The 113,370-nt window shown below is 65.4% G+C and carries 104 protein-coding genes and 1 other RNA gene (1 of these 105 only partly in view); 59 read left to right on the forward strand and 46 right to left on the reverse strand.

What is annotated here, in order from left to right; all coding sequences use genetic code 11:
* Positions 1-264: 264 nt before the first annotated feature.
* On the reverse strand, positions 265-2,094 hold the full coding sequence (locus tag I6F36_RS32430; protein ID WP_225172868.1) for an aminopeptidase P family protein: 1,830 nt from the start codon (positions 2,092-2,094) through the stop codon (positions 265-267).
* 191 nt (positions 2,095-2,285) lie between these two features.
* On the opposite strand from I6F36_RS32430, the gene I6F36_RS32435 reads away from it, so the two are divergent.
* Positions 2,286-2,465 carry a hypothetical protein gene (locus I6F36_RS32435; RefSeq protein WP_109144965.1) on the forward strand — a complete coding sequence of 60 codons (180 nt, stop codon included), beginning with the start codon at positions 2,286-2,288 and terminating at the stop codon, positions 2,463-2,465.
* Positions 2,466-2,504: 39 nt separating this feature from the next.
* On the opposite strand, the gene I6F36_RS32440 is transcribed toward I6F36_RS32435, so the two are convergent.
* Positions 2,505-3,392: a 50S ribosomal protein L11 methyltransferase gene (locus tag I6F36_RS32440; protein WP_225143111.1), complete on the reverse strand. Its 888-nt coding sequence runs from the start codon at positions 3,390-3,392 to the stop codon at positions 2,505-2,507.
* A gap of 154 nt (positions 3,393-3,546) precedes the next feature.
* Between I6F36_RS32440 and I6F36_RS32445 the strand changes: the two genes are divergently transcribed.
* The gene (locus I6F36_RS32445; RefSeq protein ID WP_036006397.1) at positions 3,547-3,711 is read left to right on the forward strand and encodes a Flp family type IVb pilin; all 165 of its coding nucleotides are present in this window, start codon (positions 3,547-3,549) and stop codon (positions 3,709-3,711) included.
* 274 nt (positions 3,712-3,985) lie between these two features.
* On the opposite strand, the gene I6F36_RS32450 is transcribed toward I6F36_RS32445, so the two are convergent.
* Positions 3,986-5,596, reverse strand: coding sequence for an NAD(P)/FAD-dependent oxidoreductase (locus I6F36_RS32450; protein WP_036006399.1), 1,611 nt, complete (start codon positions 5,594-5,596; stop codon positions 3,986-3,988).
* Positions 5,597-5,814: 218 nt separating this feature from the next.
* Here I6F36_RS32450 and I6F36_RS32455 point away from each other — a divergent pair, with 218 nt between their 5' ends.
* On the forward strand, positions 5,815-8,094 hold the full coding sequence (locus tag I6F36_RS32455) for a fused MFS/spermidine synthase (RefSeq protein WP_225172869.1): 2,280 nt from the start codon (positions 5,815-5,817) through the stop codon (positions 8,092-8,094).
* Positions 8,095-8,200: 106 nt separating this feature from the next.
* Here I6F36_RS32455 and I6F36_RS32460 read toward each other — a convergent pair whose 3' ends face one another.
* The 4 genes from I6F36_RS32460 to I6F36_RS32475 all read right to left on the reverse strand — a co-directional run bounded on the left by I6F36_RS32460 (position 8,201) and on the right by I6F36_RS32475 (position 11,889).
* A complete protein-coding gene (locus I6F36_RS32460) occupies positions 8,201-9,196 on the reverse strand; it encodes a glycerophosphodiester phosphodiesterase (RefSeq protein ID WP_225147829.1) in 996 nt (331 codons plus the stop codon).
* A 38-nt stretch (positions 9,197-9,234) separates the two neighbouring features.
* A complete protein-coding gene (locus I6F36_RS32465) occupies positions 9,235-10,044 on the reverse strand; it encodes a L,D-transpeptidase (protein WP_225143104.1) in 810 nt (269 codons plus the stop codon).
* A gap of 163 nt (positions 10,045-10,207) precedes the next feature.
* Positions 10,208-10,969, reverse strand: coding sequence for an ABC transporter permease (locus I6F36_RS32470; RefSeq protein ID WP_036006407.1), 762 nt, complete (start codon positions 10,967-10,969; stop codon positions 10,208-10,210).
* Positions 10,966-11,889, reverse strand: coding sequence for an ABC transporter ATP-binding protein (locus I6F36_RS32475; protein ID WP_225114526.1), 924 nt, complete (start codon positions 11,887-11,889; stop codon positions 10,966-10,968). Before I6F36_RS32475 ends, I6F36_RS32470 begins: the two co-directional genes overlap by 4 nt.
* 285 nt (positions 11,890-12,174) lie before the next feature.
* On the opposite strand from I6F36_RS32475, the gene I6F36_RS32480 reads away from it, so the two are divergent.
* Positions 12,175-12,894: a hypothetical protein gene (locus I6F36_RS32480; RefSeq protein WP_225172870.1), complete on the forward strand. Its 720-nt coding sequence runs from the start codon at positions 12,175-12,177 to the stop codon at positions 12,892-12,894.
* A 30-nt stretch (positions 12,895-12,924) separates the two neighbouring features.
* Here I6F36_RS32480 and I6F36_RS32485 read toward each other — a convergent pair whose 3' ends face one another.
* Positions 12,925-14,103 carry a cytochrome P450 gene (locus I6F36_RS32485; RefSeq protein WP_225172871.1) on the reverse strand — a complete coding sequence of 393 codons (1,179 nt, stop codon included), beginning with the start codon at positions 14,101-14,103 and terminating at the stop codon, positions 12,925-12,927.
* A gap of 16 nt (positions 14,104-14,119) precedes the next feature.
* Positions 14,120-15,328 (reverse strand): ABC transporter substrate-binding protein, encoded by a 1,209-nt coding sequence (locus I6F36_RS32490; RefSeq protein WP_225172872.1) that lies wholly within the window; start codon positions 15,326-15,328, stop codon positions 14,120-14,122.
* Positions 15,329-15,435: 107 nt separating this feature from the next.
* Between I6F36_RS32490 and I6F36_RS32495 the strand changes: the two genes are divergently transcribed.
* Positions 15,436-15,915: a MarR family winged helix-turn-helix transcriptional regulator gene (locus tag I6F36_RS32495; RefSeq protein ID WP_225127783.1), complete on the forward strand. Its 480-nt coding sequence runs from the start codon at positions 15,436-15,438 to the stop codon at positions 15,913-15,915.
* 172 nt (positions 15,916-16,087) lie between these two features.
* Complete coding sequence (locus I6F36_RS32500) at positions 16,088-17,032, forward strand: LysM peptidoglycan-binding domain-containing protein (RefSeq protein ID WP_225172873.1); 945 nt, start codon at positions 16,088-16,090, stop codon at positions 17,030-17,032.
* 209 nt (positions 17,033-17,241) lie between these two features.
* Here the strand turns inward: I6F36_RS32500 and I6F36_RS32505 are convergent, their stop codons facing one another.
* Positions 17,242-18,315 (reverse strand): tartrate dehydrogenase, encoded by a 1,074-nt coding sequence (locus tag I6F36_RS32505; protein ID WP_036006429.1) that lies wholly within the window; start codon positions 18,313-18,315, stop codon positions 17,242-17,244.
* Between the two features lie 272 nt (positions 18,316-18,587).
* Here I6F36_RS32505 and I6F36_RS32510 point away from each other — a divergent pair, with 272 nt between their 5' ends.
* On the forward strand, positions 18,588-19,505 hold the full coding sequence (locus I6F36_RS32510; protein ID WP_109144957.1) for a LysR family transcriptional regulator: 918 nt from the start codon (positions 18,588-18,590) through the stop codon (positions 19,503-19,505).
* Between the two features lie 47 nt (positions 19,506-19,552).
* Positions 19,553-20,377: an aspartate dehydrogenase gene (locus I6F36_RS32515; protein WP_036006458.1), complete on the forward strand. Its 825-nt coding sequence runs from the start codon at positions 19,553-19,555 to the stop codon at positions 20,375-20,377.
* Positions 20,378-20,381: 4 nt separating this feature from the next.
* On the opposite strand, the gene I6F36_RS32520 is transcribed toward I6F36_RS32515, so the two are convergent.
* From I6F36_RS32520 to I6F36_RS32560, 9 genes are all read right to left on the reverse strand, one after another.
* Positions 20,382-21,686 carry a sorbosone dehydrogenase family protein gene (locus I6F36_RS32520; RefSeq protein ID WP_225172874.1) on the reverse strand — a complete coding sequence of 435 codons (1,305 nt, stop codon included), beginning with the start codon at positions 21,684-21,686 and terminating at the stop codon, positions 20,382-20,384.
* Between the two features lie 139 nt (positions 21,687-21,825).
* Positions 21,826-22,035 (reverse strand): hypothetical protein, encoded by a 210-nt coding sequence (locus I6F36_RS32525; RefSeq protein ID WP_025038081.1) that lies wholly within the window; start codon positions 22,033-22,035, stop codon positions 21,826-21,828.
* A 133-nt stretch (positions 22,036-22,168) separates the two neighbouring features.
* A complete protein-coding gene (locus I6F36_RS32530) occupies positions 22,169-22,795 on the reverse strand; it encodes an isoprenylcysteine carboxylmethyltransferase family protein (RefSeq protein WP_036006440.1) in 627 nt (208 codons plus the stop codon).
* 26 nt (positions 22,796-22,821) lie between these two features.
* Positions 22,822-23,853 (reverse strand): NAD-dependent epimerase/dehydratase family protein, encoded by a 1,032-nt coding sequence (locus I6F36_RS32535; protein WP_036006442.1) that lies wholly within the window; start codon positions 23,851-23,853, stop codon positions 22,822-22,824.
* 28 nt (positions 23,854-23,881) lie between these two features.
* Complete coding sequence (locus I6F36_RS32540; RefSeq protein WP_036006444.1) at positions 23,882-24,400, reverse strand: DUF962 domain-containing protein; 519 nt, start codon at positions 24,398-24,400, stop codon at positions 23,882-23,884.
* A gap of 171 nt (positions 24,401-24,571) precedes the next feature.
* Complete coding sequence (locus I6F36_RS32545) at positions 24,572-25,237, reverse strand: OmpA family protein (RefSeq protein WP_225172875.1); 666 nt, start codon at positions 25,235-25,237, stop codon at positions 24,572-24,574.
* A complete protein-coding gene (locus I6F36_RS32550) occupies positions 25,237-25,653 on the reverse strand; it encodes a hypothetical protein (protein WP_346656693.1) in 417 nt (138 codons plus the stop codon). Before I6F36_RS32550 ends, I6F36_RS32545 begins: the two co-directional genes overlap by 1 nt.
* Before the next feature lie 88 nt (positions 25,654-25,741).
* A complete protein-coding gene (locus I6F36_RS32555) occupies positions 25,742-26,029 on the reverse strand; it encodes a type II toxin-antitoxin system HicB family antitoxin (RefSeq protein ID WP_036024931.1) in 288 nt (95 codons plus the stop codon).
* Between the two features lie 8 nt (positions 26,030-26,037).
* On the reverse strand, positions 26,038-28,617 hold the full coding sequence (locus I6F36_RS32560; RefSeq protein ID WP_225172877.1) for an ATP-dependent helicase: 2,580 nt from the start codon (positions 28,615-28,617) through the stop codon (positions 26,038-26,040).
* Positions 28,618-28,853: 236 nt separating this feature from the next.
* On the opposite strand from I6F36_RS32560, the gene I6F36_RS32565 reads away from it, so the two are divergent.
* Positions 28,854-29,024: a DUF1328 domain-containing protein gene (locus tag I6F36_RS32565; RefSeq protein WP_197949414.1), complete on the forward strand. Its 171-nt coding sequence runs from the start codon at positions 28,854-28,856 to the stop codon at positions 29,022-29,024.
* A 16-nt stretch (positions 29,025-29,040) separates the two neighbouring features.
* Here the strand turns inward: I6F36_RS32565 and I6F36_RS32570 are convergent, their stop codons facing one another.
* Positions 29,041-29,547 (reverse strand): thioesterase family protein, encoded by a 507-nt coding sequence (locus tag I6F36_RS32570; protein ID WP_225172878.1) that lies wholly within the window; start codon positions 29,545-29,547, stop codon positions 29,041-29,043.
* Positions 29,548-29,634: 87 nt separating this feature from the next.
* Here I6F36_RS32570 and I6F36_RS32575 point away from each other — a divergent pair, with 87 nt between their 5' ends.
* The 3 genes from I6F36_RS32575 to I6F36_RS32585 all read left to right on the forward strand — a co-directional run bounded on the left by I6F36_RS32575 (position 29,635) and on the right by I6F36_RS32585 (position 32,841).
* On the forward strand, positions 29,635-31,059 hold the full coding sequence (locus tag I6F36_RS32575; RefSeq protein WP_225172879.1) for an FAD-linked oxidase C-terminal domain-containing protein: 1,425 nt from the start codon (positions 29,635-29,637) through the stop codon (positions 31,057-31,059).
* A 101-nt stretch (positions 31,060-31,160) separates the two neighbouring features.
* The gene (locus tag I6F36_RS32580; RefSeq protein WP_225172880.1) at positions 31,161-32,441 is read left to right on the forward strand and encodes a Spy/CpxP family protein refolding chaperone; all 1,281 of its coding nucleotides are present in this window, start codon (positions 31,161-31,163) and stop codon (positions 32,439-32,441) included.
* A gap of 34 nt (positions 32,442-32,475) precedes the next feature.
* The gene (locus tag I6F36_RS32585; RefSeq protein WP_225172881.1) at positions 32,476-32,841 is read left to right on the forward strand and encodes a hypothetical protein; all 366 of its coding nucleotides are present in this window, start codon (positions 32,476-32,478) and stop codon (positions 32,839-32,841) included.
* Between the two features lie 51 nt (positions 32,842-32,892).
* Here the strand turns inward: I6F36_RS32585 and I6F36_RS32590 are convergent, their stop codons facing one another.
* On the reverse strand, positions 32,893-34,362 hold the full coding sequence (locus tag I6F36_RS32590; protein ID WP_225172882.1) for a caspase family protein: 1,470 nt from the start codon (positions 34,360-34,362) through the stop codon (positions 32,893-32,895).
* Positions 34,363-34,549: 187 nt separating this feature from the next.
* Here I6F36_RS32590 and I6F36_RS32595 point away from each other — a divergent pair, with 187 nt between their 5' ends.
* Positions 34,550-35,527 carry a hydroxyacid dehydrogenase gene (locus tag I6F36_RS32595; RefSeq protein WP_225172883.1) on the forward strand — a complete coding sequence of 326 codons (978 nt, stop codon included), beginning with the start codon at positions 34,550-34,552 and terminating at the stop codon, positions 35,525-35,527.
* 6 nt (positions 35,528-35,533) lie between these two features.
* Here I6F36_RS32595 and I6F36_RS32600 read toward each other — a convergent pair whose 3' ends face one another.
* A complete protein-coding gene (locus tag I6F36_RS32600) occupies positions 35,534-36,700 on the reverse strand; it encodes an ABC transporter substrate-binding protein (RefSeq protein ID WP_225172884.1) in 1,167 nt (388 codons plus the stop codon).
* 288 nt (positions 36,701-36,988) lie between these two features.
* Between I6F36_RS32600 and I6F36_RS32605 the strand changes: the two genes are divergently transcribed.
* The 3 genes from I6F36_RS32605 to I6F36_RS32615 all read left to right on the forward strand — a co-directional run bounded on the left by I6F36_RS32605 (position 36,989) and on the right by I6F36_RS32615 (position 43,724).
* Complete coding sequence (locus I6F36_RS32605) at positions 36,989-39,418, forward strand: EAL domain-containing protein (protein ID WP_225127763.1); 2,430 nt, start codon at positions 36,989-36,991, stop codon at positions 39,416-39,418.
* A 256-nt stretch (positions 39,419-39,674) separates the two neighbouring features.
* Entirely contained in the window at positions 39,675-40,970 is a 1,296-nt protein-coding gene (locus I6F36_RS32610) for an MFS transporter (protein ID WP_225127882.1), read from the forward strand.
* Positions 40,971-41,108: 138 nt separating this feature from the next.
* Positions 41,109-43,724 (forward strand): EAL domain-containing protein, encoded by a 2,616-nt coding sequence (locus I6F36_RS32615; protein WP_225172885.1) that lies wholly within the window; start codon positions 41,109-41,111, stop codon positions 43,722-43,724.
* Positions 43,725-43,759: 35 nt separating this feature from the next.
* Here I6F36_RS32615 and I6F36_RS32620 read toward each other — a convergent pair whose 3' ends face one another.
* From I6F36_RS32620 to I6F36_RS32635, 4 genes are all read right to left on the reverse strand, one after another.
* A complete protein-coding gene (locus I6F36_RS32620; protein WP_036006506.1) occupies positions 43,760-43,981 on the reverse strand; it encodes a hypothetical protein in 222 nt (73 codons plus the stop codon).
* A gap of 51 nt (positions 43,982-44,032) precedes the next feature.
* Positions 44,033-44,275 carry a transcriptional regulator gene (locus I6F36_RS32625; RefSeq protein ID WP_225114925.1) on the reverse strand — a complete coding sequence of 81 codons (243 nt, stop codon included), beginning with the start codon at positions 44,273-44,275 and terminating at the stop codon, positions 44,033-44,035.
* Between the two features lie 96 nt (positions 44,276-44,371).
* Positions 44,372-44,581, reverse strand: coding sequence for a cold-shock protein (locus I6F36_RS32630; RefSeq protein ID WP_109145937.1), 210 nt, complete (start codon positions 44,579-44,581; stop codon positions 44,372-44,374).
* Between the two features lie 310 nt (positions 44,582-44,891).
* Complete coding sequence (locus I6F36_RS32635; RefSeq protein WP_225157779.1) at positions 44,892-45,503, reverse strand: TetR/AcrR family transcriptional regulator; 612 nt, start codon at positions 45,501-45,503, stop codon at positions 44,892-44,894.
* A 129-nt stretch (positions 45,504-45,632) separates the two neighbouring features.
* Here I6F36_RS32635 and I6F36_RS32640 point away from each other — a divergent pair, with 129 nt between their 5' ends.
* From I6F36_RS32640 to I6F36_RS32655, 4 genes are all read left to right on the forward strand, one after another.
* Positions 45,633-46,862, forward strand: a complete 1,230-nt coding sequence (locus tag I6F36_RS32640; protein WP_225157778.1) for a cytochrome P450 — start codon at positions 45,633-45,635, stop codon at positions 46,860-46,862.
* A 134-nt stretch (positions 46,863-46,996) separates the two neighbouring features.
* Complete coding sequence (locus tag I6F36_RS32645) at positions 46,997-50,686, forward strand: AsmA-like C-terminal region-containing protein (RefSeq protein WP_225172886.1); 3,690 nt, start codon at positions 46,997-46,999, stop codon at positions 50,684-50,686.
* A 333-nt stretch (positions 50,687-51,019) separates the two neighbouring features.
* The gene (locus I6F36_RS32650) at positions 51,020-52,138 is read left to right on the forward strand and encodes a DUF2336 domain-containing protein (RefSeq protein ID WP_036037435.1); all 1,119 of its coding nucleotides are present in this window, start codon (positions 51,020-51,022) and stop codon (positions 52,136-52,138) included.
* 31 nt (positions 52,139-52,169) lie between these two features.
* Positions 52,170-52,412, forward strand: a complete 243-nt coding sequence (locus I6F36_RS32655) for a hypothetical protein (protein WP_225143065.1) — start codon at positions 52,170-52,172, stop codon at positions 52,410-52,412.
* A gap of 51 nt (positions 52,413-52,463) precedes the next feature.
* Here I6F36_RS32655 and I6F36_RS32660 read toward each other — a convergent pair whose 3' ends face one another.
* The 10 genes from I6F36_RS32660 to ssrA form a co-directional block, all read right to left on the reverse strand.
* Positions 52,464-54,170: an ATP-binding protein gene (locus I6F36_RS32660; RefSeq protein ID WP_036006556.1), complete on the reverse strand. Its 1,707-nt coding sequence runs from the start codon at positions 54,168-54,170 to the stop codon at positions 52,464-52,466.
* Positions 54,167-55,681 carry an ATPase domain-containing protein gene (locus I6F36_RS32665; RefSeq protein ID WP_225114693.1) on the reverse strand — a complete coding sequence of 505 codons (1,515 nt, stop codon included), beginning with the start codon at positions 55,679-55,681 and terminating at the stop codon, positions 54,167-54,169. The genes I6F36_RS32660 and I6F36_RS32665 overlap by 4 nt, the downstream gene beginning before the upstream one ends.
* Positions 55,682-55,912: 231 nt before the next feature.
* Positions 55,913-56,410 (reverse strand): GNAT family N-acetyltransferase, encoded by a 498-nt coding sequence (locus I6F36_RS32670; protein ID WP_225157844.1) that lies wholly within the window; start codon positions 56,408-56,410, stop codon positions 55,913-55,915.
* A gap of 197 nt (positions 56,411-56,607) precedes the next feature.
* Positions 56,608-58,479 (reverse strand): ferrous iron transporter B, encoded by a 1,872-nt coding sequence (locus tag I6F36_RS32675; RefSeq protein ID WP_225172887.1) that lies wholly within the window; start codon positions 58,477-58,479, stop codon positions 56,608-56,610.
* A 35-nt stretch (positions 58,480-58,514) separates the two neighbouring features.
* The gene (locus I6F36_RS32680) at positions 58,515-58,790 is read right to left on the reverse strand and encodes a FeoA family protein (protein ID WP_036006563.1); all 276 of its coding nucleotides are present in this window, start codon (positions 58,788-58,790) and stop codon (positions 58,515-58,517) included.
* 115 nt (positions 58,791-58,905) lie between these two features.
* Entirely contained in the window at positions 58,906-59,157 is a 252-nt protein-coding gene (locus tag I6F36_RS32685; RefSeq protein WP_025038043.1) for a ribbon-helix-helix domain-containing protein, read from the reverse strand.
* The gene (locus I6F36_RS32690; RefSeq protein WP_109144934.1) at positions 59,154-59,342 is read right to left on the reverse strand and encodes a DUF4169 family protein; all 189 of its coding nucleotides are present in this window, start codon (positions 59,340-59,342) and stop codon (positions 59,154-59,156) included. The genes I6F36_RS32685 and I6F36_RS32690 overlap by 4 nt, the downstream gene beginning before the upstream one ends.
* Positions 59,343-59,617: 275 nt before the next feature.
* Positions 59,618-61,051: a class II fumarate hydratase gene (gene fumC, locus I6F36_RS32695; RefSeq protein ID WP_225172888.1), complete on the reverse strand. Its 1,434-nt coding sequence runs from the start codon at positions 61,049-61,051 to the stop codon at positions 59,618-59,620.
* Between the two features lie 88 nt (positions 61,052-61,139).
* Positions 61,140-61,658 carry an SspB family protein gene (locus I6F36_RS32700; protein WP_036006568.1) on the reverse strand — a complete coding sequence of 173 codons (519 nt, stop codon included), beginning with the start codon at positions 61,656-61,658 and terminating at the stop codon, positions 61,140-61,142.
* 115 nt (positions 61,659-61,773) lie between these two features.
* Positions 61,774-62,140: a transfer-messenger RNA gene (ssrA, locus tag I6F36_RS32705) on the reverse strand.
* Between the two features lie 639 nt (positions 62,141-62,779).
* On the opposite strand from ssrA, the gene I6F36_RS32710 reads away from it, so the two are divergent.
* The 10 genes from I6F36_RS32710 (at position 62,780) to I6F36_RS32755 (ending at position 72,279) form a co-directional block, all read left to right on the forward strand.
* On the forward strand, positions 62,780-63,541 hold the full coding sequence (locus tag I6F36_RS32710; protein ID WP_036024976.1) for a tripartite tricarboxylate transporter TctB family protein: 762 nt from the start codon (positions 62,780-62,782) through the stop codon (positions 63,539-63,541).
* Positions 63,542-63,548: 7 nt separating this feature from the next.
* On the forward strand, positions 63,549-65,063 hold the full coding sequence (locus tag I6F36_RS32715) for a tripartite tricarboxylate transporter permease (protein ID WP_036006571.1): 1,515 nt from the start codon (positions 63,549-63,551) through the stop codon (positions 65,061-65,063).
* 142 nt (positions 65,064-65,205) lie between these two features.
* The gene (locus tag I6F36_RS32720; protein ID WP_036006574.1) at positions 65,206-66,186 is read left to right on the forward strand and encodes a tripartite tricarboxylate transporter substrate binding protein BugD; all 981 of its coding nucleotides are present in this window, start codon (positions 65,206-65,208) and stop codon (positions 66,184-66,186) included.
* A 173-nt stretch (positions 66,187-66,359) separates the two neighbouring features.
* A complete protein-coding gene (locus I6F36_RS32725; RefSeq protein WP_212376310.1) occupies positions 66,360-67,154 on the forward strand; it encodes a thymidylate synthase in 795 nt (264 codons plus the stop codon).
* A 6-nt stretch (positions 67,155-67,160) separates the two neighbouring features.
* Positions 67,161-67,646 (forward strand): GNAT family N-acetyltransferase, encoded by a 486-nt coding sequence (locus I6F36_RS32730; protein ID WP_225172889.1) that lies wholly within the window; start codon positions 67,161-67,163, stop codon positions 67,644-67,646.
* Positions 67,646-68,155, forward strand: coding sequence for a dihydrofolate reductase (locus I6F36_RS32735; RefSeq protein WP_225172890.1), 510 nt, complete (start codon positions 67,646-67,648; stop codon positions 68,153-68,155). Before I6F36_RS32730 ends, I6F36_RS32735 begins: the two co-directional genes overlap by 1 nt.
* Before the next feature lie 153 nt (positions 68,156-68,308).
* A complete protein-coding gene (hflK, locus tag I6F36_RS32740) occupies positions 68,309-69,445 on the forward strand; it encodes an FtsH protease activity modulator HflK (protein WP_036024980.1) in 1,137 nt (378 codons plus the stop codon).
* Complete coding sequence (hflC, locus tag I6F36_RS32745; protein WP_036024983.1) at positions 69,442-70,338, forward strand: protease modulator HflC; 897 nt, start codon at positions 69,442-69,444, stop codon at positions 70,336-70,338. The genes hflK and hflC overlap by 4 nt, the downstream gene beginning before the upstream one ends.
* A 72-nt stretch (positions 70,339-70,410) precedes the next feature.
* Positions 70,411-70,617: a DUF2065 domain-containing protein gene (locus tag I6F36_RS32750; RefSeq protein ID WP_025038031.1), complete on the forward strand. Its 207-nt coding sequence runs from the start codon at positions 70,411-70,413 to the stop codon at positions 70,615-70,617.
* Positions 70,618-70,761: 144 nt separating this feature from the next.
* Complete coding sequence (locus tag I6F36_RS32755; protein WP_225172891.1) at positions 70,762-72,279, forward strand: Do family serine endopeptidase; 1,518 nt, start codon at positions 70,762-70,764, stop codon at positions 72,277-72,279.
* Between the two features lie 144 nt (positions 72,280-72,423).
* Here the strand turns inward: I6F36_RS32755 and serB are convergent, their stop codons facing one another.
* Positions 72,424-73,329 (reverse strand): phosphoserine phosphatase SerB, encoded by a 906-nt coding sequence (serB, locus tag I6F36_RS32760; protein ID WP_225114697.1) that lies wholly within the window; start codon positions 73,327-73,329, stop codon positions 72,424-72,426.
* Positions 73,330-73,340: 11 nt separating this feature from the next.
* Here serB and miaA point away from each other — a divergent pair, with 11 nt between their 5' ends.
* The 8 genes from miaA to ilvC all read left to right on the forward strand — a co-directional run bounded on the left by miaA (position 73,341) and on the right by ilvC (position 81,316).
* Entirely contained in the window at positions 73,341-74,282 is a 942-nt protein-coding gene (gene miaA / locus I6F36_RS32765) for a tRNA (adenosine(37)-N6)-dimethylallyltransferase MiaA (RefSeq protein ID WP_225114698.1), read from the forward strand.
* A 328-nt stretch (positions 74,283-74,610) separates the two neighbouring features.
* Positions 74,611-76,386, forward strand: coding sequence for an acetolactate synthase 3 large subunit (locus I6F36_RS32770; RefSeq protein ID WP_057026351.1), 1,776 nt, complete (start codon positions 74,611-74,613; stop codon positions 76,384-76,386).
* 4 nt (positions 76,387-76,390) lie between these two features.
* On the forward strand, positions 76,391-77,362 hold the full coding sequence (locus I6F36_RS32775; protein WP_109144926.1) for a threonine dehydratase: 972 nt from the start codon (positions 76,391-76,393) through the stop codon (positions 77,360-77,362).
* 23 nt (positions 77,363-77,385) lie between these two features.
* Positions 77,386-77,928 (forward strand): acetolactate synthase small subunit, encoded by a 543-nt coding sequence (ilvN, locus tag I6F36_RS32780; protein ID WP_018640841.1) that lies wholly within the window; start codon positions 77,386-77,388, stop codon positions 77,926-77,928.
* A gap of 3 nt (positions 77,929-77,931) precedes the next feature.
* Positions 77,932-78,627 (forward strand): class I SAM-dependent methyltransferase, encoded by a 696-nt coding sequence (locus I6F36_RS32785; RefSeq protein ID WP_036006616.1) that lies wholly within the window; start codon positions 77,932-77,934, stop codon positions 78,625-78,627.
* A gap of 49 nt (positions 78,628-78,676) precedes the next feature.
* Positions 78,677-79,552 carry an EamA family transporter gene (locus tag I6F36_RS32790; protein ID WP_225137977.1) on the forward strand — a complete coding sequence of 292 codons (876 nt, stop codon included), beginning with the start codon at positions 78,677-78,679 and terminating at the stop codon, positions 79,550-79,552.
* Between the two features lie 8 nt (positions 79,553-79,560).
* Positions 79,561-80,163 carry a LysE family translocator gene (locus I6F36_RS32795; RefSeq protein ID WP_036006650.1) on the forward strand — a complete coding sequence of 201 codons (603 nt, stop codon included), beginning with the start codon at positions 79,561-79,563 and terminating at the stop codon, positions 80,161-80,163.
* Between the two features lie 133 nt (positions 80,164-80,296).
* Positions 80,297-81,316, forward strand: coding sequence for a ketol-acid reductoisomerase (gene ilvC, locus I6F36_RS32800; protein WP_027577255.1), 1,020 nt, complete (start codon positions 80,297-80,299; stop codon positions 81,314-81,316).
* 226 nt (positions 81,317-81,542) lie between these two features.
* Here ilvC and I6F36_RS32805 read toward each other — a convergent pair whose 3' ends face one another.
* On the reverse strand, positions 81,543-82,163 hold the full coding sequence (locus tag I6F36_RS32805; RefSeq protein ID WP_225172892.1) for a hypothetical protein: 621 nt from the start codon (positions 82,161-82,163) through the stop codon (positions 81,543-81,545).
* A gap of 105 nt (positions 82,164-82,268) precedes the next feature.
* Between I6F36_RS32805 and I6F36_RS32810 the strand changes: the two genes are divergently transcribed.
* Positions 82,269-82,922 (forward strand): TetR/AcrR family transcriptional regulator, encoded by a 654-nt coding sequence (locus I6F36_RS32810; RefSeq protein WP_036025007.1) that lies wholly within the window; start codon positions 82,269-82,271, stop codon positions 82,920-82,922.
* A 210-nt stretch (positions 82,923-83,132) separates the two neighbouring features.
* Positions 83,133-84,845, forward strand: coding sequence for a sulfatase-like hydrolase/transferase (locus I6F36_RS32815; protein ID WP_225172893.1), 1,713 nt, complete (start codon positions 83,133-83,135; stop codon positions 84,843-84,845).
* Between the two features lie 154 nt (positions 84,846-84,999).
* Here the strand turns inward: I6F36_RS32815 and I6F36_RS32820 are convergent, their stop codons facing one another.
* Positions 85,000-86,559: an ABC transporter permease/substrate-binding protein gene (locus I6F36_RS32820; protein ID WP_225172894.1), complete on the reverse strand. Its 1,560-nt coding sequence runs from the start codon at positions 86,557-86,559 to the stop codon at positions 85,000-85,002.
* Complete coding sequence (locus tag I6F36_RS32825) at positions 86,556-87,338, reverse strand: ABC transporter ATP-binding protein (protein WP_036037481.1); 783 nt, start codon at positions 87,336-87,338, stop codon at positions 86,556-86,558. Before I6F36_RS32825 ends, I6F36_RS32820 begins: the two co-directional genes overlap by 4 nt.
* 278 nt (positions 87,339-87,616) lie before the next feature.
* On the opposite strand from I6F36_RS32825, the gene I6F36_RS32830 reads away from it, so the two are divergent.
* From I6F36_RS32830 to I6F36_RS32900, 15 genes are all read left to right on the forward strand, one after another.
* Positions 87,617-88,435 (forward strand): ABC transporter ATP-binding protein, encoded by an 819-nt coding sequence (locus I6F36_RS32830; protein WP_225132242.1) that lies wholly within the window; start codon positions 87,617-87,619, stop codon positions 88,433-88,435.
* A complete protein-coding gene (locus I6F36_RS32835) occupies positions 88,435-89,223 on the forward strand; it encodes an ABC transporter permease (RefSeq protein ID WP_036006641.1) in 789 nt (262 codons plus the stop codon). Before I6F36_RS32830 ends, I6F36_RS32835 begins: the two co-directional genes overlap by 1 nt.
* Before the next feature lie 150 nt (positions 89,224-89,373).
* Positions 89,374-90,399, forward strand: a complete 1,026-nt coding sequence (locus I6F36_RS32840) for an ABC transporter substrate-binding protein (protein WP_036037483.1) — start codon at positions 89,374-89,376, stop codon at positions 90,397-90,399.
* A 28-nt stretch (positions 90,400-90,427) separates the two neighbouring features.
* On the forward strand, positions 90,428-91,132 hold the full coding sequence (locus I6F36_RS32845) for an NUDIX hydrolase (RefSeq protein WP_225172895.1): 705 nt from the start codon (positions 90,428-90,430) through the stop codon (positions 91,130-91,132).
* Between the two features lie 93 nt (positions 91,133-91,225).
* Positions 91,226-92,548, forward strand: coding sequence for an ABC transporter substrate-binding protein (locus tag I6F36_RS32850; RefSeq protein WP_225172896.1), 1,323 nt, complete (start codon positions 91,226-91,228; stop codon positions 92,546-92,548).
* Positions 92,549-92,560: 12 nt separating this feature from the next.
* Positions 92,561-93,328: an ABC transporter ATP-binding protein gene (locus tag I6F36_RS32855; protein WP_036037489.1), complete on the forward strand. Its 768-nt coding sequence runs from the start codon at positions 92,561-92,563 to the stop codon at positions 93,326-93,328.
* Between the two features lie 3 nt (positions 93,329-93,331).
* A complete protein-coding gene (locus I6F36_RS32860; RefSeq protein ID WP_036025019.1) occupies positions 93,332-94,036 on the forward strand; it encodes an ABC transporter ATP-binding protein in 705 nt (234 codons plus the stop codon).
* 5 nt (positions 94,037-94,041) lie between these two features.
* Positions 94,042-94,923 (forward strand): branched-chain amino acid ABC transporter permease, encoded by an 882-nt coding sequence (locus tag I6F36_RS32865; RefSeq protein ID WP_212258349.1) that lies wholly within the window; start codon positions 94,042-94,044, stop codon positions 94,921-94,923.
* Positions 94,920-95,939, forward strand: a complete 1,020-nt coding sequence (locus I6F36_RS32870; RefSeq protein WP_225172897.1) for a branched-chain amino acid ABC transporter permease — start codon at positions 94,920-94,922, stop codon at positions 95,937-95,939. Before I6F36_RS32865 ends, I6F36_RS32870 begins: the two co-directional genes overlap by 4 nt.
* Positions 95,899-96,828 (forward strand): polyphosphate kinase 2 family protein, encoded by a 930-nt coding sequence (locus tag I6F36_RS32875; protein WP_225172898.1) that lies wholly within the window; start codon positions 95,899-95,901, stop codon positions 96,826-96,828. The genes I6F36_RS32870 and I6F36_RS32875 overlap by 41 nt, the downstream gene beginning before the upstream one ends.
* A complete protein-coding gene (locus tag I6F36_RS32880; protein WP_128263142.1) occupies positions 96,825-97,862 on the forward strand; it encodes a patatin-like phospholipase family protein in 1,038 nt (345 codons plus the stop codon). Before I6F36_RS32875 ends, I6F36_RS32880 begins: the two co-directional genes overlap by 4 nt.
* Positions 97,863-98,630: 768 nt before the next feature.
* Positions 98,631-100,955 (forward strand): mechanosensitive ion channel domain-containing protein, encoded by a 2,325-nt coding sequence (locus I6F36_RS32885; protein ID WP_225172899.1) that lies wholly within the window; start codon positions 98,631-98,633, stop codon positions 100,953-100,955.
* Positions 100,956-101,161: 206 nt separating this feature from the next.
* Positions 101,162-102,814: an NAD-dependent malic enzyme gene (locus I6F36_RS32890; RefSeq protein WP_225172900.1), complete on the forward strand. Its 1,653-nt coding sequence runs from the start codon at positions 101,162-101,164 to the stop codon at positions 102,812-102,814.
* Positions 102,815-103,015: 201 nt separating this feature from the next.
* A complete protein-coding gene (locus I6F36_RS32895) occupies positions 103,016-103,534 on the forward strand; it encodes a septal ring lytic transglycosylase RlpA family protein (RefSeq protein WP_036025042.1) in 519 nt (172 codons plus the stop codon).
* Positions 103,535-103,637: 103 nt separating this feature from the next.
* Positions 103,638-103,793 (forward strand): hypothetical protein, encoded by a 156-nt coding sequence (locus I6F36_RS32900; RefSeq protein ID WP_192893313.1) that lies wholly within the window; start codon positions 103,638-103,640, stop codon positions 103,791-103,793.
* Between the two features lie 319 nt (positions 103,794-104,112).
* Here I6F36_RS32900 and I6F36_RS32905 read toward each other — a convergent pair whose 3' ends face one another.
* The 3 genes from I6F36_RS32905 to I6F36_RS32915 all read right to left on the reverse strand — a co-directional run bounded on the left by I6F36_RS32905 (position 104,113) and on the right by I6F36_RS32915 (position 105,899).
* On the reverse strand, positions 104,113-104,433 hold the full coding sequence (locus I6F36_RS32905; protein WP_225172901.1) for a hypothetical protein: 321 nt from the start codon (positions 104,431-104,433) through the stop codon (positions 104,113-104,115).
* Positions 104,434-104,517: 84 nt separating this feature from the next.
* On the reverse strand, positions 104,518-104,790 hold the full coding sequence (locus I6F36_RS32910) for a hypothetical protein (protein WP_036006682.1): 273 nt from the start codon (positions 104,788-104,790) through the stop codon (positions 104,518-104,520).
* Between the two features lie 143 nt (positions 104,791-104,933).
* Entirely contained in the window at positions 104,934-105,899 is a 966-nt protein-coding gene (locus I6F36_RS32915; protein ID WP_225172902.1) for a LysR substrate-binding domain-containing protein, read from the reverse strand.
* 60 nt (positions 105,900-105,959) lie between these two features.
* On the opposite strand from I6F36_RS32915, the gene I6F36_RS32920 reads away from it, so the two are divergent.
* The gene (locus I6F36_RS32920) at positions 105,960-107,348 is read left to right on the forward strand and encodes an MFS transporter (protein ID WP_225172903.1); all 1,389 of its coding nucleotides are present in this window, start codon (positions 105,960-105,962) and stop codon (positions 107,346-107,348) included.
* 71 nt (positions 107,349-107,419) lie between these two features.
* On the opposite strand, the gene I6F36_RS32925 is transcribed toward I6F36_RS32920, so the two are convergent.
* Positions 107,420-110,107: an alpha/beta hydrolase fold domain-containing protein gene (locus I6F36_RS32925; RefSeq protein ID WP_225172904.1), complete on the reverse strand. Its 2,688-nt coding sequence runs from the start codon at positions 110,105-110,107 to the stop codon at positions 107,420-107,422.
* Positions 110,108-110,298: 191 nt separating this feature from the next.
* Between I6F36_RS32925 and I6F36_RS32930 the strand changes: the two genes are divergently transcribed.
* Positions 110,299-110,547 (forward strand): hypothetical protein, encoded by a 249-nt coding sequence (locus I6F36_RS32930; RefSeq protein ID WP_036006688.1) that lies wholly within the window; start codon positions 110,299-110,301, stop codon positions 110,545-110,547.
* Between the two features lie 79 nt (positions 110,548-110,626).
* A complete protein-coding gene (locus I6F36_RS32935) occupies positions 110,627-112,111 on the forward strand; it encodes a carboxylesterase/lipase family protein (protein WP_225172911.1) in 1,485 nt (494 codons plus the stop codon).
* A gap of 7 nt (positions 112,112-112,118) precedes the next feature.
* Here I6F36_RS32935 and I6F36_RS32940 read toward each other — a convergent pair whose 3' ends face one another.
* A complete protein-coding gene (locus tag I6F36_RS32940; protein ID WP_212290232.1) occupies positions 112,119-112,298 on the reverse strand; it encodes a hypothetical protein in 180 nt (59 codons plus the stop codon).
* 155 nt (positions 112,299-112,453) lie between these two features.
* On the opposite strand from I6F36_RS32940, the gene I6F36_RS32945 reads away from it, so the two are divergent.
* Positions 112,454-113,248, forward strand: coding sequence for a class III extradiol ring-cleavage dioxygenase (locus tag I6F36_RS32945; protein ID WP_036006697.1), 795 nt, complete (start codon positions 112,454-112,456; stop codon positions 113,246-113,248).
* A 47-nt stretch (positions 113,249-113,295) separates the two neighbouring features.
* Here I6F36_RS32945 and I6F36_RS32950 read toward each other — a convergent pair whose 3' ends face one another.
* On the reverse strand, positions 113,296-113,370 hold the 3' portion of the coding sequence (locus tag I6F36_RS32950) for a SemiSWEET transporter (RefSeq protein WP_036006700.1). It continues 186 nt past the right edge of the window; only the last 75 of its 261 coding nucleotides appear in the window; the start codon falls outside the window, past its right edge; its stop codon occupies positions 113,296-113,298.

Here is a 113,370-nt window from a genome sequence, read left to right on the forward strand (position 1 = left end):
GGCAGCCACAAACTGCTCTGGGTGGGCTCGATCCGATCGCCAGCGGCCTGCCGGGGTTGCAGCCCCGGCAGGCCATTCCTCTCGGAACACCCCAATCAATATCCGATTGCGCTATTACAAGGGTGGGCAAAGACGCGCTCTTTGCGCGGCGTGCCCACCATTGCTGCCGTCACCCGGAGATGGATGGTGGGCACGCATCCGCCTCCGCTCTTCGAGCGGCAGCGGATGCTTTGCCCACCCTACGCAGGCAGTCTTATGACGGAGTTAGAGCTTCAGCTCCGCCGTGGCCTGATCGAGCCAGATCTTCGTCGCCTCGTCCAGCGCCGGCCGCACGTCGTCCCTGACGCGCGCATGGTACGCGTTCAGCCAATCGAGCTCGTCGCGGCTCAGCATCGCGACATCGATCAGACGGCGGTCGATCGGCGCCAGGGTCAGCGTCTCGAACGCGTTCATCGGCTTCTCGGCACCCTTGATGTCGGCGGCGACGACCAGCTCGAGATTCTCGATGCGGATGCCGAAGCCATCGGTCTTGTAGTAGCCGGGCTCGTTCGACAGGATCATGCCGCGCTTCAACGGCGTGGTGCCGAGCTTCGAAATTCGTGCCGGTCCTTCGTGCACCGAGAGATAGCTGCCGACGCCGTGGCCGGTGCCGTGCTCGAAATCGAGCCCGACGGCCCAGAGATATTGCCGCGCCAGCGTGTCGAGTTGCGCGCCCGTGGTGCCGTCCGGAAAGACGGCGCGCGCGATCGCGATGTGGCCGCGCAGCACGCGGGTGAAGCGGTCGCGCATCTCATCCGTCGGCTCGCCGACCGCCATGGTGCGCGTGACGTCGGTGGTGCCGTCTTCATATTGCGCGCCGGAATCGATCAGCAGGAGATCGCCGGGCGCGATCCGCCGGTTGCTCTTGCGGGTGACGCGGTAATGCACGATGGCGCCGTTCGGGCCGGTGCCGGAGATGGTCGGGAACGAGACGTCCCTGAGCGCGCCGGTGTCGCGGCGGAAGGTTTCCAGCGCCTCGACCGCGTCGATCTCGGTGAGCTTGCCGCTTGGCGCCTCGCGATCGATCCATGCGAGGAAGCGCGCCAGCGCCACGGCGTCGCGCAAATGAGCCGTCTTGGTGCCCTTGATCTCGGTCGCGTTCTTGACCGCCTTGAGCAGTGCAACCGGATCGCTGCCGCGCACCGGCTTGCCGCCGGCCCCGCTGATCAGGCGGCTGAGTGCGTCGGCCGCTGTGGCATTGTCGAGCGCAATGGCCGCACCGCTCTTGGCCAGCGCCATCAGCGTCGGCGCCATGGCGTCCGGTTCGCGCACGTCAGCGGACTGCTCGAGATGGTCGCGTGTGAGGTTGGAGAGCTTGCGGTGGTCGATGAAGATGGTGGGACGGCCGTCCTTCGGCACCAGCGCGTAGGACAGTGGCAGCGGCGTATGGGCGACGTCGGCGCCGCGGATGTTGAAGGTCCAGGCCACCGCGTGGCTGTCCGACAGCACCAAGGCATCGGTGCCGAGCTTGGCGATGTCGGCCCTGATCTGGGTCAGCTTCTCCGCTTCAGTGATACCGGCGTGCTGAAGGCTGTGCACCGCGACGGGGGCGATCGGCGGCTGCGGCCGGTCCTGCCAGATCGCGTCGATCGGATTGCTGTCGACCGCGACCAGCTCGGCCCCGGCCTTGGTGCAGGCGGCGGACAATCGCTCGGCTGCCGAAAAAGTGTGCAGCCACGGATCAAATCCGAGGCGGTCGCCGGCTTTCAGATGCGCCGCCACCCAGCTCTCCGGCGGCGGGTCGATCAGCGATTCCACTACCCATGCCTTGGCATCGACCTGCTTGGCCGCCTGCAGCGTGTAGCGGCCGTCGACGAACAGCGCAGCCTCCTGCGGCAGAACCACTGCTAGTCCCGCCGAGCCGGTAAAGCCGGTCAGCCAGGCGAGCCGCTCTTCCGATGGCGGCACATATTCGTTCTGCTGCTGATCGGCACGTGGCACGACGAAGCCGGTCAACTTGCGACGGGCAAGTTCTTCGCGAAGTGCGGCCAGTCGTGCCGCCAACGCGACGCCGGCCTCCGGCTCCTCGAATGTCTGGAAGTGCGCTTCGAACATGGTGGATCACTTTAGGATCATGGAGATCAGTCCGCAATGTAGACGCATTTGCGTCGCATCTGGCTGGCATGGACTGTGCTTGAAATAGTTCCATTCGAATTGAGTGGAGTAAAGGATGCGGCAGTTGCGCTTCGTCCGGATAACAGGGAAATTCGAGCGGGTGGTTCATCTCAACGGCGAGGGGACACACAATGCCAGCGTTCACCTTTGAGAAGATTTCGCCTCCGGCGCGCCGCGCTCCGATAGCGGCAGTACCGAAGAAGCCGCGCGGCCTCATCAGCCAGATGATCGACCGTTTCGCCGAGCGCCGCGCCAAACGCGCCTTGCGGGGCAAGCGCGCGTCACGCCGCGACGAGAAGCCGGCCGAGTAGCGCGGCGAGGGAGCGCACCGCCGTCGCGACGCGGTTAGTTCATCCCACCTTCCTCAGCAGCAGACTGCTCCACCCCTCGATGCGCAGATGCTTCACCGGCACGAGGCCGCGGGCGCGGTAGGCGGCGATCACGGCGGGCGCCTGGTGCGTCAAGAGGCCGGAGAGGATGACGGGGGCGCCAGGCGCAAGGTGCCGCGTCATCGGGCTCGCCAATTGCCGCAACGGATTGGCAAGGATATTGGCGAGCACCAGGTCGAACGGGCCTGCACGCGCAAAATCTGGCGCGGCAAAGCCGGTCGCGCGGATCACCCGCACATGGTTGCCAACTTCGTTCAGCGTGGCGTTCTCGGCGGCCACCCGGACCGATGGCGGATCAATGTCGGAAGCGAGCACCGCGCGATGCAGCGCCTTCGCCGCCGCGATCGCCAGCACGCCCGTGCCGGTGCCGAGATCGAGCAGGCTCCTTGGGCGGGAGCTCTTCAGGACATGGTCAAGCAGAAGTAAACAGCCGCGCGTCGTGCCATGGTGACCGGTGCCGAAGGCGAGCGCCGCCTCGATCTCGATGGCAAGCTTGTTCGGCGCCACACGGTCGCGATCGTGGCTGCCGTGCACGACGAAGCGGCCGGCCGGCACCGGGACCAGATCTTCAAGGCTGGCTTTGACCCAGTCCTTGGCTTCGACAGTGTCGAAGACGAGCGTCGCCGCGATCTCATTTCCTGCTGAAGTTGCAACGAGTTCGCGCAGCCATGCCTGATCGGGCGCTGCGGCGAAATGCAACGTGACGTCCCAGCGTCCGTCAGGCCGTTCGAACGCGGCGACCGCCGCATCGCCGTCGAAAAAGACCTCGGTGAGCACGTCGACGACGCGCTTGGCGTCGGCTTCGCTGCCAATCGAAAAGCTGGCGCGATAGGTCGGGGAAGGCTGCATTCAGGGTTCCGTCGCGTTCAATTTTTGGAACTTTTGCTGCCCAGTTTTCGGACAAGTTGAGGTTCCCGTATTAACGCGCCTGCAGTGTGTGGCCCGTATATTTTCGGATGTACAAGCAAGTCCACGCAGCTTTGAATTGAAACGGAGGCGAGTCTTGAAGCGCATGATTCAGAAGTTCTGGTCGGATGAGTCCGGTGCAACCGCGATTGAATACGGCCTGATCGCCGCGGGTATCGCCCTGGCGATCATTACCGTGGTGAACGGCCTGGGCACCACCATGAACGAGAAGTTCACTTCGATTAGCACCTCCTTGAAGTAATTTCCGCCGCCATTTTCCAGCGGGGGCTATTTTCTTCAAAGGCTGTTTCTGATCACCGCCCGCTAGGGGTCTCCCCTGGCGGGCGAGGTCGTTTTTGCCGCCCGACTTCACAGCTTATCCGCCTGCTTGTCCGGACTTTGTCCACCACTTTTCCCCTGATCGCCCCGCCGATTTCCCACCGGCTTTCCCCAGGATCGCTCCTGGCCGTATCGCCCAGGCCTCCTCTGGCCGCTCACAGGCCTTTCGACAGCCTGTCCACAACCAATCCACAGCCCTATCCACGGCTTCCGAACAGGGCGCGGTGATCCCGCAGGATGGCCTGCGCGGCGTTATGGCCGGGCGCGCCGGTCACGCCGCCGCCGGGATGGGCGCCGGATCCGCAATGGTAGAGGCCTCTCAGCGGCCCGCGATAATCGGCGTGGCCCAGCATCGGCCGCGCCGAGAACAGCTGGTTCAATGTCAGCGCGCCGTGGAAGATGTCGCCGCCAAGCAGCCCGAATTGCCGCTCGAGATCGAGCGGAGACAGGATCTGACGGCCGAGCACGCTTGCCGCAAATCCCGGCGCGTACTTATCCACCGTCGCGATCATGAGATCGGCGACCTCGTGGCGATGGTCATCCCACGACTTTCCATCGGGAAGCCCTGGTGCGACATGCTGGCAGAACAGGCTCGCGACATGCTTGCCGGCCGGGGCCAGCGTGTCGTCGAGCGTCGAGGGGATCAGCATCTCCACCACGGGCTCGCGGCTCCAGCCCTGCGCGCGCGCGTCGAGCCAGGCACGGTCCATATAGCCAAGGCTCGGCGCCAGGATGATGCCGGAGGTGAGGTGATCGCCCTCGCCTGAGAGCGCCGTGAAGGAGGGCAGGCGGTCCAGCGCCACATTCATCCGGAAGGTGCCGGAGCCGTTCTTCCAATGCCGCATTCGGGCGAGGAAGTCCGCAGGCAGAGCATCGGCCGCGATCAGGCGCGTGTAGAGCAGCTTTGGATTGACATTGGCCGCGACATATTTCGCGCGGATCGCAGAGCCGTTCTCCAGCACGATTCCGACGGCGCGGTCGCGCTCGACGATGACCTCGCGCACACCGGCATCCGTGTCGATCACGACGCCACGGTCGCGTGCCGCGCGCGCCATCGCCTGCGTGATCGCGCCCATGCCGCCGATGGCGTGGCCCCACACGCCCTTCTTGCCGTTCACCTCCCCGAACGCGTGATGCAGCATCACATAGGCCGAGCCGGCGGCGTAGGGGCTGGCATAATTGCCGACGATGGCGTCGAAGCCGAACAGCGCCTTGACCAGATCGTGCTCGAAACGTTCGTCCAGCATCTCGCCGGCCGAGCGCGTGAACAGATCGAGCAGGCTGCGGCTTTGTTCCAGCGTCAGGCCGCGCAGAATGTTGGCGCTCTGCAAAGCGTTCACGGCCTCGCGGACCGCGTTGGTGCCAAAGCTGTCGAGCAGGTTCGGCGGCGCGCGGAGCACGAACCGCCTGAGCACGTCGGCAATGCCTTCCAGCTCGCGCGCGAAGCCGTCGAGCGCTTCCGCATCATGCGCGCTGAGCCGCGCCACCGAGGCTTTCGTTCGTCCCTCGCCGGTGAGGAGATAGCTGCCGTCCGGCGCGGGCAGAAAATTCTGCGCACGCCGCTCGACGATGCGCAGGCCCTGCTCGGCAAGCTTGAGGTCACGGATCACCTGCGGATTGAGCAGGCTCACGGTGTAGGCGGCGACAGAATTGCGAAAGCCGGGGTGAAACTCCTCCGTCACCGCGGCACCGCCGACCACCTTGCGCCGCTCGACCACGCGCACGCGCAGGCCCGCCATAGCCAGATAGGTCGCGCAGGTGAGGCCGTTATGGCCCGCGCCGATGATGATGACGTCGGTATCTGTCATGAAGAATGCGAGGCCCGGTCTACTGTCATTCCGGGGCTCGCGAAGCGAGAACCCGGAATCTCGAGGTTCCGGGTTCGATGCTTTGCATCGCCCGGAACGACCCTCTTATATCAAGCATTCCTTGCTGCAACATCACGCCACACTTTATTGCCCGTCCAGGCGCCTTGTGCTCCATTGCGCGCGATCCGGCGCCCGCCGGGGTTTGAGCCGGAGCATTCATGGATTCGATCGTGCAACCCGCCGCCACGGAGCAGCCGTCGTCGTCGCGCAACCGGCTGCTGCTGACGGTCTACACCGCTGCGATCTTCGTCAGCGCGCTGCTGCTGTTCTCGGTGCAGCCGCTGTTCACCAAGATGGTGCTGCCGCGGCTCGGCGGCTCGCCGGCGGTGTGGTCGGTGGCCATGGTGTTCTTCCAGTCGCTGCTGCTGGCCGGCTATGCCTATGCGCATCTGCTGATGCAGGCGCGGAACCGGATCGTCCCCGTCGCGGTACATCTGGTGCTGCTGTTCGCCGCCTTCGCCACGCTGCCGCTCGGCATCGCCTCCGCCTATGGCGAGCCGCCGGCTTCGGGCTACGCAGTCTGGCTGCTCGCCCTGTTCGCGGTCTCGATCGGGCTGCCGTTCTTTGCGCTCGCCGCGAACAATCCGCTGCTGCAGGCCTGGTTCGTCCGCACCGGCCATCCGGCCGGGCACGATCCCTATTTCCTCTACGCCTCCTCCAATGTCGGCAGCTTCCTCGCGCTGTTGTCCTATCCGTTCCTGCTGGAGCCGATGTTCACGCTGCAGATGCAGAACCGGTTCTGGACCGGTGGCTATGGCCTGCTGATCCTCCTCATCGGCGCCTGCGGCGTGCTGTTGTTGCGTTCGCCGAAGTTGGCGCTGACCGACACGCGGGCCGAGGACGTGAATGCACCCGCGCCCGGCCTCTTGACGCGGCTGCGCTGGATCTTCCTCGCCGCCGTGCCATCGGGCCTGCTCATCGCCGTCACCGCGCACATCTCGACCGACGTCGCGGCGGCGCCGCTTTTGTGGGTGCTGCCGCTGTCGCTTTACCTCTTGACCTGGGTCGTCGTGTTCCAGTCGCGGCCGCTGCTGCCGCACAAATGGATGCTGATGCTCCAGCCGGTCGCGATTGCGGGCGTCGTCGTCCTGCTGGCTTTCGGCGGCGAGCAGAACCTGCTGCTGACCCTCGGCGGACATCAACTCTGCTTCTTCGTCATCGCCATGGCCTGCCACGGCGAGCTGGCGCGGACGCGGCCTGCCGCCAAATATCTCACCGGCTTCTATGTCGCGTTGTCGTTCGGTGGCATGGTCGGCGGCTTGTTCGCGGGGCTGGTTGCGCCCTTCACCTTCTCGTGGATCGCCGAATATCCGATCCTGATCGCGCTTGCCGCGCTGTGCCGTCCGTCCGGGAATGAGCGGCTGGCCGCAATCGTCACATGGTACTGGCTGGCGCTCGCCGCGCTCGCGGTGGCGCTCATCGCGCCGTCATATACGACCGGTGGCCTCTCGACCTGGTTCGAGGATCATCGTGTCTGGGTCGCCGGCGCCGTCGGCGTGCTCGCCGCGCTGCTCGCGCTGATCCTCAATGCCGGGCGCTGGAAGATCTTTGCCACCGTCGTGCTGGCGCTGGCGTTGATCCGCGTCTATCCCGCGGACGAGGGCCGCGTCACGACCGTGCGCAGCTTCTTCGGCGTGCACAAGATCGTGGTGACGCCGGGCGGTTATTTCCACGTGCTGATGCACGGCACCACCATTCATGGCGCCGAGCGTTTCCGCAACAATGACGGCACGCCTGTTGCCGGCCGGCCCGAGCCGATCACCTATTACCACAAGGACGGCGGCATCGGTCAGGCCGTCAGCGCGATCCGCGAGCGCAAGGGCGCGCCGCTGAAGGTCGCCGCGATCGGCGTCGGCTCCGGCACGCTCGCCTGCGCCGCCGAGCAGGGGGAGGACTGGACCTTCTTCGAGATCGACCAGTCCATGGTCGATGCGGCGCGTGATCCCAGGAATTTCCGCTACATCTCGAGCTGCATGCCCGACATGAAGCCCGTCATCGGGGATGCGCGCCTCACCTTCGCCAAGGAGCCCGACGGCGCCTATGATCTCGTCATCGTCGACGCCTATTCGTCCGACGCGATCCCGATCCATCTTGCGACCGAAGAGGCGATGAAGATCTACAAGGACAAGCTCGCGCCGCACGGTGCCGTGGTGATGCACGTCTCCAACCGGCATCTGGACCTCGAAACCGTCGTCGTCGGTATCGCGGACGCCAATGATCTCAAGAGCTGGGTCTTCAACGAGGATTCCGGGCGCGATGGTGACTACATCTTCTCCACCGACGTCGTCATCTCCGCGCGCGAGGAGGCCGACATCGGCAGGCTCGCGTCCTCCAAGCAATGGGAACAGACCGAAGCCGACGACAGGGTGCGGGTCTGGACCGATGACTATTCGAACATCCTGGGCGCGCTGTATCGGCGTTGGAAGGACGGCGAGTAGGGCTCTCTTCGTAGCCCGGATGGAGCGAAGCGCAATCCGGGGGCGCTCCCGGCGTGGTACTGTCCCGGATTTCGCTGCGCTCCATCCGGGCTACGAGGCATCGCAACTACGGCGCCACGGGCGTCCCCACCGGCAGCGCAATTCCCTTAGCGCCGGCCACCTCTCGTAATAGATCCGGCCTGTCCGAGATGATGCCGTCGACGCCGAGCTCGATCATGCGCGTCATGTCCTCGCGCTTGTTCACCGTCCACACCACGACGCGCAGTCCGAGCGCGTGGGCCTCGGAGACCAGAGGCGCGGTCACGTCGCCGAAATAAGGCGACCAGATCGCGCCGCCCGCAGCCTTGATCGTGCGCGGCAGCGAGCCGGCGTGATCGGCCGGGTTGAACCCCGCCGTCCAGTTTGTCGCCTTGTCGAGCGCTACCGTCGGAGCCAGGCTGCGCTGGATCGTCAGGTACGCGGTCGGGATGTTCGGCGCCTGCTGCTGGACGCGACGCAAGGTTCGCCAGTCGAACGACTGGATCATGACGCGATCGGAGACTCCCTCGGTCTCGATCACCCCGAGCAGCTTCGCGACGAATTCTTGCGGATCAAGCGTTTCATCGGGACGGTTCGGATCGATCTTGGTCTCGATGTTGAAGCGCACTTGCCTGTTGCCGGACTTGCGCACCAGCGCGAACAGCTCGCGCAAGGTGGGAATGCGAGTCCCCGGGACGGCACGCTGGCCCGGAAATTGTTTCGCATAGGCACTGTCCGGCCGAATCTGGCCGACGTCATAGGTCCTGATCTCGTCGAGCCGCAATTTCACGAACGGCGTGCCGGGCGGAGCGATGTAGGCGCCATCGGGCCGCCGTGCGAGATCGGGATTGAGCCCGCGCTCATGCGCGACGATCACTTCGCCGTCGGCGGTGACGCCGACGTCGAGCTCCAGCGTGTCCACGCCCATCGTCAGCGAATGGGCGAAGGCGGGCAGGGTGTTTTCCGGCAGCAGCGCCCGCCCGCCGCGATGCGCCTCGAGGTCGAAGGCCAAATCAGATCCCATGGCTTGTCCGGCAGTGAGCAGCGAGAGCAGCACCGGGATTGTCGTGGCACGTGATGGCATGGTGCCTCGACGGTCAAGGGCGGTTGATGGTCGCCGCGTCAGTTCTGATAGTAGTAGCCGCGCGGCTGATAAACCTGCCGCGGCTGCGGCTGATAGTAATAGCCCTGCTGGCCGTAGCCCTGGTCGTAATAGGGCCGCGGCTGCTGCTGATAGACCTGCGCGTCGTAGAGCGGGCGGGTGGCCGAGCGCGGCGCCGGATAGCGCGCGCCGGTGTCGCTGCCGTCGGCCGGGTAGATGTAATTGTCGTCCTGCGGCATGTAGCGCCGCGCGGGCTGCGCCGGCGGGGTCAGGTCCACGGGGGCGCCGGTGGTGGCGTATTGGTCTTCGGCCGGCTGCGGGGCGCGGGCCACCGCAGTGTTGTTGCGGCCGCGCGGATTGCGCGCCAGCGCCACCTGTGCCGAGCCGGTCAGCGTCACCGTGGTGTTGAGCACGCCCTGCTGCTGCACCAGCGCATAGAGCGTCGAGGCATTCTGGCGCGACAGGCGCACGCAGCCATGGGATGCCGGCGAGCCGAGCCGGCCGACCGAGTCCGTGCCGTGGATGGCGTGCCCGACCTTGGTGAAGAAGATCGCGTGCGGCATCGGCGCGTCGTCGAATTCCTTGGAGTAGTGATCCTCTTCCATGCGGAAGGCCCGGAAGGCGCCGTTCGGCGTCTCGCGCGAGGGGAGGCCGGTCGACACCGGCCAGCGGTAGCGCGCGACCCCGTCGACGGCGACGGTCATCTGCTGATTGTCCTTGTCGACGGTGATCTCGACCTTGGCCTGCGCGGTGCCCGCGCTCATAAGCATCAGGGACGTGAAAGCAATAAAAAACGAACGCATCTGACTTCTGGCCTCCGGCCTGTTCATGCTTAGCGCCGCGGCTCTCCGTCCCCCGGCGTGCATTATGCCTGCAGCCCGGCGTTGGTTCCAGCGGCCAGCCTGTCCATCGTTAACGTGATGGCAGGCGTAAGCAAGGCCGCTTTGTGCCGCGCCGGCCGGCGGCGCTGACATTTTCGCGAGCGCCGCGTGGTCAGTTCTTGAGCCGGTATCCGGTTCGGAAAATCCACCAGATCACGACCAGGCAGATCACCAGGAAGGCCAACGTCATGCCGATGCTGACGGACACGCTGACGTCGGCGATCTCGTAAAAGCTCCAGCGGAAGCCGGAGATCAGATAGACGACCGGGTTGAGCAGCGCGACCGTGCGCCAGGTCGGCGGCAGCATGTCGATGGAATAGAAGCTGCCGCCGAGGAAGGTGAGCGGCGTCACCACCAGCATCGGAATCATCTGCAGCTTCTCGAATCCGTCGGCCCAGATGCCGATGATGAAGCCGAACAGGCTGAACGTCACCGCCGTCAGCACCAGGAAGGCCAGCATCCAGACCGGATGCTGGATATGCAATGGAACGAAGAGCCCGGCGGTCGCCAGGATGATCAGGCCCAGGATGATCGACTTGGTGGCGGCGGCGCCGACATAGCCGAGCACGATCTCGAAATAGGAGATCGGCGCCGACAGGATCTCGTAGATCGTGCCGGTGAATTTCGGGAAGTAGATGCCGAACGAGGCGTTGGCGATGCTCTGCGTCAGCACCGAAAGCATGATCAGGCCCGGCACGATGAAGGTGCCGTAGCTGACGCCCTCGACCTCGCTGATGCGCGAGCCGATCGCAGCGCCGAACACCACGAAATAGAGCGAGGTCGAGACCACCGGCGAGACGATGCTTTGCAGCAGGGTCCGCCAGGTACGCGCCATTTCGAACAGGTAGATGGCGCGGATGGCGCGGTGGTTCATGACGTCCTCACGAGGTCGACGAAAATGTCCTCGAGCGACGATTGCGTCGTGTCGAGGTCGTTGAAGCGGATGCCGGCGGTGCGGAGGTCGCCGAGCAGGCTGGTGATGCCGGTGCGCTCGCCCTGGGTGTCGTAATCGTACACCAGCGTCGCGCCGCCGTCGCAGAGCTCGAGCTCGTAATGGCTGAGGCTTTCCGGCAACGCCGTCACCTTGTTCTGCAGGTGCAGCGTCAGCCGCTTCTTGCCGAGCTTCTGCATCAAAGTGGTCTTGTCCTCGACCAGCACAATCTCGCCCTTGTTGATGACGCCGATGCGGTCGGCCATCTCCTCGGCTTCCTCGATGTAATGCGTGGTGAGGATGATGGTGACGCCGGACTGCTGAAGCCCGCGCACCACCTCCCACATGCCCTTGCGCAGCTCGACGTCGACGCCGGCGGTCGGCTCGTCCAGGAACAGGATCTGCGGCTCGTGCGACAATGCCTTGGCGATCATCACGCGGCGCTTCATGCCGCCGGAGAGCGTGATGATCTTGTTGTCCTTCTTGTCCCACAGCGAGAGGGCCTTCAGCACCTTCTCGATGTGATCGGGGTTCTTCGGCTTGCCGAACAGGCCGCGGGAGAAGCTCACGGTCGCCCACACGCTTTCGAACGCGTCGGTGTGCAATTCCTGCGGCACGAGGCCGATCAGCGAGCGCGCCTTGCGGTAGGAGGTCTGGATGTCCTCGCCGCCGACCAGGACGCGGCCCTCGCTCGGATTGGCGATGCCGCAAATGATCGAGATCAGCGTGGTTTTGCCGGCGCCGTTGGGGCCGAGCAGCGCAAAAATCTCGCCGCGCTTGATGTCGAGGTTGACGTTCTTGAGCGCCTTGAAGCCGGACCCATAGGTCTTCGACAGATTGGCGACGGAGATGATGGAAGACATGATGGCCGCGAGGCTGAGGAGCAAAGGCTGGGGAGGGGGCCGGACCATCCAGGAGGACAGGTCGGCGGAGCCCTGAAATAGGAACGCCATTGTCCCTCCGCAATTCCCCGGAGAAAAATGGTCTCAAAACAGGCGCTTTAGTGGCATGTTCCGGGCAAGTGTTGCGCGATGGACACGGCTTGCTGCTAAGATTGGCGCTCACGCGCCTCTTTGTTGCGTCTGCGAGCGCGCCGTGGCTACGATTCCGGCCAATCGGGAAGCGTATTGTCTCCAGGGAAAAGATCGATGAGACCGAACGGCCGTCACACCGCCGGCGCAAGCCAATTGTCCGCCCTCCGTGCGTGGGCGATGGGTCTGCTCCTGCTGTCAGCTGTTGCCATCAGCCCGACCACTGCCAAGGCCGCGCCGAGCCAGGCCGCGGCGGCGACCACGCATGTCTATCTGCTCCGCGGCGTGCTCAACATCTTCTCGCTCGGCCTCGACACCATCGGCGCCCGGCTCCAGGCGCAGGGCGTTCCGGTGACCGTCGCCAATTTCGTGTCCTGGTCCTCGCTCGCCGATGAAGCGGCGGCTGCCTACAAGGCCGGTCGGCTCAAGACCATCATCCTGGTCGGCCATTCCTCGGGTGCGACCGCGCTGCCCGACATGATCGCCAAGCTCAACCAGCTCGGCGTGCCCGTGAAGCTCGCGATCGGCCTCGACTCCGTGTTCAAGACCAAGCTCTCGACCGGCGCGGAACGCTACATCAACATCTATATCGGCGATGGCCCCGGCGAGCCGGTGCGGGCCGCGGCCGGGTTCCGCGGCAAGCTCGACAATGTCGACATCCGCGGCAGTGGCGTCGGCCACATCTCGATCGACAAGAACGAGGCGATCCAGCGCCGCGTCATCGCCGAGATCGACGCTGCCATCATGCGCTCGCGCGCCCCGGCTGCGCGAGTCGCCGAACCCGCTGCGCCGCGGCCCGCACGCGCGGCGGCGGCAACGGATCCGGCGAGGAATTGAGCCGTCGCGCATCCTGCCGCGTGATGCCGCCTAAGCTGGCGTCACGCGAACCGGCATGCTCTCCAGCCCGCGCAGGGAATTGTTGAGCCTGCGCTTCGGCTCCGCCGCGAGCTCGATCGTCTTCACGCGCCTTGCGAGCTCGCCGAAGATCAATTCGCCCTCCAGACGCGCGATCATCTGGCCGACGCAGGCGTGTATGCCTGCGCCGAAGCCGACATGGCCGGTCGCAACCCGCTCCACGTCGAAACGGCCCGGCTTGTCCCAGCGCGCGGGATCGCGATTGGCGGAGGCCATGAACAGCAGCACCTTGCGGTGCGCCGGGATCACGCCGCCGCCGATCTCGGCATCGCGCGAGGTGGTGCGAAAAAACGTCTGCACCGGTGAATCGTAGCGAAGGCCTTCCTCGAAGGCGTTGCGCGCCAGCTCTGGTTTCTCGTGCAGCTTGCGATATTCGTCCGGATGAGTGGTGAGCGCGAGCAGGGTATTGCCGATGCCATTGACGGTGGTGTCGATTCCTGCCGTGAGGAACGGCCGCACCAGATGCGTCGCCTCGTGCTCGGTGATCTCGCCCTCATCGGCCGCCTGGTAGATCATCATGCCGAGGCTGTCGGGCCGTAGCGCATCGCGCGCACAACATTCCATGATCCAGCTCTGCGCCGCGAGGCCGTCCTTCCGCGACGCCGCGAGGATCTCGTTCTCCGGGCCGAAGCTGTTGAATACGAACGTGCTCCAGGCGAGCAGCTTCTCGCGCCCATCGGGGCGGATGCCGATCGCGTCCGGAAACACCTTCATCGGATAGGCTTCCGCAAGATCGGTCACGGCATCGAAGGTGCCTTTGTCGATCAGCTCCGAGACCTTCCTCTCTGCTTCGCGCTGGAACGTCTCGCGCAGCTTCCTTGCGACGCCCGGAGACAGCGTGCGGCCGAGCACGCGGCGGCCCTTGTCGTGGTCGGGCGGATCGATCTGCAGCGTCAGCGGCTTTGGCAGCGCCGGGTTCATCCCGTTCAGCCCGACGCCCTCGCCACTGATGAACGTTTTCCAGTCCTTCAGGGCCGCTTCGACCTCGGCATTGCGGGCCATGGCCCACACGCCGTAGCGTTCCACTTCGAACACCGGCCCGATTGCGCGCAGCGCCTCATAGGCGGGATAGGGATCCGTCAGAAAGCCGGGCGCGAACGGATCGACCGGACTGGAAGCAATGCCGCTCATGGTCAGCTCCGAACCGCTATTGCTTTGCGAGCGGGCACTGACCGTCACTCTCGGACCGGAACGCGTCCTCGCCCTTGATCGTGCCAACGACCTTCAGCAGATCCCAGGACGAATTCGATTCCTCGGGAGCCTTGACCTGCAACAGGTAGAGCGGATGGATCTTGCGGCCGTCCTTGCGGATGTAGCCCTTGCCGAACAACTGATCGTCGGTCGGCATCTGCTTCATCGTCGCGACCACGGCCTTGCCGTCCTTGGCGCCGCCGGCCTTGTCGACCGCCTTGAGGTAGTGGATGACCGAGGCATAGACGCCGGCCTGCATGTCGTTCGGATAGGCCTTCGAGGGAATGCGTTCGGCGAAGCGCTTCGCGAAAGCACGCGTGCCGTCGGTCAGATCCCAGTAGAACGGATTCATGATCTGCGCGCCCTGCGCAAACTTGAGCCCAAGCGCGGGAAGGCCGTTCATGCCGAGGATCAATCCGACCAGCTTGTGATCCTTCGTCAGCCTGAACTCGGCGGCCTGCTTCATCGAGGTGATGGTATCGTCCCCTGCATTGGCGAATGCGATGACGCTCGCACCCGACGCCTGGGCCTGGAGCAGGAATGAGGCGTAATCAGCCGTGCCCAACGGATGCCGCACGCTGCCGAGCACCTCACCGCCGGACGCTTTCACGGCTTCCGCGGCCTGCTTTTCCAGATCATGGCCGAACGCGTAATCCGCGGTGATGAAGAACCATTTCTTGCCGCCCTGCTGCACGATGGCCTTGCCGAGGCCGCGCCCGTAGGAATAGGTGTCGTAGGTCCAGTGCACGGTGTTTGGCGTGCACTTCTCGCCGGTCAGCAGTACCGTGCCGGCGCCCGAGCCGACGAAGACCTTGTTCTTCTCGGCGCTCATGCCGGCCACGGCGAGCGCAATCGACGAGTTCGGAATGTCGAAGATCGCATCGACGCTCTCGTTCTCGTACCAGCGCCGGGCGATACCGATGCCGATGTCCGTCTTGTTCTGATGGTCCGCCGCAACGACTTCCACCGGCTTGCCGGCGGCCTTTCCGCCATAGTCCTCGACGGCCATCTTGGCGGCGACGACCGAGCCGATGCCCTGATAGCTCGCGAACGGCCCCGATTGATCGTTCAGGATGCCGATCTTCACGACGTCCTGGGCCAAGGCCGGTGCGGCGGTCAGCACCGCGGCCACCATGCACAGTTTATGCAGGAATTTGCTGTTCATTGTGTCCCTCCCATGGGCGGTCTTGGTGCCGCTCTATAATAGTTATATTTTATAGCTATTTTTGAGAGTGTCAATTCGGCCGACTTGTGGCCGCCGGATCCAGGATCATGAGCCCGAAAGCAGTCAGACCCGGAGCGAAGCCCCCTCAACCGTCGGAGACGTCACTGGACTTGCGCGCGCTGCAGCGCACGCCCGGCTTCATGCTGCGACTCGCGCAGCTGAAGTTCTTCGAAGGCTTCTACGAGGAGTTCGCCGCACTGGGCCTGACGCCGGCGACCTACGCGATCTTCGTCGTCATTCGCGACAATCCGGGCGTTCCCCCCAGCAGCCTTGCCAGCCTGCTCCGCCTGCGCCTGCCGAACCTGATCAAGATCCTGAACGAGCTGGAATCGTCCGGCTTCATCAAGCGTAACCGCTCGAAATCCGACCGCCGCGCCGTCGAGTTGATGCTTACGCCGAAGGGCGCCAAGCTCATTCAGGACGGGGCAAGCCTGACGGGGCTCTATAACCGGAAGATGCTGGCCCCGCTCACCGAGGCGGAGCAGCGCACCCTGCTCGAATTGCTCAACCGGCTGCTGCCGCTTTAGCCCGGGAGAGGCCCGCCTGAGGCCGACGGTCGCAGCCACGTCCAGCGGCGCGGCAGCCGGAGAGGGCGCCGGACGAGAGATGGTCGGTTCCGTGCCCCAAAATCCACCCAATCGATGGTCACTAAGCCGGTCAGGGGAGGCCCCTGCCTCCCGTGGTGGGACTGCTGGACTGATGATTCATTCGAGGCGACTCCTCGCGCTGGCAGCAGTGGTGCTGCTCGCCTTGAGCAGTGGCATGGCCGCTGCTACTCCCCCCAAGTCCAAGACCAACGCGCCCGCCCCCGCCGCGCCGCCGCCGCCTCCGCCGTTCGAGCCGTTGCCGCCGCCAAAAATCTACCTGTTCCGCGGCGCTATGGGCCCGATCTTCTCGACCGGCATGGATCGGCTCGAAGAGAAGCTAACGAAGGCCGGCTTCTCGGCCAACGTCTACGAATTCACCATCTGCCGGTGGATCGGCGATCGCGCCATCTCCAGCTATAAGGAATCGCCGGCGCCGATCGTGCTGATGGGCCATTCCATGGGCGGGCTGTGCTCGATCGTCATCTCCGAGATGGCGGCCAAGGAGAACATCCCGATCAGCCTCGTCATCGCCATCGATCCCGCGCAAGCGACCGGCGATGTCCCCCTCAACGTCGAGCGCTTCATCAACATCTTCCTGTCCGACAGCGTGCTCGGCGGCGGCGACGTCGTGGCTGTTCCCGGCTTTCGCGGCCATTACGCCAGCTATGACCTCAAGCGGAACGCGCGCGTCACCCACATCAACATCGAGAAGTCCGACGATATCCATCGTCAGATCGTCGAGATGGTGACGCAGCTGCCGCGCATTCCGCCGCAAACGCAGGCCGATGCCGTGCCGCTGCGCTATCTCGTGCCGGCGGACACGCTGGTCGAATTGTGGGACAGCGGCGTGCGGGTGCCGGTGCGCCGCGGCGACACCATGGAGAGCATCGCAGCAGCAAACCGCGTGCCGCTGTGGACGCTCGCGCAGAGCAACTCGCTGCCCGAGAACGCGCAGCTGACGCCGGGCCAGACCATCATCGTCCCCCGCCATCTGACACCGCCCGAGCCGGCCGCCGCGATGGCCACGCCGCCGGCGTCACCGGCGGCGCGGAGGTAGGGGCCGTTATCTTGCCGCAGAAGGCGGTGCGCTCCCTCTCCCGCTTGCGGGGGAGGGTTGGGGAGGGGGGTCTCTCCTCGATCGAGGACCCCAGAGAAGAGAGCCCCCACCCGCCGCGCTCTGGCGCGCAATTGCGCTGCCGAGCGCGTCGCCCTGCCCGCAAGCAGGAGAGGTGCAGCGAGTCCTTGGCGACACTCGATCCGATAAGACTAAACATTCGATCCGTGGATCGCATCGATCACGGCGTCCGTGACCTCCTTCGTGGTCGCCTTGCCTCCGACATCCGGCGTCAGCACGCCCGCGGCGCAGACACGCTCGACGGCGGCCATCAGCCGTAAGGCGGCATCCTTCTCGCCGAGATGCTCGAGCATCTGCGCGCCGGTCCAGAACGTCGCGACAGGGTTGGCGATGCCCTTGCCGGTGATGTCGAACGCCGAGCCGTGGATCGGCTCGAACATCGAGGGGAAGCGGCGCTGCGGATCGATGTTTCCGGTCGGGGCGACGCCGAGGCTTCCAGCCAGCGCGCCGGCGAGATCGGAGAGGATGTCGGCGTGGAGATTGGTTGCGACGATGGTGTCGAGGCTCTTCGGATGCAGCGTCATGCGCACCGTCATGGCGTCGACCAGCATCTTGTCCCAGGTCACGTCAGGGAATTCGCCGGCGACCTCGGCCGCGATCTCGTCCCACATCACCATGCCGTGGCGCTGCGCGTTCGACTTGGTCACGACGGTCAGCAGCTTGCGCGGGCGCGACCGCGCGAGCTGGAACGCATAGCGCATGATCCGCGTGACGCCGACGCGGGTGAAGACGGCGACTTCGGTGCCGACCTCTTCCGGCAGGCCCTTGTGGGCGCGGCCGCCCATGCCGGCATATTCGCCTTCCGAGTTCTCGCGCACGATCACCCAGTCGAGATCGCCGACGCCGACATTGCGCAGCGGCGAGGCGACGCCCGGCAGGATCTTGGTCGGCCGCACATTGGCGTATTGGTCAAAACCCTGGCAGATCGGCAGGCGCAGGCCCCACAGCGTGATGTGGTCGGGCACGTCGGGGGCGCCGACCGCGCCGAAATAGATCGCGTCGAACTTCTTCAGCTCGCTGAGGCCGTCCGCCGGCATCATCACGCCGTGCTTCTTGTAATAATCCGAGCCCCAGTCGAACGTCTTGACGTTGAAGGCGAGATCGCCACTGCGTTTTGCGAGAGCCTCCAGCACGCGGACGCCGGCCGAGATCACCTCGGGGCCGATGCCGTCGGCGGGGATGGCTGCGATCGAATGGGTGCGCATGGGAAGGCTCCGTTTGAGAGACCGCGCCGGCATATCCGGCCGTCGGCGTCGCTGGCGAATCTAGACGAGAGTGCCGGGCAAACTCAATCGGCGCTGGTTTATACAAAAAAATGATATAATCATCGGGAGGTCGCCACGGCGTCATGGCCGGGCTTGACCCGGCCATCCACGCCTTTCCCCGCGGCCCAAGAACGTGGATGCCTAGGACAAGCCCGGGCATGACGACCTCGCGCAAGTCTCAAGCGCGGTCGGGCGAGGCGAGAGGACGGCGAATGGAATTGCACCAGCTCCGATGCTTCGTGGCGACGGCCGAGCAGCTGCATTTCGGCCGCGCGGCGCAGCAGCTTCAGATGCTGCCCTCCGCGCTCGGCCGGCAGATCCGGCTGCTGGAGGAAGACCTGGGCACTCGGCTGTTCGCGCGGACCACGCGCGCGGTGTCGCTCACCGAGGACGGCACGACGCTGCTGCGCGATGCCCGCACCATCCTCGCCAAGGTCGAGGCGGTCGAGAGCAACCTGCGCAATCGCTCGCGCGCGGGGACCGCGCGGCGGCTGCGGGTCGGTGCTATCGACAGCGCGGCGGCCGGACTGTTGCCGCCGCTCCTGCGCGATTTCCGCGTCAGGCATCCTGACATCGCGGTGCAGCTCCTCGAAGACAAGACTGTCAGGCTGCTGCCGAAGATTTTGACCGGCGCGCTCGATCTCGCCTTCGTCCGTCCGCCTGACCGGCCGGACAAGCGGCTCGAATTCCGCGGCCTGCTCCAGGAGAGCGCGATCGTTGCGTTCCCGCGGCGGCACGCGCTGGCCGGGCGCAAAGCGATCACGCTGGCGGATATCGCCGACGAGGCGATGCTGGTGCCGGACCGGCGCTCGCGGCCGCACAGCCACGACCTCACCATAAAGCTGTTCGAACAGGCCGGCCTGACGCCGCGCATCGTTCAGGTCGCCGACGAGAAGCAGACCATCATCAACCTCGTGGCAACGAAGCTCGGGGTCGCGATCGTGCCGCGCTGGACCGCACGGATGGCGGTGACCGGTGTGCGCTTCGTGCCGCTTCGACTGAGGCAGAGCGGGCCGGTGGGCCGGTTGCCGCTTGCCGCCGCCTGGCTGCGCGGCTCGCGCGATCCGGCCCGCGATGCCATGCTGGCGGTTCTGGAAGCCCGCCTGCGCAGCTATGCGCGGGAGGCGTGAGCGGCTATGACATCGGCCAAGACAGAGGCCAGGACAGAGGGATGGTGATGACGGATCAGACGGCTTCAGGCGAATTGCGGGTGGCCATTGCCGGGCTGGGCTCGATCGGCACCAAGATCGCGACCGCGCTCGATCAGGGCATCGAGGGCCTGTCGCTCGCGGCCGTGGCCGTGCGGGATCCCGCCAAGCATCAAGCCTTCATCGACGGCTTGCGTCGCCCACCGACAATCCTGCCGCTCGACCAGCTCGGCAAGGCCGCCGACATCGTCGTCGAATGCGCGCCGAGCAGCCAGCTGCGTGCGATCGTCGAGCCTGCGGTGAAGCGCGGCAAGGCCGCGGTCGTAGTCAGCGTCGGCGGCTTGCTCGACAATTTCGATCTGGTCGATCTCGCCCGCGCCAATGGCGGCCGTATCCTGGTGCCGACCGGCGCGCTGATCGGCCTCGATGCCGTCAACGCCGCCGCAATCGGCACCATCCATTCCGTGAAGATGGTGACCCGCAAGCCGATCGACGGCTTGAAGGGCGCGCCGTTCATCGTTCAGAACAACATCGACATCGACAATCTGCGCGAACCGCTGAAGCTGTTCGAGGGCAGCGCGCGCGAAGCGGCAAAGGGCTTTCCGGCCAACGTCAATGTCGCCGTTGCGTTGTCGCTCGCGGGCATCGGGCCCGATCGCACCGAGATCCAGGTTTGGGCCGACCCGACCGTGACGCGCAACGTTCACCGCATCGAGGTCGAGGCGGACTCAGCGCGCTTCTCGATGGGCATTGAGAACATCCCGTCCGAGAATCCCAAGACCGGCCTGATCACCGCGTTGTCGGTGATCGCGCTGCTCCGCAAGCAGCGCGCCACGCTGTGCGTCGGGACGTGAGCTCCTACGCCCCCGTCACGCGCCAGATCACGTTGCCGACGTCGTCGGCCATCAGTAGCGATTTCCTGTCGGGACCGATCGTGACGCCGACCGGGCGACCGTAGGATTCCTTCTCGTCCGGCGACAGGAAGCCCGACAGGATGTCGCGCGAGGGGCCGGACGGCTTGCCGTTCGCGAACGGGATGAACACCAGCTTGTAGCCGGACAGCTTGCTGCGATTCCACGAGCCGTGCTGGCCGATCACCATGCCGTCGCCGAAGCCGGGCAGGGTGCCTGCGGGCATCCAGCACAGGCCGAGCGAAGCGGTGTGGCCACCGAGCGCATAGTCCGGTTGAATTGCCTTGGCGACCATCGCCGGATCCTGCGGCACGCGGTCGTCCACCGTCTTGCCCCAGTAGCAATAGGGCCAGCCGTAGAAGCCGCCGTCGCGCACGGAGGTGAGATAGTCGGGCGGCGTCTCGTCGCCGAGGCCGTCGCGCTCGTTGACGACGGTCCAGAGCACCTCCGTATTCGGCTCCCAGGCAAGGCCCACGGGATTGCGCAAGCCGGCCGCAAAGATGCGATGCGTGCCGGCGACGAGATCGAGCTCGTAGACCGCGGCGCGGCCTTGCTCGACCTCCATGCCCATCTCGGCGATGTTGCTGAGCGAGCCGACGCCGGCATAGAGCTTCTTGCCGTCGGGACTGGCGAGCAGGCTGCGCGTCCAGTGGCCGGCGGGCTTGAATGTCGTCAGCCGCTTGCCCGGTGCTGTGATGCGGTCGGCATCGGCAACGTAAGGAAAAGCCATCACGCCGTCGGTGTTGCCGACGTAGAAAGTGTCGCCGACCAGTGCCATGCCGAACGGCTGGTTGAGGTTCTCCATGAACGCGCCGCGCACTTCGGCAACGCCGTCGCGGTCCTTGTCGCGCAACAGCGTGATGCGGTTGGCGGAGACGCCGAGCGCGGCGGCGCGCCGCATCGTCGCCTGCATCGCATAGTGGAACACGCTGCGCGGGGCGCCCGCGATCTGCGTTGCCTCCGCGATCAGCACGTCGCCATTGGGCAGCACCTCGATCCAGCGCGGATGGTCGAGACCGGTCGCGAACGCATCGACCTTGAGCCCGGGTGCAGCGATCGGCTTCTGTCCGTCGCGCCAGCCGCGTGCGGTCGGCATCTTCAAGGTCGGGATCGCGCCTTGCGGTTTCGCTTCGGGAATGGCGGGCTTTTCGCCCCAGGCCGGCGCGGGCTCGGTGCCCGTCATCTTTCGCCATTGCAGCGCGATGCCGCCGATGAAGGCGACGAACTGCGCGAAGATGCTGGAAAACGTCATGACAAGCCCCCGGTTGCGCGCGCATCCAACTGGCTGACGGGGCCGACGTCAACCTGTGCGGAGCTCAGCAGGGGCCTATTCCCGTGGAATGGCAGCCGATCGAATTTGCATGGGACAGGTCGCGGCGTCGGCCCGGAGATCAACGGCCGATCTGCCGCTCCAGCCGTCGTGCCGCGCGAAAATCATCCAAGTGACGGATGTTCGGCGCCAGCGCCGCTTCCCTGGAGAGCAGATGATAGACCCGCGCCACCGTGCGCTGCTTCTGCTTCGTACGCCCGGGGGGCAGCGCCCGCGCCTTGCGGACGGCGGCGATCGCGTGTGCGCGAAAATAATCGTAGGCGTCCGACATGGCTCGATGCTCTGCGGCCGTTGACAGATGTCGAGGGCTAACGGACCAGCGGAGGTGTGGTTCCTTGGCGAGTCGGATCGTGCACTCGTGCCCCGGACGCAGCGCAGCGCGTCCGGACAGGAGAGTGACGCCCTCACCGCGGCGACGTGAACGGAATGATCATCGGAACGCGACGGCAATAGGCTCCATAGGCGTCCTCGCCGAGCTCCTTCGAGAGGAACACCTCTTCCATCCGGCCCTTCTGCCACATGCCGAGCGAGATCAGGATCGCGCCGAGGATCGTCGTCACCAAGCCGATCGCAACGCCGGTCACCAGCATGCCGAAGATTAGGCCGGTGTAGATCGGGTGACGGACGATACCGTAAGGGCCGGTGTCGATGACGCGGTGGTCTTCCTTCTGGGTGATGGTGTTGGACCAGAATTTTCCGAGATGCAGCCGCCCCCACCATGCGAAAGCGATGCCGGCGACTGAGAGGACCGCAGCGATGATGATGCCGGTGTTGCCGAGCACCCAAAGCGGCTTCCAGCCCATGGCTTCCGCAATGAACGGCGTGTACAGGATGCCGCCGACCAGGATCGGCAGGCGATAGCGCTGCGACTCCAGCGTCATGACCTGCTTCTTGGTCTGCCCCTGCCAGAACGAGGCGCCGACCCAGCTGACCAGAAAAGCGAGCCAGATCAGGGCGAGCAGTTGCGTCGGCCAGGTCGTGGTCCAGCCACCCCAGGCGACAGAGAGAAGCTTGCTGAAATCGAAAGACATGAAGGTTCTTTGCGTTTGAAGCGGCGTCAGCTCGCGCGCGAGGACAGCGCGTGATGCTTGAGGGCGCCGGAGGGCTGCTGGCCGTTGCGGGCGAGCAGGTGGGTGATGGTTTCGCGCAAGACGGGCTCGATCGGACGCGGCGAATAGCCGAGTTCGGTACGGGCTTTGCCGATCGAAAGATCGCTCGCGGCGAGCGCGATCCGCACGCCCTCGGCGGTGCCGTTGGGCGGCCGGCGCGTGATGTGGTCGGCGATGTATTCGAGCATGATCGCGGAGAGCTCGGCGATCTTGCCGGGTACGACGACGGGAAATTGCCGGCGTCCGCTCATCGTCGACATCATGCGCAGGATGTCGCCGAGCGGGACGCAGTCGCCGCCGAGGATGTAGCGCTGCCCGAGGCGGCCGCGTTCCATGGTCAGGACCAGGCCCATGGCGACGTCGCGGACGTCGACCAGATTGACCAGGAAGTTGAGGTGCGGCTGCACCTTCTTCTGCAGGAAGTACCAGAGCATCGCGGTCGGCGGTGTCAGATGTTGGTCGGCGGCGCCGATCGGCATGGTCGGCGTGCCGATCACCAGCGGGAAGCCCGCTTCTGCCGCTTTGGCGGCATGATGCTCGGCGAGCGATTTCGACCGGGTGTAGGCGCCGGGCATTGCCTCGGCCGGCTGCAGCGCCTCTTCGGCGGGAACGCCCTTGAGGTCGGAATAGGGGAACAGGATCGATTCGGTCGAGCAATGCAGGAAGCGCGAGACGCCGCGCTTCATCGCCGCCGCCAGCACGATCTCGGTGCCGCGGCAATTGACCTCGTGAAAGTCCTGCTTGTTGGCGACCCACATGCCGGGCAGGCCGGCGAGGTGATAGACCTGATCGCAGCCGGCGATCGCCGCATCGACCGCGGCACAGTCCAGCACCGAGCCGTGCACGTGCTCGACATCCGCGTTCGCCGCGCTCGGCACACGGACATCGAGAACGCGGACCCGCTGCCCACGGGCGCGGAGCGCTTCTACGAGGTGATGTCCGATGAAGCCACTGCCACCGGTAACCAGGACGAGAGCCATGCAGTAGGTTGCTGTTTCGCTTGGAGCGTTATCGGGTTGAAAGGGAATTGGCCGGAAGAGGCGCCAGAATCGCGGCAAGGTCGCGACGGAAACCCAGTGCAATGAATAATTTTGCCATGACGAACATCGGTCCAAGCAAAAGATGCGAGGGGAACGTGAACAACGAGGCCTCGCGCCCCTCAAAAACCTTGTGGCCGATGGCCTGTGCGGCGAGGCCGAGCACCACCAGCGTGGCGAAAATCGCCCACATCGTCGCGGTGCCGACTTGCGCCGCGATGGTCGTCGCAACCGAAAACAGCACGACGGAGACGGCCAGAATGCCGAGCCCGAGCGCCGCGTCGAGCAGCAGCCAATAAATCAAGACCGGAACAGCCAGGACCACCGCCAGGCTGACGTTGAATCCGAACAGCGGAAGCTTGACCAGCGTCAGCGGCAGCACGGCGCCGGTGAACAGCAGCAGGATGCCGACCACATGCATCGCCGTGTTGCGGGGATCGCGATGGTACTCGACATAAACGGCAAGTTGGCGCTGGAAAAAGCCACCCATTTCGGTCTCATGCAGCACGGGGTCGGGAAGGGCGAACAGAGGCTATAGCACTGGACCGAGCGGTGCACAAACCGGCACTTTTGTCGCGTGAAACCGTGCGCGCGCGGCCGGGACAGGCTGCAAAATAGTCCGCACTTCAAGGGGTTCCGTCAGCTGCGGAGCCGCCTTCGCTCAGCGCTTCTTGGCGGGCTTTTTGGCCGCAGGCGCTGGCGTCGCAGCCGGACGCGGCTCCTCCGGCAGCTTGGCATAAGTCAGGATCTGCAACTGGCCGTTGACGGCGGAGGTCGGCTTGGCCCGGTCGAGAAACTGCTCCTCGCCGAGGCCGATCGGATGCAGTCGCTTGGTCGAGATCTTGAAGGTGTTCACCAGCACATCACGGATTGCATCGGCCCGGCGCTGGCTCAGGATCGCATTGGCCTCGCGCGTCTTCGAATTGGATTCGACGTGGCCGACGATCAGGAAAGTGTAGGGCAGCAGCGAGGAATGAACCAGCGCGTCCGCAATGCGGCCGACGGTCTGGTAGGACGCCGGCTGGATGATCGGCGTGTCGGCGTCGAACTGGATCTGCGCATTGAAGGCCGGCAGCTTGGCGAGCTCCGGCGCGATCAGCGGCCGGTTTACCGGCCCCGGATCGTTCTTGATCCTGGTCTTGGCGCGCTCCATCACCTGCTGCTTCAGCGCGGGCAGGTCGACCTCGGCGGCCTCTTCGAAATGGTTCAGCTTCGCGACGATGTCGTCGCGGGTCGGCGCCGCCGTCTGCGCGGCGGCGGGGCCCGCGAGCAAAGCGAGGCCCAGCGCCAAGCCCAGTCCTGCGGTGGCGAGCCCGTTCGCGCGCATCAGCGATACCCCGCGTCGTCAACGGCCCTCAGGCAGTTGTTGCTGATACCCTTGGGCGTCGAGACCAGGCACGGGACCGACTTGCTGGTCTCCTTGGTCGAGCCGCCGCAGACCTTGACGATCTCGCGCTGGCAGGCATTCGCCACGGTGACGCGCGCGGCGACGCGCTTCTGGATGGCGTCGAACACGCCGAGATAGTCGCTCGTGCATTGCGGCGAGAGCACGTCGCGATTGCGCGACAGGCATTCCTTCAGCCGGTTCGAATCCGGGTTGACGCCGCGGCAATTGGCGACGATTTCCGCCCCGCAGCTCGCCGCCAGCTTGCCGATCGAATCGCCAAAGCTCATGGTCTCCGCCGCCGCAAGCGACGGCATCCCCAATGCAAGTACGATCAATGTGACGGAGCCCCGGACCATGGGTTGCATCTGATACGGGGAAGTTCGCGGCGGTCAAGGGGCGTTCGGGCGAGAACTGTCGAGAGTTGCGCAGTGCGGCGAACAGTCCTCACTCGGCCTCAGCGAGGGGCGGCCAGTCGACCAGGGCGACGGTATGGTTCCTGAGGTCCTCGGCAACCTCGGGATCGGCCTTGAGCTCGTCCAGCGTCCGCGGCGGGGGCAGCTGGCGCCCGTCCGCGGTCAGCTCCTGCGCATAGAATGCGAGCGCCTCGGGCGCATTCTCCAGGGCCTCCTCGACGTCGTCGCCGCCGGAGATGCAACCGGGCAGGTCCGGAAACCACAAGCTCACGGTTTCGTCCGGGTCGGCGTCCTCGATGATGGCAACGTACTGAGCCATATCGGGTCTCACGCCCGCTGCACGAAACTGTCCACGACCTTCTTCTCGCCGGCCTTGTCGAAGGCGATGGTGAGCTTGTTGCCGTCGATCTTGGTGACGCGGCCATAGCCGAATTTCTGGTGGAAGACGCGGTCTTCCAGCGAGAATTCGGACGTCGTGCCGGTCGATTTGGCGACCAGCTCGCCTTCGATCGTCAGGGGCCCGCGCCGGCGCGAGGCGAAGCTGCCGAAATCGGGGCCGGATGACGAGGAGGTCGAGAACGTCGCGGCCTCTTCCTCGAAGCCGCCGCTTCGGCCGCCGCCATTGCGACCGCCGCCGCGATTCCGGTTCGCCTGCGCGCGCTGCCAGCCCGGCGTCGAATAGCTGGAGCCGAACGCCTCCATGTCGTCGAAGCGCGAGGCGCCGTAGCCGCCGCTGCCGCCCCATCCGGAGCCGCCCTTGGATTCCGTGATCTCGACGTTGGCTGCCGGCAATTCGTCGAGGAAGCGCGACGGGATCGTGGTCGACCAGGTGCCATGGATCCGCCGGTTGGTCGCGAAATAGATCTTTGCGCGGCGGCGGGCGCGGGTCAGGCCGACATGGCCGAGCCGGCGCTCTTCTTCCAGACCGGCGCGGCCCTGTTCGTCCAAGGTGCGCTGGCTCGGGAACAGGCCTTCCTCCCAGCCGGGCAGGAACACGTTGTCGAATTCGAGCCCCTTGGCCGAATGCAGCGTCATCAGCGACACCGCATCGTCCTCGGCGCCGCCCTCGCGGTCCATCACCAGCGAGATGTGCTCCAGGAACCCTTGCAGGTTCTCGAACTCCTCCATCGAGCGCACCAGCTCTTTCAGGTTCTCCAGCCGGCCCGCGGCATCCGCCGAGCGGTCCTTCTGCCACATCTCGGTATAGCCGCTCTCGTCGAGCACGATCTGAGCGAGATCGGTGTGCGCGGTGACTTCGCGCTGGGCACGCCAGCGGTCGAACTGCGCGATGAGATCGCGAAGCGAGCCGCGCGCCTTCGGCTTCAGCTCGTCGGTCTCGACCACGGCGCGCGCCGCCTCGAACAAGGGAATGCGGCGTTTGCGGGCGTGGTCGTGCAGCATCTGCACGGTGGCGTCGCCGAGCCCGCGCTTGGGCGTATTGACGATACGCTCGAAGGCGAGATCGTCGGCCGGCGAATTGATGACGCGCAAATAGGCCAGCGCGTCGCGGATTTCGGCGCGCTCGTAGAAGCGCGGGCCGCCGATGACGCGGTAGGGCAGGCCGAGCGTGACGAAGCGGTCTTCGAACTCGCGCATCTGGTAGGAGGCGCGCACGAGAATGGCGATCTCGTTGAGCTTCTCGCCCTGGCGCTGCAGCTGCTCGATCTCCTCGCCGATGCCGCGGGCTTCCTCTTCCGAATCCCATGAGCCCGTGACGGTGACCTTCTCGCCGTCCTGGTCCTCGGTGCGCAGCGTCTTGCCGAGCCGGCCTTCATTGTGCGCGATCAGGTGCGAGGCGGCGGCGAGGATGTGACCCGTCGAGCGATAGTTGCGCTCCAGGCGAATGACCTTGGCGCCGGGGAAATCGTGCTCGAAACGCAGGATGTTGTCGACCTCGGCGCCGCGCCAGCCATAGATCGACTGGTCGTCGTCACCGACGCAGCAGATGTTTTTGGTCTTCTCCTTCTCCCCGCTTGCGGGGAGAAGGCCGGGATGAGGGGGAGTCTCCACGAGCTCGGAGCTTGGAGAGGCCCCCTCACCCGCATCGCTTCGCGATGCCACCTCTCCCCGCAAGCGGGGAGAGGTGGAAGAAGGCGCCTGCGACAGCAGCCGCAGCCACAGATATTGTGCGACGTTCGTATCCTGGTACTCGTCGACCAGGATGAACTTGAAGCGCTGCTGGTACTGCCTGAGGATATCCGGGTGCTCGCGGAAGATGCGGATGTTCTCCAGCAGGAGATCGCCGAAGTCGGCCGCATTCAAAATCTTCAGCCGCTCCTGATAGCTCGCATAGAGCTTGCCGCCCTTGCCGTTGGCGAACATCGCGGCCTCGCCCGACGGTACCTGTGAAGGCATCAGGCCGCGATTCTTCCAGCCGTCGATCAGGCCGGCCAGCATCCGCGCCGGCCAGCGCTTCTCGTCAATGTTCTCGGCCTGCAGCAGCTGCTTGAGCAACCGGACCTGGTCGTCGACGTCGAGCACGGTGAAGTTCGACTTGAGCTGCGCCAGCTCGGCATGGATGCGCAGGATGCGGCCGCCGATGGAGTGGAAGGTGCCGAGCCACGGCATGCCCTCCACGGCATGGCCCAGCATCTGGCCGAGCCGGTGCTTCATCTCGCGCGCGGCCTTGTTGGTGAAGGTCACCGACAGGATCTCGGCGGGACGGGCGCGGCCCTGGCTCAGGATGTGGGCGATGCGCGTGGTCAGCACGCGCGTCTTGCCGGTGCCGGCGCCGGCCAGCACCAGGACCGGGCCGTCCAGCGTCTCCACCGCCTCGCGCTGCTCCGGATTGAGCCCGGCGAGGTATTTCGGGCCCACCGAGGCGCGCGCACGCGCGGCGATGCCGCCGGCTGCGGGCTGGTGGTCGGGTACGGCTGTGATCTTGCTCGGCTCGGTCATGCGAATCATCGGCCCCACGATGGCACCGCGGGGTGGTGGAAGGGAGCCTTCTTAACAGGGATTGGTGCCTATATGGGGCGCCGGGCGGGGTTTTCCACGTGCGCGGCAGGCCGATTTGTTCCAGCTGAGCCAGTGAATTTCGCTCCCGCCGGGACCGGAACTATCGTTCTCGCGTCGAGATTGTCAGGACAGGTGGCGCGGCCAGCCGCGTCGATCGCAGACAACATCAAGACGAGGGTTTGACCATGCTAGGCTGGGTTGTGACGTTTCTGGTTATCGCACTGATCGCCGGCATCCTGGGCTTCGGCGGCGTCGCCGGCGCTTCGATCGAGATCGCCAAGATCATCTTCTTCATCGCAGTCGTTCTGTTCCTGGTCTCGGCCGTGGTCGGCTTGGCCCGCCGCAACAGGGTATAGCGCGCCGGATCATGCACTAACGCTTCGAGGGCATCGCCACATTCCTGCCGATGCCCTCGGGTCGCGTCAAGGCGCTGTGGGATTTGGCGACCCCGGCAATGCGCTGCTGGATGTCGGGCGGAAACGGCGCAACGCGCCGCGCATTCATGTCCATGTGCAGCGACATGTTCTCGGACGTCGCTGACAGCCAGCCTTCGGTGCCGTGCCGCATCTCCTCGAATGTGTGCAGCCGCTTGTCGTCAGCGTTCAGCAGCCACACCAGGATTTGCACGGGATCGCCGAGATGGATCTCGCGCAAATAGCGCACGTGGCATTCGGCGGTGAAGGTCGAGCCGTGGCGCTCTGTCTTGTAGACCGGGCCAATCCCGAGCTCGAGCCAGAACTCGTCGATCGCCCGATCGAACATCACGTTGTAATAGGCCATGTTGAGATGGCCGTTATAGTCGATCCATTGCGGCTCGACCTGCATGATCGAGGAGCGAAACGGCTCTTCGTTCGGCGCTGTGGCGGCAGTCTCCGGCATGTGTCCTTCCCAAGCTATGCGTCCGGTCCCTTGACTTGACCGGTTATATGTCCTTTGCCACGGTCTCTTCTCGTCGGGAGGAATTCCGTGGGTACGACCATCACCAATAATCCGCCGCGGCCGGAGCCGAAAGCCCTCGCAAGCGCGCTGGAGCAGCTTGCCGCGCGCTTCGGCAACCGCCTCATTACCTCGCAGGCCGTGCGCGAGCAGCACGGTCATACCACCACCTGGATCCCCAACCAGCCGCCTGATGGCGTGGTGATGGCGCAGGAGACCGCCGACATCCAGGACGTGGTGCGGATCTGCGCCAAACATCGCGTGCCCGTCATTCCCTTCGGCACCGGCACCTCGCTCGAAGGCCAGGTCAACGCGCCCGCGGGCGGCATCTCGATCGACCTGCGCGACATGAACAAGGTGCTCGCGGTGCATGCCGAGGACCTCGACTGCGTGATCCAGCCCGGCGTCACCCGCAAGGCGCTCAACGAGCATCTGCGCGACCAGGGCCTGTTCTTCCCGATCGATCCCGGCGCGGATGCCTCGCTCGGCGGCATGGCCTCGACCCGCGCCTCCGGCACCAATGCGGTGCGCTACGGCACCATGCGCGACAGCGTGCTGGCGCTGAAAGTGGTGCGCGGCGACGGCGAGATCATCACCACGGGCACGCGCGCCAAGAAATCGTCCGCCGGCTACGACCTGACGCATCTGTTCGTCGGCGCCGAAGGCACGCTCGGCATCATCTCCGAGCTGACCATTCGCCTGCGCGGCATCCCCGAGACGATCGCGGCCGGTGCGGTGTCGTTCGAGACCGTCCACGGCGCCTGCCAGGCCGTGATCCTGGCGATCCAGACCGGCATTCCCGTCGCGCGCATCGAGTTGCTCAATGCCGCGCAGGTCAAGGCCTGCAACGCCTATTCCAAGCTGACGCTGCCGGAGACGCCGCTGCTGCTGATGGAATTCCACGGCAGCGAGATCGAGGTCGCCGAGCAATCCAAGGCGTTCGGCGAGATCGCGAGGGACTGCGGCGGCGGCGATTTCTCCTGGACCACCAAGCCGGAGGACCGCACCAAGCTGTGGCAGGCGCGGCACGATGCTTATTGGTCGGTGAAGGCGCTGCGGCCCGGCGACAGCATCGGCGTGGTCGCGACCGACGTCTGCGTGCCGATCTCGCGGCTCGCCGACTGCGTCAGCGAGACCGAGGAGGATCTCAAGCGCCTCAATTTGCTGTCACCGATCGTCGGCCATGTCGGTGACGGCAATTTCCACTGCTCGCTGGTGTGCGACACCAACGACGCCGAGGAGATGGCGCGCGGCGAGGAGTTCATGCATCGTCTGGTCGAGCGTGCGCAGGCCATGGACGGCACCTGCACCGGCGAACACGGCATCGGCCAAGGCAAGCAGAAATATCTCGAGGCCGAGCTCGGCCCCGAGGCGCTCGATGCGATGCGGGCGCTGAAGCAGGCACTCGATCCGCTCAACATTTTCAACCCCGGCAAGATCGTGCCGGAGGCCTAAGGGCCAGTGCATCTCTGACCGGGAACTTTCGGCAATCCTGCCGGTTCCAATTCCCGCCAATTTCCGATGCTCAATGGCGGGGCTTTGCGCGGGAGGGTGCGATGGTGCGACCGGTCATGGGAATTGCCGCGGTGGCCTTTGCCTGCATGCTTGCGGGGGCCGCGTTCGCGAAGGGCGGACACGGCGGCGGCCATGGCGGCGGGCGCGGCGGCGGTCACCACGGCGGCCATGTCCGCGGCCACGGCGGCGGGCATGCGCATGGCGGGCATCATCGCGCCATCCGGTTCACAACCGGTGCCCGACGTGGCGGCCCGAGCTTCGGCCAGATCCGCAATGCCGCGATACGGCCGGCGAACTTCCGCAACGCCTGGAACGCCGGCGCCTTCCGCAATGGCCGGCTGATCAGCAATCCGGCGGCCCGCGCGCAGATTGCCGCGGCGGCGGCACTCGCCGGCTGGAGCGGTGCAAGCAGCGGATGGTGGCAACATCCCGGCGGCGGCTACGGCTGGGTCGGGCCGCTGTTCTGGCCGTTCGCCTATAACGATCTCTACGATTACACGATCTGGGGCGACGGGCTCGGCTTCTGGGGCTACGGGTATCCGGACATCTATGCCGGCATTTTCGGCCCCTATGGCTATGATCGGCTGTCGGCTTATCTGCCGCAGCAGCCGCAGGGACGGCGGCGGGCGCGCAGCGCGCCGCTCGATCAGCTCTGCGGCAGCGATCGGCGCGCCATCGTCGGCCTGCCGATCGATCAGATCGCAGCCGCGGTGCAGCCGACGAACGCGCAAGGCGCTGCTCTCGATGCGCTCGGCAACGCCTCGGTCGACGCGGCAGCGCTGATCCGCACCTCCTGTCCGACGCAGGCCGCGGCGACGGCGCCCGGCCGGCTCGCCGCCATGCAGCAGCGGGTCGAGGCGATGCAGAAGGCCGTCGATCTGGTCCAGCCTGCGCTGGACCAGTTCTATGGTTCGCTCAACGACGAGCAGAAGGCGCGCTTCAATGCGCTTGCCGACGATCAACGTCGTGCCGCGGCATCGAACAATGCGGGCGGATCGTCGGTGCAGACTTGCAGCCCGTCCGCCGCGTTCGATTGGCCCGGCGCCACGATCGAAGAACGGCTTCGTCCGAACGACACTCAGCGCGCGGCACTCCAGGTGCTCCAGGACACCAGCGCCAAAGTTAGCACGTCGCTCAAGGCGTCCTGCGAGCCCAATGAGGTGATGACGCCTCCGGCCCGCATGGCCGCGATCCGCAAGCGCCTCGATGTCATGCTGGACGGAATCAAGTCGGTCCGGGCGGCGCTCGATGATTTCTACGCCACGCTCAACGACGAGCAGAAGGCGCAGTTCGAGGCGATCGGCCCGCGCCGCATGTCCTGAACGCCGTGAGCAATTGAAGACCATTGGTGGGGCAATGAAGTGGTTCGCGAGGCGAGAGCCGGCAGACGTCTGGGACGAGCCGATCGGGGGGCCGCTCGGCGACATCGACGCAGCCGACCGGATTCGCAACATCTGCCAGGCTGCGCGGGCGATCGCCGAAGCCGCCGGCGCTTCGGCGCCGACCAGCACGCGCGAGCGCTATGAGCGCGCAGCCCGCGCTGCCATGGAGATCGCGATGAAGATCTCCGACGATCTGATGCGCGACGACGCCGTGCGCCGCATCGTGGATCTCTGCATGAAGGCTGAGGACATCAAGACGGCGCAGATCTTGTCGCGTGCGATCCAGGCAGCCTGGATTCGAGAAGCCGTGCTCCGGGACCATCCGGCCCTGTCGCAATGAGTTCGGCTCGCGCGATTGGCGCGAGCCGAATGTTGCTGGTGACGGACCGGCTCAGTATCTGCGGTAGCCACCGCTGTTATGGTCGCCGCCGCGGCCGCCCATTCCCATGCCGAGGCCGATCCCCACGCCGATGCCGATGCCCTGCATCACGGCCTCCGGCGGCGGGCCGCGATCCGGCGGCGGCGCGCGCTCGTAGACCACTTGCTCGGACGGCGGCCGTCGCTTGGGCGGCGTCTCGACCACCTTGCGCTTCGGCGGGGTCTCGTCGACGCGCTTCTTGATCACGGGCGGGACCGGCGTTGCCGGGGTCGCGGGCGTCGAGCACGGGCAGGTCGGCGCCATCGCGACCGCGACGGGCGTCGCCGCGGCGGCCAGGGGCACGGTGTAGTTGCGGTTCTGCACGCGCAGCAGCAGCCGGCGCGCGGTTGCCGCGAGATCGCTGTTGTCCCAGTTCGCGAGGTATGCCTCGAACGAGGCGCGGGTGTTGATCGCGGTGGCACGCTCCCACGCCAGCATCTGGCGACGCCGCTCCAGCACGGTGCGAAGGCGCGGCGTGCGGGTGTCCTGGGCGTACAGCTCGATATAGGCCTGATACGCCTCCACGGTGTCCTCGGTGATCACGAGCTCATAGGCGACCATGGCCGGCTTGCCCTGCAATGTCTTGCGCCAGTCCGCGACGCTGCGCGTGCCGCTGGCGAGCGCCATGGCGGATGCGCCGGGAATAGCGGGCGTGCTGCCGCCGCTCTCGCCGAAGAATCTGAAATCGGTGGTCAGCGAGGAGCTTTCCCAGGGAATCTGCCGGCCGTCGGTCGACTGCGCCACCGCGACACGGATGCGCTTGAACATCTCCTCGATCGGCAGGTTCGGCTGCTTGGCGACCGTCAGCACGGCCGTCGTGTAGGGGCTGTCGAGGCCGTTGCCGTCCTCGGCCTCGGCGCCGGGCGAGGTCGAATAGGAGATGAATGAGCCGGGCGCGCCGGCCTTGGTATCGACGATCGCAAGGCCGTGGCCGGCGCCGCTGAGCGCGGGGAACGGGTTGTTGCGGCAGGCATCGAGCATGAAGATGCGCGCCCGCGTCGGCAGCGCGCCGAGCGTGTTGAGCATGTCGTTCAGCCGCACGCCCTGCAGCGGGATGTCGGCCTCGCGCTTGGGGTCGAGATCGACAGGCACCAGATAGTTCTCGCCGTCGATCTGAAGGCCGTGGCCGGCATAGAACACCAGCGCGACGGTGTCGGGGCCGCTGGCACTGACCTTGCCGGCGAAGTCCGAGATCGCCGCGCGCATCTCGGTCTGCGCCAGATTGGCCGCCGTGGTGACGGTGAAGCCCGCGCTGCCGAGCAGCTCCGTCATGCCCTTGGCGTCGTTGGCGGCGTTCGGCAGCTCCGGCACGGTGCGATAGGCCGATTGGCCGATCACCAGCGCAAGGCGCGCTTCGGCGGCCGCGTCCGTGGGCGTCACCAACTGGGTGAGTGCGAGAAGACCGGACGCAAGAAGCAAATTCGAAAAGACTGGACGGCGCATGATGTCACCTCCAACGGCAATGCGCACGATGATGTCACTATTTCTAAGTCCGCGCCATGAGGGCGTCTGTGCGCTGGATCACTCAAGGGCCGCGGCAAAATGGGGCAGGGTATCTGCCGCAGCCGTCCCTGTGCTAGACCTTTCGACCGCGCTGCCGCGGGCATTCTGCCAGTGAGGGAGGCTTGTCGTGAAGGTTCTGCTCGCGCACACCCCGGAGATGCGGCGCAATTATTACGGCGATCGCAGCCTGAACGGCCTGCGGACGGCCGCCGAGGTGATTCTGCACGAGAAGGATGAGCCGCTGGACGCCGCCGGCCTGGTGCGCGCAGCGAAGGATGCCGACATCATCGTCGCCGACCGCATGACTGAAGGGCGCGGCGAGATCTTTGCGCAATTGCCGCGTCTGCGGGCCTTCGTCCGCTGCGCCGTCGACATCCGCAACGTCGACGTGGATGCGGCCTCGCGAGCCGGCGTGCTCGTGACCCGCGCCGGGCCCGGCTTCGTGCAGGCCGTGGCCGAGCTCGCGCTCGGCTTCATGGTCGACCTCTCCCGCGGCGTGTCGCGGACCACCGCAGATTACCGGGCAGGCCGCAAGCCGGAAGCCCGGATGGGCCGCCAGCTCGCCGGCAGCCGGATCGGCATCATCGGCTACGGCAGCATCGGGCGCTACCTCGCCGAGATCGCAAAAGTGCTGCGCATGGAGGTATTGATCTCCGATCCCTTCGTAACCGTCAGCGATGCCGAGATCCGGCAGGTCGGTCTCGACGAGCTGCTCGCCGCATCGGACTACGTCGTCTGCCTCGCCATCGCCAACGAGCAGACCGAAAACCTGATAGGGGAGGCGGCGCTGGCGCGCATGCAGAAGCACGCCGTCTTCATCAATCTCTCGCGCGGCAATCTGGTCGACGAGGCCGCATTGGCAGGCGCGCTGCGTGAGGGCCGCATCGCCGGCGCCGCCATGGATGTCGGCCGCGCGCCGGACCAGATGCCGACGCCCGATCTTGCCAAGCTGCCGAACGTCATCGCCACGCCCTACGTCGGCGGCCTGACGCCGCAGGCCATCGAATACCAGTCGCTGGAGACGGTGCGACAGGTCGAGGCCATCGCGAGGGGAGAAATCCCGCAAGGCGCCGTCAACGCCGATCGCTGGACGCGGCGGCCGTGAAGGATCTTAGAGCCGGTCCACCGCCTTGAACGTCCCGTCCTTCTGGATCACGGTCAGGAACACCTTCGGCGGCGTGTCGAGCATGCGTGTGCCGACGGTGACGATGCTGCCGCTGATGTCGAAACGGCCGGTATCGTTGATGGCGCGCAGCAGGCTGGCGCGGGTCGGATTGGGGCCGGCCTTTTCCAGCGCCGCGGCCGCAAGCCGGCCGGACAGATAGCCTTCCAGCGACACGAAGTCCGGCGTCAGCGCCGGGTCGTACGCCTTTAGCGCCGCCTGATAGTCGGCGACGAGCTTGAGCGAGCGGTCCCAGGGAAACGGCACCACCTGCGAGACGATGACGCCTTCGCCCTCCGGGCCGAGCTCCGCGGCGAGCGCGACGGCGCCGACGAAGGAGATGTTGACGAAGGTTGGACGAGCGCCGCTGCGGCGGGCGAGCTTGATGAACTCCGCGCACGGACCATAGGTCCCGACCATGACGATGGCTTCGGGGTCGGCGCGCTTGATCATGCGCCAGGCCTGGCCGACCGCGCGGGTGTTGCGCTCGTAAGTGCCCTCGGCGGCGAGCTCGAGCCCGCGCTTGGCGAGCGCCCGCTTCACGCCGACAAGCCCGTCGCGGCCGAAGGAATCGTCCTGGTAGAAGATGCCGATGCGGGTGAACTTGCGATCCTCGGTGAGATGCTTGATCCAGGCTTCCGCCTCCGCGCCGTAGCTGGCGCGGATATTGACGACGTTCGGAAGCTCGAGATCGCGCAGGAACTCGGCGCCGGTGAACGGGCCGATGAAGGGCACGTTCCTGGAGCTGGTGATCGGTATCGTCGCCATCGCGGTCGGCGTGCCGACCGCACCGATCAGCGCGAACACCTTGTCGTCGTCGATCAGACGCAGCGTCTGCGCCACCGAACGGTCGGGATCGTAGCCGTCGTCGCGGCTGATGAGCTGGAGCTTGCGGCCATGAACGCCGCCCTTGGCATTGGCCTCGGTGAATGCGGCGACGATGCCTTGCCGCATGCGCTGTCCCAGCGCGGAGGACGGGCCTTCCAGCGCCGCGGCCTGGCCGAACAGGATTGCATCCTCGCTGATGCCGGCCTCGTTGCCCCTCGCAACCAGCGTGGTCGCGGCCAGAAGCGCGATGGTCAGAACGACGGATCTCGCTGATCGAATTCGATGCATCGGGAGGCTTGACGGATCCTTGAAAGAAACCTTGCGCAACATAGCCTTGCGAGGCTGAATAGCTCGCTAAGCGCCACGGCGCAGAGAGGCCGTATTACACCGGGGAAAACCGGCAACTTATGTCGAGAAAGCCGGGATCGCTCGTGCACTTCGTTAACTAATTTCCGCATTGCGGTACGACTGGTTTCCGAAATTGTGCACTTCTTAACCGCCGTCTTGTTCCGATAGCGGCACCGGCACCTCAACCAGAGGTTCGGTTCGTCGCGGACAGGGGACGGCGGCTTCAAGATGGGCGGTCGCGATCAGAACGATCAGGATCGGAGACGTAGAGGCGGATGGTGGCGTGCCGCGCCGCTGCTCGGGCTCTATCGTCCTGCGCTCGTCGCGGTTGGCGTTGGCCTGCTGTTCTCGATCGTGGGCGCTGCCGCCGTCGCGCGGTGGGAAGATCGCGTCAACAGGATCGAGTTCGAGAACGCAGCCGAGACCCAGGCGATCGTCCTGCAGAACGGCATGAACGAGTACATATCGAGACTTCTCGCGCTGCGCACGTTGTTCGAATCGACCAACGAAGAAGTCACCCGCAGCGAATTCGAGACCTTCAGCGCCCGCCTGTTCGAGCGTCACCCCGGCATGCTGCGCATCTCCTGGTTGCCGCGGATCAACCGCAAGGAGCGCGCGGATTACGAGGCCGCGGCGATCCGGGACGGTGTGTCGAGCTATCACATCAAGGCGCTGCAGGGCGAGAGCTTCGTCATCGCGCCGCAGAGTGACGAATATTTTCCGGTGTTCTACTCGACGCAGCCGAAGACCTCGTCGGTTTACGGCATGGACTACACGACCGTTCCGGAGCGACGGGCGGTGCTGGAGCGCGCGCGCGACAACGATCGCGTCGCAGCCATGCGCACGCGCCTGTTCGGGCCGAAGGACAGCGACCGGCCGTCCTATGTCCTCGTCGTCGTTCCCGTCTACGCCAAGGGAACCTCGCGCGAGGAGATCGCGGACCGGCGCCGCAATATCGCCGGCGTCGTGGTCGGCGTCTTCGACCTGCCGCTGCTGATCCAGTCTATCCGCGTGACCACCGGAGCCAGCCCCGCGGTCAGCATGACGGTCTTCCCGCCGTACACGGCGCAGATCGTCAGCCTCGAGCAGATGCTGCCGGATTATGCGTCGGCCGCCTCGGCGCTGCGGTCGATGCGGGACATCGCGCGGACCCTGCACTGGTCGGGCAGTCTCAAGATCGGCGACACCGATTGGCAGGTGCGGGCGGTTCCGACCGCCGGTGGTCCGCTGGCGACGACTTACGACCGCGCGGTTGCGGTCCTCGTCGTCGGCATGCTGCTGACGCTGTCGCTGTCGACCTATCTGATGCTCGCCAGCCGCAATTCGCGGCGGCTGTCGCTGGCGAACCGGCGCGTGCTCGAGCTTGCCCAGACCGACATCCTCACGGGATTGCCGAACCGCGCCTTTTTCCTCACCCGGCTCGACGAGATGAACGGCAAGTTGAGCGTGAGGGGCGAGCCCTTCGCGATCCTGATGCTCGACCTCGATCGCTTCAAGAACGTCAACGATTCCCTCGGCCACGCGGCCGGCGATGCGCTGCTGCGCCAGGTGGCGCAGCGGCTGAAATCCGCGCTGCGCGCCAACGACGTGCTGGCGCGGCTCGGCGGCGACGAATTTGCCATCATCCAGCAAGCCGGCGAGGACCAGCGCGCCTGCTCGACCGATCTGGCGGCGCGGATCGCCAAGCTCGTGAGCGAGCCGTTCCTGCTGCCCGGACACCGCGTCGAGATCGGCACCAGCATCGGCATCGCAATTGCACCGGATCATGGCAGCGATCAGGAGCAGCTCCTGAAGAAAGCGGATCTCGCGCTCTATCGCTCGAAATCGGCCGGCCGCAACTGCTTCACTGTTTATGATGAGGCGATGTCGGCCGAGCTGGAGGCCCGCAACACGCTGGAAGGAGATCTGCGCGACGCCATCGCGCGCTGCCAGCTGGAGGTGCACTATCAGCCGTTCGTCGACGCCCTCAGCGGCGAACGACGCGGCTTCGAGGCGCTGGTGCGCTGGCGGCATCCGACGCGCGGCCTGATCCCTCCGGACCAGTTCATTGCGCTTGCGGAGGAGACCGGGCTGATCGTGCCGCTCGGCGAATTCGTGCTGCGGCGCGCCTGCGCGGACGCAGCCGGCTGGCCTGCCGATCTCATGATCGCCGTCAATCTTTCGCCGATCCAGTTCAAGGAAGCCGAGCTGTTCGACATGATCTGCGCGGCGCTCGCCGATTCCGGCCTGCCGCCGCAGCGGCTCGAGATCGAGATCACGGAATCCGTGCTGCTGGAGCGCGGCAGCGAGAATCATGCCTTCATGGAGCGGCTGAAGCAGCTCGGGGTCGAGCTCGCGCTCGATGATTTCGGCACCGGCTATTCCTCGCTCAGCTACCTGACCGCGTTCCCGTTCGACAAGATCAAGATCGACAAGTCGTTCATTCGCAATCTGACGCAGCAGCCGCGCTCTTCCGCCATCATCTCCTCGATCGTGACGCTGGCGCGCGGACTGGACATGTCGGTCACGGCCGAAGGCGTCGAGACGCGCGAGGAGTTCGACCGGCTGAAGGCGCTCGGCGTCAATTTCGCGCAAGGCTATCTGTTCGGCCGGCCGCATCCGATCGAGCGGATCCTGTTCGACGCGCCGGTCAAATCATCACGGCTCGACGCCGCCTGAGCGCGCCGCTCAAGCAGTATTTAGGTCGTCATGCCCGGGCATAGCCGTCCGAAGGACGGCGTCGCTTCCGCTCGCCTATGTCCCGGGCATCCACGTTCTCCGTCCTGCGTCGCAAGACGTGGATGGCCGGGACAAGCCCGGCCATGACGTTGCGGGAGCGTCTGCGCCCCGCTCAAGAGGCATGCGCGAAAAGCGCTTGACCCGGACATCCCCGGATGGTCCGAAGAACCGTCTAGGGATGAAACAAGCACACAACATGCGGCTTCCGTTCTTCTACGGCTGGATCGTGGTCGCCGTGACCTTCGTCACCATGGCGATCGGCGTCAACGCGCGCACCGCCTTTTCGCTGTTCTTTCCACCCATCATCTCCGAGTTCGGCTGGGAGCGCGGCGTCACGGCGGGCGCCTTCTCCTTCGGCTTCGTTGTGTCGGGCGTGGTCAGCCCGCTGATCGGCCGCCTGATGGACCGCGCGGGTCCGCGGGCGGTGATGGAGCTCGGGGTCGTGCTGATGGGCGGCGGCCTTTTGCTGGCGCCGCTGACCAGCGCGCCGTGGCACCTCTATGTCACCATCGGTGTCATGGTCGGTGCCGGCAGCGTCTGTCTCGGCTATTCCGGCCAGTCGCTGTTCCTGCCGAACTGGTTCATCCGCAAGCGCGGCTTCGCCATCGGCATCGCTTTCGCCGGCGTCGGTATCGGCTCGGTGACGCTGCTGCCATGGGTGCAGCACATGATCGAGCAGACCGGCTGGCGCACCGCCTGCACCGCGATGGGCCTGCTCGTCCTGATCGCGCTGGCGCCGATCAACCTGCTGCTGCACAAGCGCCCGGAGGACATCGGGCTCCAGCCGGACGGCGATGCCGCCCCCGCCGCAGGCGCGGCAAGCCCGGTCTCCAACGTCGTCGATCACGTCTGGGTCAACACCGACTGGACGCTGCGGCGCGCCGTCGCGACCGCGCGGTTCTGGTGGATCGGGCTCGGCTATTTCTGCGGCCTGTACATCTGGTATGCGGTGCAGGTGCACCAGACCAAATTCCTGCTCGATGTCGGCTTCAGCCCCGGCGTTGCGGTGTGGGCGCTCGGAATGGTCAGCCTGCTCGGCATTCCCGGCCAGATCGTGCTGGGGCACGTCTCCGACCGCATCGGCAGGGAGTGGGTGTGGGCGATCAGTTGTGCGGGTTTCGTCATCTGCTTCGCCGCGCTGATCGCGCTGAAATATCAAGCTTCGCTCTGGCTGGTTTATCTGATGGTGTTCACGCAAGGCGCGCTCGGCTACGGTCTCACCTCGATCATGGGCGCGGTGGTGTTCGAGATATTCCAGGGCAGGCACCAGGGCAGCATCTTCGGCACGATCATGCTCGCGGCGCTGGCGGGCGGTGCGGCCGGACCGTGGCTGACCGGTGTCCTCTATGATCGCGCCGGCGACTACACGCTCGCTTTCGCCCTCGCCATGGTCGTGAGCGGGGTGTCGGCGCTTGCGATCTGGCGGGCGGCGCCGGGCAAGGTGAGGGCCGTGGCCGGCCGGCTGCACAAGCTCAAAACGGCATCCGAATAGGTCCAGTACGCTTCAAGATACCTTCGGCGTTTTCGCGAAGCGTTAATCATGCCGCCTCTTGGCGCAGCGCGCCGGAATTGCAAAAACGTCTTGGACACCATCGGAGCGTTAACCTCTCGCCGATTGCCGCATTTCCCGATGCCGCTGGTCCAGACGATGCCCGCCTCCGATCACCTTGCGACTGAAATTCCTGACGTGCTGCGCGCCGCGCTCGAACGCGCCGACGATGGCATCGTCATCGTCGATGAGGCGCATCGCATCACCCACTTCAACCCCGCCGCGGAACGGATCTGGAAGCTCGCCGCCGCCGAGGTGCTCGGCCGCGATGCCGCCGTCCTCACCCTCAAATGCCTAAGCGCCGGTGCGACCGCGGATTTCCGCGAGGAGATCAGCCTCGTGCGGCACGACGGCAGCCGTATCAAGGCGCAGGTCGCGATGTCCTCGGCGATGGTCGACGGCGCGGCCCATCACATCGTGTTCGCGCGCGACGTCAGCCTCGATGCCGAACGCCGCGCCAGGATCGCACTTCTCCACGCGGTCTCCGACCAGACCAACCGCGTGGTGATCATCACCGACGTCGAGCAGAACATCGTCTACGTCAATTCCGCGTTCACGGCGCTGTTCGGCTATACCAGCGAGGAGGCCGAAGGCCGCCGCGCCGGAGAGCTCATTGCCGGCCGCCACACCGAGCGCAAGGCGATTGCGAAGCTCGTCAAGCGGCTGATGCATGGCGGTCAGCGCGACGAGGCCGAGGTGCTCGTCTACGACAAGGATGGTGAGGAGATCTGGGTCTCTGCCCGGATCGACGCCTTCCGCGACAAGAAAGGCCGGGTCAAGCACATCTTTGCGCTGCTCGAGGACATCACCGAATCCCGGCAGCTGCGCTCGCTGCAGCAACTGATCATGGCGGCGCTCGCCGACGAGGCGCCGATCACCGAGATTGCCGATCGGCTGTGCCGCCGCGTCGAGCAGATCGCGCCCGGCGTCGTCTGCTCGCTGCTGCACGTCGATGCCGCCGGCTTGCTCCATCCGCTGGGCGGCCCGAGCTTGCCCGAGGACTATTCCCGTTCGCTCGACGGCATCGCGATCGGTCCCGAGGTCGGCACGTGCGGAACCGGAGCCTTCTACGGCATTCCGGTTCTGGTCGCCGACATCGATGCCGATCCGCGCTGGCAGCCCTACAAGGCGCGGCCGCTCGAAGTGGGCTTGCGCGCCTGCTGGTCGACGCCGATCAAGGCCAAGGACGGCCGGGTCATCGGCACCTTCGGTTTCTATTATCGCGAACCGCGGGCGCCGAGCCGATGGCACCGCCAGATCGTCGATGCCTGCGTCAACCTCGGCGCGTTCGCGATCGAGCGCAAGGAGGCGCGCGCCGAAATCGCGCGGCTCGCCTATCACGACATGCTCACCGGCCTGCCGAACCGCGCGCAGCTGCGCCACCTGATCACGACCGCGATCAATGCCTGTCCGACCGGAGGCCATGTCGCGCTCGCCTTCCTTGACGTCGATCATTTCAAGGACGTCAACGATACGCTCGGCCACGCCGCCGGCGACGAGCTCTTGATCCTGCTCGCGCAGCGCCTGCGCGAGCAGATCGGTCCCGACGACATGCTGGGACGGCTCGGCGGCGACGAGTTCGTCATCCTGCTGCCGCAACGCAATGCCGAGGCCGCTGAGCGCATCGCGGCCGGGATCACCGAGGCCCTGTCCGCACCGTTGCGGCTCGGATCGAAGCTGATGCCGATGTCCGCCAGCATCGGAATCAGCCTCTATCCCGATCACGCCACCGACATCGACACATTGATGCAGCAGGCGGACGCCGCCATGTACATGGCCAAGCAGGCCGGACGCTCGACGCATCGCCTCTTCAGTGCCGAGATGAACGTGCTCGCGGAGCAGCGGCTGGCGCTGATCGCGGCGTTGCGCCGCGCCGTCGCGGAAGGTGTGCTGAGCCTCAGCTATCAGCCGCAGATCCGCAGCTGCGACGGCGCGATCCACGGCGTCGAGGCGCTCGCGCGCTGGCGCGATGCCGTGCTCGGCGACGTCTCGCCGGCAAAGTTCATCCCGCTCGCCGAGGAATGCGGGCTGATCGAGCAGATCGGCATGTGGTCCGTGCGCGAGGCCTGCCGTCAGATGGCGAGCTGGCGCCGCGCCGGGCTCAACATCCCCTGCGTCTCGGTCAATCTGTCGCCGATCAATTTCCGCAACGTCACGCTGGCCGCGCGGCTCAAGGACATCCTGGCCGAGCACGATCTGCCGCCGGATGCGCTGATGCTGGAGATCACCGAAGGCGCGTTCATGCAGGACGGAGCCGCGGCGCTGGAGACGATGAACGCGATCCGCGAGCTCGGCGTCGGCCTCTCGGTAGACGATTTCGGCACCGGCTATTCCAGCCTCAGCCGGCTAGCGCATCTGCCGATCCGCGAGCTCAAGATCGACCGCAGTTTCATGCGCGACATCGAGCAGGACGCGGGCGCGCTCGCGATCGCCACCGCCGTGGTCCGCGTCGGCCAGGGCCTCGGCATGAGCGTGGTCGCCGAGGGGGTCGAGACCGAGGGGCAGCGCAAGACGCTGGCCGAGCTCGGCTGCAACATCGTCCAGGGCTTCCTCTACGCGCCGCCCCTGCCGCCGGTCGCCTTCGAGCGCTGGCTGATCGAGCATTGCGCCGAGCAGGCGAGGGCGATGCTGGGGCGGCTTGACCTTGTCGCGGACAAGGTTGCCGTGAAGGTCGGCGTAGCCGCCTTTGAGCGGTAGGAACGCATCAGCGACCGGCGGCAGAACGGGCTTCGCTAGAGCATCGAAAGCACGACAATGCCTTCCTCGAGCTCTCCTGAAGCCAGGCGCGCCCGCGCCATGCGCTCGAACTCCGTGCGATGCTTCTGTAGATAGCTGAAGGCCTGCTTCTGCGTGTTGAATGTCGTTGCAAGCCGGCACATCTGCCGATTTGCGCCGGACGCGAGAAAGAATGTGATGGTTCCGTGATCTGGCTTTATGCGAGGCACGATCTGCACTCTCCGGCATGGGATCGGCACTTCAGATTTCGCAGGCGGCGTTGAAGACGGCTATCGCGCCAACTTCCTTGTCCGCTTCTTGAGCTTAGGCACCGGCAAAGTCGATCGAAGAGCTTCATCGGCCGCTTCCCTCGCCTGGCGCGCCTCTCGAAGCCGCGCCATGTTCTTGCGAACCTCGATGGCTTGCCTTTCCACGTCCGCCAATGCCCGCGCGCCCTCTTCGGCGGCCAGGCGCTTGCGATCGGAACGTGTAATGCTTTCGGGTGACGGCTCTGCCGGCTTCTTGCTGCTCATCGTTCACCCGGATCCGCAAAGACTAAACCCGCTCAATCCAGGGATTGAGCGGGCAAAGCGACCGTTTCAGTACATCCGTGAAACGGCGCAACGATCTCAAGCCAGCGAGAGGTTCTCGGCGCTGACTTTGCCTCGCATCTTGTCGGTCTTGATCTCGAAGTTGACCTGTTGGCCTTCGCCGAGACCGGCAAGCCCAGCCCTTTCAACGGCGCTGATGTGAACGAACACGTCGTTGCCACCGTCGTTTGGCTGGATGAAACCGAAGCCCTTTTGGCCGTTAAACCACTTGACCGTACCTGTCGTCATTTTCTTCTCCAAAGCGCGCGAGCGCATCCCGCGCGACAATCGCGCGGTTACCTTCAACTTCGTCGATGTCTTTGGAAAAGGAGCCCGCGGGCGCATTCAACAAGGCACAGCGGCTAATCGAACGACTTCAATATATACGACTTTCATGCATTTGCAAGGAGCGAAGCCAGTTTGTTTGCTGCGAGGCCATTCTTCTGTTCCGATCGCGGCGCTTTGCGTGTGTCGATCGATCTGCGAGCAAGGCGTGATCGATTGACCGAACAGGTCTGCTGACGATCAGCATATCGGCGCGGCTGCGCCGCCCGCGCCGCTAGGTTGAGGCCAATCCAGTCCGGCGCCGGAGATCCGTGATCGCGCGCAAAAAGCTGTCGGCCGGCGTCGTCTCGGGGTCGATCAGCCGGTGCAGGCGAAAGCCGTCTTCCAGCGCGAGCACGACGGAGGCGATCCAGGGCGGGCTCAGATTGACGTTGCGCCCGTTGCTCTTCGATGTCGCCTCGATGATGTCGGCGACCAGCCTGCGCCGCGCGCGCAGGCGTTTGGCAAGTTCCGGGCGGCGCTTTTCGGCCCGCGCCACGAACAGGATCATCTCCATGTGCAGCAGGGGCGAGCGGCCGAGCGGATCCTGGCGGCTGCGGTCCATCGTCTTCAACGCCGCGATGAAGTCGTCGAGATTGTCGTGCTGCGCCAGGATGTCCATGTTGCGCCGGATCGACTGTGCGACATGGTCCTCGAGCATGGCGATGATCAATTCGTCCTTGCTCTTGAAGTTCGAATAGAACGCGCCCCGGGTGAAGCCCGCCGCCGCCGCGATCGCCTCGATGCTGGCGCCGCCGATGCCGTCCGCCTCGAACACGCGCGCGGCCGCCTCGAACAGCGCCTCGCGTGTGTCGTCCCTGGTCGGCCTGGTTCTCACCCTTGACATCGGCGCAGCTTAGGGCAGAATGCAACTCGATACAACAATGTATCGAGTTGATAATTTACAGGGATGGTTACGCCGGGCGGTGGGCAGCCTTGCGTATGCGTGTCGTGCGGCAACCGATCCGAGGTCACCATGAACGAGCAAGTGCAACCCGCTGGCGGACCGCTGTTCAACCCGCTCTCGCCGGATTTCATCCGCGATCCCTATCCGCACTATGAACGGCTGCGCACCGTCGATCCGATCCACGTGACGCCTTTCGGCCAGTACGTCGCCAGCCGGCACGCCGAGGTCAGTCTCGTGCTGCGTGACAAGCGCTTCGGCAAGGATTTCGTCGAGCGCACCACGCGCCGCTACGGCCCGGAGATCATGAAGGAGCCGGTGTTTCGCAGCATGAGCTACTGGATGCTGCAAGCCGATCCGCCGGACCACACCCGCCTGCGCGGCCTGGTCGTGAAGGCCTTCACCGCCCGCCGCGTCGAGGACATGCGACCGCGGATCCAGGAGATCGTCGACCAGGCGATCGATGCCGTGATCGAGCGCGGCCACATGGACCTGATCGAGGATTTCGCCTTCCGCCTGCCCGTCACCATCATCTGCGACATGCTCGGCATCCCCGAGGAGCATCGCGAAGTGTTCTACAAGAGCTCGCGCGACGGCGGACGGCTGCTCGACCCCGTGCCGCTCTCGCCGGAGGAGATCCGCCAGGGCAACGCCGCCAACTTGACGGCGCAGATGTATTTCCAGCAGCTGTTCGAGCTGCGCCGCAAGAATCCCGGCGACGACCTCATCACCCAGCTGGTGCAGGCCGAGGAGGACGGCAACAAGCTCACCAACGAGGAGCTGACCGCCAACATCATCCTGCTGTTCGGCGCAGGCCACGAGACCACGGTCAACCTGATCGGCAACGGCCTGCTCGCGCTCCACCGCAACCCGGATCAGCTTGCGCTCCTGAAAGCGAAACCGGAGCTGATGACGAACGCGATCGAGGAGTTCCTGCGCTATGATTCCTCGGTGCAGATGACCGGGCGCGTCACGCTGGAGGAGATCGAGGACCTCGGCGGCGTGACGATCCCCAAGGGCGAGACCGTGCTGTGCCTGCTCGGCTCGGCCAACCGCGATGGCGCGGTCTACCCCGACAGGCCCGACCGGCTGGACGTCACCCGGGCGAACGTCAAGCCGCTGTCGTTCGGCGGCGGCATCCATTTCTGCCTTGGGGCCCAATTGGCGCGGATCGAGGCCGAGATCGCCATCGCCACGCTGCTGCGGCGGCTGCCGGATTTGCGCATCGACGACATCGAGACCCCGGAATGGCGGCCGACCTTCGTGCTGCGCGGGCTGAGGCGGCTGCCGGCGAGCTGGTGAGGGGGCGCTCAGCGTTAACCTCCGCGCGCAACAGTCGCTGTGACTTCGCCATACTTCCCCCTATATAAGGGGCTGTTCCGGCGCGCCTGAGGCTCTCAGCTTCGGCCCAGGCCGGTTTGGCCGAGGGGAGACCCGTGCAGACGACGCTGCTCGGATTGGCGATTGCCTTCATCATTGCGCTGCTGGCCGCGCTGATCGGGCCTTACTACATCGACTGGAACCAGTTCAGGCCCCAGTTCGAGGCGGAGGCCGGCAAGATCATCGGCGTGCCGGTGCGGGTGGCGGGCGAGCTCGATGCGCGGCTGTTGCCGGCGCCGACGCTGCGGCTGCGCGGCGTCACCTTCGGCGGCAACAACGATCTCGGCCGCCTGCGCGCCGACAAGCTCGATGTCGAGTTCAGCCTCGGCTCCCTGATGCGCGGCGAATGGCGCGCCACCGAGCTTTCGGTCGGCGGCATGGCGGTCGATCTTGGTCTGGACGCGCGCGGACGGGTCGATTTGCCCTCCACCGCGAGCGGCACCTTCAACCTGGCCTCCCTCGCCATCGAGCGGCTGAACCTCACCGGCCGCATCGCCTTGCACGATGCCGCCAGCCGCTCGACGCTGGAATTGAACGATATCGCCTTCTCCGGCGATGTGCGCTCGCTCGCAGGCTCGGTGCGGGGCGACGGCAGCTTCACCGCGCGCGGCGTGCGCTACCCGTTCCGCGTCTCCTCCGGCCCCAGCGCCGACGGCAGCGCCACCCGTCTCCACCTCAACATCGATCCCGGCGAGCGCGCCATCCTCGCCGATCTTGAGGGCGTGCTCGCCTTCGATAATCGCCAGCCGAAATTCGAGGGCGCGCTGACCCTCGCCGTGCCCGCGGCCAGGAAGGCGGGCGAGGCGGGACCGACGCCCTGGAAGCTTGCGACCAGGCTCAAGGCCGATCCGGCCGGCGCGAAATTCGAGCAGATCGACGCGAGCTTCGGCCCGGAGGACACCGCGCTGAAGCTCGGCGGCGTCGGCGACCTCAGGTTTGGCGCATCGCCCTTGCTGCGCGCGGTGCTGTCGGCGCGGCAGGTCGATGCCGACAGGCTGACCGCCAAGCATGATGCCGATCCGCAGCGCGTCCTGCCGGCGCTGCGCGCAGGGCTGGCGGCGATCCCGCAGGTGCCGATCCCTGCCCAGATCGAGTTCAATGCCGATCAGATCATGCTCGGCGGCCGTCCGCTCCAGAACATCGCGACCGAGCTTGCGACCGACGGCCGGTCCTGGACCTTCCGGCGGCTGGAGCTGCGCGCGCCGGGCATGACGCAGGTCTCGCTCAATGGCGCGGCTCCCGGCGCCGACAGTTTCAGCGGCCGGCTCAGCGTTGAATCCCCGGATCCCGACACGCTGGTGGCCTGGCTGCAGGGCCGCAGCGAGATCACCCGCCGCAGCACGCGGCCGCTGCGTCTCGCGGGCGACGTCACCATCGCAGCCAATCATCTCGCCATCGACAGGCTGAAGGCCGACATCGATGGCGGCGCGATCGAAGGCCGCATCGTCTTCGTGCAGACAGGCGCGAGCAACGGCTCGCGGATCGATGCGGACCTCAGGGCCGACCGGCTCGACCTCGATGCCGCCGCGAGCTTCGTGCGCGCGCTGGCGGGGCCGCAAGGCGAATGGCCGGAAGAGGCAAAGCTCTCGCTCGATATTGGCCGCGCGATCTCCGCCGGCCAGGAGCTGCGGCCGTTCGCAGCCAGGCTCGCCTACAGCCCGGCGTCGCTGTCGCTGGAGCAGCTGCGCTTCGGCCAGGGCGGCGGCGTGACCTCGGAGGCGAGCGGCAGCTTCGACCGCACCAAGACGACCGGCAAGCTCGCGCTGAAATCCTCGGCCAATTCGCTGCGCGAGCTCACCGCGCTGGTCGAGCCGTTCGCGCCCGCGCTGCGCGCGCGCCTCGATGCGCTCCCGTCCTTGCCCGGCGCGACCCGTCTCAAGCTCGATCTCAGCCTCGACAAGAACGCCGAGCATGCCGATCGCAGCAATGCCCGCTTCGTGCTCGACCTCGACGCACCGCAGCTCAAGACCACGGCGACCCTGGCCGCGCAGACGCCGGCGGCCGCCATCGGCGGTATCGACCTCGAACGCCTGCGCAACAGCGACTTCACGTTGGACGCGAAAGTGGCGGCGCCGCAGGCCGGCGCTTTGTTGGCACTGCTGGGGCTCGACCGCATCGTGGCCGCGGGCGAGGGCGCCTCGCAATTCGAAGGACGGTTGAGCGGAGCCTGGCGCCGTCCCTCGCAATTGAACGCAAAGCTGAGCGGCGGCGGGCTCGATGCCGACGCGCAAGGCAGCGTCGAATGGTCGGAGTCCAAACCGTCCGAACCCAAATCGTTCGAGCCCAAATCGTTCGAACCGAAGGCGAGCGTGAACCTGCGCGTGCGCAACGCCAATCTGGCGCCGCTGCTCGGGACCAGCCCGGCCGGCAAGTCGGCGCAGAACGTCAGCCTGTCCTCCCGCCTCACGCTATCAGGCAATCGCCTGACCTTCGGCGATCTCGACGGCAATGCCGCGGGCTCGCATCTGCGCGGCCATGTTTCGGTGACGCTCGATCAGGACAAGAGCATCGACGGCGAGGTCGGTCTCGACTCGCTCGATCTGGCGCCGGCGCTCGCAATCGCCGTCGGCGCAGCCGGTCGTGAGTCCGGCGAGCCGCTCAGCGCAGGATTGGTTAGCGGCTGGCGCGGCCGCATCGCCTTCCAGGCCTTACGCGGAATGTTGCCCGGCGGCATCGAGCTCCGCCCCTTCGGCGGCACGATCCGGAGCGACGGCCAGTCGCTCGCGTTCGATGCGCTCAAGGGCGGCGTCGGCGGCGGCGACATGTCCGCAAGCCTGGACGTGCGCAATGGCGCGGGTGGGCTTGCGCTGAACGCGCGCATCGAGCTCAGCAACGTCGATGCGGCGGCGCTGCGCTATCGCGACCTCGCCCTGCCCAAGGGGCGCGCCTCGGTGCAGGTGGCGCTGACCAGCCAGGGCCGCAGCGTCGCGGCCTTGACCGGTGCGCTCGCCGGCAACGGCACGGTGACGCTCGAATCCGCCGAGATCGCCGGCCTCAATCCGCGTGCGTTCGAGATCGCCATCCGCGCCAGCGACGGCGGCCAGGTCAATGACGACAACCGGCTGCGGCAGCTCGTCGAGCCCGCGCTGTCGGCGGGGCGCATCGCGGTGCCCTCGGCGCAGATTCCATTCACGATCCGCGACGGCCGCCTGCGCATCGGCGCAACGCCGCTGGAAGCGAAGAACGCCCGCGCCATCGTCTCCGGCGGCTACGACATTCCGGCGGACCAGGCCGACATCCGCGCCAGCCTGACGCCGATCATGACGGGGCTTTCCGGCGCCCCGCCCGAGATCCAGCTCTTTGCGGCAGGCCCGCCCGACAGGCTGAGCCGTACCATCGACCTCGCACCGCTGTCGTCATGGCTTGCGGTGCGCACGATCGATCGCGAGACGCGGCGGCTCGACGCCATCGAGCGCGGCGAGCCGCCGCCGGCCACCGCTGCGCTGCCGACGCTGGTGTCCCCGGAGATAGCGACCGAGCAGGCGCCACCCAACGTGCCGCTGCCGGGCCAGGACCCGCGCCGCGCGCCGGCAAAGCCCAGGGTGGCGCCGACCCCGAAAGCTCCGCAGGCCGCGCCCGCCGCGCCAAGCCCCTCACTGACAAGCCCTTCACTGACGAGCCCGCCGCTCGCGAGCCAGCAGCTCGCGCCGCTCCCTCCGGCCATCGACGTGAAGCCCGCCCCGGGCCCGCCGCCCGCCAAGCCCAGGCCGAAGCCGCCGCTGGTGCTGACGCCGCAGCATCCGTAGACGGCGCTAACTAAAGCGCTCCGTTGCCGATGCTCGTCATGCCCGGGCTTGTCCCGGGCATCCACGTTCTTTGTGCCATGCGGCAAGGCGTGGATGGCCGGGACAAGCCCGGCCATGACGCGGAGAGGTTTCAGTGCCCAAAGCTTCTCGGCTCTTGCACAACAGTAAATCCATTCCATCGCATTTGACGGAATTTTCGTCGGCAAAACTGATTTGCCGACTTTACTGAATTCTCGCGTTTCATCTCTAGCGTGGGTTCCCAGAGGAATTCGGCGTCGCGCCGCGAGCGGCGGGACGGCTCGCCAAGGGCTGCCAAGAACTGGGGTGATCGAGATGAACGGGGCGAAATCGCTTCTGCAGGATCTGGACGACGCGATCGCGCGCGGCACCGACGAAAGCCGGGCGCGTGCATTGTGGCATGCGACCGACATCCTGATCACCGGCCGCTACAGCGACGACGAGATCAGCATGTTCGGCGAGGTGATCGGCCGGCTCGCCGACGAGATCGAGGTGGCAGCGCGCGCGCAGCTCTCCGAAGTGATGTCGGCCTGCGATCACGCCCCGCTCAACGTCATCGAAAGGCTCGCCCTCGACGACGAGATCGCGGTTGCCGGTCCCGTGCTACGCGATTCCAACCGCATCGACGAGAAGATGCTGGTCCAGAGCGCCATGACCAAGGGCCAGGCGCATCTGCTGGCGATCTCGCAGCGCCAGTCGATCGGCGAAGCCGTGACCGACGTGCTGGTCAAGCGCGGCAACCAGGAGGTCGTGACTTCGGTCGCCAAGAACGAGGGCGCGCGCTTCTCCGGCTCGGGTCTCTTGCACATGGTCCGCCGCGCCGAGGGCGATTCGATCCTTGCCGAGCAGCTCGGCCTGCGCAAGGACGTGCCGCGCCACATCTTCCAGCAGCTGATCGCGAAAGCCTCCGAAGACGTCCGCCGCCGCCTCGAGACCGAGCGGCCCGAGATGATGTCGCAGATCCAGAGCTCGGTCACCGAGGTCACCGGCGATCTCCAGTCCAAGTTCGGCCCGTCCTCGCGCAGCTATTTCGTCGCCAAGCGCGTTGTCACGACGCAGTATCGCCAGGGCAATCTCAACCAGGACTCGATCTCGAACTATGCCCGCCAGCATCGCTTCGACGAGGTGCAGATCGGCCTGTCGCTGCTGTCGGCGCTGCCGGTCGACGTGATCGAGCGCGCGCTGATGGACCGCAACCGCGAGATGATCCTGGTGCTGTGCAAGGCGCTCGACTTCTCCTGGGACACGACGATGTCGCTGTTGTTCCTCGGCGCCAAGGATCATCTGATCACGGCGCGCGAGCTCCAGGACAACGAGCGCGAGTACGGCCGGCTCAAGATCGAGACGTCGCGCAGCATTCTGAAGTTCTACCAGTCGCGCAAGACCGGCGCGGGTGCCGATGCGGGCCGTCAGCCCGAACTTCAAGTCCACTGACAGGTCCACTGAGGAGAGGGGAGTACCTGCAATGTTACCTCAATTCGGCACCGCCGTTCGCAAGAAGAATCTCGCCAATGCCGGCGCCACCGATCTCGGCGGCGCAGCTTCGGACAAGGCCTCGGTGGACGCCGCCTGGCTCGTGCTGGAAGCCGCCAACGACCTCGGCGACCACGCCGCGGTGGACGCCTGCCGCCGCGTTATCGACGCCGAGCTGAACGGCACGGCGGCCCGCAGCGCCGACGTCGATCTCGTGCTGGGATATTTCCGGTAAGGCTCCGGAGATCGCGCTCGGAGTTGAGCGCAGCGAAGTCCGGAGGGACTCTCAGCACGAGTTGGAGCGTTTGGCGCCTGCATCGCGCCGAAGACTTGACTTCGCCGCGGCCAAGGCTGCAGCCAGCTCATCGATGTGATAGGGCTTGGGCAGGATCTCGATACCAGCGCTTTCCGCTTCATGGACCGAGGCTTCGGCGTAACCGCTGGTCAGCAATATCGGTATGTCGCTTCGTCTTGTCCTGATCTCGCGCGCAAGCTCGACCCCGTTCATGCCGCCCGGCATCATGATGTCGGAGAAGATCAGATCGATGGGACGGCCATCCGCCAGGGCACCAAGCGCTGCCGCGGCGCTGGAGGCGCGCGTGACGTCGTAGCCGAGCTGGCCCAGCATCTCGCTGACCAGCGCGGCAACCTCGTCATCGTCTTCCACCAGCAGGATCCGGCCCTGATTGCTCTTCTTGGGCCTCGCCCTGGTGAGATCGACGAGATGTCGCGGGCTCGACGGAGCATCGAACGATCGCGGCAGGTACAGCTCGATGCTCGTGCCGCGGCCGACCTCCGATTGAATGCGCACCGTGCCTTGCGACTGCGTCGCAAATCCATGGACCTGCGCGAGCCCAAGCCCGGACCCTTTGCCGACGTCCTTGGTCGTGAAGAACGGCTCGAAGACGCGCGAGAGAATCTCCGGAGGCATACCGATGCCGGTATCGATCACGGATAGCCGGACGTAGTCGCCGGAGATCTGATCGTCCTTGAGATCGGGCAGGTTTTCTCCGCGCACGATGATCGTGCCGCCGTGGGGCATGGCATCGCGGGCGTTGACGGCCAGGTTGAGAATGACCAGCTCGAGCTCGCCGGGGTCGACCTCGACCGGCCAAAGCTGCTCCGGAAAGTCGAACTCGACGTGGACGTCGCCTCTCAGGCTGCGATCGAGCAGTTCGCGCATTCCGCCGATCTGCGCGGCGACGTCGACGGGCTGCGGCCGCAGCTTCTGCCGCCGAGAAAATGCCAGAAGCTGCTTGGTCAAGCTGGCACCGCGCTGCGCGGCCTGGATCATCCCATCCATCAGGCGGCGACGGCGGTTCGGATCCGTCTGGCGGTCGAGCATGTCGAGCCCGCCGGAAATCACCATCAGCAGATTGTTGAAGTCGTGGGCGACACCACCGGTGAGCTGGCCGATGGCCTCGATCTTCTGGGCCTGCCGAAGCGTTTCCTCGACCCGGGCGCGCTCCTTCATCTCGAGCCGAAGCTGCTCGTTGGCTTCTTCCAGCGCCCGGGTCCGCTCGATCACGAGCTTCTCGAGCTCCTGCGCCGTCTGTTCGCGCGCTTCCAGCAAGGCCCGGATTTCATATTGGCGCCGGCGTGCCCGCATCGCCGATTGGATGGCGCTGGTCAGCGTGATCGGCTGAACCGGCCGCTCGAGCAGCGACACGTTGCGGAGAAGCTCGACGATACTGCGTCGCCACGCGACGACCGCGGGCCGCTCCCGGTGACTGGTGAGAACGACGAAGGGCAGATCGGACCACGGCGGCTGGCCGGCGATCCACTGCGCCAGCGCCGCGGTGTCCTTGCCGAACAATCCTTCCTCGGCAAGAAACACCGTGCCGACGCCTGCCGTCATTTCGGTGACGAGTTCGGCCAAGTCCCGGCAATTGACCGCCTCGAGGTTCGCGTTGCGCAAAAGTTCGGCCGATGCCGGCCCGTCGCGGCCCACCGGGGCGAAGACGAGAACGCGGTGATCGCGCTGCGCGCTCATTCGAGCGGCCCTTCCGGGAGGGCCGTGCCGGTATAGCGGGGATTGCCGGAAAAGATGCCGCTGAACTCATGAAGTGGCGGGCCGAGCTTGATTCCGTTGCTACCGAGTCGGAATTCGCGGATGCCATGCTCGTGGCCGCCGCTTCGCTTCTTGACGACCGACAAGGCGCGCCGAACCGTTCCGGCGAACTCGAAATAACGCAGCATCACCACTGCATCGCTCAAATAGCTGAGGTCGAGCGGCGTATCCATGGGACCGACAAGCCCATGCTGGGCGAGAATGAGGATGGTGAGCACGCCCTGCTGGGCCAGATAGCTGAGCAGTTCATGCATCTGCAGAACGAGGAAGCGTTCATCCGGCATCGCGTTCAGATAGCCGTTCAGGCTGTCGATGACGATGATGCGGGCATTGTCGACCTCGACGCTCCGGCGGAGCGTTGCCGCGAACTCACCCGGCGACAATTCGGCGGGATCGATCTGCTGAAAGCGGATATTTCCGGACGCGAGATGTTTGTCCAGCGGCAGCCCGAGCGCTTTGGCGCGTGCCTCAACCGTTCCGCGTCCTTCATCGAAGGCGAAGAATACGGCGTGCTCGCCGCGTTCCGCCGCCGCGATGGCGTAAGTTAGCGCAACTGACGACTTGCCGACGCCGGCCGCGCCGAGGAGAAGAGCGTTGGTGCCGCGCTCGAGCCCCCCTCCCAGGAGCTGGTCGAGCTCGGGGTTGCCGCTGGTCACCATCTCACCATCGAATAATCTGTGATGTTCGGCTGCGACGAGCCGGGGAAAGATCCGCAGCCCCCCTTGCGTGATGGTAAAGTCGTGGAAGCCGCCCCGGAAACGGATGCCGCGCATCTTGATCACGCGAAGCCGCCGCCGCTCGGCACCGTAATCGATGGCCAGTTGCTCGAGCATCACCACGCCGTGCGCGATCGAATGCAGTTGCAGATCATCCTGGGAGGATGACAGATCGTCGAGCAGAACCACGGTGCAGTTGCGATTGGTGAAGAAGTGCTTCAGGGCCAGAACCTGGCGCCTGTAGCGAAGCGGGTTCTGCGCCAGCAGGCGCAATTCGGACAGGCTGTCGAGCACCACGCGGGTGGGATTGATCCGTTCGACTTCCTTGAAGATCAGACCTGTGGTCTCGCTCAGCTCCATCTCGGCGGGATGAAAAACCGTCAGCTCCCGCTCGGGATCAAGCGTCGTTTCCGGCGGAACGAGCTCGAAGATATCGACGCCGTCCAGCGACCAGCCGTGCCGCTGTGCCACCACTGTGAGCTCGCTCTTGGTCTCGGAGAGCGAAACGTAGAGAACGCGTTCGCCGTCGCGCACGCCCCGAAGAAGGAATTGGAGCGCAATCGTAGTCTTGCCTGTGCCCGGCCGGCCTTCGTAGAGATACATCCGGTTGGCATCGAGGCCGCCGCCAAGGATGTCGTCCAGCCCTTCGCTGCCGGTTGACACCCGCGGCAAATCCTTGAAGTCGCTGCCTGGGGCAGCGGAGGATTGACCGGTCATGAACCCCCCTTACGCGTATCTTCCCAAAGCTCCATGCGCTCCAGGCGCATGCCGGGAGCCGGATTTGACTGAAAAGGTCCGTCTAAGGAACTCCTAGGCCGGGCATGAGTTCCCGCCCGACTGGCGGTCCGGCGACCGGTTCGTTGCCGCTCAGACTGTGCCGACCCGTGGATGGTGTCGGTTCAAAAATGAACACAAACGGTCCGCTCGCGGTCCATCCCGTTGCTGCCCTCAGTGCCGGATGCGGTAGATCACGACGTCCTCGCCGTGACGGTTCGTGCTTCGCTCGAGCTGGTAGTTCGACTTCTCTAGCACGCGCCGCGATGCACCGTTCCCGACATACACAATGCCGATGAGAGACGGCAGTGCGAGCTGTGACAGCCCGATGTCCGTCAGCGCGGTCGCGATCTCGCTGGCAAATCCTTGGCCCCAGAAGTCGCGCTTGAACGCGTAGGCGATTTCGACCTCGTCGACATCGTCCACGAGAATGTGCCGAATGCCCGCCCGTCCGGCGAAGGCCCCGTCCTTCGTTCGCAGCGTCCAGAGTCCGAAGCCGTGCTGGTCCCAATGGGCCATGTTGGTTGCGAGATAAGCCCTCGTGACCTCGGGCGTCCGCACCCCGCCGAGATAGCGGGAGACCTCGGCGTCGCGATGCAGCGCGACGAGGTCGGCGAGGTGATCCTCGCGCAACCGTTCGGCGGTCAGGCGGTCGGTGGTGAAATGGTCCACGGCGACAGATCGCCGCTTCCGAGGCGTGTCGTCGTTCATGCTGCTATCGCTGCGGGCTGATCGTGACATCATGCCCCTGTTTTGCCCGACGGGTCAACGGGCGACGGCCGGATCGTTGCCTTGCGCGTAACTCATTGATTTCACGACCCCCGGTCTACTGTGCATGGGGTTGTTTTCGCAGTTTCGTTTTGGAAGGGCTACCCCGCCCCCAGCGCGACGGCGACGTTGTACGTCACGAGGCTCGCCGCATAGGCCAGCACCAGCATGTAGGCGAAGGTGGCGCCCATCCAGGCCCAGCTGCCGGTCTCGCGCCGGATCACGGCGAGCGTGGAGGCGCATTGCGGGGCGAAGATGTACCAGGCCAGCATCGACAGCGCGGTGGCGAGCGACCATTTTGTCGCCAGCACCTGGCCGATCTGCTCGACCGCTTCGTTGCCGCCCTCGATCGCATAGACGGTGCCGAGCGCCGCGACCGCGACCTCGCGCGCCGCCATGCCCGGGATCAACGCCACCGCGATCTGCCAGTTGAAGCCGACGGGGGCGAGCAGGGGCTCGAGCGCCTTGCCGATCATCGCCGCCAGGCTGAACTCGATGGCCGGCCCGGTCGCGCCCGCGGGCGGCTGCGGGAAGGAGGCCAGGAACCAGATCAGCACCATCATCGAGAAGATCGTGGTGCCGGCGCGCTGCAAGAACATCTTGGCGCGGGTGTAGATGCCGATCACGATGGATTTCAGCCGCGGCATCTTGTAGTCCGGCAGCTCCAACATGAACGGCGCCGGCACAAAGTCGCGCAGCATGAAGAACTTGATCACGAACGAGACCACCAGCGCGCTGACGATGCCGGCGGCATAGAGGCCGAACATGACGAGGCCCTGCAGATTGATGAAGCCCCAGACGTCCTTGGCCGGGATGAACGCGGAGATGATCAGCGTGTAGACCGGGATGCGCGCCGAGCAGGTCATCAGCGGCGCGATCAGGATCGTGGTCAGCCGGTCGCGCTTGTTGTCGATGACGCGCGTCGCCATGATGCCGGGAATGGCGCAGGCAAAGCTCGACAACAGCGGAATGAAGGCGCGGCCGTGCAGGCCGGCGCCGCCCATGATGCGGTCCATCAGGAACGCCGCGCGCGCCATGTAGCCGAAATCTTCCAGGAGCAGGATGAACAGGAAGATGAGGATGATCTGCGGCAGGAACACGATGACGCTGCCGACGCCGGAGATCACGCCGTTCTGCAGGAAGCTTTGCAGCAAGCCGTCGGGCAGGGTGGCCTGCACCAGCTCGCCGAGCGAGTCGAAGCCGGACTTCAGCAGCTCCATCGCCGGCTGCGCCCAGGCGAACACCGCCTGGAACATCACGAACAGGATCAGCGCGAGCACGATCAGCCCGCCGACCGGATGCAGCACGATCGCGTCGATCCGTGCGGTCCAGGTGTCGGGGCGAGCAGGCAGGCTGACGCAGTCGGCGATGATGCGATCGGCCTCGCGTTGGGTGGCGCGCAGCTCGGAGACGCTGAGCGCGCGCCAGCTGTTCTCAACCGGTTCGGCGGCGAGCGCTGCGGAAATCTCGTCGGTCAGCTTGAGCAGGTCGGCCGTGCCGCCCTTGCGCACCGCGATCGAGGTGACCACGGGCACGCCGAGCTCCTTGGCGAGCCGCGCGACGTCGACAGTGATGCCGCGGCGGCTTGCAATGTCGAACATGTTGAGCACGAGGATCATCGGCCGCCCGGTGCGCTTCAGCTCCAGCAGCAGGCGGATGGTCAGGCGCAGATTGGTGGAATCGGCGACGCACAGCACGAGATCGGGCAGGGTCTCGCCGGAGGCCTTGCCGAGCACGAAGTCGCGGGTGATCTCCTCGTCCGGGCTGCGGCCGCGCAGCGAATAGGTGCCGGGCAGGTCGACCACGGAGACCTGGCGGCCGAGCGGGGTGACGAAGAAGCCTTCCTTGCGCTCGACCGTGACGCCGGGATAGTTCGCGACCTTCTGCCGGCTGCCGGTCAGCGCGTTGAACAGCGAGGTCTTGCCGCTGTTGGGCGTGCCGACCAGGGCGAGATGCAGCAGCGGTGCTTCCATGGGATCAAGGGCCTGGGGCAGATTGCGGTCGCGCGTCAGGCGACGATGATGGCCATGGCTTCGCGACGGCGGACCGCGATCGTGGTGCTATCGACCCGTACCGCGATCGGATCGCGCCCGACCAACCCCTCATGCAGGATCTCGACCCGGGCGCCCTCGACGAAGCCGAGTTCGATCAGGCGGCTCTCGAGCTCGACGTCCGAAAGCGCCGAGCCAGCCTCTTTGGCGGCAAGGTGTTGGATGACGCCGGTATAGCCGCGCTGGGCCAGACCCAGCGGCATGTGCGAACGCGTATCAGTGGTGTCGGTCATGCCCTGTATTTTCAACGCCGGGCATTGAGGTCAAGCGTGCCCGCGCGCCGAAGCTGCACCTTAGAGCGATTTTAAAGTGCAGAGGCCGGGGCGCCGTCGCGGGCGCCCCCGACGGCTACTGGGCCGGGACCTTGTCCGGCTGGGCGGCCATGGCGCGGCTCTTGAAGTAGTCCAGGACGAAGAGGCGGATCGCCGACGACAGATTGCCCTGCTGGCGGTTGTTGTCGATCTCGCCGACCAGCTCGGACAACGTCATGTTGCGCAGGCCGGAAATCTCTTTCATGCCGTTCCAGAACGCCTCTTCCAGGCTGACGCTGGTCTTGTGGCCGGCGACGACGATCGATCGTTTCACGACCGGCGACTTCATGGCTGCTCCTCGCGATCGATCCGGTGCTGGTCCAGATGCTCCTTGGCCTGGTCCGCCCGCTTCGCCTCGGACGACCGTTCCGCCTTCGTGCGCCCGAACTTCGCCCGGTTGGCGTCCGCCTGCTTCGCCGAGGCTTCCCGCTCGACGCGCTTCCTGAAACGATTCAGGTTGATGACGTTCCCCATGCCGCGTCTCCATCATCCGCTCCTCTTCAGGCAGGATGAAACATTCAGAAACAGGGCGCCACATTGCGCCGCAGAAGACTTGATCGCCATTCGCTCGTCCTCGTCAATCGGCCCTTGGGCCATCAAACGATGAATTTCGCCCCGTCGAGGGCAGTGGAGCTGCGTAACACGCCGCCCCGCCGCAACATTGACGGTAATCAAATCCCGCCCCCAAAACCGCATATTTTTGGGCGCCGAGCGTCCGTATCATTACGGATGGCTATCGGAATTCGGAATCATCCCGGGCTGATCATCTTCTCAGCGCGCACCAGGCGGTCGAACTCGTCGGCCGAGACGAAGCCGAGCCGCAGCGCCTCCTCCTTCAGCGTGGTGCCGTTGGCGTGCGCCGTCTTGGCCACCTTGGCGGCGTTGTCGTAGCCGATCTTCGGAGCCAGCGCCGTCACCAGCATCAGCGAGCGCTGCATCAGCTCCTTGATGCGCTTCTCGTCGGCGCGGATGCCGCTGACGCAATGCTCGGTGAAGGAGCGCGCGGCATCCGCCATCAGGCGGATCGAATGCAGCATGTTGTAGGCCAGCACCGGCTTGTAGACGTTGAGCTCGAAATGACCCTGGCTGCCGGCGACCGTGATCGCGGTGTGATTGCCGAACACCTGGCAGCACACCATGGTCATCGCCTCGCACTGGGTCGGGTTGACCTTGCCCGGCATGATCGAGGAGCCGGGCTCGTTCTCCGGCAGGATCAATTCGCCGAGGCCCGAGCGCGGGCCGGAGCCGAGCAGGCGGATGTCATTGGCGATCTTGAACAGGCCGGTCGCGACCGAATTGATGGCGCCGTGCGCCAGCACATAGGCATCGTTCGAGGCCAGCGCCTCGAATTTGTTGGCGGCGCTGGTGAAGGGGAGCTTCGTAATCCCGGCAACGTGCTTTGCGAACAGCTTGGCAAAGCGCGGCTTCGAGTTGAGACCGGTGCCGACGGCTGTGCCGCCCTGCGCCAGCGGATAGAGGTCCTTCACCGCGATCTTGAGCCGGGCGATGCCGCTTTCGACCTGCGCGGCATAGCCGGAGAATTCCTGACCGAGCGTCAGCGGCGTCGCATCCTGGGTATGGGTGCGGCCGATCTTCACGATCTTCGAAAACTCCCTCTCCTTCTTGCGCAGAGCGCGCAGCAGCTCGCCGAGGGCAGGGACGAGATCGGCATTGATGCGGCTTGCCGCCGCGATGTGCATTGCGGTCGGGAAGGAGTCGTTCGACGACTGGCTCATGTTGACGTGATCGTTGGGATGCACCGGCTTCTTGGCGCCGAGCTCGCCGCCGAGCAGCTCGTTGGCACGGTTGGCAATCACCTCGTTGAGGTTCATGTTGCTCTGGGTGCCCGAGCCGGTCTGCCACACGACAAGCGGAAAATGGTCGTCAAGTCTGCCTTCGATCACCTCGCGCGCAGCGCGGATGATGGCGTTGGCACGGCGCCGATCGAGCAGGCCGAGCTCGAGATTGGACTGCGCGGCGGCGAACTTGACCATGCCGAGTGCATGCACGAGTGAGATCGGCATGCGGTCGGTGCCGATGCGGAAATTCTGGCGCGAGCGCTCGGTCTGCGCCCCCCAATAGCGGTCGGCGGCGACCTCGATGGGACCGAAGCTGTCGGTCTCGGTGCGGGTTGCGGGGCGGGCAGTCTTCGAGCGGGACGCTTTGGCCATGAGCACATCCATTCTGCCGCGCGAAACGCCGCACGGCCTCTTCATGTGCTCTTCTATATAGACAGTTGGCCGGGCGCGATGGCTCTGCGCCCAACCTAGATCATTTCTTGCGGAAACGATCGAGCCGCACGACCTCGGCGCCGCCCTGGCTCGGCGGCGGCGACTCGTCGGCAGCTTCCGGCTTCTCCGCGGCAGGTGCCGGGACCGATACGGCCGATGGCGCGGGTGCTGCCGGCAGATTGTCCGGCGCGACCTCGGCGACGTCGGAGGTGTCGAACTGGAGGCCGAACTTCACGGACGGATCGAGGAAGCTCTTGATGGCACTGAATGGCACCACCAGCCGCTCCGGAATGCCGCCAAAGGACAGGCCGACCTCGAAACGATCCTCGAGCACGGTCAGGTCCCAGAACTGGTGCTGGAGGATGATCGTCATCTCCTCCGGATATTGTGCGAGCAGCCGCGGCGAGAGCTTCACGCCTTCGGCCTTGGACACGAAGGTGATGAAGAAATGATGCTCGCCCGGCAGGCCATGGGCTGCGGCATCGGTCAGCACCTTCCGCAGCACGCCGCGCAGCGCATCGCGGGCCAGCACATCGTATCGGATATGATCGGTCGCCATGGTGGTCCTGTTGCATCCAAGCAGCCGAACCCTGCCGATCCGACTCGCCAAGTCGCAATAGTACCGCGCCTGACGGGCGAGCAGGAGTCCCCGCCGGGGAAGAATCAAAGAGTAAAGTGGAGGCTTCTGTTGTCAGGTGCCTCCGAACCCCGCCTAGCGGAGCTTAACCCGCTAGGACTTTAGAGTGGTCTTTCAAACTGCGTTACGCAGCCTGAGCAACCGGAGCAAAGTTGTCGTTGGCAACTATTGCAGTAGCCCGATAACGGCGGAACAATACCGGGAAAAAGTACGCCCTTTACGCCCTCGTCGATCCTATTTCGCCCCCGCCAAAGCCCAGCTTCGGGCACGCCCGATGGTGGGCTTTGGTGGAGGCGCCGGGTACCGCCCCCGGGTCCGAATGGTTTATTGCGACGACCGTTTATTTCCATAGCCGGCGAACCGGCACCCCCAATATAGGGGGCAAAGCTTTCGAAAAACAGAGGGTTGGAGGCGCGATCCCGCGGTTCCCTTTGGATAGGCTTCGGAGTGCCGGGCCTATCGCGGCTCTGGCCTTTGCCAGAGGTCGCCAGCCCGATGTGCCGAATCCTTGCGCATCTCCTGCCCGGCAGTCCCGATCGTTGCGGCCATGCGCATGATGACGCTGCTGCTCCAGCGAACGGACAATGTCAGTCTCAGCGACGTTCAATTTCCTGCGGCGGAAAGTAGCAGCGTGACGAGCCGCAAGCCGACTAGGCGCTGATCTCCACTTCGGCCCGATCTCGCTCTTCGCCGTCGCCGCTGCGCCGGCAGTGCGCGAGACCCACTGCACCGCGGTTGAGGCGAAGCACCAGAGGCCGACCAGGACACCGCTCCGACCTCGCAGGACTTGCCAGGTCCGAACGCTTATCGTGACGTTAATCGGGCCGATCCAGCAATTGCTGCACTGCGTCTGACCGCGATGGTTGCAGTGGTCGCGTCCATCTCGCGCATCAATCCAGCTCTGGCTTTTGCTTGCCGCGGCGTGTTGGGTTTTGCTGGCATTGTCTGATGAAAATCGCTAGGCAGTGATCCGGGCGGGTATCCAGTTCCAGCCGATTTAGAACAACAGTGCTCGTGACTTACAGGTCGCGGAGGAGACAGGCATGGCCGACACGATGGGCCACTCAGCGACGGCCACCCGAAACACCCGGGTGGCGCTCGGCTTTTGTCTGCTGGCGATTGCGCCGCAGATTTTCGAATTGATCTGGTCGATCGGGACGATTTTCGGCTGGGGGACCGGCCGCGGTCCGGCGGCGGTCGTCACCGGTCATGCGACGGCGCTGCTGGCCGGCGCGCCGAGCGCCCTCTTCGGATCATTCGGCGGCGGCGCCAAGAAGATGTCGTCCGAGGTGCTGCTGGCGCTGATCTATTCCTATCCGCTGTTTGCGGTGGCGATCCTCACGCTGTTTATGACCATCCGCTCGGCGCAAGATTATGTCGGCGGCGTCGTGCTGATGGCCGTTGCCCTGTTTGCGCTGTGGGCATCGAGCGATTTGCAGGGCATGCGTGGCTTCTCCTTCGGTGCGGGCACTGCGCCACGTATGTTCGGCGGGCTGCTGGTTGCCCTGTCTGCCGGCATCGCCTTGACCGGCCTGATCACGGCGGGACCGGCGCTTGCGCATTATTCCTGGCGCGGGCCGCTGTTCGTGGTGGCGGCGATCCTGTTCTTCGCCCTGTCGATCCGGTCCCTCGGTCTCGTTGTCACGGCCTTCTCGAGCTTCATGATCGCGGCGACGGGCTCTCACGAGACGCGCTGGCTGGAAGCGGTGATCGTCGGCGCCTGCCTGACGGTCGGCTGCGCAATCCTGTTTCCCTATGTGCTCGGGCTGCCGATGCCGATGTATCCGCGTTTCCTGATCCAGTGAGGGCGTGATGGATATCTTTGCCAATCTTGCTCACGGCTTCGCCGTCGCGTTCACCCCGATCAACCTGTTGATGTGCCTGATCGGCGCCCTGGTCGGAACGCTGGTCGGCGTTCTCCCTGGCATCGGCACCATCGCCACCGTCGCGATGCTGCTGCCGATCACTTTCGGGCTGCCGCCGGTCGGCGCGCTGATCATGCTCGCCGGCATCTATTACGGCGCGCAATATGGCGGCTCGACCACGTCGATCCTGGTCAACATACCCGGTGAGGCGACATCGGTCGTGACCGCCATCGACGGTCACCAGATGGCCAAGCAGGGCCGCGCCGGTCCGGCGCTCGCGATCGCCGCGATCGGCTCGTTCTTCGCCGGCTGCGTTGCGACCATCCTGATCGCACTGCTCGGCGCACCGCTGACGAAACTCGCGCTGGCGTTCGGTCCGGCCGAATATTTCTCGCTGATGGTGCTCGGCCTGATCTTCGCGGTGGTGCTGGCCAAGGGCTCGGTGCTGAAGGCGATTGCGATGATCGTGTTTGGACTGCTGCTCTCAATGGTCGGTTCGGACATCGAGACCGGCGCCTCGCGCATGGCCTTTAACATTCCCGAGCTCGCCGACGGTCTCGGCTTTGCGACCGTGGCGATGGGCGTGTTCGGCTTTGCCGAGATCATCCGCAACCTCGACCACGGCGCCGAAATGAACCGCGATCTGGTGCAGCAGAAGATCACCGGACTGATGCCCACCAGGAAGGACCTCGGCGATGCGACGCCGCCGATCCTGCGCGGCACCGTGCTCGGCTCGATCCTCGGCATCCTGCCCGGCGGCGGCGCGGTGATCGCGTCCTTCGCGGCCTACACGCTCGAGAAGAAGCTCTCAAAGACCCCGTCCCGGTTCGGCCGCGGCGCGATCGAGGGCGTGGCGGGGCCGGAGAGTGCCAACAATGCCGCGGCACAGACCTCGTTCATTCCGCTGCTCACCCTCGGCATCCCGCCGAACGCGGTGATGGCACTGATGGTGGGCGCGATGACCATCCACGGCATCGTGCCCGGTCCGCAGGTGATGCAGAAGCAGCCGGATCTGGTCTGGGGCATGATCGCTTCGATGTGGATCGGCAATCTGATGCTGATCATCATCAACCTGCCGCTGGTCGGAATCTGGGTGCGGCTGTTGCGCGTGCCCTATCGGCTGATGTTCCCCTCGATCGTGATCTTCTGCGCGATCGGCATCTATTCGGTGAACAACGCGCCGGTCGACGTCATCCTCGCAGGCGTCTTCGGTCTCGTCGGCTATTGGCTGATCAAGCACGATTTCGAGCCGGCGCCGTTGCTGCTCGGCATGGTGCTAGGACCGCTGATGGAGGAGAACCTGCGCCGGGCGCTGCTGATCTCGCGTGGCGACTGGAGCGTGTTCCTGACGCGCCCGTTGTCGGCGGTGCTGCTTGCGGTCGCGGCAAGCCTGCTCGTCCTTACGGTGCTACCTGTATTGCGCGCCAAGCGCGACGAGGTGTTCACCGAGTCCGAGAACTGAGGTCGTGCGCGCCGAGTCGGCTCGGTCCTGCGTCGGCGCGCCGCATTCGGAAGTCGAATCGACTTGTGTTACGGCTTTGTGAAATGGAAATGCCGGCCTTTGGGCCGGCATTTTTTTTATTGTGTCCAAAGGGAGGATCGCCATGACGTTCATTCGCGCGCTTACAGGCGCATGTGCAGCAGCGATAGCATCGCTGGGCGCCTTCATCGCAACGGCTGAGGCGCAGACCTATCCGACGCGCAACATTACCGTGATCGTCCCGTTCGCAGCCGGCGGGCCGACTGACGTGATCTCACGCATCGTCACCGGGCACATGGCGCAAACGCTGGGGCAGAGCATCATCATCGAGAACGTGGTCGGTGCCGGCGGCACCACCGCCACGACGCGTGCCGCGCGTGCGGCCAACGATGGCTATACGCTGATCACCGGGCATATGGGCACGCATGCCGCCTCCGTGCCGCTCTATCCGAAGCTGGCCTATCACCCCGAGAAGGACTTCGAGCCGATCGCATTGCTGGCCGGCACGCCGATCCTGATCCTGGCGCGCAAGGACTTTCCGCCGAAGGATCTCAAGGAGTTCGTCACCTATGTGAAGGCGAATGCCGAGAAGGTGAATGCCGCGCATGCAGGCGTCGGTTCGGTTTCGCACGTCTCGTGCGAACTCCTCCACTCCATCCTCGACATCAAGCCCGTCGGCGTGCCGTTCAACGGCACGGGACCTGCGATGAACGCGCTGGTGGCGGGTCAGGTCGACTACATGTGCGACCAGATCGTCAACGCCGTCCCGCAGATCAATGCCGGCACCATCAAGGCCTATGCGATCGCCACGGCCGAACGAAACCCGTCGCTGCCGAACGTGCCGACCACGGCGGAAGCCGGCCTGCCGGCATTCCAGGCTCAGGCCTGGAACGCGATGTTCGCGCCCAAGGGAACCTCGCCCGCGATCGTGGCAAGCGTGAACGCCGCCGCCGTCAAGGCGCTCGACGACGAGACGGTGAAGAAGCGCCTGCTCGAGCTCGGCAGCGTCATCCCCGCGCCGAAGGACCGAACCCAGGAGGCGCTGGCGACCCTCGTCAAGAGCGAGATCGCGAAGTGGAGCCCGGTGCTCAAGCCGGCGAATTAAGCGAAGGCGATCAAGGCGCTAGGCGAGGGGCGGAACGCTGAGTTCCGCCCCTTGCTGTTTGTGCCGGGAACACTCACTTTTCCGGGTATAATCGACGGCGACAGCGAATCGCCGCTGTCGTAGCGCGGGGGGTGTCGTTAAGTTCGCCGCCTCCCCAAAGGCTCAGTCGCAACATGCACCAGTATCAGGACCTGCTCGAGCGGATTCTTTCCGACGGCGCCGAGAAGACCGACCGGACCGGCACCGGCACGCTCTCGGTGTTCGGCCATCAGATGCGCTTCAATTTGTCGGCCGGCTTCCCGATGCTGACGACCAAGCGGCTGCCGCTGAAGGCGATCGTGCATGAACTTCTCTGGTTCCTGAAGGGCGACACCAACATCAAATATCTGCGCGACAACGGCGTCACCATCTGGGACGAGTGGGCGGACACCAATGGCGATCTCGGCCCGGTCTACGGCCATCAATGGCGCTCCTGGCCCACGGCCGACGGACGCAGCATCGACCAGATCGCCAATGTCATCGACATGATCAAGCGCACGCCTGATTCCCGCCGCCTGATCGTCACCGCCTGGAATCCGGCCGACGTCGAGAAGATGGCGCTGCCGCCCTGCCACCTGCTGTTCCAGTTCTATGTCGCGAACGGCAAGCTGTCCTGCCAGCTCTATCAGCGCTCGGCCGACGTGTTTCTCGGCGTGCCCTTCAACATCGCCTCTTACGCGCTGCTCACCATGATGGTCGCGCAGGTCACAGGCCTGAAGCCCGGCGACTTCGTGCACTCGCTCGGCGACACTCATCTCTATTCCAACCATCTGGAGCAGGCGCGGCTGCAGCTCAGCCGCGCGCCGCGCGCGCTGCCGGTGATGCGGATCAATCCTGAGGTAAAGGACATCTTCTCTTTCCGCTACGAAGACTTCGAGCTCGTCGGCTACGATCCGCATCCGCACATCAAGGCGGAAGTGGCGGTCTAGCGCCCTATGTCGCTCACCATCCGCCGTGCACGGCCCGACGAAGCCGGGCTCGTTCTCTCCTTCATCCGCGAGCTCGCCGAGTACGAAAAGCTGTCGCACGAGGTCGAAGCGACCGAGGCTGACATCGCCGACGCGCTGTTCGGCGAGAGGCCGCAGCTCTATTGCGCGATCGCGGAGTGGAACCGTGAGCCGGTCGGCTTCGCGGTGTGGTTTCTCAATTTCTCCACCTTCAGCGGCCGTCACGGCATCTATCTCGAAGATCTCTATGTGCGGCCGTCGCATCGGGGCAAGGGCCTCGGCAAGGCGCTGCTGGCCTATCTCGCCAGGGAATGCGTCGACAACGGCTGGTCGCGCCTGCAATGGGCGGTCCTCGACTGGAACGCACCCTCGATCGCGTTCTACAAATCGATCGGCGCGGTCATGATGGACGACTGGACGCTGTGCCGGGTCACCGGGCCTGCGCTGACCCAGCTTGCCGGGAGCTCTGCCTGATGGAGATCGTCTTCGTCGTCGCCATCGCAGAGAATGGCGTCATCGGCGCGGGCAATGCGATGCCGTGGCGATTGAAGTCCGATATGGCGCGCTTCAAGGCGCTGACGATCGGCAAGCCTGTGATCATGGGCCGCAAGACCTTGGAGACCCTGCGCCGGCCGCTGCCGGGCCGCACCAACATCGTGGTCACGCGCGATCCGGCCTATCGCGCCAATGGGGCCATCGTCACGACATCGCCAGCGGATGCGGAGGCAGTCGCGCGCGGCGACGCTCTGCGGCGTTCGGTCACTGAGATCGCGGTGATCGGCGGCGCCGAGATCTACCGGCAATGGCTCGGTCGTGCCGATCGTCTCGAGATCACCGAAGTGCACGCGCGCCCAGAAGGGGACACGCATTTTGAAATCGACAAGGCGGAATGGGACGAGGTCGAACGCATCCGCCATCCGGCCGGCCCCGACGACAGCGCCGACCTGTCCTATGTGACATATCGTCGGCGGCGCGGCCATTAACCGCTTTTGCCAATGTTTACATTGACTTTTTCGTGCCCGAACATAGCTCGGAAGACGGTCAGGGCTGCGTTGTAAGGGACTTGCCTGTCCCCTATAAAGCCGGACCGGACAAAGCGGGCGGTGGCAATTCCACCCTGCCGAGGAGAACGTCGAATGCCGTGGAAGAATCAGGGCGGTGGCCCGTGGGGCTCGGGTCCAAAGGGACCGTGGGGCTCAGGCCCGCAACCGGTCGGGCCGAGGCCGCCGGATCTGGAAGACCTTCTGCGGCGCGGCCAGGACCGCCTCCAGCAGATCATGCCGGGCGGTTATTTCTCCGGCATCGGCATCACGCTGATCATCCTGCTGATCGTCGCATTCTGGCTGCTGTCGGGCTTCTTCCGCGTGCAGTCCGAAGAGCTCGGCGTGGTGATGCGTTTCGGCAAGCACGTCCGCACCGTGCAGCCGGGTCTGAACTATCATCTGCCTTATCCGATCGAGACCGTGCTGCTGCCGAAGGCGCTGCGCGTCAACACCACCTCGATCGGCATGACGGTGATCGAGGATCCGGCGCGGCGCGGCCGCTCCATCCGGGACGTGCCGGAAGAGAGCCTGATGCTGACCGGCGACGAGAACATCGTCGACGTCGATTTCACCGTGCTCTGGCGCATCAAGCCGGACGGTGTCGGTGATTTCCTCTTCAACATCCAGAACCCCGAGGGTACCGTGAAGGCGGTCGCCGAGAGTGCGATGCGCGAGGTGATCGGGCGGTCTCAGATCCAGCCGATCCTGACCGGAGCGCGCAACGTCACAGAGCAGAACGTGCACGAGCTGATCCAGAGGACTTTGGACAGCTATGGTGCCGGCATTCAGATCACCCAGGTGCAGATGCAGAAGGTCGATCCGCCCGCGCAGGTGATCGACGCCTTCCGCGACGTCCAGGCGGCCCGCGCCAATCAGGAGCAGCTGCAGAACGAAGCGCAGACCTATGCCAACCAGGTTGTCCCCCAGGCGCGTGGACGCGCGGCCAAGATCCAGCAGGATGCCGAAGGTTACAGGGAACAGGCTGTCGCCGAGGCCAAGGGCCAGAGTGCACGCTTCCTGAAGGTTTACGAGGAATACAAGAAGGCGCCCGACGTGACGCGTGAACGGATCTACCTGGAGACGATGGAGCGCGTGCTCGGCGGGGCTGACAAGCTCGTCTATGATGGTGGCCCCTCGGGCCAGGGCGTCGTGCCCTATCTGCCGCTTCCCGAACTGGCGCCAAAGCGGACACCTACGACCGGTCCGCAGTCGAGCGGAGGCACCCGATGAAGTCTCCGGTCACAGGTTTTGTCACGCTGCTCGCCCTCCTGTTCGTCGTGATCGTCGGCTATATGTCGTTGTTTACCGTGCAGCAGACCGAGCAGACGATCGTGCTCCAGTTCGGCAGGCCGGTCGACGTCGTCACCGCGCCCGGCCTGCACTTCAAGGCGCCCTGGAACTCGGTGATCAACATCGACAAGCGGATACTCGATCTGGAGAACCCGTCGCAGGAGGCGATCGCCTCCGACCAGAAGCGGCTCGTGGTCGACGCCTTCGCGCGCTACCGCATCAAGGACGCACTGCGCTTCTATCAGAGCGTCGGCTCGATCCAGGCCGCCAACATCCAGCTCACCACGCTCCTGAACGCGGCGCTGCGCCGCGTGCTCGGCGAGGTGACCTTCATCAACGTGGTGCGCGACGACCGCGAGAAGCTGATGCTGCGCATTCGCGACCAGCTCGACCGCGAGGCCGATGGCTACGGCATTCAGGTCGTCGACGTCCGGATCCGCCGCGCCGACCTGCCGGAGCAGAACAGCCAGGCGGTCTACCTGCGCATGAAGACCGAGCGTGAGCGCGAGGCCGCCGAGTTCCGGGCACAGGGTGGGCAGAAGGCCCAGGAGATCAGGTCCAGGGCCGACCGCGAGGCGACCGTCATCATCGCTGAGGCCAATTCGCAGGCTGAGCAGACCCGTGGTGCGGGCGATGCCGAACGCAACCGCCTGTTTGCAGAAGCCTACGGCAAGGACGCCGACTTCTTCGCGTTCTACCGGTCGATGACGGCCTATGAGAACGGGCTGCGTTCGAACGATACCCGCTTCCTGCTCCGGCCGGAGTCGGATTTCTTCCGGTACTTCGGTAGCCCGTCCGGCAGGACGCCAACCGAGACGCAGGCGAAGCCGTAAGCCAGACAAAGGGCGGCGGATTTCGCCGCCCTTCGTCCAGACAAGAACAGCATAGCGGGAGGTTCCATTCCGATGAGGTCCATTGCGTTCGCCGACTTCCTCATCGGCCTAGGCATCCTGTTCGTCCTCGAAGGCTTGATGTTCGCGGCCAGTCCAAACTGGATGCGCAAAGCCATGAAAAGCGCCATCGCCACGCCGGACAACATCCTGCGGGCGGTCGGGATCGGCTCGGCCGTGGCCGGCCTGGTCCTGATCTGGGTTATGCGGCGCCCGATTTAGGCCTTCGGCCCAACGCCAAAGTGAAGGCGCCAGACTGGTTTTCGCCGTATTATCGGGCTCTTGAGGCCCGTTAAGCTCCGCGCTTGCGCCGCGCCCCCGTTCGAGCGCAGTCTGGCGCCGAATCCCTTTCGCCTGGAGATCACAATGACTGCTGCCACCATTGCCCCGTCCCGCTCGCGCCGCCGCGCGCGATTTGGTGTTCGACTTGGGCTGGTTGCGCTCGCCATCGGTGCTTGCGGCGCGTTCGGCGCGCCGGCCCATGCGCGTGGACCGGATGGCATCGCCGACGTCGCCGAGAAGGTGATCGACGCGGTCGTCAACATCTCGACCTCGCAGAACGTCGAAGCCAAGGGCGGGGGCAGCAACTCGATGCCGCAGCTGCCGCCCGGTTCACCCTTCGAAGAGTTCTTCGACGATTTCTTCAAGAACCGCCGAGGGCCCGGCGGCGGCAGCAAGGGCGGCGAGAACAGCGCGCCGCGCAAGACCAATTCGCTCGGAAGCGGTTTCATCATCGACACCGCGGGCGTCGTCGTCACCAACAACCACGTCATTGCGGACGCCGACGAGATCCACGTCATCCTCAACGACGGCACCAAGATCAAGGCCGAGCTGGTCGGCGTCGACAAGAAGACCGATCTCGCTGTGCTCAGGATCAAGCCGACGAAGCCGCTGGTCGCGGTCAAGTTCGGCGACAGCGACAAGCTGCGCCTCGGCGACTGGGTGGTCGCAATCGGCAATCCCTTCAGCCTGGGAGGCACGGTGACTGCCGGCATCGTCTCGGCCAAGAACCGTGACATCTCCTCCGGGCCGTACGACAGCTACATCCAGACCGACGCATCCATCAACCGCGGCAATTCCGGCGGCCCGCTGTTCAATCTCGACGGCGACGTCATCGGCGTCAACACGCTGATCATCTCGCCGTCCGGCGGCTCCATCGGCATCGGCTTCGCCGTGCCGTCGAAGACGGTGGTGGGCGTCGTCGACCAGCTCCGCCAGTTCGGCGAGCTGCGCCGCGGCTGGCTGGGCGTGCGCATCCAGAGCGTCACCGACGAGATCGCCGAAAGCCTCAACATCAAGCCTGCGCGGGGCGCGCTGGTCGCCGGTGTCGACGACAAGGGCCCGGCCAAGCCCGCCGGCATCGAGCCCGGCGACGTCGTCGTCAAGTTCGACGGCAAGGACGTCAAGGACCCGAAGGACCTGTCCCGCGTCGTCGCCGACACCGCGGTCGGCAAGGAGGTCGACGTCGTCATCATCCGCAAGGGCCAGGAAGAGATCAAGAAGGTCACGCTCGGCCGCCTGCAGGATCCGGAAAAGGTGCAGGCGGCGGTGAGGACCGACGAGCCGGCGCCGGAGAAGCCGGTGACGCAGAAGGCGCTCGGCCTCGATCTTGCTACGCTGAGCAAGGATCTGCGCACGCGCTACAAGATCAAGGACAGCGTCAAGGGCGTGGTCGTCACCAATGTCGACGCCAGTTCGGACGCCGCCGAGAAGCGTCTGTCCGCCGGCGACGTCATCGTCGAGGTGGCGCAGGAGGCGGTGTCGAGCGGCGCCGACATCCAGAAGCGGGTCGATCAGCTCAAGAAGGACGGCAAGAAATCGGTGCTGCTGCTGGTCTCGAACGGCGAGGGCGAGCTGCGGTTCGTCGCGCTGAGCGTGCAGTAGTGGGCGCTGTTCGCGCCACATTCAACTGTCATGCCCCGCGAAGGCGGGGCATCCAGTACGCCGCGGCTTCTCGGTTCTAGCTTCGCTGCCTCTGGAATACTGGATCGCCCGCCTTCGCGGGCGATGACAGAGAGAGGGGAGGCTTTACCCCTCCACGAACTCGTCCCGCCGATACCCCTGCGCATACAGCAGCGCAGTGAGATCGCCGTGATCGATCCGCGCGGCCGCGGCGGCAGCCACCGCCGGCTTGGCGTGATAGGCGACACCCAGACCCGCGGCCTGGATCATCGCAAGGTCGTTGGCGCCGTCGCCGACCACGACCGAGTCGATGTCGTCGAGATCGAACGATTCCATCAGGTCCACCAAGGTGGCGAGCTTCGCCGCGCGGCCCAGGATCGGCTCCTTCACTTCGCCGGTGAACTTGCCGTCGCGCACGACGAGCTCGTTGGCGCGGTTCTCCTGGAAACCGATCTTGGCGGCGACCGCGCGCGTGAACAATGTAAAGCCGCCGGAGACGAGGCAAGTATAGGCACCGTTCGCGCGCATGGTGGCGACCAGCTCGCGGCCGCCCGGCGTCAGCGTAATGCGCTTGGCCAGGACCTCGTCGACCGCGCTGGCGGGCAGGTCCTTGAGCAGCGCGACGCGCTCGCGCAGCGCGGGCTCGAACTCGATCTCGCCGCGCATCGCACGCTCGGTGATGGCTGCGACATGCGCCTTGACCCCGACGAAATCGGCGAGCTCGTCGATGCATTCCTGGCCGATCATGGTGGAATCCATGTCGGCGAGAAAAAGCTTCTTGCGCCTGAAGCCAACAGGCTGCACGACGATGTCGATCGGCAAATCGCCGCGGAGCTCGCGGAGCCGCTGCTCGATGGCGTTGCGGTCGCCTTCGAGGTTACTGTCCGCGCCGAAGGGGATGTCGACCGCAACCCCGTCGAACAGCCAGTGCGCGGGCGCCGCCTGCGGCAGCACGGCGCGGGCGCCATCGACGATGGTCGAGTCGAGCGCGGGATTGTCAGGGTTGCAGATCAGCGTGGCGACGAGGGACATTTGAGGTTTTCGTGAGCGAGGGGTATTCCAGCAAGGCCGTGCTTATCGCAGGCCCGACCGCCAGCGGCAAGTCGGCGCTGGCGCTCGAGCTTGCGCGCGCCGCCGGCGGCGTCGTCATCAATGCCGATTCCATGCAGGTCTATCGTGACCTCCGCATCATCACGGCGCGGCCGACCGCAGCGGACGAGGCGCTCGTGCCGCATCGGCTCTATGGCCACGTCGATGCCGCCGTGAATTTCTCGGCCGGTGCCTGGGTAAGCGATGCGGCGAAGGCGCTCGACGAGGCGAGGGCTCAGCGACGGCTGCCGATCTTCATCGGCGGCACCGGGCTCTATTTCAAGGCGCTGACCACAGGTCTCTCCGTGGTGCCGCCGATCCCTGCCGAGCTGCGCGAGGATGTGCGCGCGCGGCTGGAACGGAACGGGGTCGAAGCGCTGCACGCGGAACTCGCAGGCCGCGATCCGCGCGCGGCCGAGCGATTGAACCTGCGCGACCGCACCCGCATCGCGCGCGCGCTCGAGGTGATCGAGGCAACCGGCCGTTCGCTGCTCGATTGGCAGCGGGAGGGACAGCCACCGCTGCTGCCCAAGGACAGATTTCGCGCGGTCTTCCTCGCGCCCGAACGTGACGAGCTCTATGCCCGCATCGATGCCCGTTTCGATGCCATGCTGGGCGCCGGCGCGCTCGAGGAGGTCGAGCGGCTGGCCGCCAGGCATCTCGATCCGCTGCTGCCGGCCATGAAGGCTCATGGCGTGCCATCCTTGATCCGGCACCTGCGCGGCGAGCTCAGCCTGGAGGAGGCCGCCAGCATTGGCCGCGCCGATACCCGCCATTACGCCAAGCGGCAATTCACCTGGTTCCGGCACCAGCTGCCGGACTTCGAATGGGTGAGGCCGGAGCAAGCGAGCGGATGGCTCGCCGCGGCCGTGCCGGCGGAACGGCGCACCGACTGACGCGCTTTTGTGCCGGGTTCCCGAATTTACCTCTCGCCGAACCCGGGGAACACCGCTACACTGCCGAAATCGCGCGGGAACGGCCGCATTGCCTTGACATCCAAGGTTTGGCCGCTATGTTTCGCGCAACCTTTGGGAAGCCGAGCGCCCGCCATGCGTAACATTATTACCAAACTCCTTATCGCCGTCGTACCCAGGCACACCGCCGGGGGTGGCTAGCTGCCATCCACATGACAGGCGGTGTGCATGGGCCCTCTTCGGGGCCTTTTTTATTTCCCGAACCCGACACGAATGAAGCCGCTGACAACAGCGCATCCGGAGCAAGCCAATGAGCGACAAGAGCCACGATCCGAACCAGATGACCGGCGCCGCGATGATCGTCCGCGCACTCATCGATCACGGCGTGACCGACATTTTCGGCTATCCCGGCGGCGCGGTGCTTCCGATTTATGACGAGATCTTCCAGCAGAGCGAGGTCCAGCACATCCTGGTCCGCCACGAACAGGGCGCGGGCCATGCCGCCGAGGGCTATGCGCGTTCCACCGGCAAGCCGGGCGTTGCGCTGGTGACCTCCGGCCCCGGCGCCACCAACATGGTGACGCCGCTGACGGATGCCCTGATGGACTCGATCCCGCTGGTCTGCATCTCCGGCCAGGTGCCGACGCATCTGATCGGCAACGACGCGTTCCAGGAATGCGACACCGTCGGTATCACGCGTCCCTGCACCAAGCACAATTGGCTGGTGCGCGACGTCAACGATCTCGCCAAGGTGCTGCATGAGGCCTTCTACGTCGCCACCTCGGGCCGTCCGGGCCCGGTGCTGGTCGACGTTCCCAAGGACGTGCAGTTCGCCACCGGCACCTACCATCCCCCGCGCAAGTCCGACGTGCACCGCTCTTACGCGCCGCGCGTGAAGGGCGATGCGACGCAGATCCGCAAGGCGGTCTCGCTGCTCGCGAACGCCAAGCGTCCCGTGATCTACAGCGGCGGCGGCGTCATCAATTCCGGCTCCGAGGCGACCCAGCTGTTGCGCGAGCTGGTTGAGGTCACCGGCTTCCCGATCACCTCGACGCTGATGGGCCTCGGCGCCTATCCGGCGTCGGGCAAGAACTGGCTCGGCATGCTCGGCATGCACGGCACCTATGAGGCCAACATGACCATGCATGATTGCGACGTCATGCTGTGCGTCGGCGCGCGCTTCGACGACCGCATCACCGGCCGCGTCGATGCGTTTTCGCCCGGCTCGAAGAAGATCCACATCGACATCGATCCGTCCTCGATCAACAAGAACATCCGCGTCGACGTGCCGATCATCGGCGATTGCGGCAACGTCCTCGGCGACATCCTCCAGGTGTTCAAGGCGGAGGCGAAGAAGCCCGACATCAAGTCGTGGTGGCAGCAGATTGCGCAATGGCGCGCCCGCAACTCGCTCTATTACAAGAAGAGCAGCGACGTCATCCTGCCGCAACACGCGATCCAGGCCTTGTTCGAGCAGACGCGCGGCAAGGATACCTACATCACGACCGAGGTCGGCCAGCATCAGATGTGGGCGGCGCAGTTCTACGGCTTCGAGGAGCCGCATCGCTGGATGACCTCGGGCGGTCTCGGCACCATGGGCTACGGCCTGCCGGCCGCGGTCGGCGTTCAGGTGGCCCATCCCGACAGCCTCGTCATCGACATTGCCGGCGATGCCTCGGTGCAGATGACGATGCAGGAGATGTCGACGGCGGTTCAGTACGAGCTGCCGATCAAGATCTTCATCCTGAACAACCAGTACATGGGCATGGTGCGCCAGTGGCAGCAGCTGTTGCACGGCAACCGGTTGTCGCATTCCTATTCCGAAGCGCTGCCGGATTTCGTCAAGCTCGCGGAGGCCTACGGCGCCGTCGGGCTTCAGGTGCACAAGCCGGCCGATCTCGATGGCGCCATCAAGGAGATGATCTCGGTCAAGCGCCCGGTGCTGTTCGACTGCCGCGTCGCGGCGCTCGAAAACTGCTTCCCGATGATCCCCTCCGGCAAGGCCCACAACGAGATGCTGCTGCCGGAGCAGGCCAACGACGAGGCGACTGCGAAGGCATTCGCCGGCGGCAAGGCGTTGGTGTGACGCCATGTTCGACCTGAACGAACTCGAGCGCGCACATGCGATCGTGGGGCAGGCGGTGCCGGCGACGCCGGCGCATGCTTGGCCGTTGCTCAGCCGCCGGCTCGGCACCGCGGTCGTGGTCAAGCACGAGAACCACACGCCGACCGGCGCCTTCAAGGTGCGTGGCGGCCTGGTCTATCTCGATCGGCTGAAGCGAGAGCGGCCGAACGTGCCGGGCATCATCTCGGCCACCCGCGGCAATCATGGCCAGAGTCTTGCTTTCGCGGCGCGGCGTCACGGCGTGCCCGCCGTGATCTATGTGCCAAAAGGCAATTCGGTTGAGAAGAACCATGCCATGCGCGCGTTCGGCGCCGATCTGGTCGAGCACGGCGACGATTTCCAGCTGGCGCGCGAAGAAGCCGGGCGCCGCGCGCAGTTCGAAGGCCTGCACATGGTGCCGTCGTTCCACCCTGACCTCGTGCTGGGGGTGGCGACCTACGCACTGGAACTGTTCCGCGCGGTGCCCGATCTCGACGTGCTCTACGTTCCGATCGGGCAGGGCTCCGGTATCAGCGCCTGCATCCTGGTGCGCGACTTGCTGGGCCTGAAGACGGAGATCGTCGGTGTGCAATCGACCGAGGCGCCGTCATATGCGCTTTCGTTCGCGGCCGGCAAGGTCGTAACGACCGAGACCAGTGATACGCTGGCCGATGGCGTGGCGACACGCTTTCCGGACGCGGAAGCTGTTGCGCTTGTTTGCAAGGGCGCCTCGCGCATCGTCCAGGTTACGGACGATGAGATCGCGCTCGCGATCCGCGCCTATTGGACCGACACGCACAATCTCGCCGAAGGCGCCGGCGCCGCCGCGCTGGCGGCGGCGCTGCAGGAAAAGAGCAAGCTGAAGGGCAAGCGCGTCGGTCTCGTGCTGTCCGGCGGCAATATCGATTTCGATCTGTTCCGCCGTTGGGTCGGGACGGACGCGCCGGCGACGGCGTGACGGAGAGACAAGAGGGGACGACAATGAACCAGCCCGCATCCGCCTATTTCATCGAGGACCGTCACGATCCCAACGAGACGCATACGCTTGCGGTGCTCGTGCAGAACGAGCCGGGCGTGCTCGCGCGCGTCATCGGCCTGTTCTCGGGGCGCGGCTACAACATCGAGAGCCTCACGGTCTCGGAGACCGAGGCCCAGAAGCATCTGTCGCGGATCACCATCGTCACCACGGGCACGCCGATGGTGATCGCGCAGATCAAGAACCAGCTCGACCGCATGATCCCGGTGTACCAGGTCGTCGACATGACCCAGACCAAGCGCTCGATCGAGCGCGAGTTGGCGATGGTCAAGGTGCGCGGGCAGGGCGAGCATCGGGTCGAGGCGCTCAGGCTGGCGGATGCGTTCCGCGCCCGTGTGATCGACGCCACCACCGAGAGCTTTGTGTTCGAGATCACAGGCAATACGGACAAGATCAATCAATATATCGATCTGATGCGCCCGCTCGGCCTCGTCGAGGTGTCGCGCACGGGTGTTGCCGCGATAGGTCGCGGGCCTGAAGGGATGTGAGCCATGTTGGCGCGCGACTGGTACTACAACGAGCGGAACCGGATGGGGATCGAGCCCGCTGTGGCCTCGATCTACGACAACCATGACGATGCTGATCTGCGCGCGCGCGCCGCGCTGAAGATGCTCGGGGTCCAGCGCGGCTGGCGCATCGCCGATATCGGCTGCGGCAACGGCGTGCTCGCCACCGAAGCGGCGTTGATGGGGGCCGACGTCGACGCCATCGACATTTCCCCGGCCATGCTGGCGCTCGCCGAGATCTACGCCCGCGACCGCAAGGCGCCTGTGCGCACCCAATCCGCCGGCCTGCTGAGCTTCGCCTACCGGCCGGAATCCTACGATCTCATCGTCAGCGAGTTCACGCTGCACCACCTGCCGGATTTCTGGAAGGCGGTGGCGATGTCGCGGATTTTTCGCGCGCTCAAGCCCGGGGCGACATTTTATCTCCGCGACATCGTTTACTCATCGATGCCCGACGCGATCGAGCGTGACGTCGAGCAATGGGCCGACTTCCAGATCAAGAACCACGATTTCTCCCGCGAGGGCGTGGTGACCCACATGCGCGACGAATATTCCACCTTCGGCTGGGTGATGGAGCGGATGCTGACCGACGTCGGCTTCACCCTGGTCGCGGCCGACTACCACGCGCCGATGCACGGCACGTATCTGCTGCGAAAACCGAAAGCCGGCGAGCAAGGCTAGACCAAAACAACAAACAGGGCTGCGAGACAAAGCAGAACCGGAAACAACAATGAAGCCGGCCGACATCCTCATCGCCGTCATGGTGGCGATCATCTGGGGGCTTGCCTTCGTGGCGAGCCGGATCGCGCTCGACGAGCTGTCGCCGGAGTTGATGACGGCGTTACGCTTCACCATCGCCGCGGTGCCGTGCCTGTTCATTTCCAAGCCGAAGGTCGCCTGGTCACTGCTGATCGCGATCAGCTTCACGCTGTTCCTCGGCCAGTTCCTGTCTCAGGCCTATGGTATCGCCCACGGCGTGCCGGTGGGTTTGACCTCCGTCGTGGTGCAGAGCCAGGCGCTGTTCACGATCGGCTTTGCCGCGCTCGCGTTCGGTGAGCGGCCGACGCCGGTGCAGACTCTGGGGATCGTCGTTGCCGCGGCGGGCCTTTTGATGATCTGCGGCACCGTCGGCTATGATTTCAGCGTCGGCGCCTTCGCGGTTCTGATGGTCTCGCCGCTCAGCTTCGCCATCGGCAATCTGTTGCTGCGCGGCGCCCGCGGCGTGCCGATGTTCGATCTCTTCGCCTGGCTCTGTCTCGCCTCGGCCGTGCCGCTGTTCGTGCTGGCGCTGATCGCCAACGGTCCGGCGCCGACCTGGACGTCGCTGACGCACATGTCGCTCACATCGGCGCTCTGCATGCTGATGCTCGGCGGCATTTCCACCAGCATCGCCTATTGGCTATGGGGCCGCCTCTTGCGCGACTATCCGGCTGCACAAGTGGTGCCGTTCGCACTGCTGGTGCCGTTCGTGGGCTCGGCGGCCTCCAGCATCGTGTTCGGCGAACGGTTCGGGCCGCTGCGCCTCGCCGGCATGCTGACCGTGATCTTTGGGATCGCCGTGATGGTGCTGGCGAAGCGCCCGCAAGTTCTACCGAAGACTGCGTGAGGGTGATGATGACCTACTCGCTGCTCTACGCCTTCCTCGTCTTCATGGTCGTGATGTATTTCACGCCCGGGCCGAACAACATCATGCTGCTGTCCTCCGGCCTGACCTACGGCTTCCGGCGCACCATCCCGCACATCGTCGGCATCGTGCTCGGTTTCGCCTTCATGGTCGCCGCGGTCGGCCTCGGGCTCGGCTCCGTGTTCCTGGCCTATCCGATCCTCCAGACCATCCTGAAATATGCCGGTGCCGCCTATCTGATCTATCTCGCCGCTGTGATCGCCATGGCCGGTCCGGCCAAGCCGGGCGAGGAGAATGGCCGCGGCCCCATGACCTTCTGGGGCGCGGCCATGTTCCAGTGGATCAATGCCAAGGGTTGGGTGATCGTGATCGGCACCATCACTGCCTATGCGGCGATCGCCCAATTCCCGCTCAACATCGCCATTCAGACCGTGATCAGCCTCGTCGTCGGCACGGTCTCGACGGTGGTCTGGGCGCTATTCGGTACCGCATTGCGGCCGGTTCTGACTTCCGAGCGGCTGGTCCGCGCCTTCAACATCCTGATGGCGATCCTGCTGCTGGCCTCCCTCTACCCCGTTTTCATGGATGCATGATGTCGCGGATTTCCATGCAGAAACGGGTTTCCCTAAGGGCTGAAAATGCTCTAGACAGCCCCCGAAATCCGCAAATTTCACCCTTCGGACACTGACCATTGGCCGATTTCGGCCCTGAACGAGGAAACGACCTATGCGTGTTTATTACGATCGCGACGCCGACCTGAACCTGATCAAGGGCAAGAAGGTCGCCATCGTCGGCTACGGCAGCCAGGGTCACGCCCATGCGCTCAACCTGAAGGATTCCGGCGTAAAGGAAGTCGCCATTGCGCTGCGCAAGGGTTCGGCTTCGGCGAAGAAGGCGGAAGCCGCCGGCTTCAAGGTGCTGGAAGTTGCGGAAGCTGCCAAATGGGCCGACCTCGTCATGATGCTGACCCCGGACGAGCTCCAGGGCGACATCTACCGCGAGCACCTGCACGACAACATGAAGAAGGGCGCTGCCCTGGTGTTCGCGCACGGCCTCAACGTTCACTTCAACCTGCTCGATCCGCGTGCCGACCTCGACGTGCTGATGATCGCGCCGAAGGGCCCCGGCCACACCGTGCGCTCGGAATATCAGCGCGGCGGCGGCGTGCCCTGCCTGATCGCAATTGCGAAGGACGTCTCGGGCAACGCCCACGACCTCGGCCTGTCCTACGCCTCCGCCATCGGCGGCGGCCGCGCCGGCATCATCGAGACCACGTTCAAGGAAGAGTGCGAGACCGACCTGTTCGGCGAGCAGGTGGTGCTCTGCGGCGGCTTGGTCGAGCTGATCAAGGGCGGCTACGAGACCCTGGTCGAAGCCGGCTATGCGCCGGAGATGGCCTATTTCGAGTGCCTGCACGAAGTGAAGCTGATCGTCGACCTGATCTATGAAGGCGGCATCGCCAACATGAACTACTCGATCTCCAACACCGCCGAGTACGGCGAGTACGTCACCGGCCCGCGCATCATCACCGACGAGACCAAGAAGGAGATGCGCAAGGTTCTGGCCGACATCCAGGGCGGCAAGTTCGCCCGCGACTGGATGCTCGAGAACAAGGTCAACCAGACCTCGTTCAAGGCGACCCGTGCCAAGCTCGCCGCGCACCCGATCGAGGAAGTCGGCGCGAAGCTGCGCGACATGATGCCCTGGATCAAGAAGGGCGCGCTGGTCGACAAGAGCAAGAACTGACGTCTGCGCCGTCATTCCGGGTTCGCGCTCAGCGCGCGCCCCGGAATGACGAGCGAAATTCAAGCTTCGCTCGCCAAGCCAAATCTTGGATCTTGGCGGCTATGGTCGAGCGAGATCGCAAACAGCGGTCTCGCTCTTTTCGTCTCGGCGAGACATCGCTCTCTCATTCTTTCCGCGGCCTGAAGCGCAGTTGAGCGGCTCGGCTCCTGCCAAATACGGCGTCGCATCAGCCCGCCGGGACGGTCTGCCCACGCGGATCGCGGGCCATCGCAATCATGCGCAGCGCCAGCACGATGAGCAGCGGAAGCAGGAAGGCGGCATAGAGCGGCATCGTCGGCACGCGCTTGCCGAACGAGACCATGAACTGGAGCCAGAGGTAATAGCCGCCCACAAGGTGCAGGGCCCGCCAGGCGCGCGGGCCGATCAGTGCGGCGGTGCGGTCGAACGATGTCGCGCCCATTGCGATGATGAAGCCGTAGCCGATGCCGCCGAAGACGTAGGAGGCTGCCGAGGTGGCCTCGGCAAATCCGGCCGGATCCATCCCGGCAAACGTCATGATCGCCACCGCGTGGATGGCGTGGGAGGCCGCGAAGCTAAGGCCCAGATAGCGGCGGTTGCGCTTCTGCCAGCGCGTCCAGGCATTGGGCCACAGCCGCGCCAGCGCCGCGGCGCTGAACGCGAGGCAGAACAACAGGAGCGAGCTTCGCGCCGTGAAGCGGATCACCGTGCGAACGCCCTCGACCTCGAACTGCCGCATCGAGGCGATCCATAGGCTGAGTGCGACGAGGCTCACGCAGAGAACGGCCAGCAGGCGCCAGCCTTCGAGCCAGCTTCGACGTTCGGACATGGCGATCTCCTCTCTATGTAATCATCGATTACATTTGGCGTTGAAGGCGCCGTCAACGGTGTAATCATTGCTTACATTCACGTTCGGGTGAGGCTAGAAAGATCCATGCCGGTCCATCAGCCGTCCAAGCCGCGCGCCCGCCGCCCTGCCACCGAAGCCCGGCCGTACCATCACGGCGACCTCCGCCGCGTGTTGATCGATGCTGCGCTGCAACTCGCAGCGGAAGGCGCCGAAGTCTCGGTGCGGGAGGCCGCGCGCCGGGCCGCGGTGTCGCCGGGGGCGCCGTTCCGACACTTTCCCAACCGCGATGCGCTCATGGCGGCCGCGGCCGAGGAGGCGCAGCGGCGCTTTCGCGCCGAGATCGATGCGGCGCTGCGCGAGGCTCCGGCCGCCGACCCGCTCGCCCGCTTCCGCGCCTTCGGTCTCGCCTATTTGCGTTGGGCCATGCGCAATCCCGCGCATTTCGAGATCATCTCGACCGGGCGCTATTTTGCCCATGGCAGCTCGCCGGACCTGACACGAGACAACGCCGAGCTGATCGCGCTAACGGAGCAGATGCTGGTCGACGCGGCAGAGCAAGGCCTGCTGCGGTCGGCCGACCTCAAGCGTATCCAGGTCGCCGGGCGCGCCCTCGTCTACGGTTTCGCTCGGATGAATCTCGACGGCCATTTCCCGCGCTGGGGCGTCGGGGAGGGCGAGATCGAGCGGATGGCGGAGGGGGTGATCGACCTGTTCATCGCAGGTATCGCAAAGCCCTAGCGGGCCAGCGGCTCTGGTCGATGCCGTACGGCGCAGCCCGCTAACATTAAGCGAAGGTCGGACCGCGCCGCGCGTTGCCTCTCCTTGATCATTCCGTTACAGTTTTATGACACGGTGCAGGCTTCCGGCTGCTCCGGACGCCCTGGCTGTTTTTGGGTCGGCCAGCCAGGCTTGGCATCACCGCGCCGGACCAGAAGTTGCGTGTCGTCGATGGCGTCCGCGCCCAATCCAGGTCCTTCTGCCACGACGGCCGTGCTGGCGAGCGTCGCCGCGCTCGGCATCTGGCGGCTGCTCGCGGTTGCAGCGCCGCATCTGGCGGCACTCGCCCTGATGTACGAGACCGAGACCGATTTCGGCTCGCGCCTGTCCTTCGCGCTGGCCTGGGGCATCCTCAACTTCTTCTGGATCACGCTGCTGCGTCGCCCCGCGCTGTCGGGTGCGCTGTCGCTGACCATGGTGGTCGTGCTGGTGCTGCTGTCGCGGCTCAAGCACGACGTCGTGCAGATGACGGTCAACTTCATCGACCTGATGATGATCGACCGCGACTCCGTCGCGTTCCTGTTCACGATCTTCCCGAACTTACGCTGGTCGGTGATCCTGGCCGGTCTGGTCACGCTGCCGCTGATGTATGCGCTGTGGTGGCTCGATCCGTTCCGCATCCGCCGCCTGCCGGCGCTCGCCTGCAAGCTCGCCTGCCTTGCCGCCCTGGTCTGCTATTCGCTCTATCACCCGGACGAGGCCTGGCGCGGCTATTACGACGACGGCTATCTCTCGAAATTCTTCCGCTCGGGCGTCACGGCCGTCTCCGATTTTGCGCAATACGGCTTCATGGAGGCGTCTGCTTCGACCGGCGAGCGGCTCAACATGCCGCTGGTCGATGCCTGCCACCCGGCTGGCCGCCGGCCCAACATCATCATGATCCATGATGAATCGAGCTTCGACATCCGCGCCGCCCAGGGCATCAAGGTGCCGCCGCGCTATGGCGACTATTTCAAATCGTGGGACGGCAAGCAGCGCACGTTCCTCGCCGAGAGCAATGGCGGGCCGAGCTGGTTCACCGAGTATAACGTGCTCGCAGGGCTTTCCTCGCGTTCATTCGGCCGCTTCGCCTATTTCGTCACCCGCATCGCCTCGAACCGGGTCGAGCGCGGCCTGCCGCTGGCGCTGCGCCGCTGCGGCTATGACACGCTGTCGCTCTATCCCGCCCATGGCGGCTTCATGGGCGCGCGCAGCTTCCAGATGACGACGGGAATCGAGCGCTTCCTCGATTCCAAGGATCTGGGCGCCAAGGGTGTCGAGCCCGACAGCTTCTTCTACGACAAGGCGCTTCAGCTGATCGGCCAGCAGCCGCCGAACAAGCCGCTGTTCGCCTTCATCTATCTCGGTGCCAACCACTTCCCCTGGGAGACCCGCTTCCGTCCCGATCTGCTGCCGAACTGGCGCGCGCCGGGCAATGTGCCGTCCATCGATGAATATCTGCGCCGCCAGACCATGAGCGCAGAGCAGTACAAGGCGTTCGTTGCCGGTTTGAAGAGGACCTTTCCCGGCGAGCCATTCCTGATCGTTCGCTACGGCGATCATCAGCCGGAGTTTGCGGCTGCTATCCTGGAGCCCGGGCTCGACGAGGGCGCGATCGGCAAGAAGCTCGACGCCTACGATGCGCGCCTCTACGCGACCTATTACGCCATCGACGCCATCAATTTCGAGCCGGTTGGAAGCCAGGCCGTGATGGACACGATTGACGGTCCCTATCTGCCGCTGGTGGTTCAGGAAGCCGCCGGCATCCCGCTCGACCCGTCCTTTGCCGAGCAGAAGGAGATCATGCTCCGCTGCAAGGGCATCTTCTACAGCTGCAAGGATGGCGCCGAAGCGCGGCGGCTGAACCGGCTGCTGATCGATGCGGGGATGATCCGGGGGCTGTAGCCCTTACCGTCATCCTGAAAATTCGTAGGGTGGGCAAAGCGACTTGTCCGCCGTAGCTCGGAGAGCGAAGGCGGAAGCGTGCCCACCACCTCTCACACGCAGAGACCTTGGGCGCGGCGCTTACGCGCCTTTGCCCACCCTACGAAGTCTCACCTTATCGCCCGCCCACCTTCTCCCACAGCCACCTCGCCACCGCATCCGGTGATGAATTCGCATCATTGCCGCTGGCGCGCAGGTTCGCCTCGCGCATGGTGGCGATGTCGATCTTGCCGAGCAATGGCTTGAGCGCCGCCTGCAGTCGCGCGTCACCGGCGCGGTTCGGCGCAAGCAGCAGGATGGCGTCGTAGGGCGGGATCGCGCGTTTGGGATCGTCGAGCGCTGTGAGCTCGTATTTGGCGATCAAGCCGTCGCTGGTGTAGCCAGCGATGACGTCGACCTCGCCGCTGGCAACGGCCGCATACATGAAGTCCGGCTGCATCTGGCGCTGGGCGCGGAACTGCAGCCCATAGGCCTTTTGCAGGGCAGCCCATTCGGGCCGCGAGAAGAACTCGTAGTCGCCGGCAATCGACAGCGTGGCCGAATGTGCGGCGAGATCGGCGACGGTTCGGATGCCGAGCGCATCGGCACGTCGTCTTGGCATCACCAGCGCATAGGCGTTCTCGAAGCCGAGCTCGCCGAGCAGGGTGATGTCGTCCTTGGCGAGCGCCGTCTTCAATTCCGCCACCAGTTCTGCGCGCGGCTTGATGTCGGTGCGATGCAGCTGGTTGGCCCAGAGCGTGCCGGAATAGTCGACATAGAGATCGATGTCGCCGGCCTTCAGCGCCCCGAAGATCACACTGGAGCCGAGGCCGGAGCGTGCGGCCGCCGAGAGGCCCGCCGCCTCGAGGCGGTCCCTCATCAATGCCGACAGGACATATTGCTCGGCGAAGGTCTTGGCGCCAACCATATAGCCTGACGACGAGCGCCCCATGGTCGGCACCAGCGTTGCTGCAACCAGCGCCGCGATTCCGAGCGCCCCGAGACCGCTGCGCACACGGCTGCGGCGGCGCAGGCCGCTCTCGATTAGCCCAAGCAACTGGTCGACTGCGAGCGCGAGGAGAGCGGAAGCCACGCAGCCGAACAGCACGAAGACCCAGTTCTGGGTCTGGAGGCCGGCAAAGATGTAATTGCCGAGACTGGTCTGCCCGATCGGCGTCGACAGCGTCGCGGTGCCGATCACCCACACCGCCGCGGTGCGGATGCCCGCCATCATCACCGGTAGCGCGAGCGGCAGCTCGACGATCAGCAGCGATTGCCGCGCGGTCATGCCGACGCCCTCGGCAGCCTCGATCAGCGCGGGATCGATGCCGTTGAGGCCGGTGATGCCGTTGCGCAGCACCGGCAGCATCGAATAGAGCGCCAGTGCCAGCATCGCCGGCAGGAAGCCGAACGCGGAGAAGGATATTCCGAACCAAGCCACCGTGACGGAAGCAGCCAGCAGCAGCAGCGGATAGAACAGCGCGAGCAGCGCCAGCCCGGGTACGGTCTGCACGATGCTGGCCAACGCGAGCAGGATGCCGCGTGGCGCCGGACGGTTGCGCGTCAGGATCGCCAGCGGCAGGCTCACGGCGAGGCCAAGCGCGAGGGCGGCGAGGCTCACCCGCACATGGTTGCCGAGGTAGTCCGGCAGATGCGACAGCGCCTCGCCCCAGCGCGGATCGGTGAAGAGGCTCATGCCGCACCGCCCATCGGCAGCAACGCATTCAGCCGCTCGACCTGGCGCCGCGGGGTACGCAACAGCTCGAGCACGTAATCGTCGCTGCTGCTCGAGAGCTCCGCAGCCGTACCCTGTGCGAGCAATCGTCCCCCGCGCATCACTGCGATGCGGTCGGCGAGCAGGATCGCCTCGGTCATGTCATGGGTGATCATCACGGTGGTCAGGCCGAGCTTGCGGTGCAGCGCGCGATAATCGTCACCGAGCGCATCGCGGGTGAGGGGATCGAGCGCGCCGAACGGCTCGTCCATCAGCACGATGCGGGGCCTTGCCGCGAGCGCCCGCGCCACGCCGACGCGCTGGCGCTCGCCGCCGGAGAGCGCCTCGGGCAGCCGGTCGCGATGCGTTGCGCGGTCGAGCTGCACGAGCTCCAGCAGCTCGTCGACGCGGCCTGCAACGGCCGCAGCCGGCTCGCCGAGCAGCTTCGGCGTGATGCCGATATTGTCGGCGACGCTCAGATGCGGAAACAGCCCGCCGCTCTGGAAGACGTAGCCGACCCGGCGCCGAAGCGCGACCGGATCGACATTCCGCACGTCCTCGCCTTCGACGGTGATGGTGCCGCTATCGGCCTCGATCAGCCGGTTGGCGAGCCGCAGCAGCGTGGTCTTGCCCGAGCCCGAGCCGCCGACGATCGCCACAAACTCGCCCGCCGCGATGTCGAGCGACACGTTATCGACGGCTGCAAGGGAGCCGAAGCGCTTGGTGACGTGCTGGTAGCTGATCGCCAGCTTGGAAGACATCGTGGGAGAGCTCTCTTTTCTCTTACCCTCCCCGAGGGGGAGGGTCGATCGCGCGCAGCGCGAGCGGGGTGGGGTGATCTGTCGACGCGGGCAGTATTCGACGCGGAGAAACCGTCACCCCACCCCGGTTCGCATTCCGCTTCGCTTCATGCGCACCGACCCTCCCCCTCCAGGGGAGGGTGAGAGCACGGCAAGTCCCCATGCGTAGCACGCTTGGCGGCTTGATTGAACTTGGCCGCACGAGCGGCTAAGGCATCGGCCTGAGTTGGAGGAAGCACATGACGACGCCCACGGCAGTGGCGCTGGAAGATGCCAAGGTTGCGTTCCGGCTGGGGGACGGCCGGGTCTATACGGCGGTGGAGAAGGCCCATCTCGCGGTGGCACAGGGCGAGTTTGTCGCCATTGTCGGGCCCACAGGGTGCGGAAAATCGACGCTGCTCAACGTCGCGGCGGGCCTGCTCAAGCCCGCCGCGGGCAGCGTCAGGATTTTCGACCAGCCATTGGCGGGGCTGAATCGGGATGCCGGCTATTTGTTCCAGGCTGATGCGCTGTTCCCCTGGAAGACTGCGCTCGACAATGTCGCGATCGGACTCGAGGTCAAGGGCACGCCGCGCGCTGAAGCCTTGTCGCAGGCGCAGAAATGGCTGACCGCCGTCGGCCTCGGCGCCTTCGCGAACCGCTATCCGCACATGCTTTCGGGCGGCCAGCGCAAGCGCGTGGCGCTGGCGCAGGTGCTGATCCGCGATCCGAAGATCCTGTTGATGGATGAGCCGTTCGGGCCGCTCGATGCGCAGACGCGCCAGGTCATGGGCAATCTGCTGCTCGATCTGTGGAGTGCCGACCGCAAGGCCGTGCTGTTCGTCACCCACGATCTCGAAGAGGCCATCGCGCTCGCCGACCGCGTCGTGATCATGTCGGCGGGGCCGTCCTCGCGCATCATCGGTGACTGGCGCGTCGGCCTGGCCCGCCCGCGCGACATTTTCGAGGTGCGCCTCGACAAGGAATTCCATGCGCTCCATCGCGAGATCTGGAGCGTGCTGAAGGATGAGGTGATGAAGGGGTACGCACAGTCCACTCAGGCGGCGGAGGTGGTCTGATGTCGCGCACGACGCTGTTTGCGCTGCAGATCCTGGTCGCTGTCGTCGGCTTGGTGCTGTGGCAGGTGCTGTCGACCGTTCCCGTGTTCGGCAAGATCCTGCTGCCGCCGTTCTTCTTTTCCAACCCGTTGGACGTGTTCAGCCAGATCGTGAAATGGTTCGCCTCCGGCGTGATCTGGAAGCACCTCGGCATCACGCTCGCGGAATCAATCCTCGCCTTCGTGATCGGATCGCTTGGCGGCGTCCTGGTCGGCTTCTGGTTCGCGCGCCAGCCGCTGGTCGCCGCGGTGTTCGACCCCTATGTGAAGATGGTCAACGCCCTGCCGCGTGTCGTGCTGGCGCCGATCTTCGCGCTGTGGCTCGGGCTCGGCATCTGGTCCAAGGTCGCGCTCGGCGTCACCCTGGTGTTCTTCATTGTCTTCTTCAACGTCTATCAGGGCGTCAAAGAGGTCAGCCGGACCGTGCTCGACAATGGCCGCATGCTCGGCATGAGCGAGCGGCAGCTGATGCAGCATGTCTATTGGCCGTCGGCGCTGTCGTGGATGTTCTCGTCGCTTCATACCTCCGTCGGCTTCGCCGTGGTCGGCGCGGTGGTCGGCGAATATCTGGGATCGGCGGCCGGGCTCGGCTATCTGATCCAGCAGGCCGAGGGCATCTTCGATGTCGCCGGCGTGTTCGCCGGCATGTTCGTGCTGTCGGCCTTCGTCATCCTGATCGATTTCGGCGTCACCTTGGTGGAGCGGCGCCTCCTGGTGTGGCGGCCGGCCGCGTCGGACGGGCGGGGGTAGGAAGCAGGTCTATTTGATCGCGTCGATGCGATCGCGACGTGTGTTGGGCACCGCTATTGCGCCGAGGGGCTGATGGCCAGCCCGCTCAGGCGGAGCTTCTCAAGCCAGGCCCGCTGCTCTATGGTGCCGGCGGCCGAACGGAGGAAACCAATGAAGAACACGATTGCCAGGCTCGCCGGCGCACTGCTCGCGCTGACGCTCACCACCTCGCTTGCCGCGGCGCAAAGCAAGGTCACCATCGCGGTCGGCGGCGGCTCCTGCCTGTGCTATCTGCCGACGGTATTGGCCAAGCAGCTCGGCGAATACGAGAAGGCCGGCGTCAGTGTCGAGCTCGTCGACCTCAAGGGCGGCTCGGATGCGCTCAAAGCCGTGCTCGGCGGCAGCGCCGACGTGGTCTCCGGCTATTTCGACCATTGCGTCAATCTCGCCGCCAAGAAGCAGGAGCTGCAATCCTTCGTGGTCTATGACCGCTATCCCGGCCTCGTCCTGGTGGTCGCGCCCTCGCGCACCAACGACATCAAGTCGGTCAAGGATCTCGCCGGCAAGAAGGTCGGCGTCAGTGCGCCCGGCTCCTCCACCGACTTCTTCCTGAAATACATGCTCAAGAAGAACGGGCTCGATCCCACCAGCGTCGCCGTGATCGGGGTGGGCCTCGGCGCCACTGCGGTGGCCGCAATGGAGCAGGGCCAGATCGACGCGGCAGTGATGCTCGATCCGTCCGTGACCGTGCTGCAGGGCAGCCACAAGGATCTGCGTATCCTCTCGGACACCCGTACCCAGAAGGATACGCTGGAGACGTTCGGCGGCGAATATCCGGGCGGCGCGCTGTATTCGACCGTGGCCTGGATCAACGGCCATGAGAAGGAGGCGCAGGCGCTCACCAATGCGATCCTCGCCACGCTCGCCTGGATCCATTCGCATACGCCGGAGGAGATCATGGCGAAGATGCCCGAGCAGACCGTCGGCAAGAACAAGGACCTCTATCTTGCCGCACTGAAGAATACGATCCCGATGTATTCCGAGACCGGCAAGATGGACCCGAAGGGCGCCGACGCCGTGCTTGCAGTGTTCAGCGTCGGCTCGCCCGAGGTGGCGAACGCCAAGATCGACGTCAGCAAGACCTTCACCAACAAATTCGTCGAGCAGGCCAAGAAGACAACGGGGAGCGCCAAATAGCCGACGCCATGGCGTGGTATCAGGCGTCATGACGTCACCGGTCATACATCGCGTCGCGACGCTCGATCTTGCGGTGCGGCCGATCGTGTGGCCGTTCGCCGAGGAGCGCCGCGCCGAGATCGCGGCGCATTTCGCCGAGAAGCAGCGCGAGCGGCCGAAGATCTGGAACGGCCGCATCCTGCTCGGGCGTGACGCCGTGTTCAGCGACGGTTACCTGAGGGCGACCTATTTCGAGACCGATTTCGCAAGCTTTCTCGCCTGGCGCGACTGGGGCTTTCCCGACAAGGCCGTGTTCAACGGCTTCGGCATGGGCGCATTGCGCGCCTCCGACGGCGCCTTCATCATGGGCGAGATGGCGCCCCACACCGCCAATGCGGGCCGCATTTATTTCCCCTCGGGAACGCCGGATCTCGACGATGTCAGGGACGGCGCGCTCGACATTCCCGGCAGTGTCGCCCGCGAGCTCGGCGAGGAGACCGGCCTGACCGCGGCCGACTATCGGATCGAGCCGGGCTGGCATTGCGTGGTCACGGGCCCCACGATCGCGATGTTGCAGGTCATCAACCTGAGCATGCCGGGCGATGTGGCTCGCGCCCGGATCGAAACCAACCTTGCGCGCGAGACCGAGCCGGAGCTGTCCGCTATTCACCTCGTGCGCGGGACCAGCGATCTCAGGCCGTCCATGCCGCGATTTGTCACGGCCTTCGTCGAGCAGCAGTTCGCAGCGCGCTGATGCGCGAGGCTTGACATCGCCGCGCGCAGCCCATGTGATGGGCCGAAGAATTGCACCAAGAATGCAATGCACAAATCGTCCAGGGAGGTTTTAATGCGCCTGCGCATGGCTGCCCGCTTGGTACGTGGGCTGTTGGTCGCGATATCAGCGACGGGCTTGGCGGTGTCTGCCGCGGCCCAAGACAAGGCTCAAGAGAGAAAGCTCAAGATCGGCGTCATCTACGATCTGACTGGCCCGCTCGCCGGCGGCGGTTCGGAGCTTCAGTACACCGGCGCGAGGATCATGCTGGATCAGTACAGCACGAAAGACGTCGAAGGCTACAAGATCGAGGCGATCTATGCCGATGCTCAGAGCAAGCCGGATATCGCCATCAATGAAGCGATCCGTTTGATCGAGCAGGAAAAGGTCGACATGCTGCTCGGCTTCTTCTCCTCGGCGCAATGCGTGCCGGTGGCCGCGCGGGTCGAGCAGCTGAAGAAGTTCATGTGGATCACGACCTGCATTTCGTCGGCGGTGCTGGAGAACAAGAACTACAAATACGTGTTTCGCCCGCAGGCCTCCGGCGACCAGTTCGGCATGATGACGATGGACTTCATCGCGCAGAACGCGAAGGAAAAGCTGGGCAAGGACCCGAAGGACCTGCGGGTCGCCATCATCCACGAGGACGGCGCCTACGGCGTCGACGTTGCCAAAGGCAACGAGGCCGGTGCCAAGAAGGCCGGTTTCAACATCGTGCTCAGAGAGGGCTATTCGGCGACGGCCCCGGATCTGTCTGCGTTGGTCACCAAGCTGAAGCGGGCCAAGCCGGATGTGGTGTTCCATACCGGCTATAATCCCGACATCACCTTATTGCTCCGGCAAGCCCGCGAACAGGGGCTGAAGTTCGGCGCACTGGTAGGACATGGCGCCGGCTACGGGGTCTATGAGAAGCTGAAGGAAGGCCTGGGCGCCGACGTAAACTATGTCTTCAACACCGATCCGATCTCGATCTGGCTCGCCAACCAGAAGAGCATGGATCCGAAGCTGCCGCCGATCATCAAGGCGGTCGGCGAGGAGTTCGACAAGCGCAAGCCGGGTGTCGCCATCCGTTCGGCCCATGTCGGCATGGCTGCGTCCAACACCTATTTGTTCCTGAACGACGTGCTGCCGCGAGCGATCAAGAAGTATGGCGGCGTAGATCCCGACTCCCTGCGCAAGGCAGCACTGGACACCGACATACCCGAAGGCGGCACCATGCTCGGCTTCGGCGTCAAATTCCACGGCGAGGGTTCGCCAATGGCCGGCCAGAACGAGCGCTCGTTCCCGGTCGTGATCCAATACGTCGACGACAAGTCCTATGTGGTGTGGCCCAAGAGCCAGGCGCAGCGCGAGGCCGTGCTGCCGCTGCCCAAGGGCACCACCTACAGCAATCAATAGCGGGGTTCTGCGGTGTTGGAAGTCAGCGGATTGGTGAAGCGGTTTGGCGGCTTCACCGCCGTGAACAACGTCTCGTTCCGGGTCGATCAGGGCGAGATCCTCGGCCTGATCGGCCCCAACGGCTCGGGCAAGAGCACGATCTTCAACATGCTGTCCGGCACGCTGGCGCCGACCTCCGGATCGATCCTGTTCGCCGGGCACGAGATTGCGGGTCTTGCGCCGCACCGGATCATCAACAGCGGCATCGGGCGGACCTTCCAGATCCCGCGGCCGTTCCGCCGCCTCAGCATTTTCGAGAACGTCGCGCTTGCCGGCTTCTACGGCCAGGGCCGCCACAGCCGCGCGAAGGCGGAGGAGGCGGCCGAGCGGTCGCTGGCGATGGTCGGCCTGCCGACCGATCGCCATGCTAGCGTCGATGGGCTTGGCGCAGCGGGGCTGAAGAAGCTGGAGCTGGCGAAGGCGCTCGCCACCGCGCCAAAGCTATTGCTCGCCGACGAGAGCCTCGGCGGTCTCGACGAGGCCGAGATGGACCAGGCTGCGGACATGCTGCGCAACATCCGCGACGAGCTCGGCATCACCATCATCTGGGTCGAGCACATCATGGGCGTCCTGATGCGCGTGGTCGACCGCGTCATGGTGCTCGATCACGGCGAGAAGATCTCGGAAGGCCTGCCGAGCGCGGTCGCGGGCGATCCGCGCGTCATCGAGGTCTATCTCGGCACCGACGCCGAGACCACGCAGGCCGCGGCCGCCGAAGCGCGCCGCCGCGCAGGGGGCTAGGTGATGCTGGAGCTTCGCGGCCTCAATGCCGGCTATGGCACCTTCCAGGCGCTGTTCGACGTCAACCTCGACGTGAAGGCCGGCGAAGCCGTCGGCGTCATCGGCCCCAACGGCGCCGGCAAGACCACCCTGATGCGCGTCATCTCCGGCCTGATCCGTCCCTCGCGCGGATCGATCAGGATGGAGGGCGTCGACCTCGTCGCGACGCCGTCGCACAAGATCGTCAGCCTCGGCATTGCGCATGTGCCGGAGAACCGGCGGCTGTTTCCGCAGCTCACGGTCGACGACAATCTCAAGATGGGCGCCTTCATGAAGGAGGCGCGGGACCACTACGCCGAGCGGCTGGAGGTGGTGTTCGACCTGTTCCCCCGCCTGAAGGAACGCCGTCACCAGATGGCCGGAACCATGTCCGGCGGCGAGCAGCAGATGTGCGCCATCGGCCGCGCGATGATGTCCAATCCGAAACTGTTGCTGCTCGACGAACCCTCGGCGGGGCTCGCGCCGGTGGTGGTGCAGCAGGTGTTCGAGTTGGTGAAGCGGATCCGTGCCAGCGGGCTGACGGTGCTGATCGTCGAGCAGAACGTGCAGCAGGTGCTGAAGGTGGTCGACCGCGCCTATCTTATCGAGGCGGGCACGATCCGCGCCTCCGGCACCTCGGCCGAGATGCTGGCGAGCGACACGGTCAAGGAAGCTTATCTCGGGGTGTGATGGGCATGCAGGCGTTCCTGGACGTATTCGACATCTACCTGCTGGAGGCCGTCATCAACGGCATCCTGCTCGGCGGCGTGCTGGCGCTGCTTGCGCTGGGGCTCAACCTGATCTTCGGTGTCATCGACGTGACCTGGATCTGCTACGCCGAGCTCGTCATGATCGGCATGTACGGCATGTATTTCATGGTGCAGTACTACGGCATCAGCTATTTCGTTGCCGCACCGCTCACCATCCTGCTCGTCGCCGTGCTCGGCGCGGCGCTGCACTACCTCGTCATCGCGCCGCTGCTGACCGCACCACCGATCAACCAGCTGCTCGCGACCGGCGGGGTGCTGTTCGTGCTGCAGAGCTTTGCCACGGTCGCCTTCGGCATCGACTTCCGCAATCTTGGCATCCGCCTGCCGGTGCTCGCCTTCGGCGACATGAATTTCAGCTACGCGCGACTGCTCTCGTTCGTCGCCGCGCTGGTCGGCATGGTCGCGGTCTATCTGTTCATGACGCGGACCTTCACCGGCACCGCGATCCGTGCCATCTCGCAGGACCGGCAGATCATGGCGCTGATGGGCGTCGACACCAAGCGGATCTACTTGATCACGTCGGCGCTCGGCGGCGCGCTCGCCGGCCTCGCCGCCTGCCTCCTGGTGCTGCAATACGACGTGCATCCCTTCGTCGGTCTGTCCTTCGGGCCGATCACCTTCCTGATCTGCGTGCTCGGCGGCCTCGGCAATTTCATCGGCGGGTTCATCGCCGCCTTCGTGTTCGCCGAGATCATCTCGCTCGGGGGCCTGTTCTCCGACCTCGAATGGGGCTATGTGCTGGCCTTCGCGTTCTTCATCGTCATGATGTTCATCCGGCCCGCGGGCCTGCTTGCGAGGCGCCGATGATGGGGCAGGGGCGGCTTGCTGCATGGGGCGTGGGGCTGGCGGCGCTGGTCGCGCTGCCCTTCGTCTATCGCGATCCCTATCATCTGCACATCCTGGTGCTGATCCTGATCTGGTCGTTCGCCTATACGTCCTGGTCGATGATGGGGAGGTTCGGCCTCGTCTCGCTCGGCCATGGCGGCTTCATGGGGATCGGCGCTTACGTTACGGCGCTGTTGTGGAATCACGCAGGATTGTCGCCCTGGATCGGCATTCCCATCAGCATGGCGGCGGCCGGCGCGCTGGCGATGATCGTCGGCTATCCCTGCTTCCGCTTTCGTATCACAGGGCATTATTTCGTGCTGGTGACGCTGGCGCTGTCAGGCATCGTGCTCCAGGTCATCACCGCGACGCGCGACTATACCGGCGGCTCGCTCGGCTACACCCCGAACCGCGCGTCCGGCAACAGGCTGCTGGCGCTGCAATTCGACGACAAGACCACCTGGTACTTGATCGCGCTTGCGGTCTGGCTGTTCGGCATCGTGGTCTGGCACTGGGTCGACCGCAGCATGGCGCGTTATGCGCTGGAGGCGATCTCCGAGGACGAGGATGCCGCCGCCGCGGCCGGCGTCGACGTCACCGCCGAGAAGCTGAAGATCACGCTGCTCAGCGCGCTGATGACGGCGCTGGCGGGCGCGATCTACTGCCAGTACCAGATGTTCATCACGCCCGACACGGTCAGCGGCATCGCGGTCTCGCTGCAGATGGTGTTCGCCGCGATCGTCGGCGGGCTGTTCGTCTCGCTCGGTCCGACCGTCGGCGCCATCATCACCATCCTGCTGGCGGAAACGCTGCGCATCGGTTTCGGCACCAAGGCGGTCGGCTGGGACAATCTCGTCTACGGCGTGCTGCTCGTGCTTTTCATCATATTCCTTCCCAAGGGCATCCTTGGTAGCTTGCTCGACCGATTGAAGTTGCAACGCAAGGTGCCCCGCGCTCATGAGCAAAAAGTCGTCCCAGTCGCTCGCCCAGGAGCTTGACCGCTACATCACGCCGTTTCGCTACGATGGCTCGGGCAAGTTTCACCTCAAGGACCACAAGACCGACGAGAAGGGCGATCTCGACAAGGAGAAGGCGCAGGCGATCCTCGATGCCAACAAGAAGCGGCTGATCGCGTTTCAGGAGAAGCTCTACGCGCAGGACCGCTGGTCGCTCCTGATCGTATTCCAGGCGATGGACGCCGGCGGCAAGGATTCTGCGATCAAGGCGATCTTCGAGGGCATCAATCCGCAGGGCTGCGAGGTCACGGCCTTCAAGGCGCCGAGCAGCAAGGAGCTCGACCACGACTTCCTCTGGCGTCATGCGGTCGCGCTGCCCGAGCGCGGCCATATCGGCATCTTCAACCGCTCGCATTACGAGGAATGCCTGGTGACGCGCGTGCATCCCGAGATTCTCGCCAAGCAGAAGCTGCCGCCGAAGCTCGTCACCAAGAACATCTGGAAGGAGCGGTTCGAGGACATCTCCGCCTTCGAGCGCTATCTCTGCCGCAACGGCACCGTGGTGCTGAAGTTCTTTCTCAACCTGTCCAAGGAAGAGCAGCGCGAGCGTTTCCTCGCGCGGCTGGACGATCCGGCCAAGCAGTGGAAGTTCTCCATGGACGACATCAGGGAGCGCGCGCTGTGGCCGCGCTACCAGGCGGTCTACCAGGACATCGTCCGGCACACGGCGACGTCCCATGCGCCCTGGTATGTCGTGCCCGCCGACCACAAATGGTTCGCCCGCGTCGTGATCGGCTCGGTGATCAATGCCGAGCTGGAAAAGCTCGACCTGCGCTTCCCCCGCGCCGACAGGGCCTCGCTGGAGGAGTTCAAGCAGGTGCGCAAGGCGCTGGAGAAAGAAGGCACGGGAGGCAAGAGGCAAGCAAAGTGACAGCCGGCGGGACCACGAACTGCAAGAACGTCAACTTCGCGCTCCAGGGCGGCGGTGCGCACGGCGCCTTCGTCTGGGGCGTGCTCGACCAGGTGCTCGAGGACGGCAGGCTCGCGATCGAGGCGATCAGCGCGACCAGTGCCGGCGCGATGAATGCGGTGGCGATGGCCTCGGGCATGGCGCACGGAGGCGCGGAGGCCGCGCGGGAGAGCCTGCACGCATTCTGGTACGAAGTCTCGCGCATGGACATGGCGTACGATCTGATGTCGCCGCTGAACCAGTGGATCCAGGCCCTGAAGCTGCCGCCGGAATATCATCCGGTCCACGCCTTCATCCATACGCTGACACACACGCTGCCGCCGAACCTGCTCAATCCCTTTCATTTCAATCCGCTCCGCGCGCTGCTGCAGCGCGTGATCGATTTCGACCGGCTCAATTCCTCGCCCGAGGCGCCGCAGCTGTTTCTCAACGCCACCAACGTCCGCACCGGCAAGATCAAGGTGTTTCAGAGCCCGCTGCTGACGGCGGACACCGTGCTCGCCTCGGCATGCCTGCCGCCCTATTTCCAGGCCGTCGAGATCGATGGCGAGCATTACTGGGACGGCGGCTATCTCGGCAATCCCGCGATCTATCCGTTGATCTACCGCAAGGGCAGTCACGACGTCGTCATCGTGCAGGTGACGGCGATCCGGCGCGACGAGCTGCCGGCCAGTGCCGCGGACGTCCTCCACCGCATCAACGAGATCAGCTTCAATTCGTCCTTGATGCGCGAGATGCGCGCGATCGCCTTCGCCACCCGGCTGATCGACGACGGCGAGCTCGACAGCAACAGGCACAGCCGCATGTACATGCATTGGATCGGCAACGACGCGCTGATGTCGCAGCTCGGCACGGCCACGCAGTTCCACCCCGAATGGAGCCTGTTGTGCCGCCTGCGCGATGAGGGCCGCGCGGCGGCGCGCAACTGGCTGGCGCGAAACTTCGACCAGATCGGAAAGGCCTCGACGGTCGACCTCGCGGAGATGTTTCTCTAGATGGCCGGGCGGCCATCGACCAAAAGTGCGAAAACAACCCCATGCACAGTAGCCGGGCATAGCGGAATCAATGGCTTATCGGCCTTCATCATCCGCGATGCGGATTTTACGAAATTCGTTTGCATCGTCGGGCAAAACAGGGGCATGATGTCACCATACCGGCTGCCTTCGGAAATCCCTCACTTCGCGCGGAAGCGATTTGCACGGCGGAACTCGGATCGTCAAATGTGATCGTCAGATCATTGATCCCGCTTGACAGTTTTGCGACGCAGGAGGAGCATCATAGCGGTCGCAAACAAGCGACGCGCAACGTCCACCTCATGAGCAAGGGGAGGTCTATGACACCACCTCCGCAAATCCAGCCGCGTTAATTGCGATGGAGCTCGTTCGGACTATCGCATAGCGGCGGAAACCGCGAACGGCACGCCGGGACAAGGTTTAGCGGGCTGCATCAGTGAGGCAAAGCCCCTACCTTCCCGGCGCTGTATTTTAGTCGTGTCGGATGGCCGTGAAGGCCGCCGCACCAATTTTTTTTTGACACCCCGCTCGTCTCAATCCTGCTGGTCGATCCGCAAACGGGTCTTTGCGCGCACTGACGGGACATCAGCTCCCGATCCTGCATTGCGGCAAATGCCAAGAGAATGTCGTCCCAAAGGCCAACTTCCGACACAGGCGGGGGGCGAATAGCGCCGATCCGACATGACGGATGTGCTTCGGCGGGGGCGGTCACGCTACCTGCGAGCACATTCACTTTTCCAGGGAATCTGCGTGTCGCAAAAGCTTGTCCCGGCGCTTCTCGCCGCTCTTTTCCTTGCAATCTCTTCTCTCTCCTGCGCCCGCGCCGATGCGCCGGCCGCGAACGGTGCCGCGGCGCTATCGCCGGACGAGGCGAAGCGTGCGTTGGACACGCTTCAGGACGACAAGAAGCGCGCGCAGATGATCGATACGCTCCGTGCAATCGCCAACGCGTCTGGTCCGCAACAGGCCGCGCCGCAGCCGAATTCGCCGATCCCGCTTTCGGCCGACGGCCTCGGTGCGCAGCTCATGCTGACGGTCTCGGAGGAGATCGGCGAAATCTCGCGTGAGATCGCCGGCATCGCGCGGACGCTCACGCACTTTCCGGCGTTCTACTACTGGATCGTGCGCACCGCGAACGATCCCGCGGCTTACAATCTTCTGATCGAGATCGCCTGGAAGCTGGCGCTGGTGCTCGGCTGCGCCCTCTTGGCCGAATGGGTGATCTTCCGCCTGATCCGCCGGCCGGTCGCGTTCCTGGAGGGACGCGTGCCGCAAACCGCGCGCCTGCCGGCACCCGCGTTGCCGCTTGCCGATCCGCCATCGTCAGTCGCCGACGTTACGCCTGCACCTGAAATGCAGGAGCGACGCCACAGCCTTGCGCGGGTTTGGCAGATCATGCTGCGCCTGCCCTTCGTGCTCGGGCGTTTCGTGCTCGAGCTGCTTCCCGTGCTCGTCTTCGTCGGCGTCGCCACCGCGCTGCTCGGGACGGAGATTGGAGAACCGACAACCGTCCGCCTCGTGATCCTCGCCGTCGTCAACGCCTATGCGTTCTCGCGCGGGCTCATCTGCCTGGTCCGGGCGCTGGCGGGGCCGTTCGGCTTGTTTCCGGTGCGCGCGGAGACCGCCGCCTATATCGAGATCTGGGCGCGCCGCATCGTCGGCGTCGGCGTCTCCGGCATCGCCTTTGCCAATGTGGCGCTGCTGCTCGGCCTGCACCGCGCCGGCTACGCCGCGCTGCTGCGCATGGTGATGCTGGTCGTGCACCTCTTCATCGCCGTCATCATCCTGCAATGCCGCCGCCAAGTCGCCGATGCCATCCGCGCCCCGGCGGAGCGGCAGGGCATTGCGGCTCGTTTGCGCAACCGCATCGCCGGCGGCTGGCACTATCTTGCCATCGCGCTCGACCTCGCGCTCTGGGCGGTGTGGGCACTCAACATCCGCAACGGCTATTCGCTGCTGCTGCAATATTTCGTCGGCACCATCGCGGTGGCGCTGGTCACGCGTATCGTCATCATGCTGACGCTGAGCCTGATCGACCGCGGCTTCCGCATCCGGCCGGAGATCCTCCAGCGCTTTCCTGGCCTCGAGATCCGTGCCAACCGCTATCTGCCGCTGCTCCGCAGGATCGTATCCAGCGTGATCGCCTTCATCGGTTTCGTGGCGGTGCTCGAGGTCTGGGGCGTGGACGCGATCGTCTGGTTCTATGGCGGCCAGATCGGCAGCCGGCTGATCTCGGCCGTGGTGACCATCGGCCTTGCCGTGTTGATCGCTGCGGCGATCTGGGAAGCCAGCAATGCGCTGCTGGACCGCCAGATCAATACGCTGTCGCGGGACGGGCACTATGCCCGTGCCGCGCGGTTGCGCACCTTCCAGCCGATGCTGCGCACCGCGCTGCTCTGCCTGATCGCGACAATCGTCGGCCTCACGGCGTTGAGCGAGATCGGCGTCAATGTCGCGCCGCTGCTGGCCGGCGCCGGCATCGTCGGCATTGCGATCGGCTTCGGCTCGCAGAAGCTGGTGCAGGATCTCATCACCGGCCTGTTCCTGCTGCTGGAGAATACGGTGCAGGTCGGCGACAGCGTCAGCGTGTCGGGGCTGTCGGGCGTCGTGGAGAACGTCTCGATCCGCACCATCCGCCTGCGCGCAGGCGACGGCGCCGTGCACATCGTGCCGTTCAGCGCGGTCACGACCATCACCAACGCCAGCCGCGGCGCCGGCAACGCCTCGGTCAGCGTCAACGTCGCCTACAAGGAAGACACCGACCGCGCCGGCCAGATCCTCAAGGACATCGTCGACGAGATGCGCCGTGAAGCGGACTTCCGCGCGCTCATCCGCGGCGACCTCGAGCTGTGGGGCGTCGACAAGGTCGACGGCGCGATGGTGTCGATCGTCGGCCAGATCCGCTGCACCGAGGCCGGCCGCTGGCCGGTCCAGCGCGAATTCAACCGCCGCATGAAGCTGCGCTTCCAGCAGAACGGGATCGAGGTTGCATCGTCCGTCCAGACCATCCTGATGCACATCGCGCCGCCGGCGGACAGCGCTGCCAATCTGACGCCTCGGCGGGCGGCGGGATAAGCAGTCCCAAATTCCGGCCTGCCTTTATTTGCGGCTCCGCCAACGCGCGCCCCGGTTGGCGCGTTAAACCTTTTCGCGCGCAAGTGCCAGGCGTTTGCAAAATCTGCTGCGGTGCGAGATCACGATCGCGGCCGGAGTCTCCTTGATCTCGATTGAACGCTGGCCGACAATGGTCGTGGTTCAATAAGAAACTCCTTGGGGGAATCGTGAATAGACCTGCTCGGGTCAGCGCCCATTCGACATCATCCGACACCGCGCACGGCATGACGCTGCTGCGCGACCCCCTGCTCAACAAGGGCACGGCCTTCACGGAAGCAGAGCGCGCCGCACTCGGCTTGCGCGGCCTGTTGCCGCCCTGCGTGCTGACGATGGAGACCCAGGCTCAGCGCGTGCTCACCAATCTGCGCACGCTGCCGACGGACCTGGAAAAATACGTTGCCCTGAACGCGCTGCATGACCGCAACGAGGCGCTGTTCTTCCGCGTCGTCGTCGACAATATCGACGAGATCCAGCCGATCATCTACACCCCGACGGTCGGGCTTGCCTGCCAGAAATACGGCCTGATCTTCCAGCGGCCGCGTGGCATGTTCATCTCCTCGCGCGACCGCGGCCAGATCGCGGAGATCCTGAAGAACTGGCCCTACCAGGCCAGGCTGATCGTCGTCACCGACGGCGAGCGCATTTTGGGACTTGGCGATCTCGGTGCCAACGGAATGGGCATCCCGGTCGGCAAGCTATCGCTCTATTCGGCCTGCGCCGGCGTGCATCCGGAAGCGTGCTTGCCGATCGTGCTCGATGTCGGCACCAACAACGAAGAGCTGTTGAACGATCCCTATTATCTCGGCCTGCGCGAGCGGCGGCTGACGGGCGAGGCCTATGACAGCTTCGTCGACGAGTTCATGCAAGCCGCGCGCAAGACGTTCCCGGGCGTGCTGATCCAGTTCGAGGACTTCGCCAATCATTCGGCGTTCAAGCTGCTGCACAAATATCGCGACGAGGCCTGCGTCTTCAACGACGACATCCAGGGCACCGCGGCGGTGGCGCTCGCCGGCCTGTTCTCGGCTCTGCGCATCTCCGGCGGCAAGCTGAAGGATCAGAAGATCCTGTTCCTCGGCGCGGGCGAGGCGGCGACCGGCATCGCCGACCTCGTGGTCTCCGCCATGATGGCGGAAGGCGCGTCCGAGGCGGACGCGCTTCGCCGCAACTGGCTGGTGGATTCCCGCGGTCTCGTCGTCAGCGGCCGTGAAGGCCTTTCTGGCCATAAGCTCCGCTATGCCCATGCCGGTCAGGCGCCGATCGCTGACTTCCTCACCGCCATCAAGACGCTGAAGCCGACGGCGATCATCGGCGTCGCCGCGGTCGGCGGCGCCTTCACGCCCGACGTGCTCAAGGCGATGGCCGAGCTCAACGAGCAGCCGATCGTGTTCGCGCTCTCCAACCCCACCTCGAAAGCCGAGTGCTCGGCGGAGGATGCCTATCGCTACACGGATGGACGCGCGCTGTTCGCCTGCGGCAGTCCGTATGATCCGGTCAAGCTCAACGGCCGCAGCTTCGTGCCGCGCCAGGGCAACAATTCCTACATCTTCCCGGGCGTCGGCCTCGGCGTCATCGCCAGCCGCTCGCGCCTCGTGACCGACGAGATGTTCATGGCGGCGGCCCACGCGCTCGCCGATTGCGTCGGCAAGGAGGACCTCGCTCAGGGCAGCCTCTATCCGGCACTGCCGCGCATCCGCGAGGTCTCCGTGCGCATCGCGGCGGCGGTTGCGGATGTGGCCTATCAACGCGCGCTCGCCGACGGACCCGCGCCCAATGACGTGAAGGCTCTGGTCCAGTCGCAGATGTACGAGCCGAAGTACTAGAGATCGGGCCGCGCCGAAACGCGCGGCTCGCGGGCCGTATCGGGCTGCATCCTTCACCGATCTGTCCCGTTTCTGAACAGGTCACTGTGGTGGAATCGCCACAGCTGGCGCGAAACGAAGGCGGCCCCAGAGCCGCTTTTGTTCCGACAAGGTTCTGCCCTCATTGCCCACCGAAACTTGGGGTTGTTCGGAGGGCGCATCATGTCTCGCATTGCAAGTGCCGAAACTGCCCGGATGTCGCTGGCGAGCTCGAGCCGGTTATTGCTCGCGGTCCTGGGTGCCGCATCGCTCGCTGCCTGCTCGCAATCGCCGGTCGGCCGTCAGAAAGCCGATCTCGCCGGAACGACCCGGCAAGCCGCGGTCGAGCGCCCGCACCGGGTGGCGGCGCTGCATCCACGCCCGATCAGCCGGGCGCGCGTCCCCGCCCGCGACGCAAAGCAAACCGCTTCGCACGGCATCGCCAGCTTCTATTCGGATACGCAGACCGCGAGCGGCGAGAAGTTCGACAGGAACGAATTGACCGCGGCGCATCCCACCCTGCCGTTCGGCACCAAGCTGCGCGTTACCGAGACCTCCTCCGGCCGTTTCGTTACGGTCAGGGTCAACGATCGCGGGCCCTTCGTGCGCGGACGCGTGGTCGACATCTCGCCGTCGGCCGCCGAGGCGCTCGGCATGGTCGACAAGGGCATTACCAATGTCAGGCTTGAAGTCGTGCAATAGGGCGCCACGCGTCGCGACCGTGCGGGCGCGCTTAACCGGCTGTTAGCGGCTTCTCAAGCACCATGGCTGTCCGCACAATTCGGGGCTTTGGGGGAGGCGACGCTTGAACACGATCCAGTATCTCGAAGATCAGGCTGCGCGCGCCGAGCGGCTCGCCAAACGGATCACGGATACGCTGACGATCGAAAAGCTGCTGACCTTCGCGGGCGAACGCCGCCGCGAGATCGAGGTCATCGCCGGCAAACGCCGCCGCAACTAAAGCACGATGCGATCAGGTTCGATTGCTACAAGGGAGGTGCACTCCCTCTCCCGCAAGCGCAGGGCTATCGGATATGACTTGTGGCGGCGGCCAGCGCGCACGCCTCGTCCTTCGAGACGGCGCTGACGCGCCTCCTCAGGATGAGGCTAATCAGCATCAGTGCTCGTTGAAACTGCTGCCGCGCACTCCGCCCTCATCCTGAGGAGCCCGCCCAAAGCGGGCGTCTCGAAGGATGGCCGCAGAGAAAAACTCCCAAATGCGATAGTCATTCCCGCAAGCAGGGAGGGAGCGCACCTCCGTCCTTTTCGGCAAGTGAGCTTCATTTCATCGCGCTTTGGGAATGGCTTTCGATGAAGTCGCTGAGATAATCGGGGAGCTCTATTCCATAGATGTCGCAGCGTGCGCGGATCTCGCCGGCGACGTCGCACGAGATATCCCTCATCCAGTGCTCGAGCGTGTTGAACGAGATCACCTTGATCGGGTCATTGAAGCAGCCGGCGACGAGCTCGCCGATCGTGGTGTCGAGATCGCTGCGCTCGATGCGGATTTCGGTCGCCTCGTCACGGCGATCAACCACCACGAACAGGGTCTGGTCCGCTCCGTAAGGCACGATCGGTGATGATACGCCGGCGTCAAACATCTCGAGGCGCTCACGTCATTGCTTTGATCCCTGACAACGGGAAGAACCGGAAGAAGGTTCCTGCTCGCACGCTTGTGAAGGGCGTCAGAGAAATTCTCTCAAGCGCGACAGCTCGAGGACGTGTTCGGGGGAGAGGATCTCGGTGACGAGCGGCGGCTGCGCTACGGTGCGGATCTCGTAGAGGTGCCGGGTCGTCGCCGGTTTCTGCATGAAAGCCGAGATGCAATCGTCGAGCGTGCCTTCGATGAGCTGGTAGGGCTCCCGGTCAGGCTGGCGCTGATTGGCAAGTGATGGCCATTTATGCAGCACCGCAAGCGCGCCGAAATTGACCTTTGAATCCCCGACCACGTCCCCCATCGCCCTGCCTCACGCAAAACACGACCCCAGCACACGTGCTCGCGTGCCGGGGCCCATACATCTGTCGCTGCATCTCAATGCCACAGGTCAGCCAACGCGGCAGCCGGGAAAAGGTTCCCGGCTCATCCGCTACGGAGTACGGCTCAATCGCTGGGAATCTTCGGAATTTGCAATATCCAGCGGACAAACGCCTTCACGCGGGGATCTTTGGCCATGGCCGCGGGCCAGCGCACGATTTGAGCCTTGCTCGACGGCAAGTCCCAGGATTGCGGAAGCACCCGCACCAGCCTGCCATCCTTGAGGGCATCCTGGACCAGCAGTGAACGCGCGAGCACGATCCCGTTGCCGGCGAGGGCGGCGGCTATGGCGGTGGCAATCGTCGCAAAACGTATCTCGGCGGGTGGCGGGCGGCCGAGACCCAATCGTTCGAACCAGGAGGTCCACGACCATTCGACCCCGCGGTCATCGCCGGACCGGCCCTTGTGCAGCAGCGGCAACGATTTGAGGCGCGTCACGTCGGTCAGTGGCTGCTGGCCAGGCAGCAGGCGTGGGTGGCAGACCGGGTAAACATGCTCGCGAACTAGCAAACGCTGCGTGGACGTTGGCCTCAAGCCGGCTGCTGGTTGCCACACAACCGCGACGTCGAGATCGGTCGACCTCGCATGTGCGTCGGCTTCACGTACGGCCAGCTCAACCGGTATGCCGGGATGCTCTAGCGCAAAATCGGGCAAGCGGCGCACGAGCCAATAGTCGGCAAGCGCTGCACCGACGCCGACTTTCAAGGCCGGTGGCGGAGCGGCGGCGCGACAAAGCGCACGAAAATCCGCCATCCTGTCGAGCAAACCGGCCAACTCGTTGGAGAGGGCAATGCCGGCGGGCGTGGCACACAGGCCACTCGGCTGCCGGATGAGGAGGGGCGTCCCGACGAAGTCCTCGAGCTTGCGGAGCCGATGACTGACCGCGCTCTGCGTGAGCCCAAGCTCCGCGGAGGCGCGCGTGACGTTCGCATGTCTCAAGGCTGCCTCGAACGCAATCAGCCCGTCAAAGGGAGGAAATGAGCGCATTGCATCATCATGAATCATTTTCATGCCGATGTGAATGCATTGCATTGGCGCAGGCCTCGCCCCGACATGCATAGCGGTACCAGATGCTTTCACCATGGGACAACGATGATCACGCCTGAACCCGATCTGCAGTCTCCAAGCCGTTGGCAGGACCTGCTGCCGGCGATGGTGCTCGGCATGGCGGCCTTTCTGACGCAATTCGACGTGACCGCGGTTGTTGTCGCGATGCCGGCCATGGCAGCCGAACTCGGTTTCGGCAGCGCTGCCTACGCCTGGGTGATGGATGCCTACAGTCTGGCATTTACCGGTGGGCTGCTCGCTGCGGGCGCGCTAGCCGACAAGTATGGACGTCGACGCGCTTTGCTTCGCGGCAACGTCGTGTTCCTGGTCGGATCGATCATTTGCGGCTTCGCGGCGGGCGGTCCAATGCTGTGGGCCGGGCGCGCAGTTCAAGGCCTGGGCGCGGCTTTCGTCATCACGGGAGGCATTGCGCTGCTTGCGAATGCCTATGCTCGGCCTGACGAGCGCGCCCGCGCCTTTGCGTTCATGGGCGTGCTCTCAGGCACCGCCATGGCGCTCGGACCAGCGCTCGGGGGACTTGTCTCGGCCTGGTTCGGATGGCGCTGGATCTTCCTGGCCAATATCCCGCTTTGTCTGCTCACGCTTCTGGCCGTTCCGCGACTGGTCGCAGAATCGCGTGATCCTGCCGGCCGCCCGCTGGACTGGAGCGGCGTCGTGCTTCTCACCCTTGCGCTTGGGATTGCGATCGAGAGCCTGCTCAAGGGAGGTGAAGTGCCGGCCCGGATTGCAGCGGGCCTCGGGCTGAGCGCCTGTCTGCTCGCCATCTTCGTGATGCAGCAGCGGCGGCGGCCCGTGCCGATTTTCGACCCCGCTGTGTTCATGCGGCCGGTCATGGTCGGCATTTCCTCGCTGTTGATTGCTGTTTCCGTTGGATACTGGGCGGTTCTCGTCTATCTGCCTCCCTTCCTGAACGCAGCGTTCGGCTGGTCAGGCCCGTCCGTTGGCTTCGCAATGCTCTTTGCGACGTTGCCGATGCTTGTGCTGCCGCCCTATGGTGCTCGCCTCGCAACACGCTGGGGCTGGCGCCGGCTGTTCGCGACGGCGATGCTGGCGCTGCTCGCAGGCGATCTCATTCTGGTCCTGGCGGCGAGCGGCTGGCTCCCGAATGCGCAGGTCGTTCTCGCTGCGGCGGCAAGCGGAATGATGTTGACCGGGATTGGCGCAGTCCTCGCGCATCCGCAATTGTCGAGCGCCGTCGTTGCGTTGGTGCCTCCGGCCCAAGCCGGCATGGCCTCGGCGGTCACCGTGGTCATGAGGCAGGCCGGATTTGCACTCGGCATCGCAGCGCTCGGTGCGATTCTGTCGGACGAAGGAACGGCTGCCGGTTACGCGTGGCCCTGGCTTGTTGCGGCTTTGGGATCGGCAGGCGGCCTCATCGCCGCATCGATGTTGCTGCCTGATCATCAATCGTAGCTGCATCTGCAGATGCAGCCGGGCCCACGCCAATCGCCGGGTCGGCCGGGAAGCGTCCCGGCCGCTCCGTTTCAGCTCGCCGCCGCCGCGATCTCGTGCCGCGGGCTGGCGTGACCATCTCCGTGACCGTCACTGCCGCTGATCTTGGGCGGCAGTCCGGCGAAGCGCCGCAAGGCTTCCGCCATCTGCACCCGTCCCGACACGCCTGTGATCACCACGTCCACCATCGCAAAGGACGAGTGGAAGTGGCCGCGCGCCTTCAATTGCTCGACCGGCACGCCCGCTGCGGCCATTGCCTCGGCATAGGCGATGCCCTCGTCGCGCAGCGGATCGAACTCGCAGGTGACCACGAGGGCCGGCGGCAGGCCGGCAACCTTGCCGCGCAGCGGGGCGACCCGCGGGTCGGTGCGGTCCGCCGGCGAGCAATAGAGGTCCCAGAACCAGTACATCAGAGAGCGCGTCAGGAAGTAGGCGGTCCCGTTTTCGTTGTAGGAGGGCCGATCGAAGCTGCAGTCGGTGACCGGGCAGACCAGAAGCTGGCCGGCGATCGAGGGCCCGCCGCGGTCGCGCGCGAGCTGGCAGGTGACGGCCGCAATGTTGCCGCCGGCGCTCCAGCCGGCGACCAGCACCGGGCCCGGCCTGCCGCCGAGCTCGGCGGCGTGCTCGGCGATCCAGCGCGTGGCCGCATAGCCGTCCTCGGCCGCGGTCGGGAAGCGATGCTCCGGTGCGTGGCGATAGCCGACGCTGACGAACATCATGCCGGTCCGCCGCACCATGTCGCGGCAGAACGGCTCGTCCGATTGCTCGTCGCCGAGCACCCAGCCGCCGCCGTGGAAATAGACCACGACCGGATGCGGTCCCGGCGTTGCCGGCTTGTAGACGCGGTAGGGCAACGCGCCGTCGGCGACGGGCAGGGTGCCGTCGACGATCTCGCCGATCGGCCGACCCGCGGGGCGGCCCTTGTTGAACTCGTTGACGAAGGCGCGGGCGCCGAGCGCGCCCATCGACTCGATCGGCGGCAGGTTGAGCGAGGCGAGCAGGTTCAGCACCAGCCGCACGTCCGGCTGCAGGCGCACCACCTCGCCGTCATTGCATTGGACGGCGCCATCGGGGCCGGTGAGCTTGAAGCCGAGCATGCCGCGGCTGACCACCTCGTCGCAGATGCTGCGATAAGGGCCGACGCCGCCGGTATAGGGCATCAGGCCCTGCACCTTGCCGGGCACGTTGGCGCCGGTGTACCAGGTGTTGGCGAGCCGGTGCAGCGTCAGCATCGAGCAGTCGGCCATGTGCCTGTTCCAGCCGGCCTGTGCCGTCTCGGTCGGCTCGATCGTGGTGAAGCCGGCATCGCGCAGCGATGCAACGCGATCGACCACCCAGTCGACATGCTGCTCGATCGACACCGCCATGTTCGACAGCACCGACGGGCTTCCGGGTCCGGTGATCATGAAGAAGTTCGGGAAGCCCTCGACCGTGAGGCCGAGATAGGTCTGCGGCCCCTGCGCCCAGACATCGGACAGCGACTTGCCACCGCGCCCGGTGATCGGATGCACGGCACGGATCGCGCCGGTCATGGCGTCGAAGCCGGTTGCGAAGACGATGACGTCGACATCGAAGCTGCGGCCGTTCGTGGAAATGCCGCTCGCGGTGATCGCCTTGATCGGCTCCTTGCGCAGATTGACCAGCGTGACGTTCGGCCGGTTGTAGGTTGCGTAATAATTGGTCTCGAGGCAGGGGCGCTTTGCGCCGAACGGATGGTCGTCCGGCATCAGCGCCGCGGCGGTCTCAGGATCGTTGACGGCGGCGCGGATCTTCTCGCGGATCAGATCCTGGACGATCTTGTTGCCGTCGACGTCGACGGCCTGGTCGGCCCAGAGCTGCGTCAGGATGTGGACGAGGTCGCCGGCGGCCCAGGCGCGCTCGAACCGCTCGCGGCGCTCGGCATCGCTGAGCTGCCAGCTCACGACCGTCTGCTGCGGATAGGGCACGCCGGCCATCGACTGCCGCGCCTGCTCGCGATAGGCCGCGCGGTCGCTCTGCAACAGGCTCATGCGGTCCGCGGGCGCAGGGCCGTTGTGCGCCGGCAACGCGAAATTCGGTGTGCGCTGGAACACCGTCAGATGCGCAGCCTGCTCGGCGATCACAGGGATCGACTGGATCGCCGAGGAGCCCGTGCCGATCACGGCGACGCGTTTTCCGGTGAGATCGACGCCGTCATGCGGCCAGCGCCCGGTGAAATAGACCTCGCCCTTGAAGTCCTTGACGCCGTCGATCTCCGGCGGCTTTGGCGCGGAGAGGCAACCGGTCGCCATGATGTAATGGCGGCAGGAGACGGGTGGCCCATTGTCCGTGGTGATGAGCCAGCGCCCGGACGCTTCGTCCCATCTGGCTTCGGTGACCTTGGTCTTGAAACGGATATCGCGGCGCAGATCGTAGCGATCGGCGACGAAGCCGAGGTAACGCAGGATCTCGGGCTGGGTCGCGTATTTCTCCGACCAGGTCCAGGCGGTCTCGAGCTCCGGATCGAACGTGTAGCTGTAGTCGATGGTCTGGATGTCGCAGCGCGCGCCAGGATAGCGGTTCCAATACCAGGTGCCGCCGACATCGCCGGCCTCGTCGAGCCCGACTGCCGAGAACCCCGTCTTGCGCAGGCGATGGAGAAGGTAGAGGCCGGCAAATCCGGCGCCGACCACGGCAACATCGACCTGCTGAGCGGTTCCGCGCCCATCGGAGGCACGTGTGGCAACCACTGCGTCAGGCATGGTATTCCTCCCGGATGTCTTGTTTTGGCGGCAGGCTATCGCCGCAGGCTCAGCTTGTCATTAGAGCAAGTGCAATCTTAGGGTGGTCGTTTGCGGCGGCTTCGTGACCGCGCGAATCTTGCGGCACCACACGCACCGCGATGCACAATGGCCGTGATCGCCCGGGGTAATCAGCCATCGTCCTTCTGTGTATGCTTGCGCTTACAAGCCACGCGTACCGCCCGGGCGTCATGACAGAGTTGAGTGAACGCACCAAAGCGAACATGGACGTCGTCCTCGAGCAGACGTGCCGGCAACTGCCGCATGGCGGCGATCACGACAGCCGCAGGTTCATCGCCGAGCGCCTGATCGAGGCGGCGCGGGCGGGACACTCCACGCTCGGCGAGCTCGGCATCGTCGCGCGCCACGCGCTCGCGGAGCTGATTGGCAAAGGCGGTTAGGCTCAAGGTGCGCGAGGGTTGCCTCGCCGACGGCTTCGGACATAACCTGGCAAAACCCTTCATCGAGATCGTTGCGAAGATGCGGGCCCTGCTTGCATTCGTTGCGGCTATTGCAGTCCTGTGTGGTGCCGACCCGGCCGTCGCCCAGCCGGTCGGGCAGTTTCCATTCGCGCTGACCCGTGAAGGGCAGATGCTCGGCGCCGTGGAAGGCGAGGTGGCCTCGTTCAAGGGGCTGGCTTACGCGGCGCCGCCGCTCGGCGCGTTGCGCTGGCAACCGCCGCAGCCGACGACCGAAAGCTCGGAGATGCGCACCGCCTACGAATACGGCGCGCCGTGCCTTCAGCCGGCGCTGCCGGCGGCGAGCGAGGATTGCCTGACGCTGAACGTGTTTCGTCCTTTCGGGGTCGACGGCCCGTTGCCGGTGATGGTGTTCATTCCTGGCGGCGCGTTCGTCACGGGCACCGCGAACGATCCGCTGTTCGATGGCGCCAAGCTGGCGCAGGCGGGCCTCATCGTGGTCACCGTGAATTATCGCCTCGGCGTGCTCGGCTGGCTCTCGCATCCCGCGCTGTCGGACGCCGGCTCCGGCAATTTCGGCCTGATGGACCAGATCGCCGCGCTGCACTGGGTGCACGACAACATCGCGGCGTTCGGCGGCGATCCTGATAACGTCACGCTGTTCGGCAGCGATGCAGGCGCGACATCGATTGCGCTGCTGATGCTGTCCGCGCAAGCGCGCGATCTGTTCCACAAGGCCATTCTGCAATCGGTGCCCGGCCGCGCGCGCCTGCGTTCGGCGGAAGAGGCGGAGGCCATCGGCCGGCTCTTCGTGACCGCGCTTTCGCCGAAGACGGATCTGCGCGCGGTCGAGCCGCGGCGCCTGCTGGCCGCCGAGAAACAATTGCTGGAGACATCGCCGCACAGCTTTGCACCGATGATGGATGGACGTCTCGTGACCGAGGACCTCGCCGCGGGTTTTGTGGCCGGACGCCAGAGCCGCATTCCCCTGATCATCGGCTCGAACGAGGATGAGACCGGCTTGGAGAACGAGACCGCGATCAAGGAGGAGCTTGCGCCGCCGGGCGCGGGCGGCGGCGAATTGCGCAAGCTCTATCCCGATCTCGCCAGACCTTCGGATCTCGCGGCAAGAATTTACACCGACAAGGTCTTTTCCGAGCCGGTGCGGCTGCTGGCACGTCTGCACGCGGCAGGCGGCGCGCCGACCTTTCGCTACCGCTTCGCCTATGTGCCGGAGGCCAGGCGCGCCAATCCGGACGTCGGCCACGGGCGCGAGCTGCAGTTCATCTTCGGTACGGAAGGCGTGCCCGGTGCGGGCATCCTGTCGCGGCGCGACCGCGAGGTCGCAGGCCGCATGCGCGCCTATTGGATAAACTTCGCCCGAAGTGGCGATCCCAATGGTCCCGACCTACATGGTCCCGACCTGCCACGCTGGGACGCAGCCAGCGGCGATCGCCTGCTGCTGATCACGAACGACGGCATCGCGAGCGGCGACGATCCGATCGCGGATCGTCTCGACCGGCTCGCAAATGAGGGCCGGAGATGAAGCGGATTTAAGCCGCGAGCTCGACGCGCGGCGCCGGGCTGAGCCGGTCTTCCTCCAGGTAATCCATCGCGCCGTCCTTCTCGACCGCATAGAATTGCAGGCCATCCCGCGACTTGAAGGCGGCGCGGACGACACCGCGGCGGCCCTTGTCACTGTTGACGACGTCCCCTAGCGCAAACTTCCTCATCGCACGTCTCACTTGTCTTCAGGCCGACTGCTTCGGCCCCGCCGGGGATTCTGGGCGGCAAATCGTTAACGACTTGCTAACCATGCCGCTTTGCCTATGCTCATCGCCGATCGTGCGGACCGCTCGCACGTGCCTGTTGTCAACGAGACGAGCCGATGACGCGACTTCCGACCCTGTTCCTGTCGCATGGCGGCGGCCCCTGGCCCTTCATGGAGGACAGGCGGGTGCAATATGCCAAGACCGCCGAGGCGTTCGCGAACTTGCCGCAGCTTCTGCCCGAGAGGCCGAAGGCCGTGCTGGTCATCACCGGGCATTGGGAAGCCGACGCCTTCACGGTGTCGACCTCGCCGCATCCACCGATGGTCTACGATTATTACGGTTTCCCCGAGCATACCTACCACATCAAATATCCGGCGCCGGGCAAGCCCGAGCTTGCCGCGCAAGTGAAGGCGCTGCTCACGCATGCCGGCCTCGATTGCCGCGAAGATCCCGACCAGGGTTTCGATCACGGCACGTTCGTTCCGCTCGGGCTGATGTATCCGAATGCCGACATGCCGATCGTGCTGCTGTCGCTGAAGTCCAGCTATGACGCGGCCGAGCACGTCAAGGTGGGGCAGGCGATCGCATCCTTGCGCGACGAAGGCATCCTGATCGTCGGCAGCGGCCTGACCTATCACAACATGCGCGGCTTCAACCGTCCGGAGTCCAAGCCCGTCTCGTATGATTTCGAGGCCTATCTGAACGAGGCGATCAGCAACCCCGATGCGGCGCGCCGCAATGCCATGCTGGTCGATTGGGAGAATGCGCCGAGCGCACGCCTTGCACATCCGCGCGAGGACCATCTGCTGCCGCTGATGGTGGCGGCCGGTGCTGCGGGAAGCGACGTCGGACGGCGCGTCTTCGTCGACGAGGTCGCGCATGTGGCGATGGCCTCGTATGTGTTTGGGTAATGATCTCTTCTCCGTCGTCCCGCAAGCGGGGAGAGGCGAAGAAAGCCTCACCCATATCTCAGCTTCATCACCAGAATGCCGCCGGCGAGAACCATGGTGACGGCGTTCGCCGCGACCAGGGG

The sequence above is a fragment of the Bradyrhizobium sp. BRP19 genome, from assembly GCF_020194195.1.
GTDB lineage: Bacteria > Pseudomonadota > Alphaproteobacteria > Rhizobiales > Xanthobacteraceae > Bradyrhizobium > Bradyrhizobium yuanmingense.

Bases quoted from the DNA above. Each gene is read 5' to 3' on its own strand.
- I6F36_RS32930 (WP_036006688.1), top strand. From the start codon at position 110,299: ATGCTTGCGCTTACAAGCCACGCGTACCGCCCGGGCGTCATGACAGAG.
- I6F36_RS32495 (WP_225127783.1), top strand. From the start codon at position 15,436: ATGAGCCCGAAAGCAGTCAGACCCGGAGCGAAGCCCCCTCAACCGTCG.
- I6F36_RS32635 (WP_225157779.1), bottom strand. From the start codon at position 45,503: ATGTCAAGGGTGAGAACCAGGCCGACCAGGGACGACACACGCGAGGCG.
- I6F36_RS32660 (WP_036006556.1), bottom strand. From the start codon at position 54,170: ATGAGCGCGCAGCGCGATCACCGCGTTCTCGTCTTCGCCCCGGTGGGC.
- I6F36_RS32545 (WP_225172875.1), bottom strand. From the start codon at position 25,237: ATGCGCGCGAACGGGCTCGCCACCGCAGGACTGGGCTTGGCGCTGGGC.
- I6F36_RS32480 (WP_225172870.1), top strand. From the start codon at position 12,175: ATGAGACCGAACGGCCGTCACACCGCCGGCGCAAGCCAATTGTCCGCC.
- I6F36_RS32910 (WP_036006682.1), bottom strand. From the start codon at position 104,790: ATGGGGGACGTGGTCGGGGATTCAAAGGTCAATTTCGGCGCGCTTGCG.
- I6F36_RS32640 (WP_225157778.1), top strand. From the start codon at position 45,633: ATGAACGAGCAAGTGCAACCCGCTGGCGGACCGCTGTTCAACCCGCTC.
- I6F36_RS32790 (WP_225137977.1), top strand. From the start codon at position 78,677: ATGAAGCCGGCCGACATCCTCATCGCCGTCATGGTGGCGATCATCTGG.
- I6F36_RS32460 (WP_225147829.1), bottom strand. From the start codon at position 9,196: ATGCCATCACGTGCCACGACAATCCCGGTGCTGCTCTCGCTGCTCACT.
- I6F36_RS32500 (WP_225172873.1), top strand. From the start codon at position 16,088: ATGATTCATTCGAGGCGACTCCTCGCGCTGGCAGCAGTGGTGCTGCTC.
- I6F36_RS32455 (WP_225172869.1), top strand. From the start codon at position 5,815: ATGGATTCGATCGTGCAACCCGCCGCCACGGAGCAGCCGTCGTCGTCG.
- I6F36_RS32775 (WP_109144926.1), top strand. From the start codon at position 76,391: ATGTTCGACCTGAACGAACTCGAGCGCGCACATGCGATCGTGGGGCAG.
- I6F36_RS32820 (WP_225172894.1), bottom strand. From the start codon at position 86,559: ATGAGCCTCTTCACCGATCCGCGCTGGGGCGAGGCGCTGTCGCATCTG.
- I6F36_RS32430 (WP_225172868.1), bottom strand. From the start codon at position 2,094: ATGTTCGAAGCGCACTTCCAGACATTCGAGGAGCCGGAGGCCGGCGTC.
- ilvN (WP_018640841.1), top strand. From the start codon at position 77,386: ATGAACCAGCCCGCATCCGCCTATTTCATCGAGGACCGTCACGATCCC.
- I6F36_RS32540 (WP_036006444.1), bottom strand. From the start codon at position 24,400: ATGGGTGGCTTTTTCCAGCGCCAACTTGCCGTTTATGTCGAGTACCAT.
- I6F36_RS32625 (WP_225114925.1), bottom strand. From the start codon at position 44,275: ATGAGCAGCAAGAAGCCGGCAGAGCCGTCACCCGAAAGCATTACACGT.
- I6F36_RS32530 (WP_036006440.1), bottom strand. From the start codon at position 22,795: ATGTCTTTCGATTTCAGCAAGCTTCTCTCTGTCGCCTGGGGTGGCTGG.
- I6F36_RS32550 (WP_346656693.1), bottom strand. From the start codon at position 25,653: ATGGTCCGGGGCTCCGTCACATTGATCGTACTTGCATTGGGGATGCCG.
- I6F36_RS32730 (WP_225172889.1), top strand. From the start codon at position 67,161: ATGTCGCTCACCATCCGCCGTGCACGGCCCGACGAAGCCGGGCTCGTT.
- I6F36_RS32835 (WP_036006641.1), top strand. From the start codon at position 88,435: ATGTCGCGCACGACGCTGTTTGCGCTGCAGATCCTGGTCGCTGTCGTC.
- I6F36_RS32945 (WP_036006697.1), top strand. From the start codon at position 112,454: ATGACGCGACTTCCGACCCTGTTCCTGTCGCATGGCGGCGGCCCCTGG.
- I6F36_RS32755 (WP_225172891.1), top strand. From the start codon at position 70,762: ATGACTGCTGCCACCATTGCCCCGTCCCGCTCGCGCCGCCGCGCGCGA.
- I6F36_RS32555 (WP_036024931.1), bottom strand. From the start codon at position 26,029: ATGGCTCAGTACGTTGCCATCATCGAGGACGCCGACCCGGACGAAACC.
- I6F36_RS32650 (WP_036037435.1), top strand. From the start codon at position 51,020: ATGAACGGGGCGAAATCGCTTCTGCAGGATCTGGACGACGCGATCGCG.
- I6F36_RS32915 (WP_225172902.1), bottom strand. From the start codon at position 105,899: ATGCAATGCATTCACATCGGCATGAAAATGATTCATGATGATGCAATG.
- I6F36_RS32715 (WP_036006571.1), top strand. From the start codon at position 63,549: ATGGATATCTTTGCCAATCTTGCTCACGGCTTCGCCGTCGCGTTCACC.
- I6F36_RS32600 (WP_225172884.1), bottom strand. From the start codon at position 36,700: ATGCATCGAATTCGATCAGCGAGATCCGTCGTTCTGACCATCGCGCTT.
- hflC (WP_036024983.1), top strand. From the start codon at position 69,442: ATGAAGTCTCCGGTCACAGGTTTTGTCACGCTGCTCGCCCTCCTGTTC.
- I6F36_RS32580 (WP_225172880.1), top strand. From the start codon at position 31,161: ATGGTGCGACCGGTCATGGGAATTGCCGCGGTGGCCTTTGCCTGCATG.
- I6F36_RS32770 (WP_057026351.1), top strand. From the start codon at position 74,611: ATGAGCGACAAGAGCCACGATCCGAACCAGATGACCGGCGCCGCGATG.
- I6F36_RS32655 (WP_225143065.1), top strand. From the start codon at position 52,170: ATGTTACCTCAATTCGGCACCGCCGTTCGCAAGAAGAATCTCGCCAAT.
- I6F36_RS32905 (WP_225172901.1), bottom strand. From the start codon at position 104,433: ATGTTTGACGCCGGCGTATCATCACCGATCGTGCCTTACGGAGCGGAC.
- I6F36_RS32785 (WP_036006616.1), top strand. From the start codon at position 77,932: ATGTTGGCGCGCGACTGGTACTACAACGAGCGGAACCGGATGGGGATC.
- I6F36_RS32920 (WP_225172903.1), top strand. From the start codon at position 105,960: ATGATCACGCCTGAACCCGATCTGCAGTCTCCAAGCCGTTGGCAGGAC.
- I6F36_RS32490 (WP_225172872.1), bottom strand. From the start codon at position 15,328: ATGAACAGCAAATTCCTGCATAAACTGTGCATGGTGGCCGCGGTGCTG.
- I6F36_RS32675 (WP_225172887.1), bottom strand. From the start codon at position 58,479: ATGGAAGCACCGCTGCTGCATCTCGCCCTGGTCGGCACGCCCAACAGC.
- I6F36_RS32450 (WP_036006399.1), bottom strand. From the start codon at position 5,596: ATGACAGATACCGACGTCATCATCATCGGCGCGGGCCATAACGGCCTC.
- I6F36_RS32440 (WP_225143111.1), bottom strand. From the start codon at position 3,392: ATGCAGCCTTCCCCGACCTATCGCGCCAGCTTTTCGATTGGCAGCGAA.
- I6F36_RS32860 (WP_036025019.1), top strand. From the start codon at position 93,332: ATGCTGGAGCTTCGCGGCCTCAATGCCGGCTATGGCACCTTCCAGGCG.
- I6F36_RS32615 (WP_225172885.1), top strand. From the start codon at position 41,109: ATGCCGCTGGTCCAGACGATGCCCGCCTCCGATCACCTTGCGACTGAA.
- I6F36_RS32465 (WP_225143104.1), bottom strand. From the start codon at position 10,044: ATGAACAGGCCGGAGGCCAGAAGTCAGATGCGTTCGTTTTTTATTGCT.
- I6F36_RS32865 (WP_212258349.1), top strand. From the start codon at position 94,042: ATGCAGGCGTTCCTGGACGTATTCGACATCTACCTGCTGGAGGCCGTC.
- I6F36_RS32840 (WP_036037483.1), top strand. From the start codon at position 89,374: ATGAAGAACACGATTGCCAGGCTCGCCGGCGCACTGCTCGCGCTGACG.
- fumC (WP_225172888.1), bottom strand. From the start codon at position 61,051: ATGGATGTGCTCATGGCCAAAGCGTCCCGCTCGAAGACTGCCCGCCCC.
- I6F36_RS32825 (WP_036037481.1), bottom strand. From the start codon at position 87,338: ATGTCTTCCAAGCTGGCGATCAGCTACCAGCACGTCACCAAGCGCTTC.
- I6F36_RS32690 (WP_109144934.1), bottom strand. From the start codon at position 59,342: ATGGGGAACGTCATCAACCTGAATCGTTTCAGGAAGCGCGTCGAGCGG.
- I6F36_RS32470 (WP_036006407.1), bottom strand. From the start codon at position 10,969: ATGAACCACCGCGCCATCCGCGCCATCTACCTGTTCGAAATGGCGCGT.
- ilvC (WP_027577255.1), top strand. From the start codon at position 80,297: ATGCGTGTTTATTACGATCGCGACGCCGACCTGAACCTGATCAAGGGC.
- I6F36_RS32725 (WP_212376310.1), top strand. From the start codon at position 66,360: ATGCACCAGTATCAGGACCTGCTCGAGCGGATTCTTTCCGACGGCGCC.
- I6F36_RS32630 (WP_109145937.1), bottom strand. From the start codon at position 44,581: ATGACGACAGGTACGGTCAAGTGGTTTAACGGCCAAAAGGGCTTCGGT.
- I6F36_RS32870 (WP_225172897.1), top strand. From the start codon at position 94,920: ATGATGGGGCAGGGGCGGCTTGCTGCATGGGGCGTGGGGCTGGCGGCG.
- I6F36_RS32875 (WP_225172898.1), top strand. From the start codon at position 95,899: ATGAGCAAAAAGTCGTCCCAGTCGCTCGCCCAGGAGCTTGACCGCTAC.
- I6F36_RS32520 (WP_225172874.1), bottom strand. From the start codon at position 21,686: ATGACGTTTTCCAGCATCTTCGCGCAGTTCGTCGCCTTCATCGGCGGC.
- I6F36_RS32850 (WP_225172896.1), top strand. From the start codon at position 91,226: ATGCGCCTGCGCATGGCTGCCCGCTTGGTACGTGGGCTGTTGGTCGCG.
- I6F36_RS32940 (WP_212290232.1), bottom strand. From the start codon at position 112,298: ATGAGGAAGTTTGCGCTAGGGGACGTCGTCAACAGTGACAAGGGCCGC.
- I6F36_RS32805 (WP_225172892.1), bottom strand. From the start codon at position 82,163: ATGTCCGAACGTCGAAGCTGGCTCGAAGGCTGGCGCCTGCTGGCCGTT.
- I6F36_RS32935 (WP_225172911.1), top strand. From the start codon at position 110,627: ATGCGGGCCCTGCTTGCATTCGTTGCGGCTATTGCAGTCCTGTGTGGT.
- I6F36_RS32515 (WP_036006458.1), top strand. From the start codon at position 19,553: ATGACGGATCAGACGGCTTCAGGCGAATTGCGGGTGGCCATTGCCGGG.
- I6F36_RS32830 (WP_225132242.1), top strand. From the start codon at position 87,617: ATGACGACGCCCACGGCAGTGGCGCTGGAAGATGCCAAGGTTGCGTTC.
- hflK (WP_036024980.1), top strand. From the start codon at position 68,309: ATGCCGTGGAAGAATCAGGGCGGTGGCCCGTGGGGCTCGGGTCCAAAG.
- I6F36_RS32435 (WP_109144965.1), top strand. From the start codon at position 2,286: ATGCCAGCGTTCACCTTTGAGAAGATTTCGCCTCCGGCGCGCCGCGCT.
- I6F36_RS32590 (WP_225172882.1), bottom strand. From the start codon at position 34,362: ATGCGCCGTCCAGTCTTTTCGAATTTGCTTCTTGCGTCCGGTCTTCTC.
- I6F36_RS32925 (WP_225172904.1), bottom strand. From the start codon at position 110,107: ATGCCTGACGCAGTGGTTGCCACACGTGCCTCCGATGGGCGCGGAACC.
- I6F36_RS32680 (WP_036006563.1), bottom strand. From the start codon at position 58,790: ATGACCGACACCACTGATACGCGTTCGCACATGCCGCTGGGTCTGGCC.
- I6F36_RS32815 (WP_225172893.1), top strand. From the start codon at position 83,133: ATGGCGTCCGCGCCCAATCCAGGTCCTTCTGCCACGACGGCCGTGCTG.
- I6F36_RS32685 (WP_025038043.1), bottom strand. From the start codon at position 59,157: ATGAAGTCGCCGGTCGTGAAACGATCGATCGTCGTCGCCGGCCACAAG.
- I6F36_RS32485 (WP_225172871.1), bottom strand. From the start codon at position 14,103: ATGAGCGGCATTGCTTCCAGTCCGGTCGATCCGTTCGCGCCCGGCTTT.
- serB (WP_225114697.1), bottom strand. From the start codon at position 73,329: ATGTCCCTCGTCGCCACGCTGATCTGCAACCCTGACAATCCCGCGCTC.
- I6F36_RS32560 (WP_225172877.1), bottom strand. From the start codon at position 28,617: ATGATTCGCATGACCGAGCCGAGCAAGATCACAGCCGTACCCGACCAC.
- I6F36_RS32565 (WP_197949414.1), top strand. From the start codon at position 28,854: ATGCTAGGCTGGGTTGTGACGTTTCTGGTTATCGCACTGATCGCCGGC.
- I6F36_RS32700 (WP_036006568.1), bottom strand. From the start codon at position 61,658: ATGGCGACCGATCATATCCGATACGATGTGCTGGCCCGCGATGCGCTG.
- I6F36_RS32810 (WP_036025007.1), top strand. From the start codon at position 82,269: ATGCCGGTCCATCAGCCGTCCAAGCCGCGCGCCCGCCGCCCTGCCACC.
- I6F36_RS32510 (WP_109144957.1), top strand. From the start codon at position 18,588: ATGGAATTGCACCAGCTCCGATGCTTCGTGGCGACGGCCGAGCAGCTG.
- I6F36_RS32895 (WP_036025042.1), top strand. From the start codon at position 103,016: ATGTCTCGCATTGCAAGTGCCGAAACTGCCCGGATGTCGCTGGCGAGC.
- I6F36_RS32750 (WP_025038031.1), top strand. From the start codon at position 70,411: ATGAGGTCCATTGCGTTCGCCGACTTCCTCATCGGCCTAGGCATCCTG.
- I6F36_RS32570 (WP_225172878.1), bottom strand. From the start codon at position 29,547: ATGCCGGAGACTGCCGCCACAGCGCCGAACGAAGAGCCGTTTCGCTCC.
- I6F36_RS32795 (WP_036006650.1), top strand. From the start codon at position 79,561: ATGACCTACTCGCTGCTCTACGCCTTCCTCGTCTTCATGGTCGTGATG.
- I6F36_RS32665 (WP_225114693.1), bottom strand. From the start codon at position 55,681: ATGACCGGTCAATCCTCCGCTGCCCCAGGCAGCGACTTCAAGGATTTG.
- I6F36_RS32605 (WP_225127763.1), top strand. From the start codon at position 36,989: ATGGGCGGTCGCGATCAGAACGATCAGGATCGGAGACGTAGAGGCGGA.
- I6F36_RS32735 (WP_225172890.1), top strand. From the start codon at position 67,646: ATGGAGATCGTCTTCGTCGTCGCCATCGCAGAGAATGGCGTCATCGGC.
- I6F36_RS32585 (WP_225172881.1), top strand. From the start codon at position 32,476: ATGAAGTGGTTCGCGAGGCGAGAGCCGGCAGACGTCTGGGACGAGCCG.
- I6F36_RS32535 (WP_036006442.1), bottom strand. From the start codon at position 23,853: ATGGCTCTCGTCCTGGTTACCGGTGGCAGTGGCTTCATCGGACATCAC.
- I6F36_RS32845 (WP_225172895.1), top strand. From the start codon at position 90,428: ATGACGTCACCGGTCATACATCGCGTCGCGACGCTCGATCTTGCGGTG.
- I6F36_RS32525 (WP_025038081.1), bottom strand. From the start codon at position 22,035: ATGTCGGACGCCTACGATTATTTTCGCGCACACGCGATCGCCGCCGTC.
- I6F36_RS32710 (WP_036024976.1), top strand. From the start codon at position 62,780: ATGGCCGACACGATGGGCCACTCAGCGACGGCCACCCGAAACACCCGG.
- I6F36_RS32720 (WP_036006574.1), top strand. From the start codon at position 65,206: ATGACGTTCATTCGCGCGCTTACAGGCGCATGTGCAGCAGCGATAGCA.
- I6F36_RS32610 (WP_225127882.1), top strand. From the start codon at position 39,675: ATGCGGCTTCCGTTCTTCTACGGCTGGATCGTGGTCGCCGTGACCTTC.
- I6F36_RS32475 (WP_225114526.1), bottom strand. From the start codon at position 11,889: ATGTCTTCCATCATCTCCGTCGCCAATCTGTCGAAGACCTATGGGTCC.
- I6F36_RS32505 (WP_036006429.1), bottom strand. From the start codon at position 18,315: ATGCGCACCCATTCGATCGCAGCCATCCCCGCCGACGGCATCGGCCCC.